105 protein-coding genes, 3 tRNA genes, 1 pseudogene and 1 riboswitch (1 of these 110 cut by a window edge) are annotated in these 112,423 nt (G+C 64.6%); of the genes and pseudogenes, 41 read left to right on the forward strand and 68 right to left on the reverse strand.

Annotated elements, in window-relative coordinates; translation table 11 throughout:
- Positions 1-657 precede the first annotated feature (657 nt).
- The 4 genes from ACZLZQ_RS14245 to ACZLZQ_RS14260 all read left to right on the forward strand — a co-directional run bounded on the left by ACZLZQ_RS14245 (position 658) and on the right by ACZLZQ_RS14260 (position 7,985).
- Entirely contained in the window at positions 658-1,056 is a 399-nt protein-coding gene (locus tag ACZLZQ_RS14245) for a DUF983 domain-containing protein (protein ID WP_472949934.1), read from the forward strand.
- A 533-nt stretch (positions 1,057-1,589) separates the two neighbouring features.
- Entirely contained in the window at positions 1,590-4,505 is a 2,916-nt protein-coding gene (locus ACZLZQ_RS14250) for a response regulator (protein WP_472949935.1), read from the forward strand.
- Positions 4,506-4,819: 314 nt separating this feature from the next.
- Positions 4,820-6,316, forward strand: a complete 1,497-nt coding sequence (locus tag ACZLZQ_RS14255; protein ID WP_472949936.1) for an ATPase domain-containing protein — start codon at positions 4,820-4,822, stop codon at positions 6,314-6,316.
- Between the two features lies 1 nt (position 6,317).
- On the forward strand, positions 6,318-7,985 hold the full coding sequence (locus ACZLZQ_RS14260) for an ATP-binding protein (protein ID WP_472949937.1): 1,668 nt from the start codon (positions 6,318-6,320) through the stop codon (positions 7,983-7,985).
- 322 nt (positions 7,986-8,307) lie between these two features.
- Here the strand turns inward: ACZLZQ_RS14260 and ACZLZQ_RS14265 are convergent, their stop codons facing one another.
- Positions 8,308-8,619 (reverse strand): hypothetical protein, encoded by a 312-nt coding sequence (locus ACZLZQ_RS14265; RefSeq protein WP_472949938.1) that lies wholly within the window; start codon positions 8,617-8,619, stop codon positions 8,308-8,310.
- A gap of 57 nt (positions 8,620-8,676) precedes the next feature.
- Here ACZLZQ_RS14265 and ACZLZQ_RS14270 point away from each other — a divergent pair, with 57 nt between their 5' ends.
- Complete coding sequence (locus ACZLZQ_RS14270) at positions 8,677-8,949, forward strand: hypothetical protein (RefSeq protein ID WP_472949939.1); 273 nt, start codon at positions 8,677-8,679, stop codon at positions 8,947-8,949.
- Positions 8,950-8,991: 42 nt separating this feature from the next.
- On the opposite strand, the gene ACZLZQ_RS14275 is transcribed toward ACZLZQ_RS14270, so the two are convergent.
- Positions 8,992-9,240, reverse strand: coding sequence for a hypothetical protein (locus tag ACZLZQ_RS14275; RefSeq protein ID WP_472949940.1), 249 nt, complete (start codon positions 9,238-9,240; stop codon positions 8,992-8,994).
- 168 nt (positions 9,241-9,408) lie between these two features.
- On the opposite strand from ACZLZQ_RS14275, the gene ACZLZQ_RS14280 reads away from it, so the two are divergent.
- The gene (locus ACZLZQ_RS14280) at positions 9,409-9,720 is read left to right on the forward strand and encodes a hypothetical protein (protein WP_472949941.1); all 312 of its coding nucleotides are present in this window, start codon (positions 9,409-9,411) and stop codon (positions 9,718-9,720) included.
- Positions 9,721-10,218: 498 nt separating this feature from the next.
- Here the strand turns inward: ACZLZQ_RS14280 and ACZLZQ_RS14285 are convergent, their stop codons facing one another.
- From ACZLZQ_RS14285 to ACZLZQ_RS14295, 3 genes and pseudogenes are all read right to left on the reverse strand, one after another.
- Positions 10,219-10,527 carry a putative quinol monooxygenase gene (locus tag ACZLZQ_RS14285; RefSeq protein ID WP_472949942.1) on the reverse strand — a complete coding sequence of 103 codons (309 nt, stop codon included), beginning with the start codon at positions 10,525-10,527 and terminating at the stop codon, positions 10,219-10,221.
- A gap of 135 nt (positions 10,528-10,662) precedes the next feature.
- A pseudogene (locus ACZLZQ_RS14290) lies at positions 10,663-11,132 on the reverse strand (DUF2243 domain-containing protein).
- A 40-nt stretch (positions 11,133-11,172) separates the two neighbouring features.
- Positions 11,173-12,294, reverse strand: coding sequence for a DNA topoisomerase IB (locus tag ACZLZQ_RS14295; protein WP_472949943.1), 1,122 nt, complete (start codon positions 12,292-12,294; stop codon positions 11,173-11,175).
- A gap of 261 nt (positions 12,295-12,555) precedes the next feature.
- On the opposite strand from ACZLZQ_RS14295, the gene ACZLZQ_RS14300 reads away from it, so the two are divergent.
- Positions 12,556-13,815 (forward strand): DUF5996 family protein, encoded by a 1,260-nt coding sequence (locus tag ACZLZQ_RS14300; RefSeq protein WP_472949944.1) that lies wholly within the window; start codon positions 12,556-12,558, stop codon positions 13,813-13,815.
- Between the two features lie 209 nt (positions 13,816-14,024).
- Here the strand turns inward: ACZLZQ_RS14300 and ACZLZQ_RS14305 are convergent, their stop codons facing one another.
- Positions 14,025-15,809, reverse strand: a complete 1,785-nt coding sequence (locus ACZLZQ_RS14305) for a putative bifunctional diguanylate cyclase/phosphodiesterase (protein WP_472949945.1) — start codon at positions 15,807-15,809, stop codon at positions 14,025-14,027.
- Positions 15,810-16,517: 708 nt separating this feature from the next.
- Between ACZLZQ_RS14305 and ACZLZQ_RS14310 the strand changes: the two genes are divergently transcribed.
- Positions 16,518-17,609, forward strand: coding sequence for a DUF3616 domain-containing protein (locus ACZLZQ_RS14310; RefSeq protein WP_472949946.1), 1,092 nt, complete (start codon positions 16,518-16,520; stop codon positions 17,607-17,609).
- Between the two features lie 918 nt (positions 17,610-18,527).
- Here ACZLZQ_RS14310 and ACZLZQ_RS14315 read toward each other — a convergent pair.
- From ACZLZQ_RS14315 to ACZLZQ_RS14360, 10 genes are read right to left on the reverse strand one after another with little or no spacing between them, the layout of a single operon-like run.
- Positions 18,528-19,190, reverse strand: a complete 663-nt coding sequence (locus ACZLZQ_RS14315) for a DUF1989 domain-containing protein (protein ID WP_472949947.1) — start codon at positions 19,188-19,190, stop codon at positions 18,528-18,530.
- Positions 19,191-19,201: 11 nt separating this feature from the next.
- Complete coding sequence (locus ACZLZQ_RS14320; protein WP_472949948.1) at positions 19,202-19,828, reverse strand: urea carboxylase-associated family protein; 627 nt, start codon at positions 19,826-19,828, stop codon at positions 19,202-19,204.
- Positions 19,816-20,487: a DUF1989 domain-containing protein gene (locus ACZLZQ_RS14325; protein WP_472949950.1), complete on the reverse strand. Its 672-nt coding sequence runs from the start codon at positions 20,485-20,487 to the stop codon at positions 19,816-19,818. Before ACZLZQ_RS14325 ends, ACZLZQ_RS14320 begins: the two co-directional genes overlap by 13 nt.
- Entirely contained in the window at positions 20,484-21,089 is a 606-nt protein-coding gene (locus tag ACZLZQ_RS14330) for a DUF1989 domain-containing protein (RefSeq protein WP_472949951.1), read from the reverse strand. The genes ACZLZQ_RS14325 and ACZLZQ_RS14330 overlap by 4 nt, the downstream gene beginning before the upstream one ends.
- A gap of 19 nt (positions 21,090-21,108) precedes the next feature.
- Positions 21,109-22,059, reverse strand: a complete 951-nt coding sequence (locus ACZLZQ_RS14335; RefSeq protein WP_472949952.1) for an arginase family protein — start codon at positions 22,057-22,059, stop codon at positions 21,109-21,111.
- A gap of 40 nt (positions 22,060-22,099) precedes the next feature.
- Positions 22,100-22,885, reverse strand: a complete 786-nt coding sequence (locus tag ACZLZQ_RS14340) for an amino acid ABC transporter ATP-binding protein (protein WP_472949953.1) — start codon at positions 22,883-22,885, stop codon at positions 22,100-22,102.
- On the reverse strand, positions 22,882-23,601 hold the full coding sequence (locus tag ACZLZQ_RS14345; RefSeq protein WP_472949954.1) for an amino acid ABC transporter permease: 720 nt from the start codon (positions 23,599-23,601) through the stop codon (positions 22,882-22,884). The genes ACZLZQ_RS14340 and ACZLZQ_RS14345 overlap by 4 nt, the downstream gene beginning before the upstream one ends.
- A 5-nt stretch (positions 23,602-23,606) precedes the next feature.
- Complete coding sequence (locus tag ACZLZQ_RS14350; protein ID WP_472949955.1) at positions 23,607-24,266, reverse strand: amino acid ABC transporter permease; 660 nt, start codon at positions 24,264-24,266, stop codon at positions 23,607-23,609.
- A 19-nt stretch (positions 24,267-24,285) separates the two neighbouring features.
- The gene (locus ACZLZQ_RS14355; protein ID WP_472949956.1) at positions 24,286-25,143 is read right to left on the reverse strand and encodes a transporter substrate-binding domain-containing protein; all 858 of its coding nucleotides are present in this window, start codon (positions 25,141-25,143) and stop codon (positions 24,286-24,288) included.
- A 53-nt stretch (positions 25,144-25,196) separates the two neighbouring features.
- Positions 25,197-26,177 (reverse strand): agmatinase, encoded by a 981-nt coding sequence (locus tag ACZLZQ_RS14360; protein ID WP_472949957.1) that lies wholly within the window; start codon positions 26,175-26,177, stop codon positions 25,197-25,199.
- A gap of 60 nt (positions 26,178-26,237) precedes the next feature.
- On the opposite strand from ACZLZQ_RS14360, the gene ACZLZQ_RS14365 reads away from it, so the two are divergent.
- The 8 genes from ACZLZQ_RS14365 (at position 26,238) to ACZLZQ_RS14400 (ending at position 35,912) form a co-directional block, all read left to right on the forward strand.
- Complete coding sequence (locus ACZLZQ_RS14365; RefSeq protein ID WP_472949958.1) at positions 26,238-27,242, forward strand: LysR family transcriptional regulator; 1,005 nt, start codon at positions 26,238-26,240, stop codon at positions 27,240-27,242.
- Positions 27,243-27,480: 238 nt separating this feature from the next.
- A complete protein-coding gene (locus tag ACZLZQ_RS14370) occupies positions 27,481-28,221 on the forward strand; it encodes a FadR/GntR family transcriptional regulator (protein ID WP_472949959.1) in 741 nt (246 codons plus the stop codon).
- 56 nt (positions 28,222-28,277) lie between these two features.
- Positions 28,278-29,180, forward strand: a complete 903-nt coding sequence (gene kdgD, locus ACZLZQ_RS14375; protein WP_472949960.1) for a 5-dehydro-4-deoxyglucarate dehydratase — start codon at positions 28,278-28,280, stop codon at positions 29,178-29,180.
- A 146-nt stretch (positions 29,181-29,326) separates the two neighbouring features.
- Entirely contained in the window at positions 29,327-30,841 is a 1,515-nt protein-coding gene (locus ACZLZQ_RS14380; protein WP_472949961.1) for an ABC transporter substrate-binding protein, read from the forward strand.
- A gap of 63 nt (positions 30,842-30,904) precedes the next feature.
- Positions 30,905-31,819, forward strand: a complete 915-nt coding sequence (locus ACZLZQ_RS14385; protein WP_472949963.1) for an ABC transporter permease — start codon at positions 30,905-30,907, stop codon at positions 31,817-31,819.
- A 4-nt stretch (positions 31,820-31,823) separates the two neighbouring features.
- Positions 31,824-32,750: an ABC transporter permease gene (locus tag ACZLZQ_RS14390; protein ID WP_472949964.1), complete on the forward strand. Its 927-nt coding sequence runs from the start codon at positions 31,824-31,826 to the stop codon at positions 32,748-32,750.
- Positions 32,747-34,405: an ABC transporter ATP-binding protein gene (locus ACZLZQ_RS14395; RefSeq protein ID WP_472949965.1), complete on the forward strand. Its 1,659-nt coding sequence runs from the start codon at positions 32,747-32,749 to the stop codon at positions 34,403-34,405. Before ACZLZQ_RS14390 ends, ACZLZQ_RS14395 begins: the two co-directional genes overlap by 4 nt.
- Before the next feature lie 874 nt (positions 34,406-35,279).
- A complete protein-coding gene (locus tag ACZLZQ_RS14400; protein WP_472949966.1) occupies positions 35,280-35,912 on the forward strand; it encodes a tyrosine-type recombinase/integrase in 633 nt (210 codons plus the stop codon).
- Positions 35,913-36,119: 207 nt separating this feature from the next.
- Here ACZLZQ_RS14400 and ACZLZQ_RS14405 read toward each other — a convergent pair whose 3' ends face one another.
- The 7 genes from ACZLZQ_RS14405 to ACZLZQ_RS14435 all read right to left on the reverse strand — a co-directional run bounded on the left by ACZLZQ_RS14405 (position 36,120) and on the right by ACZLZQ_RS14435 (position 42,875).
- Positions 36,120-37,922 (reverse strand): TRAP transporter large permease, encoded by a 1,803-nt coding sequence (locus tag ACZLZQ_RS14405; RefSeq protein WP_472949967.1) that lies wholly within the window; start codon positions 37,920-37,922, stop codon positions 36,120-36,122.
- Positions 37,923-37,956: 34 nt separating this feature from the next.
- Positions 37,957-38,937 (reverse strand): TRAP transporter substrate-binding protein, encoded by a 981-nt coding sequence (locus ACZLZQ_RS14410; protein ID WP_472949969.1) that lies wholly within the window; start codon positions 38,935-38,937, stop codon positions 37,957-37,959.
- 61 nt (positions 38,938-38,998) lie between these two features.
- Entirely contained in the window at positions 38,999-39,802 is an 804-nt protein-coding gene (gene thiD, locus ACZLZQ_RS14415) for a bifunctional hydroxymethylpyrimidine kinase/phosphomethylpyrimidine kinase (RefSeq protein WP_472949970.1), read from the reverse strand.
- A complete protein-coding gene (thiE, locus tag ACZLZQ_RS14420; RefSeq protein WP_472949971.1) occupies positions 39,799-40,449 on the reverse strand; it encodes a thiamine phosphate synthase in 651 nt (216 codons plus the stop codon). Before thiE ends, thiD begins: the two co-directional genes overlap by 4 nt.
- A complete protein-coding gene (locus ACZLZQ_RS14425; RefSeq protein ID WP_472949972.1) occupies positions 40,446-41,156 on the reverse strand; it encodes a hydroxyethylthiazole kinase in 711 nt (236 codons plus the stop codon). The genes thiE and ACZLZQ_RS14425 overlap by 4 nt, the downstream gene beginning before the upstream one ends.
- The gene (locus ACZLZQ_RS14430) at positions 41,153-42,100 is read right to left on the reverse strand and encodes an ABC transporter substrate-binding protein (RefSeq protein ID WP_472950394.1); all 948 of its coding nucleotides are present in this window, start codon (positions 42,098-42,100) and stop codon (positions 41,153-41,155) included. Before ACZLZQ_RS14430 ends, ACZLZQ_RS14425 begins: the two co-directional genes overlap by 4 nt.
- A gap of 34 nt (positions 42,101-42,134) precedes the next feature.
- Complete coding sequence (locus tag ACZLZQ_RS14435; protein ID WP_472950395.1) at positions 42,135-42,875, reverse strand: ABC transporter permease; 741 nt, start codon at positions 42,873-42,875, stop codon at positions 42,135-42,137.
- Positions 42,876-43,005: 130 nt separating this feature from the next.
- Positions 43,006-43,107, reverse strand: a riboswitch (TPP riboswitch).
- A gap of 450 nt (positions 43,108-43,557) precedes the next feature.
- Here ACZLZQ_RS14435 and ACZLZQ_RS14440 point away from each other — a divergent pair.
- The 5 genes from ACZLZQ_RS14440 (at position 43,558) to ACZLZQ_RS14460 (ending at position 48,092) form a co-directional block, all read left to right on the forward strand.
- Positions 43,558-44,325 carry a carboxymuconolactone decarboxylase family protein gene (locus ACZLZQ_RS14440; RefSeq protein ID WP_472950396.1) on the forward strand — a complete coding sequence of 256 codons (768 nt, stop codon included), beginning with the start codon at positions 43,558-43,560 and terminating at the stop codon, positions 44,323-44,325.
- A gap of 61 nt (positions 44,326-44,386) precedes the next feature.
- Complete coding sequence (locus tag ACZLZQ_RS14445; RefSeq protein ID WP_472949973.1) at positions 44,387-44,851, forward strand: (R)-mandelonitrile lyase; 465 nt, start codon at positions 44,387-44,389, stop codon at positions 44,849-44,851.
- A gap of 228 nt (positions 44,852-45,079) precedes the next feature.
- Positions 45,080-45,826 (forward strand): SDR family oxidoreductase, encoded by a 747-nt coding sequence (locus ACZLZQ_RS14450; protein WP_472949974.1) that lies wholly within the window; start codon positions 45,080-45,082, stop codon positions 45,824-45,826.
- Positions 45,827-45,920: 94 nt separating this feature from the next.
- Positions 45,921-47,006 carry an alpha/beta hydrolase family protein gene (locus tag ACZLZQ_RS14455; RefSeq protein ID WP_472949975.1) on the forward strand — a complete coding sequence of 362 codons (1,086 nt, stop codon included), beginning with the start codon at positions 45,921-45,923 and terminating at the stop codon, positions 47,004-47,006.
- A gap of 102 nt (positions 47,007-47,108) precedes the next feature.
- Positions 47,109-48,092: an aldo/keto reductase gene (locus ACZLZQ_RS14460; RefSeq protein ID WP_472949976.1), complete on the forward strand. Its 984-nt coding sequence runs from the start codon at positions 47,109-47,111 to the stop codon at positions 48,090-48,092.
- Between the two features lie 87 nt (positions 48,093-48,179).
- On the opposite strand, the gene ACZLZQ_RS14465 is transcribed toward ACZLZQ_RS14460, so the two are convergent.
- Positions 48,180-49,070 carry a LysR family transcriptional regulator gene (locus tag ACZLZQ_RS14465; protein ID WP_472949977.1) on the reverse strand — a complete coding sequence of 297 codons (891 nt, stop codon included), beginning with the start codon at positions 49,068-49,070 and terminating at the stop codon, positions 48,180-48,182.
- 132 nt (positions 49,071-49,202) lie between these two features.
- Here ACZLZQ_RS14465 and ACZLZQ_RS14470 point away from each other — a divergent pair, with 132 nt between their 5' ends.
- From ACZLZQ_RS14470 to ACZLZQ_RS14485, 4 genes are all read left to right on the forward strand, one after another.
- Positions 49,203-50,255: an alpha/beta hydrolase gene (locus tag ACZLZQ_RS14470; RefSeq protein WP_472949978.1), complete on the forward strand. Its 1,053-nt coding sequence runs from the start codon at positions 49,203-49,205 to the stop codon at positions 50,253-50,255.
- Between the two features lie 94 nt (positions 50,256-50,349).
- Positions 50,350-51,105, forward strand: coding sequence for a glucose 1-dehydrogenase (locus ACZLZQ_RS14475; RefSeq protein WP_472949979.1), 756 nt, complete (start codon positions 50,350-50,352; stop codon positions 51,103-51,105).
- Between the two features lie 49 nt (positions 51,106-51,154).
- Positions 51,155-51,556, forward strand: a complete 402-nt coding sequence (locus ACZLZQ_RS14480; RefSeq protein WP_472949980.1) for a cyclophilin-like fold protein — start codon at positions 51,155-51,157, stop codon at positions 51,554-51,556.
- Between the two features lie 182 nt (positions 51,557-51,738).
- Positions 51,739-53,052 (forward strand): adenylate/guanylate cyclase domain-containing protein, encoded by a 1,314-nt coding sequence (locus ACZLZQ_RS14485; RefSeq protein WP_472949981.1) that lies wholly within the window; start codon positions 51,739-51,741, stop codon positions 53,050-53,052.
- 57 nt (positions 53,053-53,109) lie between these two features.
- Here ACZLZQ_RS14485 and paoC read toward each other — a convergent pair whose 3' ends face one another.
- The 9 genes from paoC to ACZLZQ_RS14530 form a co-directional block, all read right to left on the reverse strand.
- The gene (gene paoC, locus ACZLZQ_RS14490; RefSeq protein WP_472949982.1) at positions 53,110-55,335 is read right to left on the reverse strand and encodes an aldehyde oxidoreductase molybdenum-binding subunit PaoC; all 2,226 of its coding nucleotides are present in this window, start codon (positions 55,333-55,335) and stop codon (positions 53,110-53,112) included.
- 4 nt (positions 55,336-55,339) lie between these two features.
- Positions 55,340-56,290: an FAD binding domain-containing protein gene (locus ACZLZQ_RS14495; RefSeq protein WP_472949983.1), complete on the reverse strand. Its 951-nt coding sequence runs from the start codon at positions 56,288-56,290 to the stop codon at positions 55,340-55,342.
- Complete coding sequence (gene paoA, locus ACZLZQ_RS14500) at positions 56,287-56,922, reverse strand: aldehyde dehydrogenase iron-sulfur subunit PaoA (RefSeq protein ID WP_472949984.1); 636 nt, start codon at positions 56,920-56,922, stop codon at positions 56,287-56,289. Before paoA ends, ACZLZQ_RS14495 begins: the two co-directional genes overlap by 4 nt.
- Before the next feature lie 281 nt (positions 56,923-57,203).
- Positions 57,204-57,959: a dihydrofolate reductase family protein gene (locus ACZLZQ_RS14505; protein WP_472949985.1), complete on the reverse strand. Its 756-nt coding sequence runs from the start codon at positions 57,957-57,959 to the stop codon at positions 57,204-57,206.
- Positions 57,960-57,978: 19 nt separating this feature from the next.
- Positions 57,979-59,181: an MFS transporter gene (locus tag ACZLZQ_RS14510; RefSeq protein WP_472949986.1), complete on the reverse strand. Its 1,203-nt coding sequence runs from the start codon at positions 59,179-59,181 to the stop codon at positions 57,979-57,981.
- A 237-nt stretch (positions 59,182-59,418) separates the two neighbouring features.
- Positions 59,419-60,078 (reverse strand): DUF4405 domain-containing protein, encoded by a 660-nt coding sequence (locus ACZLZQ_RS14515; protein WP_472949987.1) that lies wholly within the window; start codon positions 60,076-60,078, stop codon positions 59,419-59,421.
- 74 nt (positions 60,079-60,152) lie between these two features.
- Positions 60,153-60,626, reverse strand: a complete 474-nt coding sequence (locus ACZLZQ_RS14520) for a hypothetical protein (protein WP_472949988.1) — start codon at positions 60,624-60,626, stop codon at positions 60,153-60,155.
- Between the two features lie 236 nt (positions 60,627-60,862).
- Positions 60,863-61,192 carry a hypothetical protein gene (locus ACZLZQ_RS14525; protein WP_472949989.1) on the reverse strand — a complete coding sequence of 110 codons (330 nt, stop codon included), beginning with the start codon at positions 61,190-61,192 and terminating at the stop codon, positions 60,863-60,865.
- 218 nt (positions 61,193-61,410) lie between these two features.
- Positions 61,411-62,457 (reverse strand): alkene reductase, encoded by a 1,047-nt coding sequence (locus ACZLZQ_RS14530; protein WP_472949990.1) that lies wholly within the window; start codon positions 62,455-62,457, stop codon positions 61,411-61,413.
- A 105-nt stretch (positions 62,458-62,562) separates the two neighbouring features.
- Here ACZLZQ_RS14530 and ACZLZQ_RS14535 point away from each other — a divergent pair, with 105 nt between their 5' ends.
- From ACZLZQ_RS14535 to ACZLZQ_RS14550, 4 genes are all read left to right on the forward strand, one after another.
- Positions 62,563-63,471 carry a LysR family transcriptional regulator gene (locus ACZLZQ_RS14535; protein WP_472949991.1) on the forward strand — a complete coding sequence of 303 codons (909 nt, stop codon included), beginning with the start codon at positions 62,563-62,565 and terminating at the stop codon, positions 63,469-63,471.
- Between the two features lie 167 nt (positions 63,472-63,638).
- Positions 63,639-64,514 carry an SDR family oxidoreductase gene (locus ACZLZQ_RS14540; protein ID WP_472949992.1) on the forward strand — a complete coding sequence of 292 codons (876 nt, stop codon included), beginning with the start codon at positions 63,639-63,641 and terminating at the stop codon, positions 64,512-64,514.
- A 93-nt stretch (positions 64,515-64,607) separates the two neighbouring features.
- Positions 64,608-64,790, forward strand: coding sequence for a DUF3606 domain-containing protein (locus tag ACZLZQ_RS14545; protein WP_472949993.1), 183 nt, complete (start codon positions 64,608-64,610; stop codon positions 64,788-64,790).
- 5 nt (positions 64,791-64,795) lie between these two features.
- A complete protein-coding gene (locus ACZLZQ_RS14550; protein ID WP_472949994.1) occupies positions 64,796-65,194 on the forward strand; it encodes a GFA family protein in 399 nt (132 codons plus the stop codon).
- On the opposite strand, the gene ACZLZQ_RS14555 is transcribed toward ACZLZQ_RS14550, so the two are convergent.
- The 4 genes from ACZLZQ_RS14555 to ACZLZQ_RS14570 all read right to left on the reverse strand — a co-directional run bounded on the left by ACZLZQ_RS14555 (position 65,191) and on the right by ACZLZQ_RS14570 (position 72,477).
- Entirely contained in the window at positions 65,191-65,832 is a 642-nt protein-coding gene (locus ACZLZQ_RS14555) for a type II CBASS E2 protein (RefSeq protein ID WP_472949995.1), read from the reverse strand. The genes ACZLZQ_RS14550 and ACZLZQ_RS14555 overlap by 4 nt on opposite strands.
- Entirely contained in the window at positions 65,832-67,082 is a 1,251-nt protein-coding gene (locus ACZLZQ_RS14560; protein ID WP_472949996.1) for a nucleotidyltransferase domain-containing protein, read from the reverse strand. The genes ACZLZQ_RS14555 and ACZLZQ_RS14560 overlap by 1 nt, the downstream gene beginning before the upstream one ends.
- The gene (locus tag ACZLZQ_RS14565; protein WP_472949998.1) at positions 67,079-68,290 is read right to left on the reverse strand and encodes an SAVED domain-containing protein; all 1,212 of its coding nucleotides are present in this window, start codon (positions 68,288-68,290) and stop codon (positions 67,079-67,081) included. The genes ACZLZQ_RS14560 and ACZLZQ_RS14565 overlap by 4 nt, the downstream gene beginning before the upstream one ends.
- Positions 68,291-68,622: 332 nt before the next feature.
- The gene (locus ACZLZQ_RS14570; RefSeq protein ID WP_472950397.1) at positions 68,623-72,477 is read right to left on the reverse strand and encodes a vitamin B12-dependent ribonucleotide reductase; all 3,855 of its coding nucleotides are present in this window, start codon (positions 72,475-72,477) and stop codon (positions 68,623-68,625) included.
- Positions 72,478-73,075: 598 nt separating this feature from the next.
- On the opposite strand from ACZLZQ_RS14570, the gene ACZLZQ_RS14575 reads away from it, so the two are divergent.
- Positions 73,076-74,176 (forward strand): sensor histidine kinase, encoded by a 1,101-nt coding sequence (locus tag ACZLZQ_RS14575; protein WP_472949999.1) that lies wholly within the window; start codon positions 73,076-73,078, stop codon positions 74,174-74,176.
- A 33-nt stretch (positions 74,177-74,209) separates the two neighbouring features.
- On the opposite strand, the gene gpt is transcribed toward ACZLZQ_RS14575, so the two are convergent.
- Positions 74,210-74,707 carry a xanthine phosphoribosyltransferase gene (gene gpt, locus ACZLZQ_RS14580; protein WP_472931784.1) on the reverse strand — a complete coding sequence of 166 codons (498 nt, stop codon included), beginning with the start codon at positions 74,705-74,707 and terminating at the stop codon, positions 74,210-74,212.
- A gap of 83 nt (positions 74,708-74,790) precedes the next feature.
- The gene (locus ACZLZQ_RS14585; RefSeq protein ID WP_472950000.1) at positions 74,791-75,537 is read right to left on the reverse strand and encodes a competence/damage-inducible protein A; all 747 of its coding nucleotides are present in this window, start codon (positions 75,535-75,537) and stop codon (positions 74,791-74,793) included.
- Positions 75,538-75,864: 327 nt separating this feature from the next.
- Between ACZLZQ_RS14585 and wrbA the strand changes: the two genes are divergently transcribed.
- Positions 75,865-76,464: an NAD(P)H:quinone oxidoreductase gene (wrbA, locus tag ACZLZQ_RS14590; protein ID WP_472950001.1), complete on the forward strand. Its 600-nt coding sequence runs from the start codon at positions 75,865-75,867 to the stop codon at positions 76,462-76,464.
- Positions 76,465-77,015: 551 nt separating this feature from the next.
- Here wrbA and ACZLZQ_RS14595 read toward each other — a convergent pair.
- From ACZLZQ_RS14595 to ACZLZQ_RS14605, 3 genes are read right to left on the reverse strand one after another with little or no spacing between them, the layout of a single operon-like run.
- A complete protein-coding gene (locus ACZLZQ_RS14595) occupies positions 77,016-78,839 on the reverse strand; it encodes a TadE/TadG family type IV pilus assembly protein (protein ID WP_472950002.1) in 1,824 nt (607 codons plus the stop codon).
- A gap of 50 nt (positions 78,840-78,889) precedes the next feature.
- A complete protein-coding gene (locus tag ACZLZQ_RS14600; RefSeq protein WP_472950003.1) occupies positions 78,890-79,444 on the reverse strand; it encodes a TadE/TadG family type IV pilus assembly protein in 555 nt (184 codons plus the stop codon).
- A complete protein-coding gene (locus ACZLZQ_RS14605) occupies positions 79,445-80,035 on the reverse strand; it encodes a TadE/TadG family type IV pilus assembly protein (RefSeq protein ID WP_472931790.1) in 591 nt (196 codons plus the stop codon).
- A 308-nt stretch (positions 80,036-80,343) separates the two neighbouring features.
- Here ACZLZQ_RS14605 and ACZLZQ_RS14610 point away from each other — a divergent pair, with 308 nt between their 5' ends.
- A complete protein-coding gene (locus tag ACZLZQ_RS14610) occupies positions 80,344-81,204 on the forward strand; it encodes an outer membrane protein (RefSeq protein WP_472931791.1) in 861 nt (286 codons plus the stop codon).
- 120 nt (positions 81,205-81,324) lie between these two features.
- Here the strand turns inward: ACZLZQ_RS14610 and ACZLZQ_RS14615 are convergent, their stop codons facing one another.
- The 9 genes from ACZLZQ_RS14615 to ACZLZQ_RS14655 all read right to left on the reverse strand — a co-directional run bounded on the left by ACZLZQ_RS14615 (position 81,325) and on the right by ACZLZQ_RS14655 (position 88,885).
- Positions 81,325-82,353, reverse strand: coding sequence for an endonuclease/exonuclease/phosphatase family protein (locus tag ACZLZQ_RS14615; RefSeq protein ID WP_472950004.1), 1,029 nt, complete (start codon positions 82,351-82,353; stop codon positions 81,325-81,327).
- Positions 82,354-82,364: 11 nt separating this feature from the next.
- Positions 82,365-83,291, reverse strand: coding sequence for a sugar phosphate isomerase/epimerase family protein (locus ACZLZQ_RS14620; protein WP_472950005.1), 927 nt, complete (start codon positions 83,289-83,291; stop codon positions 82,365-82,367).
- 1 nt (position 83,292) lies between these two features.
- Positions 83,293-84,408 (reverse strand): sn-glycerol-3-phosphate ABC transporter ATP-binding protein UgpC, encoded by a 1,116-nt coding sequence (gene ugpC / locus ACZLZQ_RS14625; RefSeq protein WP_472950006.1) that lies wholly within the window; start codon positions 84,406-84,408, stop codon positions 83,293-83,295.
- 40 nt (positions 84,409-84,448) lie between these two features.
- Complete coding sequence (locus ACZLZQ_RS14630) at positions 84,449-85,363, reverse strand: ABC transporter permease subunit (RefSeq protein ID WP_472950007.1); 915 nt, start codon at positions 85,361-85,363, stop codon at positions 84,449-84,451.
- 7 nt (positions 85,364-85,370) lie between these two features.
- Positions 85,371-86,255, reverse strand: coding sequence for an ABC transporter permease subunit (locus ACZLZQ_RS14635; RefSeq protein WP_472950008.1), 885 nt, complete (start codon positions 86,253-86,255; stop codon positions 85,371-85,373).
- Positions 86,256-86,325: 70 nt separating this feature from the next.
- The gene (locus ACZLZQ_RS14640; protein WP_472950009.1) at positions 86,326-87,663 is read right to left on the reverse strand and encodes an extracellular solute-binding protein; all 1,338 of its coding nucleotides are present in this window, start codon (positions 87,661-87,663) and stop codon (positions 86,326-86,328) included.
- 280 nt (positions 87,664-87,943) lie between these two features.
- Positions 87,944-88,162, reverse strand: a complete 219-nt coding sequence (locus ACZLZQ_RS14645; protein ID WP_472950010.1) for a hypothetical protein — start codon at positions 88,160-88,162, stop codon at positions 87,944-87,946.
- A 186-nt stretch (positions 88,163-88,348) separates the two neighbouring features.
- A tRNA-Leu gene (locus tag ACZLZQ_RS14650) sits at positions 88,349-88,433 on the reverse strand.
- Between the two features lie 77 nt (positions 88,434-88,510).
- The gene (locus ACZLZQ_RS14655) at positions 88,511-88,885 is read right to left on the reverse strand and encodes a winged helix-turn-helix transcriptional regulator (RefSeq protein WP_472950011.1); all 375 of its coding nucleotides are present in this window, start codon (positions 88,883-88,885) and stop codon (positions 88,511-88,513) included.
- Between the two features lie 217 nt (positions 88,886-89,102).
- On the opposite strand from ACZLZQ_RS14655, the gene ACZLZQ_RS14660 reads away from it, so the two are divergent.
- Complete coding sequence (locus ACZLZQ_RS14660; protein ID WP_472950012.1) at positions 89,103-89,711, forward strand: NAD(P)-dependent oxidoreductase; 609 nt, start codon at positions 89,103-89,105, stop codon at positions 89,709-89,711.
- A 166-nt stretch (positions 89,712-89,877) separates the two neighbouring features.
- Here ACZLZQ_RS14660 and ACZLZQ_RS14665 read toward each other — a convergent pair whose 3' ends face one another.
- Entirely contained in the window at positions 89,878-90,189 is a 312-nt protein-coding gene (locus ACZLZQ_RS14665; RefSeq protein ID WP_472931803.1) for a hypothetical protein, read from the reverse strand.
- Between the two features lie 246 nt (positions 90,190-90,435).
- Between ACZLZQ_RS14665 and ade the strand changes: the two genes are divergently transcribed.
- Complete coding sequence (gene ade / locus ACZLZQ_RS14670; protein WP_472950013.1) at positions 90,436-92,232, forward strand: adenine deaminase; 1,797 nt, start codon at positions 90,436-90,438, stop codon at positions 92,230-92,232.
- 3 nt (positions 92,233-92,235) lie between these two features.
- Here the strand turns inward: ade and ACZLZQ_RS14675 are convergent, their stop codons facing one another.
- A complete protein-coding gene (locus tag ACZLZQ_RS14675) occupies positions 92,236-92,724 on the reverse strand; it encodes a cupin domain-containing protein (RefSeq protein WP_472950014.1) in 489 nt (162 codons plus the stop codon).
- Between the two features lie 362 nt (positions 92,725-93,086).
- Here ACZLZQ_RS14675 and ilvA point away from each other — a divergent pair, with 362 nt between their 5' ends.
- Positions 93,087-94,346 (forward strand): threonine ammonia-lyase IlvA, encoded by a 1,260-nt coding sequence (gene ilvA, locus ACZLZQ_RS14680; protein WP_472950015.1) that lies wholly within the window; start codon positions 93,087-93,089, stop codon positions 94,344-94,346.
- A gap of 53 nt (positions 94,347-94,399) precedes the next feature.
- On the opposite strand, the gene ACZLZQ_RS14685 is transcribed toward ilvA, so the two are convergent.
- The 7 genes from ACZLZQ_RS14685 to ACZLZQ_RS14715 form a co-directional block, all read right to left on the reverse strand.
- Positions 94,400-95,377 carry an alpha/beta hydrolase gene (locus ACZLZQ_RS14685; RefSeq protein ID WP_472950016.1) on the reverse strand — a complete coding sequence of 326 codons (978 nt, stop codon included), beginning with the start codon at positions 95,375-95,377 and terminating at the stop codon, positions 94,400-94,402.
- Between the two features lie 97 nt (positions 95,378-95,474).
- Positions 95,475-96,005: a GNAT family N-acetyltransferase gene (locus tag ACZLZQ_RS14690; RefSeq protein ID WP_472950017.1), complete on the reverse strand. Its 531-nt coding sequence runs from the start codon at positions 96,003-96,005 to the stop codon at positions 95,475-95,477.
- Positions 96,002-96,853, reverse strand: coding sequence for a 3-mercaptopyruvate sulfurtransferase (sseA, locus tag ACZLZQ_RS14695; protein ID WP_472950018.1), 852 nt, complete (start codon positions 96,851-96,853; stop codon positions 96,002-96,004). The genes ACZLZQ_RS14690 and sseA overlap by 4 nt, the downstream gene beginning before the upstream one ends.
- Before the next feature lie 203 nt (positions 96,854-97,056).
- Positions 97,057-97,824, reverse strand: a complete 768-nt coding sequence (locus ACZLZQ_RS14700) for an alanyl-tRNA editing protein (protein ID WP_472950019.1) — start codon at positions 97,822-97,824, stop codon at positions 97,057-97,059.
- A complete protein-coding gene (locus ACZLZQ_RS14705; RefSeq protein ID WP_472950020.1) occupies positions 97,790-98,827 on the reverse strand; it encodes a cysteine synthase A in 1,038 nt (345 codons plus the stop codon). Before ACZLZQ_RS14705 ends, ACZLZQ_RS14700 begins: the two co-directional genes overlap by 35 nt.
- Before the next feature lie 137 nt (positions 98,828-98,964).
- Positions 98,965-100,413, reverse strand: a complete 1,449-nt coding sequence (locus ACZLZQ_RS14710) for a cryptochrome/photolyase family protein (protein WP_472950021.1) — start codon at positions 100,411-100,413, stop codon at positions 98,965-98,967.
- A gap of 207 nt (positions 100,414-100,620) precedes the next feature.
- Positions 100,621-100,696, reverse strand: a tRNA-Asn gene (locus tag ACZLZQ_RS14715).
- Between the two features lie 281 nt (positions 100,697-100,977).
- Between ACZLZQ_RS14715 and ACZLZQ_RS14720 the strand changes: the two genes are divergently transcribed.
- On the forward strand, positions 100,978-101,232 hold the full coding sequence (locus tag ACZLZQ_RS14720) for a hypothetical protein (RefSeq protein WP_472950022.1): 255 nt from the start codon (positions 100,978-100,980) through the stop codon (positions 101,230-101,232).
- 138 nt (positions 101,233-101,370) lie between these two features.
- A tRNA-Cys gene (locus ACZLZQ_RS14725) sits at positions 101,371-101,444 on the forward strand.
- 238 nt (positions 101,445-101,682) lie between these two features.
- Here ACZLZQ_RS14725 and ACZLZQ_RS14730 read toward each other — a convergent pair.
- From ACZLZQ_RS14730 to ACZLZQ_RS14760, 7 genes are all read right to left on the reverse strand, one after another.
- On the reverse strand, positions 101,683-101,832 hold the full coding sequence (locus ACZLZQ_RS14730) for a hypothetical protein (RefSeq protein ID WP_472950023.1): 150 nt from the start codon (positions 101,830-101,832) through the stop codon (positions 101,683-101,685).
- Positions 101,833-102,122: 290 nt separating this feature from the next.
- On the reverse strand, positions 102,123-102,479 hold the full coding sequence (locus ACZLZQ_RS14735) for a hypothetical protein (protein WP_472950024.1): 357 nt from the start codon (positions 102,477-102,479) through the stop codon (positions 102,123-102,125).
- Positions 102,480-102,823: 344 nt separating this feature from the next.
- Positions 102,824-103,408: a flavin reductase gene (locus ACZLZQ_RS14740; protein WP_472950025.1), complete on the reverse strand. Its 585-nt coding sequence runs from the start codon at positions 103,406-103,408 to the stop codon at positions 102,824-102,826.
- 30 nt (positions 103,409-103,438) lie between these two features.
- Complete coding sequence (locus ACZLZQ_RS14745) at positions 103,439-104,752, reverse strand: NtaA/DmoA family FMN-dependent monooxygenase (protein WP_472950026.1); 1,314 nt, start codon at positions 104,750-104,752, stop codon at positions 103,439-103,441.
- Position 104,753: 1 nt separating this feature from the next.
- Positions 104,754-105,554 carry an ABC transporter ATP-binding protein gene (locus tag ACZLZQ_RS14750; protein ID WP_472950027.1) on the reverse strand — a complete coding sequence of 267 codons (801 nt, stop codon included), beginning with the start codon at positions 105,552-105,554 and terminating at the stop codon, positions 104,754-104,756.
- Positions 105,554-106,372 (reverse strand): ABC transporter permease, encoded by an 819-nt coding sequence (locus ACZLZQ_RS14755; RefSeq protein ID WP_472950028.1) that lies wholly within the window; start codon positions 106,370-106,372, stop codon positions 105,554-105,556. Before ACZLZQ_RS14755 ends, ACZLZQ_RS14750 begins: the two co-directional genes overlap by 1 nt.
- 25 nt (positions 106,373-106,397) lie before the next feature.
- Complete coding sequence (locus ACZLZQ_RS14760; protein WP_472950029.1) at positions 106,398-107,459, reverse strand: putative urea ABC transporter substrate-binding protein; 1,062 nt, start codon at positions 107,457-107,459, stop codon at positions 106,398-106,400.
- 244 nt (positions 107,460-107,703) lie between these two features.
- On the opposite strand from ACZLZQ_RS14760, the gene ACZLZQ_RS14765 reads away from it, so the two are divergent.
- Entirely contained in the window at positions 107,704-108,357 is a 654-nt protein-coding gene (locus ACZLZQ_RS14765; protein WP_472950030.1) for a TetR/AcrR family transcriptional regulator, read from the forward strand.
- A gap of 195 nt (positions 108,358-108,552) precedes the next feature.
- Here the strand turns inward: ACZLZQ_RS14765 and ACZLZQ_RS14770 are convergent, their stop codons facing one another.
- Positions 108,553-108,708, reverse strand: a complete 156-nt coding sequence (locus tag ACZLZQ_RS14770) for a DUF1127 domain-containing protein (RefSeq protein WP_472950031.1) — start codon at positions 108,706-108,708, stop codon at positions 108,553-108,555.
- Between the two features lie 311 nt (positions 108,709-109,019).
- On the opposite strand from ACZLZQ_RS14770, the gene ACZLZQ_RS14775 reads away from it, so the two are divergent.
- From ACZLZQ_RS14775 to ACZLZQ_RS14785, 3 genes are all read left to right on the forward strand, one after another.
- Positions 109,020-109,670, forward strand: a complete 651-nt coding sequence (locus tag ACZLZQ_RS14775; RefSeq protein ID WP_472950032.1) for a protein-L-isoaspartate O-methyltransferase family protein — start codon at positions 109,020-109,022, stop codon at positions 109,668-109,670.
- Positions 109,671-109,856: 186 nt separating this feature from the next.
- Positions 109,857-111,275 (forward strand): TolC family outer membrane protein, encoded by a 1,419-nt coding sequence (locus ACZLZQ_RS14780; protein WP_472931852.1) that lies wholly within the window; start codon positions 109,857-109,859, stop codon positions 111,273-111,275.
- Positions 111,276-111,451: 176 nt separating this feature from the next.
- Positions 111,452-112,423, forward strand: partial view of a PopZ family protein gene (locus ACZLZQ_RS14785; RefSeq protein ID WP_472950033.1) — the 5' portion only. It continues 156 nt past the right edge of the window; the window shows 972 of its 1,128 coding nt (coding positions 1-972); the start codon lies at positions 111,452-111,454; the stop codon falls past the right edge of the window.

Genomic DNA, 112,423 nt, shown 5'->3' on the forward strand with positions numbered 1-112,423 from the left:
TGCCGGGCACCTGGACTGGGGGCTCAACCAGGTCTCCCACCTATTCCGGCCATACGTGAGCACGTCGACGCGGGATGGCCTGTTTCGCTCTCAAGAGACCGACAAACAATGTTAAGCACCTTTTTCGGTCGATTGCGGATGGAACACTTCGGGCATCCGCCCCCCTGTCGCCGAGACCGGACGGTAGAAGCACGACGGTCCGCTTCCTGACGCGCTTGTCAAAGCGAACTTTGTCGTGGCTCGAGCCACGGGCGTTCTGGTAACCCCATGTCTCTTCTACGCTGAACGTCACGATAAAGGCCTCGTCCCGCTACCGGCAAGCTAAGCTGGAAGCGCAAGATAAGATCGGAGCTGATCTTGCCGCCGCACATTTTCTTCGAATGAAGGCATGTGGGGTCGGAGACGAAACGACCGGTGGTCCCCTGACTGTAGAGACCGGGTTTATCCAAGGGTTGACTCGGGATGAAGCCGTCGATGCGATGTCCTTGCCGAACATTCTGCGGCACAGAGAGGCTGATGAAGTCTGCAGCACTGGGAATGGTAGGCCGGATGGCGAAGACCGAATTACGACGGCTTGAAGCGATCCGAGCGATACGTCTGTTCTATCAGTTATGGCCGTTATGGTCGTAGGCTTTCCGCGACAAGTCGGAGGAACCCATGCCCGTTTCGCAGTCGATATCTCACGAATGGCCGCCGCTTGATCCGATGCGTGTCGGCCTACGTTGCCGCTGCCCGCGATGCGGCCAAGGCAAGCTGTTCGACGGCTTTCTCACCATCGCACCTGGTTGCTCGGTTTGTGGTCTGGACTACAGCTTCGCCGATCCGGCGGACGGTCCGGCCTTCTTCGTCATCTGCTTCGCCTGCATTCCCTCGGTTCTGTTTGCCGTCTGGCTGGAGGTCGCCTTCAACGTACCGATATGGGTACATCTCTTCGTCAGCGTGCCGGTGATTGTTCTCAGCTGCTTGCTGCCACTGCGCCCCCGTAAGGGCTGGCTCGTGGCGAGCCAGTATTTTCACAAGGCCGAGCAGGGGAGATTGGTTGACCCCGAAGAGTAGATCGCATCGGCCACCTTGGCCGATCGTCGTTCGCAAGGGAGAAAATGTTTCTTAGAGTAAAACTGCCCGGTATGCAGTCGGGCCGAAGCGAAGAAGCATCGGGCTGGCCGCATGCCTACGCCTTGAGGCGCCAGGCAGTCGCCGCCGGATAGGACGATCTGCGAGCCTCCGTCCGATGGCAGCCAGACCCGTCTGTTGCCGACGAAATTCGGAGAGCGGTAATTCAAACGTCATGGAATCGACTCGGAGATGGAAAGGTCACCCAAGTTTCGGTTCGCGCATGGCGGCTTCCGGTCGTCTCAAATGTTGTCGGACCAGGACCCGCTAGACCGACCGACCGGAAGAGACTGCGGGCTCAGGGCATCAATCCACTGATCGACGACCAAGGACTCGAAAAAACGCTGCTGCGCTCCGCCCGTACGACAGATCAGTGTCGACCGTATTATCCTCGCAATCAGGCAACTCACGGCCACGGCCGCCGTTGAAACACGCGTTCCAGCGACGCCTCCATCGCTGGCCAGGATATCCGCGACATGCCGATCAATCTGATAGGACCTTCGACCTCGAAAGGGGTCGCGGGTCGCACCGATCGCCATCTCTGGTTCAAGGCCAGCACTTTGATCCTTGCCTTGGCGATCCCGGCATTCGCATGGACGTTGTGGGCAAGCCATTCGAGATCTGCTTCCACCACGGCGCAGGGGGCATTGAACGTCTCGCTCTCCGAACTCCTTTCGACCGTGACAACGGCGCAGAGCAGCATGCGAGGTTACGTGTTGTCTGGAACGGACGCATTCCTCGGTCCCTACCGGCAGTCCGCGGAGGCCTTCCCGGCAGCACTCGATGCGCTCGCGCAGACGCTCGGCACGGCTCGAGCCGACGGCGAAGAGCTTGAAGTCGTCGGGGATATTGCACAAAAGCAGATGGACTTCATCCAGTCGGTTGTGGCCACCCGCTCGGAAAACGGTTTCGAAGCCGCATCCGCGTTGGTAACCAGCGGCGTCGGTCGGGAGACGATGGCCGACGTGCGCGTGGCCATCAGAGAGCTGAAGACCGCGTCCGACGAAGTCATAGCCGACAACCGCCAATTCGAGCGGATCCTGACATTGCTTCAGCTCGCCATCTTCCTGCCTGCCATCGGGGCCGCGATCTATCTGGCGATACTGGCTAGGCGCCGCCAACGGCAACTCCGTGCGGGAGCCGATCTCCTGACCGACCTTATGGATGCCGCTCCGGTAGGAACGGCCTTCTTCGACGGGAACAGACGGCTGGTACGGGCGAACAAGGAGTTTGCCGCGATCGTAACCACGACCGGGACTGACCAGGCCAAAAACTGGCTTCTGCCGATTATCGAACGGGTGCTGGCGTCGAAGACGACAGTCACCGATCGCGAGTTTGTTTTCGGCGAAGACAATGGGCGCAGGGCCGTCATCTCGGCGTTCGCGACGAAGGGCGCTTCAGCGGACGCGGGTGGTGTCGGCGTATTCGTGCTGGAGACGACCGAACAGCTACGCACCGCATCCGCTCTCGACGAGACCAGCCATCGGCTTACGGCTGTGGCCGACAACATACCCCAGCTTGCCTGGATGGCGCGCCCGTCCGGCGAGATCTTCTGGCACAATCGCCGCTGGTTCGACTACACGGGCACGAACGCCGAGCGGATGGCCGAAGAGGGTTGGTCGTCGTTGATTCCGGACGAGCACGCCGAGCGTGTCGATGCCAGCTACCGCTCGTCGATCGCATCCGGCACGCCGTGGGAGGATACTTTCCCGCTGAAGGCTGCCGACGGCGCGATCCGATGGTTCCTGGGACAGGCGGTGCCGATCCGAGGCGAGGACGAGAGGATCCTGCGGTGGTTCGGAACGAACACGGACGTCACCAGGCAGCGAGCCTTGGAGGAGGAGTTCCTTGCGGCCAAGGAACTCGCCGAGAACGCGAACCGGGCAAAGAGCCAGTTCATAGCCAACATGAGCCATGAACTACGAACGCCTCTGTCTGCCGTCATCGGGTATGCGGAAATGCTGGAGGAGGAGGTCGAGGACCTCGGACAGACGCATCTCTTGCCAGACCTAAAGAAGATCGAGACCAACGCCCGGCATCTCCTCAGCCTCATCAACGACGTGCTCGACCTGTCGAAGATCGAGGCAGAACGGATGGACCTCTATGCCGAGACGTTCGACGTCGTGTCGATGCTCGAGGACGTTTCATCGACCGTGGGGTCCCTGATCACGAAGAAGGATAATCGCCTCGTCGTCGATCATGACGGTTCGCTCGGCGAGATGCACACCGATCAGGTCAAGGTCAGGCAGTGCCTGCTCAACCTACTGTCGAACGCGTCCAAATTCACCGAGAACGGTACGATCACGCTGTCCGCCAAGCGGAGTTCCGACGGCTCCCGTGACTGGATGACGCTGGCCGTGAGCGACAGTGGAATGGGTATGTCGCAGGAACACGTCGAGCGATTGTTTGAACGGTTCTCGCAGGCTGACGAGACCACGACGCGCAAGTACGGCGGAACGGGTCTCGGGCTCGCCATCACCCGCGCCTTCTGCCGCCTGCTCGGCGGCGACATCGGCGTCACCAGCGAGGAGGGGAAGGGCACGACCTTCACGATCCGTATTCCGACTGTGGCCATCGAGGAGGCGATGGACGAGCCGATCGCACCCACCGGCGGCGACGCGACCGCTCCCGGTCCCGCCGGAACGGTCCTGGCGATCGACGACGATCCACATGCCCGCGACCTTGTAAGCCGTTTCCTCACGAAGGAAGGTTTCACGGTCCGAACGGCATCCGATGGCGTGGCCGGACTGGAGATGGCCCGTGCCATCATCCCGGATGTGATACTTCTGGACGTCACGATGCCGAAGAAGGACGGCTGGTCGGTGCTGGCGGAGTTGAAGGAAGACCCGCTACTCTCGAACGTCCCCGTCGTCATGATCTCCAGTCTCGACGAGAAGAGACTGGGTTACGCGTTGGGCGCGACCGACTATCTCGTGAAGCCCGTCGAGTGGGACAAGCTCAAAGACGTCGTGGATCGCTTTCGCGAGCCGCCCGGCGGATTGGTTCTCGCAGTGGATGACGACGTGGACACGCTCGCACGCTACGGAACGATGCTTCGCAAGCTCGGGTTCGAGTTTGCCTCTGCCGCGAATGGCCGACTCGGCCTCCAGACCGTCGAGGAAAGGCGGCCTGACCTCATCCTCCTCGACCTGAACATGCCGGTGATGGACGGTTTCGACTTCTTGGGAGAACTCCGTAGGAAGTCCGAATGGGCCGACATTCCGGTGGTCGTGTTGTCGTCGATGGACCTGACGAACGAGGAGCGAGCCACGTTGAACGCTTCCGCCGATGCAGTTCTCTCGAAGGGCGAAGTGTCGATGCGGCAGCTTGCGGCACGCATCAGGGATGTGTTGCCGACACCCTTAATCCAGGCCCAGGCAAATGACGGATAGTTTAACCTGATGAGTCGGAGGATTTGCGGATCTCCGTAGCGATCTGTTTTAGGCTGTGTCCATGGCGCCTTACGGACGACCGAAAGTACCGGTAACGAGCAAGGCAGTGCCTATGTCTCGAAACAATCATTCAGCGGAACTGCGAGCGGAAGCGAGTTATGATTGATCGCTTCACACCCGGCTCGTAGTGCCGGGAAGTCACTGGATTCCTTCACCGCCCACCATCCCATCATTGCCACCACCTCTTGCTGGCGCTACCCATTCAGTATGTATCGGACCGCGCATTCTGAGCGGTAACGGCCGAGGGGCTTTCGATGAACACTGCGGCGAAGGCGAAGACTGGCGTAGCCGGCTTGGACGACGTTCTCGTCGGAGGATTGGCTCCCGGCCACGTCTTTCTTCTCGAAGGTAGCCCCGGCACGGGCAAGACCACGATTGCTCTCAGCTTCCTTATGTCCGGCACGGAACTCGGGGAGAGGGGCCTTTACATAACGCTTTCCGAGACGGAGAGGGAGCTTCGTGCCGGCGCTCGATCGCATGGATGGGAGTTGGGCGATGCGATCGAGGTTTCCGAGCTCGTCCCGCCGGAAAGCTTGCTCGATCCGGATTCCCAGCAAAGCCTCCTGTACTCCTCCGACCTGGAACTCGGTGAGACGACCAAGGCAATTTTCGAGGCCTTCGAACGCATCCAGCCATCCCGGGTCGTTCTGGACAGTCTTTCCGAGATTCGCCTGCTTGCACAGAGCTCGCTACGATACCGCCGGCAGATCCTGGCGCTTAAGCATTTCTTCGCCACCAAGAATGTCACCGTCCTCCTGCTCGATGACCTGACGACGGACACGATGGACAAAACAGTCCACAGCATCGCCCATGGCGTAATCAAGTTGGAGGAGCTGGCACCCGAGTATGGTTCGGAGCGTCGTCGCCTTCGCATCATGAAATACCGCGGTCAGGCATTCCGGGGCGGATATCATGACATGATCATCAAGAACGGCGGCGTCGCCGTCTTTCCGCGTCTGGTCGCGTTGGAACACCGCGTCCCGTTCGCACGGACGCAGATGACTAGCGGTATCACGGAACTGGACGCCTTGGTTGGTGGCGGGCTGGAGCAGGGGTCCAGCACTCTGGTGCTTGGGCCGGCGGGTACGGGAAAGTCGACATTCTGCTTCCAGTTCGCGATGGCAGCGATGGCTCGAGGCGAGAAAGCCGCGATGTTCATCTTTGATGAGGAGCTCGGTCTTCTCTTCGACCGCACCAGATCGCTGGGCATGGACCTCGAAGCAATGAGAGACTCCGGCCGGCTGCACATCGAGCAGGTGGATGCAGCCGAGCTGTCACCGGGAGAGTTCGCCCATCGTGTCCGCGACCGCGTGGACAGTTCGGGGGCGAGGACGGTCGTCATCGACAGCCTGAACGGCTATCAGGCTTCCATGCCGCAGGAGTCCGCGCTGACGTTGCACATCCACGAGCTGATCCAGTTCCTGAATCGGCGAGGCGCCACCACATTCCTGACGATCGCGCAGCATGGTCTCGTCGGCGACATGAAGAGCCCCGTCGATCTCACGTACATAGCCGACAGCGTCATCCTCCTCAGATATTTCGAGGCGCTAGGGAAGGTCAGGCGGGCGGTGTCGGTAATAAAGAAGCGTACCGGCCAGCATGAGGATACGATCCGCGAGTACAAGATCGGCTCGTCGGGTCTGATCCTGGGACCACCCCTCAAGGAATTCCAGGGTGTTTTGCGAGGGGTTCCACAGTTCATCGGCAGCAGCGAGGGCGGCTCGAGATCGGTTCCCGAAGGCATGCTCTGAAATGCCTGCACTGACTGCGCTTATCCTGTCGCCTGGGGGTAGGGACGCTACCATCGCCGCCCGGCTCATCGAGGATGCTGCCTTACGGCCGGCGATCTGCGAAACCTGCCAGGATCTGATGGATCGGATCGGCGAGGGCAGCGGCTTCGCCGTCGTGACCGAGGAGGCCTTCAAGGGCGTCGATCTTACTCCACTTCGAAATCTGCTGGCAGGTCAGGAGCCGTGGTCGGACTACCCGTTAATCGTGCTGACCAGGCGGTCGGACGACGCTCAGCGGAGCCCGGTGACGATGCAGCTTGCGGACATCCTGCAAAACGTCACTTTCCTGGAAAGGCCATTTCATCCTTCAACGTTCATCAGTCTCGTGAAGACGGCGTTTCGGAGTCGAGAACGTCAATTCGAAGCCCGAGCTCGGATCGTGGCCCTTCGAGAGGGAGATGAGCGTCTTCGGCAGGCTAACGAGACATTGGAAGCCCGTGTCGCCGAACGGACAGCGGAACTGCAGGCGGCGCACGAAAAAATGGTCGCGGAGGTAGAGCAGCGCGAACGGACCGAGCTCCTTCTCCGTCAGAGCCAGAAGATGGAGATGATCGGACAACTGACCGGGGGCATCGCACATGACTTCAACAATCTGCTTGCAGCCGTCCTCGGAAATCTCGAGCTGCTGCAGCGGATGATCCCCAACGACCCGAAGGCAAGACGGCTGATGGACGGAGCGGTGAAGGGAGCACAGCGTGGTGCAGCTCTTACGCAGCGGTTGTTGGCTTTCGCTCGTCGACAGGAGCTGACTCTTGCTCCGACGAACCTCGCCGACCTCGTACGAGGAATGGCCGATCTCCTGGACCGGTCGCTCGGATCGACGATCGAGCAGCATGTCGTTCTGCCTGAAGGCATGCCGTTGGCACTCGTAGACGGCAACCAACTGGAGCTGGCGCTGCTAAATCTTGCAGTGAATGCCCGTGACGCGATGCCCGACGGAGGCAGCCTGACGATCGAAGTCGACATGCCGGAAACATTCGAGGGAATGTCGCTGCCTTCGGGAAACTACGTGCGACTTTCGGTGATGGACACTGGCGTCGGCATGAACGAGGAGACGCTGAAGCGTGCAGCGGAGCCGTTCTACTCGACCAAGGGCGTAGGGAAGGGGACTCGTCTCGGGCTGTCGATGATCCAGGGGTTGGCGGAACAGCTGGGTGGATCGCTGCGGTTGACAAGCTCGGTCGGCAAAGGGACGAGAGCGGAACTCTGGCTGCCGGTGGCCGCCGGCGTAAGCGAAGCGTCGGTTGTGCATCAGGAGCCCGAATTCTTCGTACCGGTCGGCAAAGCCCGTATCCTCATGGTCGACGACGACCCCCTCATCTCGATGAGTACCGTCGACATGCTCGAAGATCTCGGACACGAGGTAGTGGAGGCGAGCTCCGGAGCGAAAGCACTCGCGATACTGGAAGGCGGCGGTCGATTCGACTTGATGATCACGGATTTCGCGATGCCTCGGATGAACGGCGGTCAGCTCGCCATTGCCGTAAGGGAGCTCCGTCCGAGCATGCCGATCCTCCTGGCGACGGGATATGCAGAGATGCCTCGGGGACAGGAGATCGAGCTACCAAGGCTCGGGAAGCCATACACGCAAGCTCAGCTTGCAGTGGAAATCGGCAAATTGTTGCGTTAAGCGAAGTGGAAGATCCGGTAAGCCACCATCCATGCTGGTTACAGCCTACCTAAGCTGGAGCGGACGGATCGGGTCTTTCCAAGCCCCTGATCAAATCTCAAGCTCTTGGATCCTTCCAGCAGACTGCGGTATCGGCTGGCCGTAAGAAGGCGACGAAGGTATGGCCGCTATCCAGAAGGTCGTTGCACCTCGGTGTGTCGATCGAGTCGTCGTGCGACTGCATCCGGAAACCCGAATGACCGCTTCCAACAAACGACCAACCCTACTGTGTCATGACGTCCTCGCCCTCATCGACTCCAGGTCGCCGATTTCGATGAGGGATTTAGTCGAAGGAATCTACGGTTATTCGTCCGAAGCCGTTGTGAACAGGATGCGGATGCAGCTTTCGACGCTCCGCCGTGGCGGCCATGACGTCGTCTACGACCGGCCGACGAAAACGTACTCGATACGGCGGCCGGCGGTGTGAGCCTGAGTACAGCGTCCGGGCATCGAGCGTCGCGCCTATCTCAAAGTCGTGGAATTGGCACGTGCGACGAACGTTGCTGCAGGCGAGATCGAGATCTTCGAGGACGGCGCAATCATTGGCATTGCTGGCAAGGTCAATGATCGCGATGCCTGTCGAAGTGGTAGGCATTCCGTTAACCAGACCCGCGCACGATCTCGGCGATCAACAGGATCGCGGAGGCTCCGCATGGCGAGCAGTTTTCATCTCCCGAGTGCCGTCGATCACTTATTGGTCGAGCTGACCCAAACCGACACGCATCGGCTCAATGCGATGCAGGCGGAGTGCGTCGCGTGGCGAGAGGATATGGAAGACTTCAGAGCAGCGCTGATGTCACCGTCCGCCAGGATCCTGTGGGGAGCACTCTGCGCGGGTGAAGTTCCGCTCGTGCTCGAAGCCGAGCATCGGGTCGCCGACGAACTCCGCGATCGTATGACAGGCGCACGGACCGTGGCTGCGTAGAGATCGCCGATACGCAACGTCGACCGCTATCGGACGAGCCGATCACATGATGCCAGCGAGCATCCGAGCCGGGACGGCTTCGCCAGACGGCTGATAGCCCAAGCGCTTTTCAAGCGCACGGAGCAGCAGGATCAGCTTACGCTCGCGGTCGGTTTCGCCGGGATCGAGCCAGCGCAAGTCACGGCGGACTTGGACCATCGCCGCAGGTCCGCCATGCGACAGGATCATCTGTTCGGCCGCATGGTCAGCGGCACTCAAGGCAGTCTTGCGGGAAGCGAGGAATCGAAGCACGGCGACAGTATCACTCGCAAAGTCCGCTTGAGTCTACCATGAAACACGACCCCGATGAGTCATTGCGTGACGGCATGCGATCACCAGCCAACGACCGGCCATCGCACAATCCGGAACAGAAGGCCGCTGGAAGGGTTGCCGTGCATCGATTGGGAGAAAAGTATGCACATGACCATGAAGTCCATTGCCGTCGCAGTTGCACTAATGACATCCGGCCTGGTTGGCACAACTGCACCTGCAGCGGCCCGCGATGGCGTATCGTCCGCAGGCATCGTCCTGGTCCATGACAACGGTCGTCGACACGATCATGACAGGTACGAGCGCCGTCATTACCGCAGTGATCGGTATGACCGCCGAGATCGCCGCGACCGACGTGATCGATACGAACGCCGTCAGTCCCGCTACGACCGCGAATTCCGCGCAAACCGCCGTGATCGGCGCGATCGTGGTGAAAACGACATCGTCATCCGCCTCCGGTAAGTCCCGAGAAAATCATCGGAGCCCGCCAATTGCGGACTTCTTTGGTTTCCAAGGAGGTAATCGTCAAGACGAGCCTCCAGACGCCATACACATCGATGATCCAGTCCTAGATTGTTCCCGACAGGCGAGGCTAGCGAACACGAAGTACGCCAATATTAGGCGTACTTCGTGTTCCTGCATCAGGTAGCACCACGAACGGGCATGCGATTTCAGGGCACGAAGCCGGTGAAGCCTCTTGCAGGACAGCGAATGAAGCTGAATTCTAGTTGGCAGCCAAGGTGTCTTTTTGGTCGTACGCTCTAACTGCCATGGCCCCCGCCTCGCGAAGTTTATCCGTCGAGGGCGAGGCGATCGTTACCGGCTCGTACCTCCCGGCCTGCCGGCCGACCGAAGAGCATATGCCCAAACTACCGCCAACCACGAGTATCTGTGTTCCCCGAACAGCAGACATAACCTGTTCCTAGGAACGACCGAGTGCCGAGGCGCGATGGTTCAGGTTCAGCCGACGCGCTTGAGGCGGACCACCGCCAGAGGTTCGGCGAGAAGTTCGTCGAACCGGGCGGCGAGGGCGGTGAAGGCCGGTGCTTCGCCGTGACGGGCAAGTGAGGCCTCATCTTCCCAGGCTTCCACCATGACGATGCGGGCGGAATTGTCCCGGTCCTCGTGCATGTCGTAGCGCAGGCAGCCTGGCTCCTGTCGGACCTCGGTAAGGATTGCGAGCAGCGCTTGTCGTAGCGCGGCTTCTTGACCGTTCTTCGCCGTCAAGGTCGCCACAAGCTGGATCTCGCCTGGATTGGAGTTTGGCATGGCCATATCACCTGACTGCGTTGGAGGGGTCGACAAGTGTTATTCTGAATGCTGTCTGGTTTGCTGGCCGCAAGCGATGAGGCCACAATGCTTCCCCAGGCATGACCGGCCAGATGTCGGCACTCAACGATCAATTCATTTGCGGCGCATCAGTTGCCACCCGATTAGCAGCATGGCGGCGCCCCAGACGAGAAAACCAATGTCCCAGTAGATCCACGTCCCGGAGGAAACGGTTTCGTTCACATGGTGCAGCTCAAGGAGCTGGTGGTTGATCAGACCCTCCATCAAGTTGAAGGAGCCAAACCCGATCAGGATGGACCCGATCAAACGCGTGCTCGACCAGATGATGTGCTTTCGATGCGCAGCCCTCAGAGAATGAGGAGACCGATCACTACGAAGACGTAGGTGCAGGCATGGAAGAGACCGTCGAGCAGCGTGTTGAACTTCAGGTTGTCCAGATTGTCGGCCGGATAGCCTGCGCTGGTGACCATGTGGTGCCACTGCAAGATCTGGTGCAAGACGATCCCGTCGAAAAAGCCCTTGAGCCCAAGCCCCAGAAAGATGCCGCTGGATACGGGAAAGGTTCGACTTTCGCTCGCGGTCAACGGCGCATGCCCATTATAAGGATCTGACCAAATCTCTTCCTCAAGCGGCGATGGGTTTGGCCGCGTGCTCGTTCGCGGCAACATCCCGGGCCAACCGGTTGCGAAGCAGCCCCATTACCGCTGCCTCTTCAGGCTTCAGGCCGGCCATGTCATCTCGCAGCTCTGCCTCGACCTCTTCCTTGATCTCCAGGAGGAGAGAGCCGCCGAGGTAGGTGTTGAGGATTTCGGGGTGCACGTAGCACTTTCGGCAGACGGTAGGCGTATTGCCGAGTTTAGCCGCGACCCGTTCTATGGCCGAGCGTATGTTCTTCTTCGCCTTCGCATCGCTGTCGAAGGCTTCGAACTCGTGGAGCGCCATGGCGGCAAGGACTGTCCCGGCCCACGTGCGGAAGTCCTTTGCGGTGACCTCAATGCCTGTGATTTCCTTCAGGTAGGCGTTCACGTCGGCGGAAGTCACGTCGCGGCCGACGCCGTTATCGTCGATGTACTGAAGCAGTTCTTGCCCAGGGAGCTCCTGGCAGGCCTTCACGATCTTTGCCACGCGCCGATCCCTGATGCCCAGCTTCCAGATCTTCCCGCTTTTTCCCTTGAACTGGAAGCGGAGCTCGGCACCGTCGACCATCACGTGTCGGTTTTGCAGGGTCGTGAGACCGTAGCTGTTGTTCTGCTTGGCGTAGTCGTCGTTACCGACGCGTATGAGCGTCGACTCCAGCAGGTAAACCGTGGTGGCGAGGACCTTCTCACGCGGAAGGCCTCCCAGCGACATGTGCTCGGAAACCTTCTTCCGGATCATGGGTAGGACGCGGGCGAACTCCATCACGTGCTCGAACTTAACGCTCTCCCGCACCTCCCGGAACAGGGGATGATAACGGTACTGCTTGCGGCCTTTTGCGTCGCGGCCGGTTGCCTGGATGTGGCCCTTCGGGTCGATGCAGATCCAGACGCCCGTATATGCGGGCGGGATGGCTAGGGAGCGTATGCGCTTCAAGATGTCCGCGTCCGAGATTTTCATGCCGTCCGCACCGACGTAGCTGAAACCTTTGCCCGCCTTGCGTCTCCTGATCCCGGGGCCCTCGTCGGTGGTGTAAACCAGCCCTGCCGACTCCGCCGCATCCCGCGGATCGACGATGGTCTGAATGTCTTCCTCGCTTTTGGTTGCCATCGACGCCTCCATTTCCCAAGCAAGGCGAAGCTGCGGTCTTCAGTTCCAAGCTGATAGTTCGGCATCAGGTCGTAACCGCCACCACATGGAATTGACCCTTGTCCGATGGAAATAGATGTGTCGGGTGGAGTGCAGACTGGGCTCGCGCTGACATTCCCTTGCCGGACTGACCGATGGCGACGAGCAAACGGTCCGAGCAATAGGGGCCCTTGAAAATTTTAAGACGGATTGCGACTGATCTGATGCTGAACGGAGGAAGACATGACGAACAGATGGCCTGAACTCGACTACCTCGGCTGGCGCGAGACGTGTTCCGCGCTCCATCTCTATCTCCAGGTCGCTGGCAAGTATCGCTTGGCGAAGGCCCCATGGCTCAATCACTCCTGGAACGCGACGTTCTACGTCACGCCCCGGGGGCTGACCTCTTCGCCGATCCCCGACGGCTCCGGCATCGAGATCCTATTCGACCTCCATGACCACAGGGTCGTCGGCACCAACGGCGACGGCCGAACGGAGTCCTTCGCGCTCGGTCCCTCCACGGTCGCGGCGTTTCATGCCGAGTTCAAGCGACTGGTGTCGGAACTCGGCGGCACGCCGGTCTTCAGCGGCGCACCTAACGAGGTGCCCCATCCCATGCCGTTCGCGGAGGATCATCGCGAACGCCCCTACGACCGCGACGCAGTGGAGCGCTATCATCGAGCACTGCTGGCCGTCGACAAAGTGTTCAAGGCGTTCCGAACCTCTTTCCTCGGCAAGGCTAGCCCGGTTCACCTGTTCTGGGGTGCGCTCGATCTGGCCGTCACCCGCTTTTCCGGTCGGCGTGCGCCGCTCCACGCGGGCGGCATTCCGGCCCTGCCGGACGACGTGGCACGGGAAGCTTACGATCGCGAGGTCTCGTCGGTGGGGTTTTGGCCAGGCGGTGGGGGTATCGACTACCCGGCGTTCTACGCCTACGCCTATCCGGCGCCCAACGGGTTCAGGGGTGCGCCTGCTCAGCCCGACGCCGCCTTCTGGCATGACGGCCTGTCGGAGTTCGTCCTTCCCTATGACGCCGTTCGGTCGTCGGCCGATCCCGATGTAGACCTCATGGCGTTTCTCGTTTCGACGTATGAGGCGGCTGCCGAGCTGGGGTCGTGGGACCGCGACCTCCTCGAATGCGTCCCGGGACGGGCTCGCAGCGTCCGGCCAGCCGATGCAGAGGCCGCAGCGAAGGCGGATGTGGCAATGTCTGCGTATGAAGGGGTCGAGCGGGAAGATGGCACATCGCAAGGGCGCTACCGGTTGGTCGTCGAGGGCGTCGAAGCCGAGATGACCTACAGCCGGGCCGGCAAGAGCCTGATCATCATCGACCATACGGAGGTTCCGGACGCCTTGCGGGGGCGCAAGATTGGGGAGCAGCTAGTGCGCCAGGCGGTCGAGGACGCACGGCGCGACGAGGTTTTCCTCATCGCGCTCTGCCCGTTCGCGAAGGCGCAGTTCGACCGTCATCCGGAATGGCAGGACGTGCTCAGCCGACCGTAGAAGGTGATGGAACGGTGCGACCACCGCATCGGTCTGGTCTGCGCAGTCGGATCCATCAACCATGGGACTTATGGAAAAACGTCATGGCATAATCTGGAAGACTCCATGCACCCGACCGAGATGCGTGATCTCGTCTTCATCCTGATGGTCGCTATCGTGGTCCTGAATTGGCTAGCCGGGAGGCAGATCGATTTCGGATGCGATCGGGATCAGGCATGCTGCCGTGCCGCCAGAAAATCGGCGTCCTCGGCCGACCAGCCGACCAGCAGTGAAGGCACGAGCGCCGCCTCTATCGGCTTGCCGAAAAGGTAGCCCTGGGCAACGTCGCAGTTCCAGTTCTTCAGCATCTCGGCCTGGGCGTCCGTCTCGACCCCCTCGGCGACGACACCGATGCCGAAGCTCTGGGCCAGCTCGATGCAGGTGTAGACGATCGCCGCCGACTCCCTGTTGTGCTTCATGTCCGAGACGAAGGACTTGTCGATCTTAAGCCACTGGACCGGGAACTGCCGCAGGTGCGAGAGCGATGCGTACCCGGTACCGAAGTCGTCCAACGCGACCGCGATGCCGTCGTCGCTGAGGGCCTTTAGAGTATCCGCGATCTCCCCCGCGCCGTCACCGAGGAAGACGGTCTCGGTGACCTCGACCTCGAGCGTGTCTGCCGGGAGACGGAAGGCCGCCATGCTCTCGAGAATGGTCGTGGCGAGCGCCCCGCCGGAGAACTCCCCGGCAGAGACATTGATTGCCACTGCCCCGAACGGGACGCCATCGTTCCTCCATGTGGACATGTCGGTCATGACGAGCTCGCGCATGCGGCTGCCGATCTGGACGGACAGGATGGGATCGTTGAAGGCTTCCGCGATCGTCTGCGGTGATTGGATGCCGAGGATCGGGTCGCGCCAGCGCAGGAGCGCCTCGAACCCGACCACTTTCCCGGTGCCGAGCGATACCTTCGGCTGGTAGTACGGAACGATCGCGTTCGTCTTGAGGGCATGACGGGCGCGGTCGAGGACAGTGATCCGGGCCTGCAACCGATCCCGCAGTTCGTCCCGGAAGAGAACGGCACGGTTTCGGCCCTCTTCCTTGGCCGCGAACAAGGCAAGGTCGGCGCATCGGAAGATTTCAGTGGCCGTTTTCGCATGCTCCGGAAAGAGCGCCTCTCCGATGCTGCCCGAGCAGTAGAACGAATGACGGTCGTGATCCACGGGCCGCCTGAGCGAGACGGATACCTCGTCGGAGAAAGCCCTCACCGCCGTCTCGTCCTCGACCTCGTGAAGGAGAATGCCGAACTCGTCGCTGTCGAGGCGGGCAACCATGCCGCGGTCCCCGACGAGTTCAACTAGACGATTGCCGACCGCGACGAGGAGCGCGTCGCCAGCTTCCCGGCCCATCAGGTCGTTGGTGCGCTTGAACTCGTCGAGGTCCATGATGAGCACCGCGCCACCGCGTCCCGGCGTCGCTCTGTCGATTGCCTTATCGACGGCCTCATGAAACGGACGTCGGTTCGGAAGGCCCGTCAGCGCGTCATGCGTTGCCGACCACTCCAGTGCGGCCTGACGGATCCCGAGCTGCTCGGCGTTTCGCGCCATGGCAAGGTTGGCCGCATGCAGCCGGATCTGACCGACGACAAGCGAGGCGAGCTGGGCGAGCCTTCGGCTTTCCTCCGGCGAGAACGTCCGGGGCTGGAAGTCCACGATGCAAAGGGCACCGAGACGGATCCCAGCCTCCGTGACCAGCGGTGCTCCGGCATAAAACCGGATGTGAGGCTCCCCGGTGACGAGGGGGTTGGAAGCAAAGCGCTCATCGGTCAACGCATCGGGTACGACGAGGACGTCGTCGCTCCTGATCGTGTGGTTGCAGAACGCCGTTTCGCGGGGAAGGCAGGCGACCGTGAGACCGCACCGCGCCTTCAGCCATTGGTGATCCTCGTCCAAGAGGGTCACCGCAGATACGGGAGCCCCGAAGAGTTCGCTCGCCAGCGCGCAGATTTGGTCCATGCCTGGGTCAGTGCCGGAGATGATCTCTAGCGCATGCAACGCGTCGAGGCGTTGCCGCTCAGCAAGAATGTCATCCACAGGCTGCGCCAGTTCAGTGTTCGAGATTTCGTGAGCCAGCTCTACATAACACGAAACGGCTGAACGTTGCGGTAAATACTTGCGTCGCCGCTGCGGCTGACCGAGCCAAGTCGGTGCGTAACAGGAACGAACTTAGGCTGGTGGCGCTGTATCCTTAAAGACCGTAATCGTGCGTTTCCTGCCAAGTGGGAATGCCCATGATCCTATGGTCTCCAACCCCACTCGCCGCGCCCCGGGGAAGCACCGCCAGCAACCACCGCATGGTTGTCAGAGCCAGCCTCCTGCGGGTTTTAGTATGAGGGACGATGCCTGCCAGGCAGGGGTGTTCCTGATCTACCGTAGCCCCAACGGCGACGAGTGGCATTTTGTACGGGACGACCAATCAGGCCGTGAGTATGTCCTGCACAGCGCCAACCTCGCTTAAGGGGGAGCGGTCACGCAGATCGAGGCTGAACCATTCCTTGCGCTGGGCGACGGGCCGGAGCAACAGGAGCTAAGACGCTTCCTCGAGGCTCGGAACGGAGATCGTTCCCTCCCTGTTTCCGCATCCCGTCGCGACGCATCGACGCTAGAGGCACCGAATGTCGCCACCTCGTGTGCCTGAACCCGATCATTGAAAGAGCTATCCGAATGAATGTTTCCGGACATGACCACCCCTCCGCAGCAGTGCCTGTCGGCCAGGTACTGCTCAGCCTCGGCGACGGTGACGGTGACGGGGAGGATCCAAAGCACAACCTGTCGGCCGGGACCCGCGTCGGCGACACCCTCTTCGTCGCGGGCGACGAAATGGCGGTCCTCGAGGCCCTTACGCTCGATGCAACAGGCAGCTCTTCCGGGCATCAACGGTACGAACTGGCGGAACTGCTCGACCTTCGGAAGCCAGGGGAGGAAGTCGACATCGAGGGGCTGTCCGCCGAAGCCGGATGGCTATGGATCGTTGGCAGCCACGCTCGTGCCCGTAACAAGCCGGACAAGACCCCAGGTGTGCCGATCGAGCTTGCCAAGCTGGCGGACCTGAAGGACACGAGGCCACGCTGCGTCCTGGCCCGGATACCGCTGGTCGAGCGATCCGAAGCACCGGGAACGTTCTATCCGGCGCGCTCGGACGGGGATCGCCATGCAGGAATGCTCCGGCAGACGAAGCGCGGCAACAAGCTGGCCGAGATGCTGCGCCTTGATCCCCTTCTCGAACCGTTCACGCGCATCGCGGCGAAGGAGGGCGGTGTCGACATCGAGGGTATCGCGGTGTCGGGAAGCCGTCTCGCCCTCGGGATGCGCGGACCCGTCGTCCGCGACTACGCGGTATTGTTGGAGGTGGCTATCGATACGGCATCGGACGGTACGTTGAAGCTGCCGTATCCCCCGATGAAGCGACTTCTCGACCTGGAGGGGCTCGGCATCCGGGACCTCAAGCGGCGCGGCGACGACCTGCTGATCCTCGCCGGGCCGACGTCCAGCCTTTCGGGTCCGTGCGCGTTGTATGTCTGGCGGAATTGGGTGAACGAGCCGGCGTCCGGATCGGACACGGTCTCCGTCCATCGACCCGAACGGCTGATTGAGCTGCCGCACGGAAGGGGTGTCGACCATCCGGAAGGCTTGGCTCTGTGGGGCAGGGCCAGCGGGAAAGAACGGATCCTCGTCTTGTGTGACAGTCCTGCGCCCGAACGCTTCGCCGGTGGTCCGGCAACGTTCCTTGCCGACTTGTTCGATTTGCCGGACTGATCGTCGCTTTGGAGACGCCGACGAGCGTTGAACTGGCCACCCAGGCGACGGTGGACCGTTGCCCTTAGTCTTCGGCAAAATTTGGTCCGCTTGCGTAACCTCCGCCTACCATCGCGACGGAGCGCACAAAACGCAGACCAATTTAACCTCCGTGCCCGTAGCTTGTCCCTAAAGCCCAAGGGATATGCGATGACCGCCTACGTAATCGACGCCGTCAGAAACGAAGATGCGCGCCTCAATGCGCTACACGCCTCAATCTCCTCGACACCTATCCGAACGACAGTTTCGACCGACTAACGCGCCTTGCCAGCAAGCTGCTGGACGCCCCGGTTTCGACGATCTCGCTCACCGATCTGCGACCGTCAGTGGTTCAAGTCAAGGTAGGCGGCGACTTCACAAAGATCCCCCATGACGTCCGCTTCCGGGAACGGGCTAGAAGCTGATGGATGGCCTAGATGGGTCGTTTGCGGAAGGGCAGCTTATCCGCCCGACTTCGCTGGAAGCGGCCAGTCAGCTTCCGGCCCTTCGCGACATCGGAAATGATTTCCGCTCTGCACCCATGTCAGACTCTCTCGCACGCTCCTAGTGAGCTCAAAAGCAGTCGTTTGTTGAGGTAGAAATCATGATTGATTGGGTACGGACGTCCAGGCTTTATGGAGTAAAGACGCGACCGACAAAAATTGCTTGCACTTAACCAGGTGTCTTATTGCGGTAGATGACCGCTAGCAGGAAGCGTGGAGCGCCAACCGAGCAGTGACTTGAACTTTCGTGCGCACCATTACCTGCTTAATGATGATCGGCTTGGTAACGTAGTCGCCGCATCCGGCAGCCGTCGAGAAGCCGCGTTTCATATAATCGGCTCCGCGTCGGAAGGTCCAACGGCAGCTGCGGGCTGACGGCCTTTCGTAAGCCACACGCCTACGGCGATGGTCGCCAGCTGGTGGACGGCGGAATCGATGCGAAGGCATCGTTGAGGACCTCGAAATGCGCGTCCCGTGGCGTGTTAGTCGCGCCGCCCTGGATCGGGACGATGTCCTGCGGGCAGGCGCTGAAGGCGACAAGACAGTCCATCTCGGCGCGCAGGCAGACATGGTCACCGGGACGCCCCGGTGTAGGGCCGGTCAGCAGGCTGCGCTCGTCGGCGGCGACGGCGATGTTCATGAAGATGTTGAACGAGGCGAGGATCGGCACCGGCGCGACCTTGCCGGCCTCGGTGACGGCTTCGAACATGTTGTCGAGGCAGTTGCGATGATAGGTCTCGACGCCGAGCAGCCGGTAGCGGTGACAGTCGCAGGCCGCCATGAAGCTGTCGTGCACGCCCGGGGAAGTATCCTCGACGAGCGTCAGTATCGGCCGCCGGAGCGTCGTGACGAAGCTGTCGCCGACGACGGGGTTCAGCCGTTGATTCCAGACGCGGCTCGCCTCCATCGACATGTGCTCTCCGAGATCCTCGGCATTCCAGGCCCAGCAGTCGACGACCTGAGTGCCGTAGGTGTTGACCAGGCGCACGGTCTGTCCCGCCGTTAGGAATAGCGCTTTGCCGTGTCCGGCGGGGATTGTGGTCATTGGTCTGTCGAACATCGGGTCGACCCTCAGAGCTCGTTGTGGACGCGGACAAGCAGGGCGCCCTGTCCGTCAGAGATGCCAAGATCGTTCGGCGCGGCGACGACGACGACGCGGCAGTCGATCAGGACGCGGAAAGTGACGAGTCGCCCCGGGGCGGGCGCCGAAGGCGTCGGCCTGAGACGCCCGGTTTGCTCGACGGCGACATTCATGAAAAGGTTCACCGGATCGGGATGCTTGCGTGCGGCAACGCCGCTGGCCGCGATGGCACCGGCGAGGAGTTCGACGCAACCCGGTCCCAAGAGTCCGACAGCTTCGAGCGAGGCGCCCGTCGAGGCCGGCATCAGGAGGTCGTTCGTCCCCGCACTGTCGCGTCCGAGCACCATAAGCGGCCGCCGCCGGTTCGTCACGAGGCGCATGCCTAGGGTCAGCCGGTAGGAATTGCTGAACACCCGCGTGTGGTGAGGCGACAGGAACTCGTCGCTTTCGGCGTCGGTGAAGGCGAAGAGCTGCGCCGTGCGGTTGCCCGCGACATCCTCGATGGTCAGGAGCTGCCCGCGGCCGACGGCAAGGTCGGCCGCGGTGCCATGGACGATTTCGCGGCGGCTTTCCGGCGGCAGCGGTGCCGGGTCGGGATGCTTCATCAGGAGCGGCATGGCTCGTCCTTTCCAGGCGTCGGCAACGTGTCGGAAATGACGATGCGGATGTCCGTGACCACCAAACCGTTGCCGGGGATAATGTCCTGCGGGCAGGGTGAAACGGCGCAGACGACGTCCATCAGCGCCTTGAGGACGAGATGGTCGCCCGGCCGACTGACCGGATCGGTCACCATCATCCGGCCATCGGGGGTCACCGGCCCGTTCTGAAAGAAGTTGAACGGCTCGGGAACGTGTAGAACGTCGATGCCGTAGCGCGCCAGCGGCTCGGCCATGTTTTCCAGACAGTTGCGGTGGCCCGGCACGCCAAAGTCGACGGCATAGCGGGTCGGGTCGCAAGCCGGCACGTTGGAATCATGGTGCCCCACCGTGTCGGCCACCAGCTCGAACATCGGCCGACCGCGCGAGGAGGCGAAGAACTCGCCGACCTCGACGAACAGGGACAGGTTGCGCCTGCGGGTGTGGACTGGTGAGAGCACCTCGGAAAGATCGTCGAGGCGGAGCGCGACGAAGTCGGCGGCCTGCCGGCCCTCGACGTCGATGAGGGTGATGTATTGCCCGGCTCTGGCCTCAAAGCTCCAGCCGAATCCGCCGGGTACAGTCTTGTCGCAGGCAGTGGCGGCGAAGGCGAGCGGCGGGCACGCGCATCCGGCGATCATTCGCTGACCGTGAAATGCGCTTCCGTCGGTGGGTGGCCGACGCCGTTGATCGGCAGAATGTCCTGTGGGCAGGCGCTGAAGGCGATGACGAGATCCATCTCCGCCCGCAGGGCGACGAAGCTGCCGGGCGTCGACACTGGCGCTTCGAACGAGATCGTGCGGTCCGGCTTCACCGGGATGTTCATGAAGAGGTTCAGCGGGCTCGGCGTTTCCGGTGCGTCGAGAGCGATCGCCTGCATGGCGGCGTGCAGGTTGTCCTCGCAGTTGTCATGATAGCCCTCGACGCCAAGGAAGGCGTAGCGATGCTTGTCGCAGGCCGCCACGAGGGTGTCGTGGATGCCGCCCGAGGTATCCTCGACGAGGGTAAGGATGGGACGGCGACGATTGGTAAGCATGGTGTCGCCAACGATCGGAATGATTTTCAGGATGTGGGCACGGCTGTGCTCCATCGACATGAACTCGCTGCGGTCCTCGGCATTGAAGGCCCATGTGTCGACGACCTGATCGCCATGGGTATTGATGACCCTGACGATCTGGCCCTTCCTGACGAGCGCTGCCTTGCCGCTGCGAGCGGGAATGGTAACGGGATGGTCGGTGTGCATGATGTCCTCCTCGTGGGTTTCAGGCAGTATGCCGCTTGTGCTGCCAGCGCGGCTGGGCGCAAATCTCGCCCATAAAACCGATGATGACCGTCGCGGCGAGATAGGCGGTGGCCCCCGTGCCGACGTCGAGTGGCGGGTTGACCTCGACGAGGTCGAAGCCGACGACCTCGTTGCGTTCAGCAACGAGTTTCAGCGAGTCGCGCAGCTCCGCATAGGTGAGGCCGTCCGGCTCGGCGGAGACGCAGCCCGGCACCAGCGACAGGTCGAGCGCGTCGATGTCGATGCTGACATAGACGGGCGCACCTTCCGGCAGGAGCGCGGCGATGCCGGCGGGGCCGAGGCGGTGGAATTCGGGCATGGTGACGACACGGTTGCCGCCGGCCTCGATGTCGTCGTGCTGCTGACGCGAGCTGCGCAGGCTCCGGATGCCGATCTGCGTAAGGCCCAGCGCCGTCTCCAGCCCGGCCATGTGGCGGAAGGCGTGGCCGTTGGTGAACCGCAGTCCATCGGCTTCTTCGGCATAGTCCATGTGGGCGTCGAAATGCAGGATGTGCACGGGGCGATCGAAGGCGCGGAAAATTGGATAGGCGATCGAATGGTCGCCCCCGAGGCCAACCGGCAGCGCGCCGCGGTCGAGGATGCCGCGCACGGTCGCGGTAATGTTCTCGAAGCTCCTGTCGACATTGGTCGGCGCGATGTCGACGTCGCCGACGTCAGCGATGAGGCTCTGCTCCATCTCCTCGAGGAGCAGGGTGCGACGTGTCGCCGGATCGTAGATGCCGCCGGTGTAGCGCAGCGAATGTTCGCGGATGGCCCGCGGCCCCATGCGCGATCCCGGCAGGAACGGGGAGCCCTCGTCGAAGGGCACGCCATAGACGGCGATGGCAGCGTCGAGGGTCGCGAGGTCCTGGCAGATCGGCGCCCGCAGGAACGAAGGGATGCCCACAAAGGGTCGGTCGATACGGGGCATCGTCACTCCTTGTCTCGCGGAAACTTCCTGCAAAACGCCGTCAGAAGGCGTCGCGGCCGGCATGGATGATGGCTAGAAAGGCGGCAACACGAGGATCTTTTGGGGCGGTCATCACCTGGCTCGCCTTGCCGTCCTCGATGATCCGGCCGGCTTCCATGAAGGCGATGCGGTCGGCGACATGCGCGGCGAAGCCGATTTCGTGGGTGACGACCACCATGGTCATGCCCGTGGCGGCGAGTTCGCGCAGCAGCGTCAGTACCTCGCCGACGAGTTCGGGATCGAGCGCCGAGGTCGGCTCGTCGAACAGCATCAGCGCCGGGTCCATGGCCAGCGCCCGGGCGATCGCTACCCGCTGCTTCTGGCCGCCCGACAGCGCGTAGGGGAAGCGCTCGGCCTTGTCGCCGAGTCCGAGGCTGTCTAGGAGGGCGTCGGCGCGGGCCGTCGCTTCGGCGCGCGAGCGGCGCAGTACCACCATCTGCGGCAGGACGATGTTCTCGCGGGCCGAGACATGCGGCCAGAGGTTCAGCTGCTGGAACACCATGCCGATGCGCGGCCGCATGGCGTCAATCTCCTGCCGGGTCTGGCGGCGGATCGTGTCGCCGACCCGCTCGCGGCCGAGCGGCTTGCCGTCGACAAGAATGAAGCCGTCGCTCGGCTGCTCGAGCCAAGTCAGGCAGCGCAGCAGCGTGCTCTTGCCGCAACCGCTGGGGCCGATCAGGGCGACGACCTCGCCCTTGGCGACATCGAGATACACCTCGTCGAGGGCCCGGACACCGCGGAAATTCTTGCTGAGCGCGCTGACGCTGAGGGCGAGGTCGGGCTTCATGCATCCCTCCGGTCGAACGACAGGAAGCTTGCCGCCAGCCTGCTGCGGGAAACGTTCTCGCGCTCCGCTTGGCCGAACCGGCGCTCCAGCCAAGCGGCGGCCTGCGCGACCACCAGGCTAATCAGCCAGTAGAGCAGCGTCACCGCCGCGAAGGCCTCGAACGGCGCGAAGGTGTTGCCTTGGACGATCAGGCTCTGGAAGGTCAGCTCGCTGACGGTGATCGAGCTCAGCACGGCCGACTCCTTGATCATCGTCAGCGTCATGTTGGTCGAGGGCGGGATCAGGCCCCGCACGATCTGCGGGAAGACGACATGGCGCATCGCCTGCAGCGGCGACATTCCGATGACCCTCGCCGACTCGAACTGGCCCTTCGGCAGCGCGAGGATCGCTGCGCGCACGATCTCGGCGTAGTAAGCGCTGGCGAACAGCGACAGAGCGATCGTGCCGGTGATGACCGCAGGAAGACGGATGCCGGAGAAGGGCAGGCCGTAATAGACGAGGAAGACGATGATGATGAAGGGGATCGCCCGCAGCACAACCACATAGGTCTTGACGAACCCGCGTATCACAGTGCTCGGCACCAGCGACAGGAGGGCGAGGGCGATGCCGATGGCGTAGCCGATGACGAAGGCGGCAGCGGTGATGCGGATGGTCAGCCAAGCGCCCTCTAGAAACAGCGGCCAGTACTGAAGAAGAATGCCGGTATCGAATGTCATGCTCGCTATGCCCTCGCATCGGCGGTGCGGCGTTCGAGGACGGTGCCGACCGCCATGACCGCGAGATTGAGCACGAGGAAGCAAAGGGCCGCACCGACCAGCGTCTCGAACGGTCGGTAACTGGCGCTGGAAATCTGCTGGGCGGTGCGCAGCACGTCGACGACGGTGATGACGGAAAGAAGTGCCGTACCCTTGACGACGATGGTGATCTCGTTGACCAGCACCGGCAGGATCTTCCGGAACAGCTGCGGCAGGATGACCTTCTGCCAGATCGCCCGGCGCGACAGGGCCAGTGCGCTCGCCGCTTCGATCTGTCCGGGGTCGATGGTCTGCAGGCCCCCGCGCATCATCTCGGTAATGAAGATGGCGCTGTTCAGCGCGATGGCCGCAACGCCTGCCACCTCCGGCCTCAGGTCGATGCCGAACACGGGAATGACGTAGTAGAACAAAAAAATCTGGATCAGTAGCGGGGTGCCGCGGATGAACGAGATGAGGCCGGCAAGCGCCGCGTTGACCGCGGTAATCTTCAGCGAGCGCAGGATGGTGAGCCCCGTCCCGCCGATCACCGCGATCACGATGATGATCGCGGCAAGCCGCGCATTGATCAGCGCCGCCGTCGCCAGCGCCGGCATGACGGAAAGCAGGTAGTCGAACTGGAAGGACAAGCCCGATCTCCGCTTGAGGTCAGAGGGCGTTCGGCGGAAGGTAGCCCGTGTCGGGGATTTCCATCTTGAAGCCGAACCATTTCTCCTGCAGCTCGCCGAGGCGGCCGTCGTCGCGCATCGTCTTGATGACGCCGCTGATGAAGTCGCGAAGGTCAGTGTCCTCCGGACGGGTCACCCAGGCGAGATAGGTGTAGCCTCCTTCAACATCGACCGGCCCGAGAAGCTCGAAGGTCTCCGGGCGTTCCTTGACCAGGACGGCAAGTGTCGGCAGCGACTGAATCACCGAGTCCACCTCGCCGTTGGCGAGCGCCAGGTAGGCTTCGGGGAAGGCGGTGAAGAGCTTCAGATCGGCATAGCCGCTGCCGCCGGCGGCTTTCAGCTTTGCGTCGAAGTCGCGCGTTGTTGGCTCAGTCGAGGAGGCGAGTTGGGTGGCGACGACCTTGCCGTTCAGGTCCTCGGCTTTGGTCATCGGATCACCCTTGCGCTTGGCTGCATAGGGCTGACCGTCGGCGATCGGGAGCGTGTAGGCGTAGCGCTTCGCACGCTCCTCGTTGATGCCGACGGTGGTCGCGACGAAGTCGAACTTGCCGGCGAGGACGCCCGGCAGGATGCCTTGCCAGGGCAGGTCCAGCTGCTCGACTTTGACACCGAGGGCTTTGACCACCTCCACAAGTATGTCGCTGCCGTAGCCGACGATCTTACCGTCCTTGACGAATTCGAACGGCGGATAAGCCGCTTCCGTGCCGACGGTGACCGTGCCGGTACGTTTGATCTTCTCGATCGTCGTTTCGGCGAAGGCGAACCGCGTCGACAGCGTGGTGGTCAGTGCAGCGCCCCCGGCGATGAGTCCGAAGTGCCTGCGGGTGATAGGCGGCATGGGAAGGCTCCAGGTTAAGGAAAGGTCGCGGGTTCGGCTCGGGTGGAGGCGGGTTACTTTGCGGTGGCGGCGGGCTCGAAGTAGTCGGCGCGCACGGCCGCGCCGATCAGGTTGACGATCAGCCTGCCGGCCACGACGCTGGTGATGTTGTTAAGGTCGATCGAGGGCGTGATTTCGACGATGTCCATGCCCAGTACCCGGCCCTTACGGACCAGCGCGTGGATCAGCTTGCGCACCTGGTGGAATGTGAGTCCGCCCGGCGCAGGGCCTTCGACCGCCGGCATCACCGAGGGGTCGAGGCCGTCGGCGTCGATGGTAATGTAGTAGCGCCCGCCATCGGGGATGCGGTCGATGATCGCATCGATGCCGAGGTCGTGCACCTCGAAGGCCGGGATGATGTTGGAGCCATAGGCTTTGGCCGCTGCCACTTCCTCGGGCCGTGCGCTGCCGGCCGAGCGGATACCGATCTGGTAGATGTCGCCGATGTGGTCCATCTCGGAAGCGCGGCGGATCGGGCTGGAGAGGCCGTCGGAGACGCCGTTGACGTGGTCGCGCCAGTCAATGTGGGCGTCGACCTGGATTAGCGTGATCGGCCCTTTGCCGTCGGCATCCTCGAGCGCCCGAAAAATTGGAATCGGGATGCCGTGGTCGCCGCCTACTGTGATCGGCATGGCGCCGGCCTTCAGGATCTTGCGCATCGCCGCCTCGGCGCGGGCGAAGTGGCCGCGGTGATCGGCGATGTCAAAGGGGACGTTGCCGACGTCCACGGTTTTCACCGCCCGGTCGTCGTAGATCGTCCCGCCGACGTCGAAGTCGTAGCGCTCGAGACCGCGGGAGATCCGATCGGTCACGGCACGCACGGCGTCGGGCGCCCGGGTCTGGTCGTTTGATACGGCGTGCGGCTCGTAGGCGTTGCCGTAGGGCATTCCGATGAAGACGATATCGGCGTCGAGGCTGTCGAGGTCGCTGACGTAGGGCGCGTAGAGAAATGTTTTGTGGTGCTCGGCAGGAGCGACAGTCAGCGGCTGGGACATGGCTTCCTCAATGGTCATTTCTGCTGCAGTCTGAACGATTATTGAACATGCATTCGCACAATGTTTAATCTCTTCATTACGATGCCTGTATTGGAGCAGTATCGCAATTGCCAATGCGGAAACCATGCTTGTATGATCTGCAACATGAACTACGCTTCACCCACGCCCATCGCGAGTTTGACGGAAAGTGACCTTCGACTGATGCGGATCTTCAGGGTCGTCGCGTCCAGCGGGGGGCTTTCGGCAGCGGAATTCAGCCTGCACATGGATCGATCGACGATTAGTCGTCACATCAAGGCGCTGGAGCTTCGGCTCGGCGGCTGCCTGTGCCTTAGGGGGCCCGCCGGCTTCGAATTGACCGAGCTCGGAGAGACGGTCCTGGCGGCGGCCATCGCCGCCTGCGACACGCTCGACGCGGTGCGCGACGACCTGAACCAAGCGCGCAACATTCTCACCGGGGAGTTGATCGTCGGCATTGCCGACAACTGTCTTAGCAATCCCGCATGCCGCGTCGACGAAGCGCTGGCGATGCTGGGGGCAGAGGCCCCAGCGGTCCGCCTTCAGGTCGTGGTGCGTCCGCCGGCCGATCTGGTGCGCGAGTTGCACGCCCGGCATTTGCATCTCAGCATCAACGGTGCCGCGCCGCAGGACCAAGACTCCGTCCGGCACGAACTCTTCGACGAGGAGTTCCGGCTGTATGTCCGTGGCGGCGGGAAGGTGCCGAGAATCGACGACCTTGCACCGCTCGGCTACTCCGTGGTCACGCGCTTTGCCGATCCGCACAGCGCCGGCCTGCTAGCCGCGCTGCGGCTGGAGCACGCCGCGGTGGCCTCCGGCCTCGAGGCAGCGGCCATTCTCGTCGCCGGCGGTCGTCACGTCGGCTATCTGCCTGACCATTATGCGGCGACGCTGCATTCCCGGATCGATCTCGTCGAGGTCGAGGGAGCGGTGCCTCTGCGCTACGGCATAAAGTTCCACCTCCGCTACGAGCGAAGCCGCCCGCTCACCGCCGCTGGCCGGCGCTTTCGCGACATCGTCCGCCAGCGCCACGCTGTCGCGGCGTAGGGCGGCGCGAGAGTATGCCCGAGATGTCGCACGCCCTGGCGCAAACGCGTGCCAGCAGGGGCGCATCTCTGCTACCGGACTCCGCTGAAAGGTGTCCACCGGGTACAAGCGTCGAATGGTAACGGAGATCTGCAGACACTGGAGTATCGCAACATGCGGTCAAGGGTAGTCATATGATGACAGGATGGCCGGCGGGGTTTATGAAGCATGGACCGATCGTCCATGCCAGGAGGCCCTGTTGCCCCGAACACGAAACGCCCAACCTCAGCCGCTGCGGGAAGTCGTCATAGAGACGCTCCGCAAGCAGATCATTGATGGCGATTACGCACCCGGCGACCAGTTGCCGACCGAACCCGTTCTTGTCGCCCGGTTCGGCTACAGCCGTACCGTGATCCGGGAAGCGCTGGCAGCTCTGCGCGCCGATCGGCTGATCGATTCCCGACATGGCGTCGGCGTCTTCGTGCTGGGACCGAGCCGCCCGCCGGCGGAGCTCGAACTGTTCAGCCAGGCGACCGACAAGATCTCCGATATCATCGAGGAACTGGAGTTGCGGATCGGCATCGAGGTCGAGGCCGCAGGGCTTGCAGCCCTCAGAAGCTCGCCCGCGCAGGAGGCGGAGATCCAGTCGCTGGTGGATGACTTCCAGGCGCTCGTCGACCGTGGGGAATCGACGGACGAGGCGGATTTTCGGTTCCACATGGCGATCGCTCGCGCCACCAATAACGGACGCTTCCAGGCCTTCCTCGAGCATGTCGGCAAGCGGATCATCCCGCGTGTGAAATTCCGCTCGGTGATGGGCGGCGTCGATCCCCTGCCGAACCGCGACCACATCCTTCTCAAGGAACACGAGGAAGTGGCCGAGGCGATCTCGGCCCGGGACGCCGAACAGGCGCGCGATGCCATGCGGCGGCACCTGCAGGGCGGGATCAAACGCTACCGGGCCCTGATGCGGTCGCGATCGTCCGACCCCTCGGCTTGACCGCACGACATAGTCATCATATGACTACGCATCGAAGTCATATGATGTGAGGCAGAATGTCCCCCCAAGAAGTCAAGCGCGCGCTCTCTGCCGGTCTCCTGTCCTTCCCCGTCACACATTTCGACGCGGCGGGGGCGCTGAACCTCGAAAGCTACGGCCGCCACGTCAACTGGCTGTCCGGCTTTGACGCGACAGTGCTGTTCGCAGCCGGCGGCACGGGCGAGTTCTTTTCGCTCACCCCCGCGGAGGTTGGCGACGTCACGCGGGCGGCCAAGGAGGCCGCAGGGTCGGTTCCCATCGTCACCGGCTGCGGCTATGGCACGGAAATGGCCAAGGACGTCGCGCGGCGGGCAGAGGAGGCCGGAGCCGACGGCCTGCTGCTGCTGCCGCACTACCTGATCGGCGCCTCCCAGGAAGGCCTCTTCCGCCACATCAAGGCAGTGTGCGGCGCGACCGGGCTCGGCGTCGTTGTCTACAACCGTGCGAACTCGGTGGTGAACGCCGATACGCTCGCCCGGCTTGCCGAGGCCTGCCCGAACCTCATCGGCTTCAAGGACGGCACCGGCCAGATCGCGCTGGTGCGCGAGGTTTCCGTGAAGCTCGGTGACCGTCTCTGCTACATCGGTGGCATGCCGACGCATGAAATGTATGCCGAGGCCTTCAACGCGGCGGGTGTCACCACCTATTCCTCGGCCGTCTTCAACTTCGTGCCCGAACTGGCGCTTCGCTTCTACACGGCCCTGCGCGCCGACGACCGGGCGACGATGGAGACGATCCTGAGGGACTTCTTCTACCCGTTCGCCACGATCCGCGACCGGCAGACCGGCTATGCCGTCTCGATCATCAAGGCGGGCGCGGCCGCGGTCGGGCAGACGCCGGGTCCGGTCCGCCCGCCGCTGACCGACCTGACCGGCGAAGAGCGCGAAATGCTGGCGGACCTTATCCGCCGCAATTCCTGACAACGTTCCGCGCGTCTTACGGGCGGGCGATGAGACGGCGGGCGCGGTGTGGAGGCGCCCCGTCCGAGCATGCGGACCGGGCCATGCGCGGTCTTCCGGACGTCCAGGGGCGATTGACGCGCCGGGCGACACGATCATTTGGGAGGATGACCATGAAGACTTCGCGCATTCTAACGGCGACGCTCGCGCTGCTCGCCGGGTCCATCGCTTTGCCGGCGCTCGCGCAGCCCGCCAATGGCGACATCACCATCGTCTTGCCGGAGCAGCCGAGCAATCTCGAGCCCTGCGGCTCGATCCTGACCGATGTCGGCCAGGTCGTCAGCCAGAACATCACCGAGGCGCTGACCACCGTCGATCCCAGCAATGGCTCCGTCCAGCCGAAGCTCGCGACGTCCTGGGAGCAGACGGCACCGTTGACCTGGCGGTTCAAGCTGCGCGAGGGCGTCACCTTCCAGGACGGCGAGAAGTTCAATGCCGAGGCGGTGCGCTTTGCCGTCAACCGCATGACCAGCAAGGTCTTCACCTGCAACAACCTCGCCAAGTTCGGCAGTGACACCCTGGCGATCACGCCGGTCGATGATCTGACCGTCGACATTACCTCGACCCAGCCGCAGCCGATCCTGCCGACGCTCATCAGCGTCGCGATGATCGTCTCGCCAAAGACGGCCGTCGACGCGGCGACCAACGCGCCCGTCGGCACCGGGCCATTCGCGCTCAGTGAGGCGACGCCGGAGCGCATCGTCCTGACCCGGCGCGATGGCTACTGGGGCGAGGCCCCGGCGGTGACCAAGGCGACCTATGTCTGGCGCGAGGAATCCTCGCTGCGCGTGGCGATGATCCAGACCGGCGAGGCGGACCTGACCCCGACCATCGCGCTGCAGGACGCGACCGATCCGGCGCGCGACTTCTCCTATTTGAACTCCGAGACCACGGCCATTCGCATCGACATGGACTATGCGCCGCTCGACGACGTCCGGGTGCGCAAGGCGCTCAACATGGCGATCGACTGGGAGGGGCTCGCCACCCTCTTCGGCGACGACGCGCTGCGCGCTTCGCAGATGGTCGTGCCGGGCATCAACGGCCACGACAAGGCGCTGGCGCCCTGGGCTTTCAATGCCGAGGCCGCGCGTGCCCTGATCGAGGAGGCCAAGGCCGCCGGCGTGCCGGTCGATACCGAGATCAACCTCGTCGGCCGCAACGGCATCTATCCCAACGGCACTGAGGCGCTGGAAGCGATGATGGCAATGTGGACCGATGTCGGCCTCAACATTAAGCTCACCATGCTCGATGTCGCGGACTGGACGCGCTACCTGCAGAAACCGTTCCCGGCCGATCGTGGCCCGACCCTGCTGCAGATCCAGCACGACAACAACAAGGGCGACGCCGCCTTCACCGTGCCGCTGCTCTACCGCTCGTCCGGCAGCTATTCGACGCTCTCCGACACGGCGCTCGACGGCGAGATCGACGCGGCGCTCGCAGCCACGGGCGCGGAGCGGACGAAAGCCTTCGAGACCACTTTCAAGAAGGTGCACGATGAGCTGGCGGCGGACGTGCCGATGTTCCACATGGTCGGCTACACCGCCGTCGGGCCGCGGCTCGACTGGCGCCCGAGCCTGGCGACGAACAGCGAGATTCCGCTCGGCCAGATCCGCTTCAAATAGGCCAGCCCGGCGGGGAGCAGCACGCTGCGCCCCGCCACCGCATCTCCAATGGATTGGTCGCCCATGTTCGGCTTCATCGGCAAGCGCGCCTTCAACAGCGCGGTCTCCATCTTCGGCCTGCTCATCCTCGTTTTCGCGCTGACCCGGCTGACGGGCGATCCGGCGGCACTGTTCCTGCCGCTGGATTCGAGCTTTGAGGCGCGGCAGGAATTCAACCGGCTGAACGGTTTCGACCAACCCATCATCAGCCAGTTCTTCACCTATCTCAGCAATCTCGCGCATCTCGACTTCGGCATGTCGCTGCGCCAGAATCGGCCGGCAATGGAGGTTGCGCTGGAGGCCTTCCCGCGCACGCTGCAGCTCGCCGCCATCGCCATCGGGCTGGCGATCTCGCTGTCGCTGCTGGTCGGCGCGCTCGCCGCCGCCCGTCCCGGTAGCTGGTTCGACCGGGTGTCGGGCTTCATCTCGCTGGCCGGCGCCAGTGCTCCGGATTTCTGGGTGGCGATCGTCGGCGTGCTGGTCTTCTCGGTCGGCCTCGGCTGGCTGCCCACCTCCGGCGCCGGCGGCATCCTGTTCTGGATCATGCCGATCTGTGTTCTGACGCTGCGTCCCTTCGGCCTGCTGGTCCAGGTGGTGCGCGGCACCATGATCGGCGTCCTCGCCATGCCGCATGTGAAGACGGCGCGGGCCAAGGGCGTGTCGCCGAAGTCGATCCTGCTGCGCCACGGTTTGCGCAATTCGATGCTGCCCGTCGTCACCGTCGCCGGCGACCTTGCGGCGAGCCTAGTCAACGGCGCTGTCGTGGTCGAGACAATCTTTGGCTGGCCTGGCATCGGCAAGCTGATGATCGACTCGATCATCCAGCGGGACTTTGCCGTGGTGCAGAGCACGATCCTCGTCACCGCCTGCGCGATCTTCATTCTCAACATCCTGATCGACCTTCTCTACGCCGCGCTCGATCCGCGCATCAGGTACTGAGCCCATGAGCGAGACTTCCCTTCTGATAGACACCCAGCCCGCTGGCCTTGGCCGCCTGCGTAGCTGGGGCGGCTGGCTCTGGCGCGACAAGCTCGCCCTCGTCTCGATGATCTTCCTGGTAATGATCGCGCTGACGGCGCTTCTGGCACCGCTGCTCATCGGCGATGCGGCGACGAAGCTCGGCCTGCGACAGCGCAACCTCGCGCCCTTCACCTTCAGTGGCGGCTGGCTCTACGTGCTCGGCGCCGACACGCTCGGCCGCTCCATGTTGGCGCGTCTGCTGGTCGGGGCCCGCAACACGCTCGGCATCGCCGCCGCGGCGGTCTTCGTCTCCATGCTGGTCGGCGGCGCCCTCGGCCTCATCGCCGGCTATTCCCGGCGCTGGTTCGCGCAGGTCATCCTGCGGGTCGCCGACGTAATCATGAGCTTTCCGTCGCTGCTGCTTGCCCTCATCGTGCTCTACCTCCTCGGCCCGAGCATCACCAACCTCATCATCGTCCTCGCCGTCACCCGCATCCCGATCTACCTGCGCACGACGCGCGCCGAAGTGCTGGAACTGCGCGAGCGGATGTTCGTGGAGGCGGCGCGCTCGATGGGCGCCGGTCACCTGCGCATCGTGCTCCGCCACATCGCGCCCCTTACCATCCCGACCTTGGTGACGATCGCAGCGATCGACTTCGCCTCGGTGATCCTGGCAGAGTCCGCGCTGAGCTTTCTCGGACTTGGCATCCAGCCGCCGGCCTTCACCTGGGGCGCCATGGTCGCCACCGGCCGCGGCTATCTGCAGACCGCCTGGTGGGTGGCATTCTGGCCGGGCCTCCTGATCATGATGACGACGCTGGCTCTGAACATCGTCGCGAGCTGGGCCCGTGTCGCCTCCGACCCGCAGCAACGCTGGCGCCTGCAATCCTTGAGGAGGGCGCCGCGATGAGCGCTTTAGAGCTGCCCGTCCTCGAGATCCGCAACCTCACAGTTGACTTCCTGTCGGACGCCGAGCCGGTGCGCGCCGTCGACGGCATCAACCTCTCCGTCCGCCGCGGCGAGACGTTGTGCATTCTCGGCGAAAGCGGCTCAGGCAAGAGCGTCAGCGCCAGCACCGTGCTCGACATCCTCGATACTCCGCCGGCCGACATCGTCTCCGGCAGCATTCTCTTCGAGGGGCAGGACCTCGCGACGCTCGACCCGAAGGCGCGACGCGCCCTTAACGGCCGCCGCGTGGCGATGATCTTCCAAGACCCGCTCGCTCATCTCAACCCGGTCTACAGCGTCGGCTGGCAGATATCCGAAGTGTTCCGGGCGCACGACGTCTGCGACGGCGCCGAGGCCCGCAAAAGGGGCGTCGAGCTGCTGCGCCGCGTCGGTATTCCCGAGCCGGAGGAGCGCTTCGACCGCTATCCGCACGAGTTCTCCGGCGGTCAGCGCCAGCGCGTGATGATCGCCATGGCGATCGCCCTGCAGCCCTCGTTGCTGATCGCCGACGAGCCGACGACGGCGCTCGACGTCAGCGTCCAGGCGCAGGTCCTCGACCTCCTGAAGGACCTACAGCGCGAGTTCGGCATGGCGCTGGTGCTGATCACCCATGATCTGGAGGTCGCCGCCAGCATGGCCGACCGGGTCATCGTCATGCGGCGCGGCAAGGTGGTCGAGGAGGGCATGGCTGAGACCGTTTTCACCCAGCCGGCCGATGCCTACACCCGCCAGCTGATGAACGCGCTGCCCGCGCATGGCGATCCGGGCGAGGGGAGGCGGGCGGGCGCCTCGACCGGCGAAGTGCTGCTCGACGTGCAGGGCCTGACCAAGGTCTACCATCTCTCGCGCGGCCTCTTCTCGTCGCCGCGTTCGACCGCCGCCGTCAACGATGTCTCCTTCCAGGTGCGCCGCGGCGAAACGCTCGGCATCGTCGGTGAATCCGGCTCCGGCAAGTCCAGCGTCGCCAAGATGCTGCTGCGGCTGAGCGAGCCGACGGCGGGCCGGGCGCTCTACCGCGGCGACGACATATTCGCCATGCTGCCGAAGGAACTGCTGGCCCTGCGCCGCAAGGTTCAGATGGTGTTCCAGGATCCCTATGGCTCGATGAACCCGCGCATGGACGTCCACGCCATCATTTCCGAGCCCTGGCGGATCCACGACGACATCCTGCCGAAGACGCGCTGGAACGGGCGCGTCGCGGAGTTGCTCGAGCTGGTCGGCCTGAAGCCGGAATGGTCGAAACGCTATCCGCACCAGTTTTCCGGCGGCCAGCGGCAACGCATCGCGATAGCGCGGGCCCTCGCCAGCGATCCCGAGCTGATTGTCTGCGACGAGGCCGTTTCCGCGCTCGACGTCTCGGTACAGGCGCAGGTCATCAACCTCCTTGCCAATCTTCGCGACCGGCTGGGGCTCTCCTACATCTTCATCACCCACGACCTGCCGGTGGTCCGGAACTTCGCCGACCGAATCCTCGTCATGCATAGGGGCAGGTTGGTGGAGGAGAACGATACGATCGCGCTTTTCGACAATCCTGTCGATCCCTATACCCGGGCACTTCTGTCCTCGAACCCGCGACCGAAATGGGAGACGAAAGTGCCTTCCTCGCCGGCGCTCTGACCTTGCCACGCCCGCTGGATCGAGCGATTGACAATGGGCTGCGACAACTCGCGGGTTACCCCCTTTCGGCAGGTTGCTTCTGTGTCTACGCCGCAAAGGTTCTGCCCTCTGCGCGGACGACGTGAGTCGGCCACGAAGATGACAAGCATCTCCCCGATGGATCGGTTACTCCAAGTGACATTGCGATGGTCGAGGCAGTTATGCAGGCGTTTCTCAACGCTTCAAAGCGGTTGATAGACGACGTCAGATTTTGAGCCAATCCCTCAGCGGCGTCGGCGACTTAAGTGGGTCGTGGGCAGAGTGGCAGCTAAGTGCGAGTTCGCGCCGCACGTGGATAGGTAGCTTTCGGCCCAAGGCCGCATCGGAAATCATTTCCGGCTTGGGTGGCCAGTAGACAGGCGGCACCGTTGCGTTCAAGCGGCGCAAGCCGCACCGGGATAGGCGAAGGCGTCCCGGTTCTTGTGTTGACGATGACACCGCTGTTCAAGGGCATTGGTAGATGTCGACGAACGATCAAAGCCATTGCTCTGCCCGATGCCCGAGTCCCCCGTGCGGACCCTGCTGAACAATGGCCAACTCGTCACCGTCCTAGTTCATCGCGCCAAGGTTCGATAGCTTATCCGCGAAGTGTGGCCGCTCAATCGTTTAGTGGCGTCGCGAGTTCGTCACTTTATCGACGAGCCATCGACGAACTCTGAGGCAGGCTCGGCAAAGCCTTACAATTTGGTGGAGCGAGCGGATGGAGAGTAACGTCCGCTTCTGAGTGCTAGCGCCTCAAGCGGCATGTTTGGGTCGCTGCCTGTCGGCGCGGAGAAGCCAATCCAAAACTGAGATCAGTTCTCCCTTTGGCCATTTCGGCCGTGGGAGAACGACGATGGGACATTCACAGTTTGATCCGGTCTTTGGCGACCGGAAAGCTTGGAACGCCGGAAGGATAGTCGGGGCCAAACGTGCGCTGAAGGCACCACAGGTTTGGGCGATCCGCTTCTGGCTTGATCACGAAGGCCGGTTGCGCGACCGGGCGCTGTTCGATCTTGCCATCGACAGCAAACTGCGCGGCTGTGACGTCGTCAAGGTCAAGATCGGCGAGCTCGTGTCGGGCGGGCGCATCCGGGCCCGGGCCATTGTCGTGCAACGGAAAACGAAGCGACCTGTGCAGTTCGAGCTCTTGGAGGCGGCGCGAGGAAGCCTTCTTTCATGGTTGGAGCGTCGCGGCGGCACTATCGACGACTACGCCTTCCCGAGCCGCATTGATCATTCAACTCATTTGAGCACGCGCCAGTACGCCCGCCTCGTTGATGAATGGGTAACGGGAATCGGCCTTCGAAAAGAAAACTATGGTACGCATTCGCTTCGAAGGACGAAGGCATCGATCATCTACAAGGCAACCGGCAACCTTCGGGCCGTGCAGATCCTTCTCGGGCATACCAAGATCGAGAGCACGGTTCGCTACCTCGGTGTTGATGTAGAGGATGCCCTGGCACTCGCAGAGAGCACTGAAATCTAGCAATCCGTCGCCGCCTTCGTCAAAGGAACGGCTGCTTCGGAGCATTCCCGCGGCCGTTCCGACTGCAAGGCAGGGTGGATTCCTGCCAGTCAGCTTCTGATCGTTTCGCGCGTAAAACTGCCCCTGGCTAGAGTGTATTCTTCATTTTCAGAGCAGTTGAAATAGAGGGAGCCACGACATCCCATTCACCGGAATTGGAGCAAAGGTTCACCCGGTATGAATGACTGCGCCGAGGCAAAGCATCGCTAGAACGGCTAGCAACGCCAGGACATATGGAACGACCTTGGCGAACACGGTCGTCGGCGACACCTCAGCGATCCCGGCAACGACGTGGACTAGGATGCCAATGGGAGGCATCAGCCCGTGGATCATCAGGTTGACGACCAGAATGACGCCGAAGTGCACGGGGTCGATGCCCGCGGCGACGACGGGTGGCAGCAGGATCGGCGCGAGCAGGAGAATGGCGGCGCCGATGTCGAGGAAGAGGCCGGCCCCCAGCAGGACGAGATTGGCCAGCACCAGGACGGCGAGCGGCGAGGTTCCCAGCACCGCCGTGAGATCGGCCAGCCATGATCCGACCCCGTCCACCGCCAAGAGGTAGGAGAACGGCGCCGCGCTGGCGATCAGGAGGCCGATCGCCGCGCTTTCCTGCCCAGCCGTTCGCAGCGTTTCGGCAAGGCCCCGCCACCCCAATCTTGCGTGCAGGCCAAGCAGGCCGCAGTAGGCGGCGGCCAAGGCCGCAGCCTCCGTCGTCGTCACCAGTCCGAAGCGGATGAAGGTGACGACCACCACGCCGAGGCCGAGAGCGGGAAGCGCCGACCGAAGAGCAGCCAGCCGCTCCGATCCGGACGCCTTTTTCCCGCCCGGCTCGATCGCCGCGCCCTTGGCGTGGATGACGACGGCCAGCGCCAGCGCCATCAGCGGGCCGGCAATGAGGCCCCCGACGAGCAGGCTGCCGACCGAAAGGTTGGTTACGGCGGCGAGCAACAGGAAGGCGATGGAGGGCGGCACCACATTGTCGAGGACCGAGGTCGCCGCCACGAGGGCGGCCGCCTCGGCGGGCGGATGGCCACGCCGGATCAGGGCGCGGCCGAAGGTCTTGGCGCCGAAGGCTGCATTGGCGATCGACGAGCCGGAGGCCCCCGAGAAAAGGAAGCTGGTCAGGAGAGTTGTCTGCGCCAGGCCGGCGCGGCAATGGCCGACGAGGCTGGCCGACAGCCGCACGAGGCGGTCGGCGGCCCCCGACGCCGATAGAAGGGCGCCCGTCAGCAGAAAGAAGGGCACGGCGAGCAGCAGGAATTTCGACAGGCCAGACACGGCGGTCGCGACGAGCGCGGCTTCTGGCAGCAGGCCGCCGAAAGGCGCCGATAGGGCTGCGCCGAACAGGAAGGCGTGCGCCAGGGGGGCTCCGAGCGCGATGGCAAGCATCACGGCGGCAAGCGCGACGACACTGGACGGCAGGCCGGCAGAGGAAAAGTCCGCCAGGGTCGCCAGGTACAAGCAGGTGCCGAGTGCGAGCGCCGCGACGCCCGGTCCGGTCCTTCCCTCCCTCCAGCGTGTCAGCAACAGGCAGGCGAGCGTCAGTCCGCCGGAAACGGCGAAGAGAAGGAAGCGCCATCCTTCCGGGAGCCCGAGGCTGGGGGAGACGCCGCCGACGGCCATCCCCGCCGACGCGCCGCCTGACAGGAAGACTAGGGCGACAGCCACCACCACGGCATCCGCGGCGATGACGGCAGCGCCCCGCAGGGGAGCGGACAGCCGATCGCGCAGACCCTGGATACGCATCGACAGCGGCCCGGACAGCGCAAGCGGCGCCGCGAAGGCGACAAGCCCCAAATGCAGCCAGATCGTCACCTCCTCGAGGCCGGCAATGCCATAGCCGCCCGCGCGCGCCGCCACATTAGCCAGCACGATGCCGAGCAGCAGCAGGAGGAGAAAGGCGGCCAGCGTGCCGAGTACGCCCTGTAGCGCATCGAGTGCCCTTGTCGGCAAAGGCGTCGACGCTTTCATGCTCGCCTTTCCGTCGGTGATGCCGATCGGGCGCTCATCGTAGGAGCGCCTCCAGCCGGGCCATTCCGCCCCATGCGCCGGCCGTCGCCGGCCAGATCGTGCGGGCAATCCCTTCCCAGCGTTCAGGCGCCTCGGCGGGTACGAAACGGCCACCGCCCGAGACGGCCTCCGCGCGCCCTGCCGCCTCCTGCTCGGCAAGGAGCGTGGCGAAGCGCACCGCGCCGTCGCGGGCCGCTCGGGTCAGCAGCGTCTTTTCCGGCCCGTCCAACCGGGCCCAGAAAGCGGCCGAGAAGAGGACCGCTCCGGCTGCGCGGATGTGCCGGGTCTCTGTCGTTACCGGAACGACCTCGTAGAGCTTGAAGCCGACGCTGGCGGGAAGCGTCAGGTCCATCGTGTCGACCACGCCGTTGCCGAGCGCATTGTAGGTCTCGGGGATGGGAATGGCCGCCGGCACGGCTCCGAAGGCCTGCCAGAGGCGCCGATGAAGCGCGTTGTCGATGACGCGTATCCGGCGTCCCCTCATTGCCTCGGGAAGAGGCAGGGCGCTTCGGGCGAGGAGGTTGCGCGGCCCGTAGTCGATGAAGGCCGGCGCTTCGAAGCCGCTGTCGCTCAACCCAGCCGCAATGCTTTGGCCCATCTCGCCGGCCAGTACGCGGTGAAGATGGGCGCCGTCGCGGAAGGCAAAGGGAAGATCCAGCGCCTCGCAGGACGGGACCCAAGTCGCCAGCGAGGCGGCGGTGGCCAGCCCCGCTTGGATCGAGCCGAGCCGCATGCCCTCCAGCACCTGACGCTCGCCGCCGAGCGCGGCATTCGGCACGATGTTGAAGCGGAACGCGCCGGGCCGTTCCCGCTCCACGAGGTCGCGGATGTGCAGCCAGATCCGGGTCTCCGGCTTATCCGGACCGAGGAGCGAGGCGACGGTCAGCCGATGTGGCGCGGCCCAGGCGCTTCGCATCAGCCCCGGTGCCGCCAGAAGGCCAAGTCCGCCCAGAACGGTTCTGCGGGTGGTCGGCATCACGCTTCCTTCTCCTGGGCGAGCTGGTCCGCAAGGCCATGCAGTGGCCGATCCATTGGGCTCACTTCTCCCACCAGTGATGAAAATGATGCACTGGCCCGCGGCCACCGCCGACCTCCAGGCCGTCCGCCGCCGCCAGGGCGCGAGTCAGATAGTCCTTTGCAGTCTCCACGGTGTCGGCGAGCATGGCGCCCTTCGCGAGCCCCGCCGCGATCGCCGCCGAGAGGGTGCAGCCGGTGCCATGGTCGTGACGGGTGGGTAGGCGGGCCGAAACGAAGCGCTGCGAGGGACCGTGCGCGGTGACCAGGATGTCGACGCTCTTCGGGCCGCCAAGATGCCCGCCCTTCACCAGCACGGCCGCAACACCATGGTTTAGGATCGCTCGGCCCTGGCGGATCATGTCGGCCTCGTTTCTGGCGATCGGCATGCCGGAAAGGAGTGCCGCCTCGGGGAGATTGGGGGTAGCGATGATCGCAAGTGGCAGAAGGTGCCGGACAAGGACATCCACGGCCTCCGCCGCCAACAGCCTGTCACCGGACGTCGCCACCATGACCGGATCGACAACGGCGCGCCGCCCGTGCTGACGAAGTGCCTCGGCGATGGCGATGATGGTTTCCCTGTTTCCGGCCATACCGATCTTGATCGCGCCGACAGCCATGTCCTCCAGTACGGCATCGATCTGGGCTGTCACCATGTCGGCTGACAGATAAGCGACGGCACGAACGCCCGTCGTGTTCTGCGCGGTCACGGCCGTGATCGCGCTGGCGCCATAGACGCCGAGCGCCGAGAAGGTCTTGAGGTCGGCCTGGATCCCGGCACCGCCGCCGCTGTCGGAACCTGCAATCGTCAGCGCTATCGCGGTCATCGGCGCGCCCTTTCGGCATCGACCGCCATCCGTAGGGCACGCGTTGCCCCGGCGGGGTCTCGCTGCCCGAAGATGGCCGAGATCACCGCGATCCCGTCGGCGCCGGCCCCCATAATCGACGAAACGTGGGCAAGATCGATGCCGGCGATCGCGCCGACGGGTAGATGGGGATTTCCCGCAGCCAGCCGTTCCCGGAGCGTCCTGAAGCCCTCAAGACCCACTGGTGCATCCGGGTTCTGCTTCGAGAGCGTCTCGAAGACGCCGCCAATGCAGGCATAGTCGATCGGGGCACCAAGCGCCGTATCGGCGTCCGCCAGATCCTTCACTGTCGCACCGATGAACGCGTCTGGGCCGAGCAGGCGACGAGCCGTCGCCCCCGTCATGTCGTCGCGACCGAGATGCACGCCGTCGGCGCCGGCCGCGAGGGCGACATCGACACGGTCGTTGATGAGAAGGGGTATTCCCGTTCCGGCGAGCGCCCCCCGGATCGCCGAAGCGCGCTCGATCATGTCCCGGGTCGCGGACGTCTTGTCGCGATACTGGACCAGCGTCGCACCGTGTTCCGCCGAAAGGCGCGCCAGAGCGGGAAGACGATCCAGACCGCAAGACCCAGCATCTACAATGGCGTGAAGAGAAATGTCGATCATCCGGTGATCCTTGCAAGGGTGAGGATATCCTCGCTCGATAGGTCTGAGAGAACATCCAGGAGGGTCGCGGCGAAGGTGCCGGGTCCGGCCGCCCGGGCCGCTCCCTTTTCCGCCGCGATGCCAAGAACGACAGCGGTCGCGACGGCGGCCTGCAATGGGTCGTCCTCGACCGTCAGAAAGGCTGCAGCGATGGCGCCCGACAGGCAGCCGGTGCCGGTGACAAGCGCCAACCAGGGGTGCCCGTTTGCAACGAATATCGTCCTTGAGCCGACGGTGATCTGGTCCGTAGCGCTTGTTTCCAACCGTGCGCCGGTTGGTGAGAGGACCCGCATCTCCTCGGCATTGGCCCGAACCAGCGTCGGGCTGCGGCGGATGAGTTCTGCCGCCAGCACCCTGCGTCGTTCCGCGATGTCACATTTTACCGGGTCGAGGACCCACGGGCGGCCGCTTCCGGCAAAAAGGGTCACGGCGATCTCGATCGCATCCCGGCGCGATCGGTCGAGGGTGCCTAGATTGACGAGCAGCGCATCTGCCGCCCCGGCTACTTCAGCTATCTCGTCGGGGTCCACCGTCATCGAAGGCACGGCACCGAGGGCGGACAAGCCGTCGGCGGTGCGCATCTGAACGACGGTGTTGGTCAAGGCATGCACCCGGGGACGACGCTTCCGAAGTCGCGCCAGAAGCTCGGCAACCGAAGCGGGCGTCATCGAGCGAGCTCCACTGCGATCTCAGCCACGGTCGGAACGCTTTCGATCGCCTTCATCTCCTTCATGAAGACACCGAAGCGGGCCGTGCGTTCGCTATCCAGCCTTGCGGGGTGGCGGGCGAAGCGGGGCAGAGTGTCGAGGAAAGCCTGCCGGTTCAATCGGTCGTCCAGGTCCGGATGGGCTTCGAGGAACAGCCGCCATCCCTCATCCGGCTTGTCTACCAGCCGGCGGGTCGCTTCCTCGACCGCGGAGAGGAAGAGCGGCAGGCGCGGGTCGGCCGCCAAGTCGCGGCGGGTCACGTAGATCAGTTCGTCGTAGGCCGGCACGCCGTGCTCTTCCGGCAGAAAAGCGCGGCCTTCATGCCCTTCGATCTGCATCTGTGTAAGCTCGAAGTTCCTGAAGCCACCGACGGTGGCATCGACGCGCCCGGAGATCAGAGACGGCGTCAGCGCAAAATTGACGTTGACGAGTTCGACGTCTGCCAACGTCAGCCCGGCGGAAGCTAGCATCGCGCCGAGCATGGCATCCTCGAAGCCGGAGACCGAGAAGCCGATACGCTTGCCCTTGAGGTCCGCCAGCGTCTTCACGGGTCCGTTGGCAAGGACGATCAGCGTGTTGAGCGGCGTCGCCACGAGCGTTCCGAACCGCACCAGGGGAAGGCCCGCGGCGACGTCGAGAATGAGGTTCGGCTGGTAGTGTACCGCGATGTCAGCCTGGCTTGCGGCGACAAGCCGCGGCGGGGCTGATGGATCGGCGGGCGGGACGAGATCCACCGTTAGTCCTCTGTCCGTAAACAGTCCGAGCTTCTGCGCGAGCACCAGCGGCGCGTGGTCCGGATTGACGAACCACTCCAGCAAGACCGTGAGACGGGCGGCGGCGGCGGCGGGCTGGACACGCAACAAGGTCGGCAGGAGCAGCGGCACTCCCAGCAGGGTTCTTCTCAGCATGGGCAAGGGCCTTTCGACAGGGAGTTTATATTCATCGTTCGACCGCCCAGGGCGTTAGCCGAGCCGCAATGGCGTCGACCAGAAGACGCAGGACGAGCGTCATCGCGGCAAGCAGCGCCAGGGCGGCGAACATGATCTCGGTCTGCATCCGTGCATTGGCCTGGATCATCACGAAGCCGAGCCCGCCTGAGGCACCAACCCATTCGCCAATGACGGCACCCAGCGGCGCCAGCGGCGCGGCGACCCGCAGACCTGTCACTAAGGCGGGAACGGCAAGCGGGATCCGCACCCACCTGAAGGTCTGGAAACGGCTGGCGCCGGCGAGTTCTGCCACTTCGACCAGCGCGGCGTCGGTCCGCCGCAGCCCGTCGGCAAATGCGGACGCAATCGGGAAGAACAGGATCAGCGCCGCCATCACGATCTTCGAGGTCATCCCGAAGCCGAACCAGATCACCAACAACGGCGCGAGAGCGAAGACCGGGATGGCCTGGAGGACGAGAAGCACGGGCCAAGCGGGAGCGCCGAACCGCGGGAAACCTACTACAGCGGCTCCGGAGAGAATGCCCGCCATCGTGCCTAAGGCGAGACCCAGGATCGCCTCAACTACCGTCGTCGCGGCGTTCTCGACCAAGAACGAAAAGCGCCAGACCAGCGCCTGCGCGACCGCCAGGGGTGTTGGCAATATGTATCGGGGCAGGTCGAACGAGACGGTGGCAAGTTGCCAGACCGCGAGGACGGCAAGGCAGCCGCGGAGGCTTGTCCAGCCCAGCATGATCAACCGGGAGGCTTTTCCGGGGTTGAAGGAAAGAAGCTGGTCGGATGCCACCGTCATGCGCGATCTCAAGGGGTCGGAGCCCGGGCGATCGGATACAATGATGCGCAATGAGACGGATCGGGGGACCCACGGTCCCGTTTCTCGTTCCTACGCCGGCATGACCCGGATCAGGTTCAAGGGTTCGGTTTGCACCATCTCAGTGCCTGGCGGCACACCCCTCGAGATACCGGGAGAGAATGACTGGGCGAGCACGCTGCGTCAACAGATAGCTTCAGCCAGATTGCCTCAGGAGCTCTGATTGTCTTAGCCGGGTGGAAAGCCGAAAGGCAGGTTCCGAGCTTATCAGTTCAGAAGCGGACCAACACGGTTGGCTACGAGGATGCCAAGATTCACCTCAAGGTAGGTGAAGATGCGTTCTCCAGCACGGGTCAGGCTCAAAGCCACTTAGATCACCCGGCCAATTCATAAACCAGGCTTATAGCCGTATGACGAATGTCTGGCCTAATCCTCGGTCGGTGCACCTCCCACTTTTCCATTAGCCCTCACGGTCACCGTGACGGCATGGCCAATAGCCGCTCCTTGAGAGTTCGGTTGGCCGGACAACGTCGCACCCGGCAAAGTCGGAGAACCGATCGCTCTGAAAAGGAACGAGCCTGTGAAACTGCTTTCCGCCACCCTCATGTGCATTGCGCTCAGCGCCCCCGCCATCGCGCAAGGAGCAGCCGACATGCCCGTTCCCCTGCAAGGGGCCTCGGCTCTGTCTCCAGCCGACATCCAGTCCGTCTCGCCCGCGCTTGCCAGATTTGGTCAGGAAGACATCGTCGAAGCCCTTTGGCAGCGCCCGCAGCTTTCGCGCCGCGACCGAGCCCTCGTCACCGTGGCGATCCTCGTAGCCCGCAACCAGACAATGGACCTCGACCACTACCTGAACGTCGCCCTCGACGGTGGCGTTACACCACGCGAACTGTCCGAGACTGTCACGCATCTGGCCTTCTACGCCGGCTGGTCGAACGCCACGGCTGCCGTCGCCGTCGCCAAGGACGTCTTCGCCTCGCGCGGGATCGGTGCCGACCAGTTGCCGGCGGCGTCCCCCGAACTCCTCCCGGTGAACGAGCAGGCGGAGGCAAGCCGACAGGCGAGTGTTGAGAGCCTGCTCGGCGCCGCAACGCCTGGCCTTGACCAGTTCACCACCGATCCGCTCTTCCGGGACGTCTGGCTGCGACCGGACCTGTCTCCGCGTGACCGGAGCCTCGTCACCATCACCGCGCTGATGGCGAACGGACAGATCGCCCAGCTTTCAGGCCATCTGAACCGGGCCTTGGACAACGGCTTGAAGAAGGAAGAGGCAGGCGAGGTTGTCTCGCAGATTGCTTTCTACGCGGGCTGGCCGAACGCCTTCTCCGCGGGGCCGGTCGTCGTGGAGGTCTTCAAGAGCCGACCCGACTGACGGGCCTTACGCCTGCCCGAACCTCGAAGACTGTTTTTGATACCAACACGAAGGACCCACCATGAAGAAGACCCTGATGGCCGCCACGTTCGCTCTCGCGGGCGCCGCCTCTGCCGACGCACAGGAAATCCAAGTGTTCCCGAGCGGCTCGTCGCCCTCGGTGACCGCCGATCCCAAGAACTTCTCCGGCCAGGTGGTCATCGACCTCCCCGTGCCGTCCTCGGTCAAGGCGCCCGCTTCGTTCGGGCTGGTGAACTTCGCCCCCGGTGCGCGCACCGCGTGGCACACCCATCCGGTCGGGCAGACGTTGATCGTCACTGCGGGCAAGGGATGGGTGCAACGGGAGGGTCAGCCTCGCCAGGATCTTAAGCCAGGCGACGTCGTGTGGATCCCGGCCGGGATCAAGCACTGGCATGGCGGAACGGACACGAACGCCTTGAGCCACATCGCGGTTACCTATGTCCAAGACGGCAAGGCAGTCGACTGGATGGAGCTCGTGACCGACGAAGAGTACGCGAACCGGTGAGGCAAGGTGACGGGCGCGTCGGTTCGTTCCGGACACGCCCGTGTCCCAAGGCCCAGAGTGACCGCCTCATAATCACGGACGGTGCCCAGCACAGTTTCAGAAGGCCCGGCCGTTGCCCTGGCGCGGAGGCACTGGATCGCGATGTCATCGCCCAAGCCGTAGCGGGTTGGCAAGCACCTGTCTCTGATGGGTTGCCGCCGGTCCACGCCGACCAAAAAGGAGAACAACATGACTGACAACATCGCGGGGAAGGTGATCGTCATCACCGGGGCTTCGAGCGGAATGGGGGAGGCAGCCGCCCGCCATCTGGCCGCCAAGGGGGCAGTCGTCGTCGCGGCGGCGCGGCGTGCCGATCACATCGAGCGCATCGTCGCCGAGATCGTCGCGAAGGGTGGCAACGCCATCGCGGTCCCCGCCGACGTGACCAGGATGGACGACATGGGCAAGTTAGCTGAAGCCACCATCGCGGCGTATGGCCGGATCGACGTCCTCGTCAACAATGCCGGCGTGATGCCCCTCTCGCCCCTTGAGCGATTGAAGGTCGATGAGTGGAACCAGATGATCGACGTCAACCTAAAGGGCGTACTCCACGGGATCGCCGCTGTCCTCCCTCACATGAAGGAACGCAGGTCCGGCCACATCGTCACCACAGCCTCGGTGGCAGCGCATAAGGTTTTTCCGGCGTCCGCGGTCTACTCCGCGACAAAGTACGCCGTGCGCGCGCTCTCGGAAGGGCTTCGGCAAGAGGTCAAACCGTACAACATACGCACCACGCTCCTCTCGCCGGGCGCGGTCGCGACCGAACTCCTGGACCACATCAGCGAAGGGGACATTCAGTCAGCCAACCGCGACTACGTGAACCGCGTCGCCATCCCCGCCGAGAGCTACGCCCGGATGCTCGCCTTCGTCGTAAGCCAGCCGGAGGACGTCGATGTGAACGAGATCGTCTTCCGGCCCACCGCCCAAGACCTCTGACCGCAAGGCGGCCGCAAACCTCCCCGGGAAGCACGTCGAGGGCGTGCCTTTGAAAGGTGATACGATGTCGACAACAACAAGAACTCTCGGCGCCTTGAGCAGGGCAACCGCGTTCGGCGTCATCCTGCTGGTCGGAGCGGCAGCACCGGAAGTGGCGCAGGCGCAGGCGCTATCCGACATCAAGCCAGCCGCGGCGCCCCTCACACTAGCCAACCGAGGCAGCTTCATGGTCGGTGGCGACACCATGGCCCAGACCGCCCAGCAGCTCTCCAGCATCGTCAATGCGCCGCCTCCGAGCGGCGGCGACATCACGATCAACCAGATGTACGTCGAGTACATGGTTCCGCAGGAGAGGAGCGGCGTGTCGGTGGTGCTGCTTCATGGGGCGACCTTGAGCGGCAAGACCTTCGATACGACACCGGACGGGCGCATGGGCTGGTACGAGTACTTCGTGCGGCAGGGACATCCGGCCTATGTCGCCGACCAAGTGTCACGCGGCCGCTCCGGCGTGGATCTCTCGGTCTACAATGACGTTCGCGCCGGGACGAAGCCCCCGGCGGATCTCGTCAATGTGTTCCGCATTTCCGACCAGCTCGGCTGGACCATGTTCCGGTTCGGTCCGAACTACGGCACGCCGTTCAAGGACGAGCAGTTCCCCACGGATTCCGCCGGTGCCCTCTCGCGGCAAGCCATCCCCGATCTCAACGCCGTTCTGCCGACGCCCAATCCCAACGCCGCCGCGATGGCCGACATTGCGGCCGCGATCGAAGGGGGCGCGGTGCTTGTCGGGCATTCCGAATCGGGTTCCGTGCCGCTCGACGCCGCACTGGTCGATGCATCGGGCATCCGCGGCCTGATCCTTCTCGAGCCAGGTTCCTGCGGTGCGACGACCTGGTCGGACGAGCAAGTCGCGATTTTCGCCAAACTACCGATCCTGGCAGTGTTCGGCGATCACCTCGACGTCACGACCGGAATGCCGGGCTTCTCGTGGCAGGATGTCTTGGCGGACTGCCAGACCTTCGTCGAACGGGTTCAGGCCGCCGGCGGTAACGCCCGGGTACTTCACCTTCCGGAGCAGGGTGTGCGCGGCAACAGCCACATGATGATGATGGACCGAAACAGCAACCAGGTCGCCGACATGCTCCTGGCGTGGATCGACGAGAACACCGGGCGCCGCTAGGCGCTTGGACATCTCCCCAACGGGTTCGGAATCTCGACTGACGCGCACCTGGCGCCGCAATGCGCTCCGATTGAGGGGGCCGCTTCAAAGAAAGGAATCCTCATGAAAACTCGCATTCTCGGCAGGCAAGGCCTCACCGTGTCGGAACTCGGCTTCGGCTGCATGGGGCTGTCGTTCGGCTATGGCCCTGCGGCAGATCGTGGAGATGCGGTGCGGCTAGTGCGTGACGCCCATAACATGGGCGTCACTTTCTTCGACACTGCCGAAGCGTACGGTGCCGCCAACGAGGAGCTGGTGGGCGAGGCGCTCGGGTCCGTCCGCGACAAGGTCGTCCTTGCCACCAAGTTCGGCTGGAAGGACGGCAGCGCACGCACAGGAGAGCTCGACAGCCGTCCGGAACGAATCCGGTTGGTCGCCGAACAATCGCTGAAGCGCCTCGGCACCGACCGCATCGACCTGTTCTACCAGCACCGCGTTGATCCCGCCGTCCCGATCGAGGACGTCGCGGGGACGGTCAAAAACCTGATCGCCGAGGGGAAGGTGAAGCATTTCGGTCTGTCGGAGGCTGGAGCCACCACGATCCGCCGGGCCCATGCCGTCCAGCCGGTCGCCGCGCTCCAGAGCGAGTACTCGCTCTTCACCCGCGATCCCGAGGCCGAGATCCTGCCGACGCTCGAGGAGCTCGGCATCGGCTTCATCCCCTTCAGCCCGCTTGGTAAGGGGTTCCTGACGGGCCGCATCGAGACGGGCACGACCTTCGGTGAGGGCGACATCCGCAACACGCTTCCGCGCTTCCAGGGCGAGGCGCGCCAGGCCAACCAGCGACTTGCCTCGGCCATCGGTGCGCTTGCTGAACGCAAAGGCGTCACACCTGCGCAAGTGGCCCTCGCTTGGCTCTTGGAGCAGAAGCCTTGGATCGTGCCGATTCCGGGAACAACTAAGCTCCACCGCCTTCAGGAGAACGTTGACGCCTCAACGGTGACGCTGACGTCGGAGGACCTTGCGGCGATCGCCGGGGTGTTGGCCGAAATGCCCGTGCAAGGCGAGCGTTACACCGAACAGAACATGAGGCTGATTGACCGCTAGCAGCGCTAACAACGCAACCTGCGCGACCGCCTGCGGTGTGCGTCCCAGATACTAGTCGGGAAGACGTAGTCCGATCGGCATGGCGCTTTAATTTCCACGCCGAAGCGCCTCGAGAACTATCGAGAACGCCGCCGACGGTTGGCGGCGGCTAGGATAGTAAAGGAAGTACCCGGGAAACGGATCGCACCAATCCTGGAGGACGCTGACCAACGCTCCACAGCTTACGAAAGGCTCGACGTACTCAGCGGGGAGATAGGCGAGGCCAACCCCGTCCAATGCTCCCAAGCGAGCAAGGGTGTTGGAGTTGACCAGAAGCTGGCCGTTCACACGTACGTTCACGGCACGGCCCGCCTTTTCGAACTCCCAGACCGCCCAGCCGCTGTCTGCCGTGTAGCGAAGGTTGATGCAGTTGTGCTCCGCCAGATCGTGCGGGGTGTCCGGCGCTTTGCGGGACCGGAAGTAGCCAGGCGATCCGACGATCGCCATCCGCGTATCTGGGCCTATCCGCGCAGCAACCATGTCCTGCGCAACTGTTTCGCCAAGACGCACTCCGGCGTCGAAGCGCTCTGCCACGATGTCGACGAACCCTGCGTTGACGCTGATCTCCACGCGAAGATCGGGATAGTCAGGCAGGAGCTTGGCGACGACCGGCAGGATGATTCCTTCGGCGGGCGTATCACCGACGGAGATACGCACCGTGCCGGCTGGCTTGTCTCGGACATCCGTTAGAGCGGCGAGACCTGCCTCGATTCCGTCGAAGTGGGGCGAGATGGTCCTTAGAAGGCGTTCTCCCGCCTCGGTCGTCGAAACGCTGCGCGTGGTCCGGTTCAGCAGACGCACACCAAGCCTCGACTCGAGCTCACGCAGCGTGTGGCTCAGTGCTGGCTGGGAGACGCCCAGTTCCTTGGCGGCCCGGGTAAAACTGCCAGCCCTGGCGACAGCCAGGAATGCGACGAGATCGCCGACGTTCTCCCGCACGACTGATAACCCCTGTTTATAGCTCTATGCGAGATCTAGCGTCTAATGGGGAGGGCGTACAGGCACTAGTTTTTGATCGAAGGCCAGCCCGCAGGTTGGCCAACATCATCGCCACCCTCGTCAGGAAGACCCATGCACGCCACGATCCTCTCGCTCTCCATGCTTCTCGCCTCGGCATCCGTCGTGATGCTGCCCGATCGCCACGCCTTCGCCCAGGACATGTCCAACGGCGCGGATAACTTCTACAAGAGCGACACCGTCGACATGCAGAAGGTCTCCTTCCGCAACAAGCTCGGCATGAACGTCGTCGGCAACCTCTTCGTGCCGAAGACCCTCGACCGCAGCACCCAGGCATCGGCGATCATCGTCGGCCATCCGATGGGCGCGGTGAAGGAGCAGAGCTCCAACCTCTATGCCCAGAAGCTGGCCGAGCAGGGCTTCGTCACCCTGTCCTTCGACCTGCCGTTCTGGGGCGAGAGCGAAGGCCAGCCTCGCAATACCGTGGCTCCCGAGCTCTACGCCGACTGCTTCAGCGCGGCATTGGACTTCCTGTCGACGCAGGCCTTCGTGAACGCCGGGAACATCGGCGTCCTCGGCATCTGCGGCAGTGGCAGCTTTGCCCTCAGCGCAGCCGAGATCGATCCGCGCATGAAGGCGATCGCGACGGTCAGCATGTACGACATGGGCGCGGCGAACCGCGACGGTCTGCGCAAAGGGGTGACGATGGAGCAGCGCAAGGCGATGCTTGCTGTGGCGGCGGAACAGCGTCTGGCCGAATTCAAGGGCGCCCCCATCGCCTACACGGGCGGCACGGTCACGGAACTCACAGCGGACGCCAACCCGATCCAGCGTGAGTTCTACGACTTCTATCGCACGCCGCGTGGTGAGTTCACGCCGCCCGGACAGCCGGATGTGCCGACAACGCAGCCCACCCTTTCGAGCAACGCGGCCTTTATGAACTTCCACCCCTTCGCCGAGATCCAGGCGATCTCGCCGCGCCCGGTGCTCTTCATCGCCGGAAGCGAGGCCCATTCGATCGAGTTCAGCGAAGAGGCCTACAAGCTCGCGGCGGAACCGAAGGAACTCGTGATCATCCCGGGGGCCGGCCATGTCGACCTCTACGACCGCACGGGGCTCATCCCCTTCGACAAGCTGACCGAGTTCTTCCGCGGCAACCTTAGCTGACCTTCAACCAGAAACGGGACTCGGATCCGTCTGCAAGTGACGCACCGACACCCAATGGCGCGTCACGCCAACCCACGATCCCAAAGGAAACACCATGTCCAATCCCAACCGTTTCGTCGGCAAGGTCGCCTTGGTCACGGGGGCAGCCAACGGCATCGGTCGCGCCACGGCCCTAGCCTTCGCCGTAGAGGGCGCAAAGGTTGCCATCCTCGATCTAAGCGAGGACTCCCTTCGCGACACCGCCGACGCCATCTTGAACGCGGGCGGCGAGGTACTCGTCCTCGCCTGCGACGTCTCCCGGCCGCAGGAGGTCGAGGCCGCGGTCGCACGCGTCGTCGAACGGTTCGGTCAGCTCGACTGCGCCTTCAACAATGCGGGCGTCGAGAACGAGGCTGCTCCGCTCCACGAGATCGAACTCGAGGAATGGGACCGCATTCTCGGCATCAACCTGCGCGGTACCTTCGTGTGCATGAAGCACGAGATCGCTCAGATGCTGCGCCAGGGCAGCGGGGTGGTGGTGAACACCTCGTCGGGTGCGGGCGTGCGCGGCGTTGCCGGCGGTGCCTCTTACTCAGCGTCCAAGCACGCGATGATCGGAATGACGAAGTCTGCCGCCCTCGACTACGCCAAGCTGAACATCCGGGTAAACTGCGTCCTACCCGGCAACATCGCCACGCCGATGATGGAGCGCTTCACCGACGGCGACATCCAGAAGGCCATCGACCTCGAACCCGTCGGCCGACTGGGAAAGCCTGAAGAGATCGCAGAGGCCGTCCTCTGGATGTCCTCGGACCTCGGCGCATTCGTGACTGGCGCTTCGATCGCCGTCGACGGCGGATGGTCGCTCTGACCGTTCGCAGCCCGAACGCAACGAGCGGATATCGGAAAGGAGCCCCATAATGCGCAGACGTTACGCCGCCGCCCTCCTCGCCCTGTTCATCACGGAACCCGCCATGGCTCAGCAACCCATCCAGATCACCTCGCAATGGGGGAATGTAACGGCCGAGCTGGCCGACAACGACGCCGCTCGCTCGCTGGCGGGAATGCTGCCGCTCACGATCCAGATGAGCGATCACCTTCGCCAGGAGAAGACGGGCGACCTGCCGTCACCGCTTCCGGAGGGCTCGCGCCAGCGCGACTTCTCTGCGGGAACTCTTGGGCTCTGGGGATCGGGCGACTTCGTGATCTACTACCGGGACGGCCGCGTTCCCCTGCCGGGCATCGTGATCCTCGGCAAGGTCACCGGGGACGTCTCGATCTTCGATCGCCCAGGCGAGATCACTGTGAAACTAACGCGCTAACCCCGTGAATGGCGTCTCTCACTGGAGGCGGTCGTCGACGTAAAATGGCGTCTGGCCGCCGAGGAGTGGCCGTTGGCGGATACCAGCTTCGCCACATCGATGCTGTTCAACTGATCGCGCATAGCGGCGAGGATCAAGTCTCGGCTACGAACAGACCAAAGCGAAACGACGAGGATGCCGCATTGGCCGATGTCTCCAGGCACGATCGTCAGAACAATACGGTTGCGGTCGCTCTGATTAACGCTGAGCGCAACGGCTTCAGGATTGCCGTCATCGGTCGGACGATCGCCATCGTGGCGATCGCTCTGGCCTCCCTGTTCGCGTTCTACTTTCCAATCAACGTTGCTGTGGCAATGTCGACGACGATGATCGCGGTCGGCGGGCTCGCCTCGCTCCTGGCAGTAGGCACACGCTTTGAAATGGCGACGAGGTTTGCGCTTTTCGCGTTCGATGCAAGCGCGGTGACTTGTCTCCTGGCATTCGTCCCGCTGAGCAGCGGCGACGACATCCCTCAGAACCTCGTGTTCCTGACCAGTTCCACCCAGCACTACTATCTGGTCGTCGCCGCATCCGCCCTGACGCTGTCACCGACCCTTGTCCTGTGGACGGGAGCCTGGGCCGTCTGCGGTCTCCTGTTTGCGACCGGATGGATCGTCAACGGGATGGAGCAGGTTCTGACCTACAGCGACTTGCCGATCGCGCCGACGCGCGATGTCTACTTCCAGACCGTTCTCAGCCCAAACTTCATCGGCATCGCATCGAGGTTGCAGGAAGCCTTGATCATCGCTTTGATGACGGCGACTGCCGCCCTTGCCGTCTACCGCGCCAGGCAGGTCGTAAAGGATCATGCGAACGCCGATGCCAGCCATCGCCATGTCCGCAATCTCTTCCAACGCTACGTTCCGGCGCCCGTACTGCGGGAATTACTCGACGAAGGCCATCTTGTTCCGCAGACGAGGGAAACGACCCTGCTGTTCGCTGACATAGAGGGCTTCACCCGACTGTCGGAGACGATGCCTCCCGTCCAGATTGTCTCTCTCCTGAACGAGTTGTTCACCGCAATCACGGGCATCGTCGACCAACACGACGGAGTCGTCATCAACTATGTGGGCGACGCCGTCATCGCGTCCTTCAACGCCCCGCTTCCCACCGAGAACCACGCCGACAAGGCGATCGAGGCGTCGAGGCAGATCCTGGCGATGGTGGAGGCGCGTCGGTTCGACGGAGTGGCGATCCGCCTCCGGATCGGCATTGCCACAGGCAGCGTGGCGGCCGGGACGGTCGGCGCAGACGAACGTCAGGTCTACACACTCTACGGCGATGCGGTGAACCTTTCACAGAGGCTGCAAGAGCTGAACAAGCTGAAGGGTACCAGATGCCTCATCGCGGGGACTACCGTCGGCATGACCCTCAAAGACCACCGCTTGCAAAGTCTGGGGATGGTCCGCCCTCGCAACCTCTCCGCACCGATGGAGATATTCGGATACGCTGATTGAGAGGCATGGAGTGATGGCGGGCGCTGGGACCGCTGGTCCAGCACGCCCGCCACCCGATCAGGCGACGTCTGGCAGAGCTCCGATCAGCTTGTCCAACGTGACCGGGTAGGACCGTACGCGGATGCCAGTAGCGTTGTGGACGGCGTTGGCCACCGCCGCACCCACTCCGCAGAGACCCAGTTCGCCGATGCCCTTGGCCTTCATCGGCGAGGAGCGCGGGTCGGTCTCGTCGAGGAAGATCACCTCCTGGTGTGGGATGTCCGCATGGACCGGAACCTCGTACCCCGCGAGGTCGTGGTTGACGAAGAAGCCGTACCGCTTGTCTACGGCGAGCTCCTCCATGAGCGCGCCGCCGACGCCCATGGTCATGGCACCGATCACCTGGCTGCGGGCCGTCATCGGGTTGAGGATCCGGCCCGCCGCGCAGACCGACAGCATGCGGCGAACGCGGACCTCCGCCGTTGCGACGTCCACCCCGACCTCGACGAAATGGGCGCCGAAGGTCGACTGCTGCTCGGCGTCGGTAAAAGCAGCATCCCATTCCATCGTGTCCTCCGCGACAAGCTCGCCGTCGGCCGCCGCATCCGTCAGCGCGACCGAACGGTTGCCGGACCGCACTTCGCCGTCAGCGAAGACCAGATCGTCCGCCGAGTTGAAGCCGAGCTTCGCGGCGATGGCTTCCCGAAGCTTCACACAGGCGGCGTAGACGCCCGCCGTGGACGAGTTGGCGCCGAACTGGCCGCCAGACCCCGCCGAGATCGGGAAGCTGGAATCGCCCAGGTTCACCGCGACGCGGGACAAAGGCAGCCCCATCATCTCGGCCGCGGTCTGCGCGATGATCGTGTAGGAGCCCGTACCGATGTCGGTCATGTCCGTCTCGACAGTGACGATGCCGTCCTGTCCGAGCCGCACCCGCGCGCCGGAAGGAAGGGTCATGTTGTTGCGGAAGGCCGCAGCGACGCCGACGCCGACCAGCCACTGCCCGTCGCGGACCTGCCCGGGCCGCGAACTACGGGCGCTCCAGCCGAAACGCTCCGCTCCCTGTCGTAGGCACTCGACCAGTTGGCGCTGCGAGAAGGGCCGCTCTGGCTTCATCGGGTCGACCTGGGTGTCGTTGATGCTTCGGAACTCGATCGGATCTAGGTCGAGCTTCTCGGCCATCTCGTCCATCGCGATTTCGAGCGCCATCAGGCCGGGCGCCTCGCCCGGCGCCCGCATGGCGTTGCCTTCCGGTAGATCCATCTCGGCCATCCGCAGGGATGCCAGACGATGCTCGCCTGCGTAGAGCAGCTTGGTTTGTGCCACAGCCGTTTCCGGATCGCCGCCTTTGAGGTTGCCGGAGGTGCTTTCATGCGCGATGGCGGTAATGCGCCCGTCGCGCCCGGCACCGATGCGGATACGCTGGATGGTTGCGGGGCGGTGCGTCGTGTTGTTGGCAATCAATGGGCGCGTCAGCGTCACCTTGACCGGGCGACCGGCAGCTTTCGCGCCAAGCGCGGCCAAGACCGCGTCCGTGCGCAGGAACAGCTTGCCGCCGAAGCCGCCGCCGACGAAGGGCGAGATCAGGCGCACCTTCTCCTTCGGCAGGTTCAGCGTCGCCGCGAGATCGGTCAAACCCCAGTCGATCATCTGGTTCGACGTCCAGACGGTCAGCTCGTCGCCGTCCCAGCGTGCCGTCGAGGCATGGGGCTCCATCGCCGAATGGCTCTGGTCCGGCGTCGTGTACTGCTCGTCGAGCTTGACCTCCGCTTCGGTGAAGGCCTGCTCGAAGTCGCCAATTCGTTCCTCGCCGGGGGTGGCGCTTCCCTCGTCGCTATTGCCCGGGACAAGCGGCGCATCCTTGGCGAGCGCCTCCAGATCGAAGCGCCCGTCATCGCTGATGTAGTCGATGCGCATAAGGCTGGCCGCATCCCGCGCTTCCTCGAAGCTCCGCGCAACGACCAGCGCGATGGCCTGGTGGTAGTGATCGACGGCCGGGCCGCCGAGGAGCTTGGCGACGTTGAACTTGCCCTTGCCGAGTTCACCGGCGCTCTCAGCCGTGACAATCGCGATGACGCCTGGCGCACGCTTCGCCTCGTCGAGATGCAGGGCGGAAATGCGGCCTTTGGCGATGGCGCTCCCCACGACGTAGCCATAGGCAGCGTCGGGGACGACATCGTGGCGCTCGTAGGCGTAGGGCGCGGTGCCCGTCACCTTGTGGCGCCCGTCGATGCGCTCGTGCGGCTTGCCGACGACCTTCATCTGGTCGATCGGATTGGTCGTGGCGGCTGTATCGAACTTCATGAGATCAAATCCTCGCCTGCGCCATCACCGCGCCGAGCGTGCGCTCGACCAGCGGTATCTTGAACGCGTTGTGCTCGGTGGGCTTGGCGCCGGCGAGAAGCCGCCCGGCGGCGGCCTTCGCGCCGTTGGAGAACGCGGCATCGGCTTCCTCCAAACGCCACGGCTTGTGCGCGACGCCGCCGACGGCGAAACGGCCCGAGCCGTCCGGCTGCACGACGGCCGCGACGGAGACGACCGCAAATGCGTAGGACGCGCGGTCGCGGACCTTTCGGTAGATCTGCGTGCCGCCGAGGGGCTTGGGTAGCGTCACCGCCGTGATCAGTTCCCCGGGCTCCAGTGCCGTCTCGATGTGCGGGGTGTCGCCGGGCAGGCGGTGGAAGTCGGCCATCGGGATGGCACGGGTCTCGCCATCAGGCTTCACGGTCTCGACGGTTGCGTCGAGCACCCGGAGCGCGACGTTCATGTCCGAAGGATTCGTCGCGATGCAGGCATCGCTGACGCCGACGACGCCGAGCTGGCGAGAGTAGCCCTCGAGCGCCGAGCAGCCAGAGCCGGGCTGGCGTTTGTTGCAGGGCATGTTGGTGTCGTAGAAGTAAGGGCAGCGCGTGCGCTGGAGAAGGTTGCCCGCCGTCGTCGCGCGGTTGCGGAGCTGGCCCGACGCGCCGGCCACGATCGCCCGCGTCAACACGCCGTACTCGCGCTTCACGCGCTCGTCGCTGGCAAGACCTGTGTTGCGCACGAGGGCACCGATGCGAAGGCCTCCGTCTCCGGTGGCCTCGATCGTGTCGAGCTTCAGGCCGTTGACGTCGATGAGGTGCTGCGGGGTCTCGATCTGGAGCTTCATGAGGTCGAGGAGGTTCGTGCCGCCCGCGATGAACTTCGCGCCGGGCCTGGCGCTTGCGGCCTGCGCGGCTTCGGCTGGAGAGGATGGGCGTTCGTAGGTGAAGGACTTCATGCGGGCCTCCCGGCGACTTCGGTCATCGCTTCGGCAATGTTGGAGTAGGCACCGCAGCGGCAGATGTTGCCGCTCATGCGCTCGCGGAGCTCGGCGTTCGACGCTTCAGGCGCGGCCGACAGATCGGACGTGACGTGGCTCGGAATGCCCGCCTTCACTTCTGCGAGGACGGCCACCGCCGAGACGATCTGGCCGGGTGTGCAGTAGCCGCACTGGTAGCCATCGTGCTTCACGAAGGCATCCTGCATTGGGTGGAGCTTGTCGGGCGTGCCAAGGCCCTCGATCGTCGTCACCTCGTCGCCCTCGTGCATCACAGCGAGCGACAGGCATGAAACCATGCGGCGACCGTTCACCATCACCGTGCAGGCGCCGCACTGCCCGTGGTCGCACCCCTTCTTCGAGCCTGTAAGGTGCAGGTGCTCGCGCAGGGCGTCGAGGAGCGTCGTACGCAGGTCAAGGTCAAGCTCGCGCCGCTCGCCGTTCACCGTGAAGGACACCTTCGAGAGGACCGCGGTCCCAGTGTCCGAGGCTTCCTGTGCCATGGCGGTTCCCGTCAGCGCCGTGGAGGCCACGCAAGCGGACGCGCTTACCATCAGCTCCCGGCGATTGAGTTCAAGGTCTGTGGACTTCATCGCTGTCTCCGTCGTTGAGCGCTCTCGGCGCCGTTCAGTTCCGACAGGCCACTCGCCGGATGCGGGGCGGGCGCGGGGACCATCGGGGTCAGAGCGTCCCAAGATCAGTCTGTAACTGGTCTAAACTGGGCGCTCGATTACCCCTCAAACGCCGATTGCTGTCATAGACGTGGGTTATGAATGGGGTTTGGAGCGAGCGACGCCTTGGCGTGCCCAAGCGGGTCATGAGCCATCCTTCATGCGACCGCCCGCTCTCGGATACGAGAAATATCGCGCTGCCCTCAGGACGCCGTCACGGCATATCGTAGGTGCAGAAGCTCGTGGTCGAGCTGTTCGAAGCCAATGAGCGAAAGCTGGACTCTACCCTTCAAGCCCTCATCCCCGTAGGCGACGAACCCCTGCTCGTTGACGCGGCCGACTAGCGCGGGAGCGACGATCAAGCTCAGTTCGTCCACGAGGCCAGCCGCGAAGAACGAGCCGTTGATCCCGCCGCCGCCCTCGAGCAGCAGGCGCTCGATCCCGAATTTCGCGCGAAGCGTTTTCAAGGACTCGAACAGATCGATCTGCGGATCGTCTGCGACGACGTATGAGATCCCGTCCGAGACCAGTTCCGCCAGATGTGCATCGGTGACCTCGCTGCCCAGGAGCACGATCACCGCGTCGCCGTTGATGTTGGGTTTCCTGAAATGGAGCTTGGCGGACGGGTCGACGGCGACCGCGTAGCGTTCGGTGTCGCGACGAGCGATGTGGATCGGCCGATCGACGCTGGCGCGGACCGACGGCGGGTGCGGCTCGCCCTTGGCCATCTCCGCCATGGTCACGCGACCGACGAGCCAGGCATCGCCACCCAGCGTTTCGTGAACAGCCTTGTAGGCGGCGTCCCACTCCTTCTTCGATCCGACGGGACTCTCCGTGTAGCGGCTCGGATGCAGGCCGCCGTCTAGGGACGACATCATGTGGCAGATCACTCGGGGACGTTCGCTCATGGCATGCTCCTTCTCGCGTCGATGGCGAGACAGCAGCGGCAGCTCGCCCATTCATCTGTCTCGCTAACTGTCAGGCAGCCTTCGCGGCTCCAGCCTTCCTGGCCATGATTGCCATTCCCGCGGAACCGCAGAGGAGAACGGCGGCAAGGAGGAAGGTGCTCCTGTAGCCGCTGTAATCGAAGAGCATGCCGCCTGCCGTGGCACCAAGGGTGATGGCGAGCTGTATGACAGCGACCATGAGGCCGCCGCCTGCATCCGCGTCCTCCGGTACCGTCCGGGAGAGCCATGTGCCCCAACCGACAGGGGCCGGCACGCTGATGAGCCCCCACAGGCCGAAAAGGACTGCCGTTGCAATGGTTGAGGCGCCGAGCAGGACCAGCGCGACGGCGATCGCCGCCATTCCCAACGGGATGAGGATCAGGACGGTGAACAGGCGCGAGTTCAGGATTCCGCCGATCACCGAGGTGCCCGCGAGACCTGCGACGCCGATCACGAGGAGCAGGAGCGACAGGACCGAGATGTCGACCCGGGTGACGGTCTCGAGGAAGGGGCGCAGGTAGGTGAAGAGGGCGAACTGACCCATGAAGAGCAGGAAGATGGCAGCCATGCCGTAGGCAACCGCGGCATGCCGGAGCAGGCGGAAGACATTGCCCGCTGGCTTCGCCTCCGGCTCCGGTGGCATGGCGGGCATCGACACGAGTTGCCAGACCATCGCGAAAACGGCGAGCGGCACCACCGCGAAGAAGGCGCCCCGCCACCCGATGATGCTGCCGAGGAAGCTTCCCAGCGGTGCGGCGACAGTGGCCGCAAGGGCATTTCCCCCATTGAGCATAGCCAGCGCCTTCGGCACCGCGTCGCTCGGCACGAGGCGCATGACGGTCGCGGTGCTCATGGACCAGAAGCCGCCGATCGCGATGCCGAGCAGAGCGCGCCCCGCCATCATGACCACATAGGTCGGTGCGAGCGCCACGATCGCTCCGGAGACGATCAGGAGCGACGTGAAGAAGAGGGTCACGACCCGTCGGTCGAAGCGCGTGACGAAGGACGAGCTGAAGAGGCTGGTCAGGACGGCGAAGACGCCGGAGATCGAGATCGCCTGCCCAGCTTGTCCCTCAGTGATCTGCAAGGTATCCGCGATCGGGGTAAGCAGGCTGACGGGCAGGAATTCGGATGCGATGAGAACGACGACGCCCAGTGACATCGACAGGACAGCGCCCCACGCGGCGGGCCCGACAGCAGATGCCGGCGCCTTGGTTTGGATGGCTATGGACATGATGGTCTTTCAATTTGATGGCGGTCGCATGCGCTGGAGGCACGCAGCCGCCTCTCGTTCGTCACGCGCTTCTCCGGCTTTACCGCCGAAGTGTCTGTGTTGGAGATAAGCCCCGGGGAGGAGCGGCACTATCCTGGAAGATCGACATGCTGTCATAAATACAGGTTATCAATCGTCGCGTATGCTTGGCCGCAGTCGCGTCATAGTTGGGCGACCGTCCCCAGGTCGGAGAAGACGTTACGTCCCTGTTGCGGATCCGCCTGAGCCAGTCCGCTTCTGACGCCCCGTGAGGGAGGTCACGTAGAACGCAGCGATCGCCGGCAAGGCGAGGACGCCGACCCAATGCCCGAAGAAGGGAACAACCGCGGCCGTGAAGTCCCAGAAGTCGAGGCTGTAGGTGAACGTGAGCTTGCTCCACACGCCCAGGACGAACCAACTCCAAAGGCCGAAGGCGCCCAGCATCGCAGCGAGAAGCCGAAGCGTCCAGGTGCGTGTGGCGTTCCCAGGAGCCAGTCCAAGCGTCTTGCGGACCAGCGCCATCACGCGCGTCCAGTGCAGGCCGACATGGATCCCGACGACGATCATTACCCAGTAAGCCGAGAACCAGTGGACGTCTCGCAGGTAGATGCTGTCCGGTATCGGCAGAGGGGCGAACACCGACTTCGAGATCACCACGCTCGTCACGAGGAGCACCGCCATGTTGATCACCAACAGCAGGTGCAGCACCAGCTTCACGACACGTCGACCGTCGTAGCGTCCGTGCGCCAGGTTCGCGAACCAACGGCGGTTCATCACCAGATGCCCGGCAAGCAGGGCGAAGAGGGCTGTGCCAAACAGTTCGTGGGCGATGTTCCCGAGCCACCAGTAAGCCAGCGAAAGTAAGAGCACGGCCGTCATGGCTACCGGGATCCCCAGGCGCTGGGCAAGTACGGCCGAGACCTGCTCCCGTCCTAGGTGGCCGCCGAAGGCTCTCACTCGAACTCCACGGCGTCGGAATAGGTGAACATGAACTGGCGGTCCTGCCGGCTGCGCTGGTGGCAGGAGTAGCACCGCTCCACGTTCTCGTCGGCCTTGATCGACCCGTCGGGGCGGAACCATTGGTACTGCCAGTCGTCGATGCCGTCGCCCGTCTTCTGGGCAACGAGGTATCGCTCGAGGACATCGCTCTGATAGTCGACGAGGACAACGTGCGTCCCAGTCGGCACCGACTGCCCGGCCTTGATTGAGTCGAGTGCCGTACGGTTGGTGAGCATGTGCTCACGAGTCAGGCCCCGACGAACCGTTGTGTAATGCTCAAGCTGCTCCAGCGGCGGAAACGTCACGGCGTTTTCTTCCGCATGTGCCGGGGGCGCGCTTGCTCCACCCGGCAGCATGAACGATGCCACGGCGATCGTGGCGAGAGCGATGCCCGCCGTCCATACCGCTCGCGGGCTCTTGTTTCTCATGTGCTCGTCCGTCCGTTGGTTGATCGAGACCATCTCGGTGCCAACGTACGCGGGCGCGTCAGTTCGGATTAGAGGGCCAAAGCGGCATAGACCGATAACCAGAGCTTATTAGTGAGAGGCCTGTCGAACCCCTCGTTTTTGGAAGGTGCCGAAAGCTGAGAACGGCTCGCGCTCATGTCTGCTTCCGGCGTGACAAAAGAGATTCCAAACGACTGAGAAGGGTCGTCTTCCGCCGTTCAGCGGGACTTGCGGGTCGGGGCGTGAAAGTCTGGCGCCTTGTTGGCGATCCAGCGCAGGAAGCGGGCAACCTCAAGGTTTGTATCCAGAGGGATCGCCGCTTCCGCATGCCGCTCGAGATCGAGGTTGGTGAAGCAGGCATGGATCGTCCGGTGACAAATCGGATGGACCGGAACCGTGTCACGGCCGCCACGGCTCTTCGGAAGAGTGTGATGCCACTCGACCCGTTGTCCGAGAGGCCGGACGCACAGCCAGCATGGTTCGGGCTCGGTGGCGGACTCCGGCGGCGGCTCCACCCAATGTCCCGGTTTTCGATGTTTGCGTGCCAACGCTGGGTCTCGTCACGTAGATGATGACGAAATGAGAGGACGTATTGGTCCGTTCAAGTAGGCATGCGGGCCCAAGGTCCTTTTCTCGACGCGGACGGGAGTAACCTAGGACGGCCACCCCGAAGCATCGATGCTAGGCAAGTCCCTCCGCTTCGGCCTGCCGCGACGGGTAAGTTGCTCGGCCGCCGTGAAGAGATCGGTCCATCCCTAGGACGGGATCATCCGCGGATAATCCGTATAGCCCACCGGGCCATCCCCGTAGAACGTGTCCTTGTCAGCGTGTTGAACGGCAGGCCCTGTTGCAGGCGCTCCGCCAGGTCCGGGGTGGCGATGTAGTCGCGCCCGAACGCCAAAGCGTCAGCCGATCCCGCCCCGATCAGGCGCTCTCCGTCCTCCCGCGACATCAGCTCGTTTGCGATGACCGGCCCGCCGAACCGTCGCTTGATTTCGCCGAGCAAGCTGTCCTCCGCCTCGATCTCGCGGACAAAGATGAAGGCGACGGAGCGTTTTTGGAGCTCATCGGCGACGTATCCAAAGATCGCCTTCGGATCGCTGTCGCCCATGTCGTGTTCCTCGCCGCGAGGGCGCAGGTGGATGCCGACCTTGTCCGCGCCCCAGACGGAGATGACGGCGTCGGTGATCTCGAGAAGGAAGCGGGCGCGGTTCTCGACCGACCCGCCGTAGCGGTCGGTGCGCTTGTTGGTGCTGTCCTGGAGAAACTGGTCGATGAGGTAGCCGTTCGCGGCGTGGATCTCGACGCCGTCGAAGCCCGCCTTCTTGGCCCGTGCCGCACCGAGACGGAAGTCCTCGACGATACCGGGCATCTCGTCAGTCTCGAGTGCGCGCGGAACGGGATGGGGGCGCATAGGCCGGAGGCCAGAGACGTGCCCCGCAGCCGCAATGGCGCTCGGCGCCACTGGCAGCTCCCCGTCAAGCCACTCGGGATCCGAGATGCGGCCGACGTGCCAGAGCTGGCTGAACATGCGTCCGCCTGCCTCGTGAACCGCTTCGGTCACCAGCCGCCAGCCAACGACCTGCGCATCGTTCCAGATGCCCGGGGTGTTGCGGTAGCCGACACCTTGCGGCGACACCGAGGTTGCCTCGCTGAGGATGAGGCCCGCGCCTGCACGCTGGCGGTAGTACTCGGCCATCAAGGGGTTCGGGATGCGCTCTGACCCGGATCGCTGGCGTGTCAGCGGCGCCATGACGATCCGGTTGGGCAATTCGAGCGAGCCGAGCCTCAAGGGGGTGAACAGAACAGACATGATCGACTCCTGATTTTCCCGGAAGATGGACCCTGCGTCTCCGTGCTACAATCACTCTTGCGGTTGTCAGATCGTGTAGCTCAACGCTTCAATCTCTGAGGTCTTATGGCCCTTCCCAACCCGCTTGCGGGTATCGACGTGTTCGTCCGAGTCGCAAAGGCGGGTTCCTTCACGGCTGCCGCCGGCGAGCTCAACATCACGAAGTCGGCGGTTGGCAAGACGGTCGCGCAACTCGAGGCGCGGCTTGGCGTGCGGCTGCTTCATCGAACGACCCGCCGCCTGTCGCTGACGCCGGAGGGCGAGGCGTTCTTCGTCGAGTGCGAGGCGGCGTTGGAGCAGATCCGGGCAGCGGAGGATCTCGCCCGCAGCCGTGCCACGACCCTGCGGGGCGTCCTGCGCGTCGACATGCCCGCGGTGTATGGACGGCGCGTCGTCCTGCCGATCCTGATCGACATCCTTCGGGCCCACCCCGAGCTACGGCTGGCCGCAAGTCTCTCTGACCGGGTCATCGACCCCGTCGAGGAGGGCGTCGACCTTTGCCTGCGCTTCGGTGAGTTGCCCGACCGCACCGATCTGGCCGCCCGCAAGCTCAGCGACCAGCGTCTCGTGATCTGTGGATCGCCGCTCTACCTAGAGGCAACGGGCAACCCTCAGGGGCTGGACGACCTCAAGCGACATGCCTGCATCGTCGGGCTTACACCGGGTCGGTCGGAGACGTGGCGACTGGCGGGCGAGGACGGGAAGGCAGTGTCCTTCGAGCCGCCGGCGACCCATCGGTGCGGGGATGGTGAGGCCATCGTCGACATGGCACTTGCGGGACTCGGCCTCTGCCAGATGCCGGAGACCCTCGTGCGGACGCCCATCGAGGACGGTTGCCTCGTCTCCGTCCTCGACGACCGCACCCGGGCTCGCTCGCCGTTCCATGCCGTGTGGCCCCTCCATCGTCAGATGGCACCACGGGTCCGGGTCGTCGTCGACGAACTCGTGAAGCGAGCAGCCGCCGGCCAACTCTGAAGCAGGCCAGGCGAAGCTGCGCGCGCTTCGGCATCCGGCCTCGCGCGCTAGTACGGCATAGGACGGATCCGACGCATAACTTTTCGGATCGGCATGTGAAGAACTGATGGGAGCGATCGCCGCCGTCGTAAGTTTCTCGAACTCTCCTTCAACGAACAGGAAGCTTGATGACCGCAGATCCACGCAACAGCCAGCCTACTTCCTTCCCCGGCGAGTTCGAGCAGGCCAGCCCCGGCTTCGAGACGAAGATGCGCACCAAGCCCGACCACGGCGAGGAGACGTATGTCGGCAAGGGCCTGCTCGACGGCCGAGTGGCACTGATCACGGGCGGCGACTCCGGCATCGGCAAGGCGGTCGCCATCGCCTACGCCCGCGAGGGAGCTGACGTCGCGATCTCCTATCTGCCGGAGGAGCAGGCCGACGCCGACGAGACGAAGGCTTGGGTTGAGAAGGCCGGCCGGCGGTGCCTCCAGTTGCCGGGCGACATTCGCGATCGCGACCACTGCGTCTCGCTGGCCGAGCGGACCGTCGCCGAGCTTGGCGGGATCGACGTGCTCGTCAACAACGCCGCCGCGCAGACGACCAACGAGGACCTCGGCGACATCGACGACGACGAGATGCAGGGCGCCTTCGAGGCGAACGTCTACGCCATGATCCGCCTGGCGAAGGCTGCGGCGCCGCACATGAAGCCCGGCTCCTCCATCGTGAACACGACGAGCATCCAGGCGAAGGTCGCGACCGAGAACATGATCGTCTATGCGACAACCAAGGGCGCGATCTCCAGCCTGACGATCGGGTTGTCGAACCTCCTCGCTCCGAAGGGCATCCGCGTGAACGCCGTTGCCCCGGGTCCGGTCTGGACGCCGATCCAGCCGATCGCCAAGGAGCCGGAAGAGCTGGAGAAGCTCGGGCAGAACACGCCGCTCGGCCGGGCAGGGCAGCCAGCGGAACTCGCGCCCGCCTACGTGCTGCTGGCGTCCCGCGAGGGCAGCTACATGTCGGGCGCTGTCATCCCGGTGACGGGCGGGATGCCGATGTACTGAGGTAACGCCATGCCGAAAGCACCGTCGCATCGACTCGATCGAGCGACGGTGCTTCAGTGCCGGATAGCGGAAGGTCGATTAGGAGAGAGAGCGATGGCTGACAACAGGAAGAAGACCGACGGGCGCGACAGGGCAAAGGTATCCGCCAGCGAGCCTTACGAGGTGAGCTACTTCGCCAAGAAGCACGGCCTGGCGGCTGAGCAGGCCCGCGAGATCATCGAGAAGCACGGGCCGAGCCGCGAAGCATGCGATGCGGCCGCCGAGCGCAAGCGGTAGCGTCGATGACGACAAGGTATGGCGGATGCAACTGCGGCGCTGTCCGCGTCGAGATCCGCGGCGACCCGATCCGCGTCGGCCTTTGCCACTGCACCGTCTGCCGGAAGGAGACGGGCGGGCCCTACCTAGCCTTCGCCGTCTTTCCTGAGGCAGCCGTCACGGTCACGGGCGAGACCCGAAGCTGGGCGGGCGACTTCGTCCATCGACACTTCTGCCCGACCTGCGGTTCGAGGCTCTTCAGCGTCGAGTGCAACGGTGAGGTCGAGGTCCGCCTCGGGTGCTTCGACGCCGCGCCGACGGATCTGGCGCCGACCTACGAGAACTGGGTCGTCCATCGGGAGAGGTGGCTGCCGCAGGTGCCAGGAGCCGGGCAGAACGAGCGGGATCGAAACGCGGAAAGCTAAACCGTAGGGATCGCACGCGGCCACGAGTCGAACGTCTCCTCCCAGCCGGCCCGAAGTGCCAGCGCAAGGCCGGAAGAAAGCAGTCCGACCCTCCTTCCGAAGCGGTCAAAAAGGCGAGACAGCCGCACGTCATCTTGCAAGGTGGGCGCGGTCTTCTGCAACTTGCCTCGACGCGCTGCCGGGGCAATCTCCGGGTGCCGTCCTCGGCCCTGCCATTCGCCTGTGTCCAGCCAGTCCTCGTAGAAGAGGAGCCATTTCACGGTCCAAGGAATGATCTTGTCGACAATGTATTCCTCTGGCCCCCACTCCCTTTGGGCCGGGTCGAAGATGCAAAGTGCAGGCGTCGCTGGAGGATGCCCCCAGCTATAGACGTGAGGCGTCGCCTCGCCTGTCCCCCTCGGGTCAGGTGCAATCACCGGGTCGACGACGCGGATGGTGATATGGGGGTGCGCTAGTTCCACGTTGCCGAGGTAGATGAAAGGGAAGTACCGGATGTGGATCCGATACGTCTGACAGATCGGTGTAACCTCCCCCTCCCAAATGCCTAGCCACCAGCACTCCACGAGAGGGCGGAAGCTAGGGCATTCGGCGAGGAGCCGACGGCTCTGTTCTCTGACTGACAGCAATGCCATCGCCATTAGTCCCCGTAAGGGGTGCTCTTTGGCGTCGGCCGGGCCGCCGCGGGAACTGCCGTTGACCCGAGAGCCGGCACCGATCCCGAGCGCAGGATATGGAAAGCTCCTACCCGGTCGTTGTCCTGCACGTGGCGGTCGATGTAGCCGCGTACCGCGCCGCGAGCCGGAGCTTCGCCGAAGAGGCGTTCGAGGATATTCCTCATCTCGGCGATGTTCGTTCCGTGGTTCAGGATACGCAGGTCGGCCGCGAAGACCTTCAGCTCGTCGATGAAGGTCTTCTGGTTCGACAGGTCGCCCGGCCACCTGTCGGTCAGCTCGTCGTAGCCGTCACATGCAGGGTTGAACGCTTGATACGTTCGGCCTCTTCGATGCGCGAGTTCCAACCCGACGATCAGTTGCTCGACTTGGTACTGAAGCTCACCGGACAGGGACGTATTCCGGTTGGCGTTCAGCGCGACCGAGTGAGCGATGACCACAGAGGGCGGGAGGCGGAGCTTCGGGTGCCGGGCATCATAGGCCAAGTTCCTCCAGCGCTTGATGAGCTGGAGGGCGATCACGGCCCGGGGCTTTCGATACGCTGGCGCGTGATCAGGCACCGGAGCGGTGTCGGCGCGGGCTCCGCTGTCACGGAGGGCGCGGTCGAAATCGAGAGACCGCCGCTCGAAGAACTGTCCGAAAGCGGCGTCCGGTGGCGTCATCAGATTGAACCACTCGGCGAACCCATACGGGTTGGCCACGAGACGGCGACTCTCGTTGGTCGTGCGGTCACGCTTGGAGTGGAAAATATAGGACGTCCTGTCCCTGGTCCCAGACCACCTGACGGCAGGCGTAACGTCGAGGTGCATGCCGTCATAGAGGACCGTCACGCAGCGCGTCTTGCGATCCGTTTTGTTGTAGTAGCGTGACCCTGGCTCCCCACGGATGGACCGATGAAGCGTCGACAGAGCTGTCTCCGGATCGATGTCCGGCCTCCAGTTGACCTGAACCATCGCATCGATGTCGAAATCGGCGTCGTCGGCATGGCGCGCGGTCGTGGCACCGATTGCGAACCCGCCCTGCGGGTAGAAGATCTCGACAAGGCCCTGTAGTTCGCTCCCATCGCGCTCCAGCCACTCGCTGATGGCATGGTAGTGACCCTCGGCCTTCTTGTGGTCGGTCGGCGTAAGCTGGATTCGAACGGCAACATCTGCAAGCAGAATGTCGAGAGGGCTGAATTCGGCTATCTGACGCAGGATCGGGTCGGCGTAGTTCATGCGGATACCTCCAACTGCTCGTGTGCGATGTCGAGGGTCGGCACGAACCCTTTGAGCGCTCGGTTCTGGTCGTACAGACGCATCGGCAGATGGGCTTTGGGCATCCAGACGCGGCCAAGCTCGACTGCGGCGGATACGGCGATCGCCGGGAATACGTGGACCGGACCACCCGCCAAGCCGTGGCGATCTTTGATCGCCTCGAGCACGGATCTGACCTCGCGACGCCAAACCTGAAGGTCCGTCGCTGTGCGGATGATGTCGTTGCCTGTAGTCGCCGCCTTCACCGACCAGATAGAGACGTCGTCACCGAGCACGCTGGTGATCCGGCCGTCCTCGATCTCGCCGCTCAGTTCGAGCTTCAGCACCACCTTCGAACCTGTACCGACCGGACCGGTGACGACCAGCCTGAGGGCGGGATCCTCGTTAGCCCAGGCCCACCCCTTTGGTTCCCTCAGCAACTGACGGACTTCGGCATCGGTGATGTCAGAGATCAAGCGACCGAGTTCAACGAGCAGCGGGATTGGTGCGAGGCCGCACACTTGCAGGCGTTTGATCTCCCCCCGCTCGCGTCGTCCAACAACCTTCTCCGTGAACTTTTGCCGAAGGAGCGATTGGTGCATCACCCAGTAGGACGGCTGACTGTCGGGGATGCCGAGATCGGGCACGTCGAGGTCAATCCAACCGCCCTCGGCGGGATAACGCTCCGGTACCAAGGCGACGGTGATGTGCTCTTTGGCTACTGGGGACTCGTTCTGGCCGATCTGAGCGGCGAAGCGGATGACGTGGGAAGCACGATCGATGTCGACCGCAGTCAGCGTAGCGATGCGGGATTCATGGATCTGCTTCATCGCCCGTAGGCGTTCGACCGGGTAAGCCGACCAAGTCTCCACCCCGTCGATGACGCGGTGATGAGTGTCGCAGAGGAGCATGAGGTTCGTCGGGTCCTTGCTGAGTGCTGGCGATAGGACAGTGTCGCCACGACGACCCAAGGGCTTATCGGCGACGATGTGGGCGATGTAGGCCCGGTTGATGTCCGGCTTGCCTGACACGAGGTCGCCGATCAGCGTGTCGTTACAGCCCTCAAACTGGCAGCGGCCAGCGGCTCGAGCCCAAACGATCGCTCTGACGTTTCCCGGGAGTGCGGGGCGCTTGCCATTCGCCGCGCCGGCAGCAGCGCCTGAAGCATTCGCAACGGTCTTCCTCGGCATGCTCCACCTTCACGGTCTCGTTTTGTTCCCGTTTGCATTCCTGCGCGCCGGGCGGCGCGCAGGGACTGGTTCGGCAGGAAGGGCATTCTGCCCCGTGGAAACTGCGGCACACCTAGCGTGCCACGATGGGGTCATTTCGGTGCCCTGAGGCAAACCAGCGTGCCGCTGAGAGCAAACTTCGTGACATTCCACCCATCTCGGTGAAGCGCCCGAGTGGTCGGGTGCTCACCCGGCTTCAAACCGGGTGAGCGAACTTCAGGCGAGATCGAGCGAACTTTCGTGACGTTGAGCGAGATTCGTTGACGCGTCAGGTCCATCACCGGCTTTTTGCTTCAGCTGCAGCCGCTCGTTGCGCCGCAGGTGTCGCACTTCAAGCAGGTGCCGTTGCGGACCATGGTGAAGTTGGCGCATTCCGAGCAGCTTTCGCCGGTGTAGCCCTTCATCAGGGCTTGGGCGCGGCGTTCGTTGGCGCTGGGGCCGGGTGCTTGCTCGACCTTGGCGGTCTCGCGCTCGGAGGCCTTGAAGGCCAGCGGGCTGTCGAAGATGCCTTGCGCCGGCGAGACGTCGGCGATCGGCGCGGGGTCGGAGACTGGGGCCGTCTCGTAGTCGCGCTTCAGCGCCGTCGCCTGGTTGCCGCCGCCGAAGCTGGTCGGGCCGCGGCCTGCCAGCTGCGTCACCGCCGCGCCGGTCGTGGCGACCGCAGGGCTGCGAGGGGCGACGGCGGGCGTTGTGCCCTTCAGCGTCGTCGCCGGCGTGCGGCCGTCGGTGCCGGTGCTGAGCGTGCCCGCCGGATCGGACGAAACGAGCCGGAACTTCGCCGTCTGGCCGCGCACCATGCCGTGGCTGACCGGGGAGGGCTTGTCGGCCTCGACGCCGCGACCGATCGTCGAGGTGCCGAAATCCTCCGGCTGGACATGGGCGAGATCGTGCCGTCCGAGATAGGAGACGGCAAGCTCGCGGAAGACGTAGTCGAGGATCGACGTGGCGTTCTTGATCGCCTCATTGCCCTGGACGATGCCGGCCGGCTCGAAGCGGGTGAAGGTGAAGGCCTCCACATATTCCTCCAGCGGCACGCCGAACTGCAGGCCGAGCGAGATGGCGATGGCGAAGTTGTTCATCATCGCGCGGAAGGCGGCGCCTTCCTTGTGCATGTCGATGAAGATCTCGCCGATGCGGCCGTCGTCGTACTCGCCGGTGCGCAGGTACACCTTGTGGCCGCCGACGATCGCCTTCTGGGTATAGCCCTTGCGGCGGTTCGGCAGCTTCTCGCGGTCGCGGATCACCTTCTCGACGATCCGCTCGACGATGCGCTCGGCGACTTCCGCCGCGCGCGCCGTCGCCGGCTGGGCGATCAGCATCTCGGTCGCCTCGGCGACCAGATCGTCCTCGTCATCGCCCTCGTCGGCGATCAGCGAGGCGTTGAGCGGCTGCGAGAGCTTCGAGCCGTCGCGGTAGAGCGCATTGGCCTTCAGCGCGAGCTTCCACGACAGCATGTAGGCCGCGTTGCAGTCCTCGACCGTCGCGTCGTTCGGCATGTTGATGGTCTTGGAGATCGCGCCGGAGATGAAGGGCTGCGAGGCCGCCATCATCCGGATGTGGCTCTCGACCGAGAGGTAGCGCTTGCCGATCCGGCCGCACGGGGTGGCGCAGTCGAACACCGGCAGGTGCTGGTCCTTGAGGAACGGTGCGCCCTCGAGCGTCATCGCGCCGCAGATGTGGACGTTGGCGGCATCGATGTCGGCGCGGGAGAAGCCGAGGAAGGGCAGGATCTCGAAGGAGAAGTCGGCGAGCTGCGCGTCGGTCAGCCCCAGCGTCTTGCGGCAGAACTCTTCGCCGAGCGTCCACTTGTTGAAGGCGAACTTGATGTCGAAGGCCGCCTTCAGCGCCGTGTTCAGCGCCTCGATCTGCTCTTCGCCAAAACCCTTGGCGCGGAGCGAGCCGGGGTTGATCGCCGGGGCTTGGTTCAGATTGCCGTGGCCGACCGCATAGGCCTCCATCTCGCCGATCTGCGCCTCGGTGTAGCCGAGCGAACGCAGCGCGGCGGGCACCGCGTTGTTGATGATCTTGAAGTAGCCGCCGCCGGCGAGCTTCTTGAACTTCACCAGCGCGAAGTCAGGCTCGATGCCGGTAGTGTCGCAGTCCATCACGAGGCCAATCGTGCCGGTTGGGGCGACGACGGAGACCTGGGCGTTGCGGTAGCCGTGCGCGATGCCAAGCGAGACGGCCTTGGTCCAGCAGGCCTTGGCGCGGGCCGACAGGCGCTTGTCCTTCAGCGCGGCATGGTCGAGCGGAACCGGGTCGACCGAGAGGTTCTCATAGCCGTTGGCGATGCCTTGAGCGGCGCGGGCATGGTTGCGCATGACGCGCTGCATGTGGTCGGCGTTCGCCGCGTAGTCCGGGAACGGCCCGAGCTTCTCGGCCATCTCGGCCGAGGTCGCATAGGCGACGCCCGTCATCAGCGCCGAGACGGCACCGCAGATCGCGCGGCCTTCGGCGGAGTCGTAGGGGATGCCCGAGGTCATCAGGAAGCCGCCGATATTGGCGAAGCCGAGGCCGAGCGTGCGGTAGTCGTAGGAGCGCTGGGCGATCTCCTTCGACGGGAACTGCGCCATCAGGACGGACACCTCGAGCACCACGGTCCAGAGGCGCGTGGCGTGTTCGAACGCGTCGGTGTCGAGCGTGCCGGAGGGCTCGCGGAACTGGATGAGGTTCAGCGAGGCAAGGTTGCACGCCGTGTCGTCGAGGAACATGTATTCCGAGCAAGGGTTCGAGGCGATGATCTCGCCGGCGGCCGGGCATGTGTGCCAGTCATTGATCGTGGTGTGGAACTGGATGCCGGGATCGGCCGAGGCCCACGCGGCATAGCCGACCCGCTCCCAGAGGTCGCGGGCCTGCAGGGTCTTGACGACGCGGCCGTCCTTGCGGGCGGTGAGGTTCCAGGTGCCGTCATCTTCCACGGCGCGCAGGAAGTCGTCGGTGACGCGGACGGAGTTGTTGGAGTTCTGACCGGCGACGGTGAGGTAGGCCTCGCTATCCCAGTCGGTGTCGTAGACCGGGAAGTCGATGTCGGTGTAGCCCTGCCGCGCGAACTGGATGACGCGCTTGATGTAGTTCTCGGGAACCTGGGACTTCTTGGCGTCCTTGACGGCGCGTTTCAGCGCCGGGTTCTTCATCGGCTCGAAGCAGTCGCCCTCCGGACCCTCGCAGTTGACGCAGGCGGCCAGGATCACCTTGAGGTGCTTGGAAATGGTGCGCGAGCCGGTGACGAGGGCGGCGACCTTCTCCTCCTCCTTCACCTTCCACGAGATGTAGGCCTCGATGTCGGGGTGGTCGATGTCGACGACGACCATCTTGGCGGCCCGGCGCGTGGTGCCACCGGACTTGATGGCGCCCGCCGCGCGGTCGCCGATCTTCAGGAAGCTCATGAGGCCGGACGACTTGCCGCCGCCCGAAAGCTTCTCACCCTCACCGCGCAGGCGCGAAAAATTGGAGCCGGTGCCCGAGCCATACTTGAAGAGGCGGGCTTCGCGGACCCAGAGGTCCATGATGCCACCGTCGTTGACGAGGTCGTCGGCGACCGACTGGATGAAGCAGGCGTGCGGCTGCGGGTGCTCATAGGCCGAGGCCGAGCGGGTCAGCTGTCCGGTGATGTAGTCGACGTAGAAATGGCCCTGGCCGGGGCCATCGATGCCATAGGCCCAGTGCAGGCCGGTGTTGAACCATTGCGGCGAGTTCGGTGCGACCTTCTGGGTCGCCAGCATGAAGGCGAGCTCGTCGTTGAAGGCGCGCGCGTCCTCCTCGGTGGCGAAGTAGCCGCCCTTCCAGCCCCAATAGGTCCAGGTACCGGCAAGGCGATCGAAGACCTGCCGCGCGTCCATTTCAGAGCCGTAGCGCTCGCCCTCGGGCATTGCGTCGAGCGCGGCGTGGTCGGGGACCGAGCGCCACAGCCAGGACGGGACGCTATTCTCTTCGACGCGCTTCAGCTTCGCCGGGATGCCGGCCTTGCGGAAATACTTCTGCGCCAGGATGTCGCTCGCGACCTGGCTGAACTGGGCGGGGACGTCGATGCCCTCCAGCCGGAAGACGACGGAGCCATCGGGATTGCGGATCTCGCTGGTCGCTTTGCGGAAGGCAACGCCGGCATAGGCGCCTTCGCCAGCCTTGGTGTAGCGACGCTCGATCTTCATGCCCATGGGACTGTCCTTGACTGGATGCAGGACGCCAAACGACGGACGCGAAAGCGCGCCGCCGGTGTGACGGTGGTAGAATGGCGAGCCGGCTGAGCCGGCGGCTATGTGGTGTATGCCGGGGTAGGCGACACTAGATATAGTAGATCAGCGCCGGTTAATCGAATCCTTTTCCACCGTGCACTCGCAAGTTTTTCCCGTCAGGGCGCATATCTGCAACGGCGGTACGGGCCGCCAAGAAACTGCTGGGATGCCCGGTGGATGGTGTGGAAACCCTTGTCGCGCGGGCCGGCGGCACCGTTAAAAAGACGCTAAGGCGACTCCGCGGGGTGGGTCAAGGAAAGGTCGCGGGCCGCACGGATTGCGCTCATCACGTTCTCGGCGGGATGTGGATAACGGGCAGAACCCGAATCGCGACTCGCCAATGCTTTCTCCGGCTGGGCCGGCCTCGGCCCTTGAAATGGCAAGACCTTCGCCGAGATTGCCGGTTGACCGGCCTCTGGAATTCGCGCCTTTGCCGCGCAGACAGACCGTCTTTCCCCGGGAAGCGATGGCCAAACCTGTTGTTGATGCGGTGCGCCGACCCGAGGAAACGCTCATGACCGATACTGCCGACGCCCCTTACGGTGCCGTCGACCTTCTCGACACACCGCCCGAAGTTGCCTTTGATCGAATCACCCGGCTGATCGGTAAGCTTCTTGGCGTCCCGGTGGCGCTTGTCAGCATCCTCGATGCCGACCGTCAGTTCTTCAAGAGTGCGGTTGGGCTCCCCGATCCTTGGCGGGAAAAGCGGGAGACACCGCTGACGCATTCTTTCTGCCAGCACGTCGTGGCCACCAATGCGCCGCTCGTCGTCGATGCGGCGCGAGATCATCCGCTGGTGCGCAACAACCTGGCGATCCCCGATCTCGGGGTGGAGGCCTATCTCGGCGTGCCGATCCATGCGCCGGACGGCTCGGTGATCGGCTCGCTCTGCGCTATCGATCGCCATCCGCGCGGCTGGACGGCCGAGGAAACGGCGACGATGACCGATCTCGTCGACATCCTGGAGACCGAACTGGCGCTGCGCGCGGAGATCCGACGTCGCCAGGTTGCCGAGGCGGCAAAGCTCCTGCTGATGCGGGAGATGGAGCACCGGGTGAAGAACAGCTTCGCCAAGGTGCAGGCGATCGTCAGCCTGTCCATGCGCCATGGCCGCGACCTGAAGGCGGTGCGCCATGCCGTGACGCAGCGGATCGCGTCGCTGGCGAAGACGCAGTCGCTGTTCGTCGAGGCAACCGGCCGCACCACGTCGCTCGCCGCCGTGCTGCGCAACGAGATGAAGCCCTACGAGGAGGCCGGCAGGCTGAAACTGCTGGGCGAGCCCGTGGAACTGGTGGAGGATCAGGCGATCATCATCGCCATGGTGGTGCACGAGCTCAGCACCAATGCCGCCAAATACGGGGCAATCGCCAAAGGCGGCCGGATCGCCATCCACTGGGCCGAACGGCTGGAGGACGGGGAAAGACGGCTGCGGCTGGAATGGACCGAGACTGGCGCGGGGATCGATGACGAGCCCGCCGCGGACGGTTTCGGCGCGACGCTGCTCGACGCGCTGATCGTGCGACAGCACAAGGGCCGGATCGAGCGGGAGTGGCTCCCGACCGGGCTGCATCTCGTGGCAGATTTTGAGCTGAGCCCGGCTCCCGAAGGCCCCTGAAGCAGAAAGCGGAGAGTGCCGCTCAAGCGCGTTTCAGCCGGCGGTGCCCTTGGCGATCGGTGCCTGGAACGTTAGGCCGAGATCCCAAGGGAAGAAGATCCAGGTGTCTTGCGACACTTCGGTGATGAAGGTGTCGACCAGTGGACGGCCCTTCGGCTTGGCGTAGACGGTGGCGAAGTGCGCCTTGGGCAGCATGGCGCGCACCAGCGCCGCGGTGCGGCCGGTATCGGTGAGGTCGTCGACGATGAGGATGCCTTCGCCCTCGTCCTCGAGCAGCACCGGGCTGATCTCCTTCAGTACCTTCAGTTCACCTTGCTCGGAATACTCGTGATAGGACGCGATGCATACCGTCTCGATCATCCGCGTGCCGAGTTCGCGGGCGATGATCGCTGCCGGCACGAGGCCGCCGCGGGTGATGCAGACGATCGCCTTCCACTCCGGCCGGATCCCGGCGAGGCGCCAGGCGAGTGCCCGCGCATCGCGGTGGAACTGGTCCCAGGAAACCGGGAAGGATTTTTCAGGGTTCGGCATCGGGGTCTCCAGGCGGGGAGGGCATGTCGCGCTCCGATAGACCGCAGAAGGGTTTCGGGCAAGTCACATGGCGGGCGTGGTCGTCAGGCGGCGGCGATCTCAGCCAGCATCGCCTCGACGGCCCGCCGGGCGGCGGCAAGCTTCTCCATGTCGCGCGAGCGCAGCACCAGCTGCGTGGTGAACCGCTCGCCCTCCAGCCGCGGATAGGAGCCGATCGAGACGCCGGGATGCGCTTTCTGCACGGCGGCCAGCGGATCGCCGATGTCGCCCTCGCCATACGGACACTCGATCGCCTCGCTGGCGATCTGCTGGCCCGCTGGCAGTTCCTTCAGCGCATTGGCCAGCATCGCCTGGAACACCGAGGGCACGCCCGCGAAGACGAAGACGTTGTCGATGCGAAAGCCCGGGGCCGTCGAGACCGGGTTGTCGATGAGCGTCGCGCCGTCCGGCGTCCGCGTCACGCGCCGGCGCGCCTCGGTGAACGGCAGTTCGCGCCGCTGGTACATCGCGGCCAACCGCTCGACGGCCTCGGGGTGTTCGATCAGCGGCAGCGAGAAGGCGGCCGCCACCGCTTCGGCGGTCACGTCGTCATGCGTCGGACCGATGCCGCCGGAGGTGAAGACGAAGTCGTACTGCCGGCGCAGCGTGTTCAGCGTGTCGGCGATGAAGGCCGGCTCGTCGCCGACGATCCGCACTTCCTTGAGGTCGATGCCGGCCATGGTCATGACATCGGCGAGATGCGCGATGTTCTTGTCCTTGGTCCGGCCGGAGAGGATCTCATCGCCGATCGCGAGCATGGCGGCCGTCGTAGGGGGCAGGGGCTGCGTCATGGTCTCGTTCCAAACGTCGGGCGATCGGGTCCGGCGGTGGGTCCGCCGATTCGCCCGTGGTCTCTATTTTGTCGGGAGTAGAGCGAGGCGGCAGACGAAAAAGCAAGCGCGGGAATGCGAAGGCGGATGCGGCGATGCACGCGGGTCACGCCGGACTTGGCGCAGGCCTTCCCTCGGTGCTCAGAAGTTTGATGTGGCCGGCTACGCACGGCGGCCCTTGCTTCGAAGTGGACGGTCCGTCGCCGGCCTCCGCCTTTCCATCGCGATGCTCCGCCTATCTAATGCCGCAACGGCTCCACGGGAGCTCAACGAAGGGAAACTGATCCGATGGCAAAAGTTCTGGTGCTCTATTATTCCAGCTACGGTCACATCGAGGCCATGGCGAAGGCCGTCGCCGAGGGCGCGGAAAGCGCCGGCGCCACCGTCCACATCCGGCGGGTGCCGGAGACCGCACCGGCCGAGGTCGTCGTGGCCGCGCACTTCAAGACCGATCACGACTATCCGGAAGTTCAGCCGGAGGAACTCGAGAACTACGACGCCATCATCGTGGGCACGCCGACCCGCTACGGCAACATGGCCTCGCAGATGGCGAGCTTCTGGGATCGCACCGGCGGTCTCTGGTTCGGCGGCAAGCTGATCGGCAAGGTCGGCGGGGCATTTTCGTCGAGCGCCACCCAGCACGGCGGCAACGAGGCGACGCTGTTCTCGGTGCACAAGACGCTGCTGCACCATGGCCTCGTCATCGTTGGCTTGCCCTATTCGTTCCAAGGCCAGATGAGCAATGCCGAGATCACCGGCGGCTCGCCTTACGGCGCGACGACGATCGCCAATGGTGACGGCTCCCGCATGCCAAGCAGCACCGAACTGGACGGCGCCCGCTTCCAGGGCAAGCACACGGCGGAAGTGGCGACCAAGCTCTTCGGCTGAGCACTGCCGGGCGGCCACAGCCCCGCCGGCTCTCCCTTCAACGCAAAAGGCCCGCCTTCTCGGCGGGCCTTTTCGCGTTTAATGGCTATCAGCCGCCGGAGCTTTCGCCGTTAAGCTGAAACGCTGAGCAGCCGTTCCTCATTGCCCACGAGCGCCAGACGAAGGCTCTCAAGAGCTGAGTTTTCAAGGCGAAGGCGAGCCAACAAAAAGGAAGGTAAATCGCCGCTGAGGGCATCGACGGGGGGTGCCTCGAGGCTGAGACAATACTGCACGGCGGTCTGTCGACGACGTTGCATCCACCCATCTCCTTCCGCTCAATGTTCCAAAGCTTACCAAGCTATTAATAGCGGAAACTCTGGCGCAAATCAATCGGCATTGTATTCAGAGCTGCGGCGGACCCGTTGATTCCAAACGGTTTCCGGCGCTGATACGTCAGGTTCGTTGATCTAATACGGTAAGCCTGGGGAAGCAGCCGCGCGACGGTGGCTGCCCGTTTCGAAGCAAGGTTTTCGTTAGATGGCGACCTGCCGGTCTTCGGCCGGAAAACCGCGTCAATGCGAGACGCGCAAGCTCGAGATCTCCTCGGTGATGGAAGAGAAAGCAGCCAGGAGATCCGCCGAGTTCTTCGCATCGTAATAGAGCTTGGCGCTCTTGCCATCGACGCCGTTGGACGAGCAGGCTTTCAGCCGCTGCTTGATCGGGCTGCTGTCGGCCAAGTCGAAGGCGATGGCGAAGATGACGATCCCGTCGCCGCCACCAGCCGTCCTGCCGGCAGCCTTGATGTTCTCGCAGACGCTGGTGGTCATCTCGTTCAGGGCGGCGACGTAGTTGTCGGCGTCCGCTACCTTTGGAGTCGTCTTCGTCGCATCGAAGATGCGGCCCGGGACGACCCTCTTCTTGTCAGTGCTGAGGATCTGTCCGAAACCGTAGGTGCCGTACATCGAGACGTTGGCGTTCTGCACATCCAGCGCCTGACCGGTCGAGTAGGTCGGGTTGTAGGTGTTCTCGCCGTCGGTCATCAGCACGAGGACCTTGAGATTGTCCGGGGTCGTCGACGGCACGCCCTCGGTAAACGGCTCACGCGAGGAAAGGACCCGCCAACCCCAGGCCAGGCCCTCGGGGATATTGGTGGCGCCCACCGGCTGCATGGCGGCGATGGCGGCTTTCGATGTCGCCATGTTGATGTTCAGCGGCGTGATCGCGGTCGTATCACAGACGAAATTGGCTCTTTGCTTCTGCGTATCGGTGGGGTTAGCCGTCAAGGGATCATTGAAGTACTTCGTGACGTTGTTTTGCAGTGTCAAGTTGACCAGTGCGGTGTTGTTGTCATTGTTTTTCTTATCTGACGAGTCATTGAGGTAGTTGTTTCGGACCAAGCTGACGCCGTCGCCTCTCGTCCAATAGTACTCGGACGGAGCGAACATGGGAACAAAGAGCGAGTCCGGGTTTGACAGGGACGGCTCCGTATCCGTAATGGCCAGGCCATTGGGGCGGGAGTCAATGCATCCCTCCCAAGTCAATGACATTTTATTATACAGGAAAAAGCGCGTCAGCGGTGTAAGGGTGACTAGCTCTTTGTACGCAGTCGCGCTGCCCGGCACTTTGAAAGACTGTTGAGTCTTAACGCCTGCAATCGTCTTTGAGTACGTCGACCAGTCAATATTGTCATTGTGCGAGCTGGAGAGGCCCTGGGTGTCCATCCACTTGGCGTTGGCGTAGGTGTTGCCGACATTGACCGCGCCGGAAAACGGCACGATCCCGAGCTTCACCGGGTTCGGCACGTTCGCATTGCTGGTCGGCGTCAGGACCTGCGTAACCAGTTGGGTCGCGGCCTGTTTCAGCGTGGTGATCTTCGCGGTGCCGCCGCTCGCGGGCGAGTTCTTCATCGAGCCTGAATTGTCGAGCACGAGCGCCATTTCGACCGAGCGGTTTTCGATCACGATCTGGCTGGACACGGCGAGCCGCCAGGTTTTTGGCACCTTGCCGCCGGACAGGACATACACTGCATTGCCGAAGAAGGTCGGCTCGTCCCGCGTCGCCGAGACGGTCAGGATGGTATTGCCGTTCGCAGCCTTCACCCCGTCGTAGCTGAACTTGGTGTTCTGGTCGGCCTGGTTGTTCGCATTGGCGAGAAAGAAGCCGTTCGCCCACCGCGTCAGTTCGGCGGTGTCCTGGGTCTTGCCGTACTGCTTGCCGGCGGCAAGCGCTGCGGCATCGAGCGACCGCTGGAGCTGGCGTTGGGAGGAGAAGATCCGTGTCGTGTCGACGGCGACAGCCGCGCTGAAGATGAACACCGGCAGCAGGAACGCCGTGACCATCGCCACCGCGCCCCCACGGTGCTGCCCAAATTTAGCGAGTTGGCTATGTTTCTGCATCGGGCAGTCCATCAGTGTTCAGCCGCCCGGTCGCGAAGGCACGCGACGCGTCAGCTGAAGGGGATTTCGGAACTCTTGCGGGGTCGGAAACTGGTCGTCTCGGCCATCGTCATGCTGGGGATCATGCCGCCGTAGCCGAGCAGCGCCTTGTAGGGATAGGCGGCCGTCGAGAAGACGAAGTAGGTATCGGTGAAACCGCGCAGGTCCGCCGGCAGCGTGTAGGTGGAGCCTGCCGCAAGTCCGTTGCCGGAACTGGCCTTCGACCAGTCGACGGTCGCCTTGCCGTTGACGTCGACCCGTACGGTGGTGACCGTCATCACCAGCCCGCTCGTAGCGAAGGGCGCCAGGATCGCCTTGGAGATCGCCATGATGTTGTTCAGCCGGGTCGTGTCCATGGCGGTCGACCGGGAGACGAGGTTGCCGACGGTATCGGCGACCGCCTCGACCTTGCGGTTGGCCGACAAAGCCTGCGATCCCTCAAAGGCGCCGAGGTAGAAGATCAGGAGCAGCGGCAGGATCATCGCGAACTCGACCGCGACGACGCCTTTCCTCTGGCGGCTGAAGTGCCTCAGGCGGGAGAGGAGGTGGAGGAAATGGCGTCGCATCTAGGTGCAGGTCGAATGCGTGGTGGCGCGAACGCCGAAAGGCTCGTTCATGAACGCGGCCATCGACATCAGGACGGCATTTCCGTTCGTGTCCTTCGTCAGATTGCTCAGCATCCCGGCGACATAGGGCCATTCGTAGAAGGCCCGCAGGACGGTGATGGTATCCTGGGCCCCCGGGTCGTAGCAGAACTGGCTGTCGTCGACCGAGCCGAGCTTCAGAGTCGCCGAGGTAGGGATGCTGTCGGCGGTGGCGAAGGTGCGGAGGTCGATCTTCACCTTGCTGCAATCGAGCAGCATCGACACCTCGGTGCAGATCATCTTGCGAAATGCGGTCTGGTCGAGATCGGCCGCCTGGACCTCGCCGGTCAGGACCTGCCTTGCGACGCTGTTGACTGCATTGTCGAGCACGACACCGGCACCGGTGACCACCGCCGTCTCGATGAACGCGAAGATCACGAAGAGGAAGGGCAGCCCTACCAGGGCCAGCTCGATCGCCGCCACGCCCCTGATATCGGCAAGCAGCCGGCGGCACAGGCCGGCGGTCTTGTGCGAATGTTTTGTCTCTTCGGTCGTCAATGCAGCCTTTGGCAAAAGATCGTCTCCTTGCCCGGTCATGTAGACACCTACACGTAAAAGAAGTCCGAAGGCCGGCCTGCTTGCCGTAACCTGATCAGGCCCAGCGCCTGGACAGCCTTCAACCCTGCATTGCCTTAGTTTGGGCGTAGAAACCCCGCCGCTGCGGCCTTTTGCGGGGACAGACAGGACGGTCGCGAACGCCCGGAGACACGCCGCGGAGCGCGTTCGCGATGGCGCGGCTTAACCGGCCATTAATCATGCCGCGGTAATTCTTCCGGAGGAGCAGGAACAGACCTGGAGCTGCTCAGTCTTGGAGATCTTCTGTGTCAAACCGAGTTTTGCCGGCGCTTGCCGTCATCGCCCTTCTTAATACCGCCGGCTATGCGGCTGCCGCCGATCTGATCGAACCGGCCTATGAAGAAGTTCCGCAAGCAGCGCCGTCGACGGCGGGCTGGTATCTCCGTGGCGATGTCGGCGTCGTCCTGAAGAACAAGACGACCGGCGATTACAGCTTCTACAACCAGTTCGAAGGCGTCGAAGGCGTCGATGACATCTTCGAGTACGATCGTCTGGAGACCAAGACCGCCGCGAGCTTCGGTGCTGGCGTCGGCTATCGCTTCACCGACATGTTCCGTGCCGACGTGACGCTCGACCACTTCAAGGCCGACGTCCGGGGCTCGACCAGCTGCATTTCCTACGTCACCGCCAGCAAGGGCCTTGGCTTCTACAACGATTGTGGCTTCGACGACCGTTCTGAGGTCAGCGTCTGGACGGCGATGGCCAATGCCTATGTCGACATCGGCCATTTCGGCATCGTGACCCCCTATATCGGTGCCGGTCTTGGCGCTGCGCGGGTCAAGTACGACGAGGTGAAGAGCACCGAGGTCTGCGGCTCCGATCCGGCCTGCACCGGTATCGATCCGACCTTCGACCATCCCGGCGAGAGCAGCTGGCGCTTTGCCGCCGCTTTGATGGCCGGCGCGACCATCGACCTGACCTCTCGCTTGAAGCTCGATGCCGGCTATCGCTACACCCGCATCGCCGACGGCGACTATTTTGGCTACGACGCGGCCGATCGTTCCTTTGGTGCCAAGGGCGTCCAGGCCCGCGACGACGGCTTCGACATCCACACCATCCGCGCCGGCCTGCGCTACGAGTTCGGCGGCGGCGTCGGCCTCAACTGATCCACGCTGTCTGGCGACGGATTCTTCGAAATCGGTTCGTGAAAAGGCCGGGAGATCACTCTCCCGGCCTTTGTCGTTTGCCGCCGGAAAGTCCGACAGGTCGATCAGACTGACGCTGGCTCAAGCCTCGCGGAAGAACTCCGCGACGACCAGATCATGGTCGGAGATCGCATTGCCGCGGTCGTCGATCGCCGGATGGGTCACCGGGTGCCGGGCGGACAATCCGCGGGTGAACAGCCAGTCCAGTCGCTTGTGCGGCGGCGTCGGGGCACCGTCCGGACGGGTTCGCGTGGTGTTCTCGCGCGTGTTCGCCCCCGCCCAGCTATAGCCGGCATCGGCGAAGTGGGCGAACAGCGGCTCGCGGCCGGCAGGAGCGGCCCACCAGGCGTCGGCGTCATCGCCGATCATCAGCTTGGTGTTGATGTCGCCGCCGATCACCACGGCACCGCCCGCCGAGAGCGCGTCGACGTGGTCGAGCAGGCGCCGAACCTGCAAGGCCCGGTCGGCCGGGGTCGTCTTGCTCTCGAGATGCACGGAGACCAGCCAGACCGGGCCGCCTTCCATCTCGACCCGGCCGCCGATCGCCATGCGCCAGCCCAGCCGCTGCTGACCCTTTTCCGCCTGCAGCCACCAGACCGCGCCGTCGTCGAGCCGGATCTGGAACGCGTCTTCCAGCGGCATGCGGGTGAGGATGGCATTGCCATGGAAGCCGATGCGGTTCTCGTCGTCGGCATGCGCGGCCCGCTCGCGGTCGTCACCGAGCCCGAGTTCGAGGAACTCGACGCCATAGGCAAACCCCATGCCGAGGGCCTCTGCGAGATCGGCCGCAGTGTGCCGGTTGCCCGAGCGCGCCATGCCAAGATCTGCCTCGGTGAGGAAGAGCACGTCGGCATCCGCCTGCTCGACCAGCCGCACCGAGGGCTCGGCAAACTTCAGCCTTTCGGCATTCCAGGCCGCGATGTGCAGCGTCGGCAAAGGCGGCATGGCGGCCGCCGGTGTCTGCTCGATCGCGGTGAAGGCCGGAACCGCAGCGGCCAGCCGGTGATGCTCCTCGAGCGTCAGTTCGGCGCCGAGCGCTTCCGATGTGTTCTCCTTCGAGGGCGCGGGCAGCTCGGCGAGGATGGTGCGGATCAACTGGTCCTGGCTCATGATCATACCCTCTAGGCGGCCGCCTGCGGGGTGGCCTTCGTGACGCGCGCGTTCACCGCGGCGGCAAGCTGGCGGGCGATCGCCAGGCTCTCGGCGCGCTCGGTGGCAAAGCGCTCGTCAATTTCCATGATCAGCGCCGTCCCCGGCAGCACGGTGATCTCGTCGAAGATCTCGGCGAAGGGCAGGTCGCCCCAGCCGAGCGGCAGATGCAGGTCGCCGATGCCGAGTGCCACCGCCTCGCTGCGGTGGAAGAATTCCGACATGATGTAGGGCGTGCCGAAATTGTCGTGCACGTGGAGGTGTCCGGTGATGCCGGCCATTTCCCGGACTTCGCCGCGCCAGTCGAGGCCGAGCCGGTTGCCCTCGATATAGGCGTGGCCGAAATCGATGAGGCCGACGACGTTCGGGTGCCCGAACGCGCGCACCGTCTGGGCGATCTCGGCGGGCGTCTGGCGGTACTCGCCGGGATCGACGGCGAAGATGTTCTCGAACGCGATGCGCACGCCGCGTCGCTGGGCAACCTCGGCCATCTCCGCCAGCGCCTCGCGCTCCATCCGGTCGAGCGCCTCGCGCTCCGGACGACCGCCGAGCTTGGCCTTGCCGCAATGGTGCACGAGGACGTCGGCGCCGACGCGCTCGCAGAGCTCCAGCATGGCCGAGACCACCTTCTTCTGCCGCGCGAGGATCGCCCCGTCCATGAAGTTGGAGACGATCTGGCCGTGCGCGGTGTAGCGCAGCGGAAACTCGGCGCAGATCTCGGCCAGTGCTTTGGCGCGGCCCTCGATCACCCGCCCGCCGGCGATGAGGTCGTGCCCGAACAGCGAGAGCTCGGCGACATCGGCGCCGAGATCGGCGATTCCCGCCAGCGAGTGTCGAAGACGCGACAGGTCGCCGTCGCCGGCGGTGACGCTGAATCCGACATGGGTGATCGCGGCCATATCAGGCCTCCTGCAGCTGGGGGGTGGAAACGGCGAGCGCGGGGCGGTCGATGCGCCGTCCGGTCTCGGCCGAGAAGAGATGGAGGTGGTCCGCTGGCAGCTCGAGGCCGACGGCATCGCCCGGCTGCAGGACGGTGCCTTCCGAGAAGGAAACGGCAAAGCCGGTGCCGTCCATGTCGGTGTGCACGACGCGCGAGGCGCCGAGCTCCTCGATGAAGTCGACCGTCGCGGGCAGGCTGCCATGCGCCCCGGCGCGGACGAGGCGCGCATGCTCCGGCCGGATGCCGACGGCGAGCTTTTGGCCGACGGGGGGAAGGCCTGGGCCGGCGTCGAGCACCAGCGCCCGCCGGTCGTCGATCACCAGCCGCTGGGCCGGCCCCATTGTCCCGTCGAGGATGTTCATCGGCGGGGCGCCGACGAAGCTCGCCACGAAGCGGCTGGGGGGCGCGTTGTAGATATCCGAGGGCGTGCCGACCTGCTCGATCTTGCCGCCGTTCATCACCACCAGGCGGTCGGCGAGCGTCATCGCCTCTACCTGGTCGTGCGTGACGAAGATTGACGTCGCGCCGAGCCGGCGGTGCAGGCGGCGGATCTCCGCGCGCATCGACACCCGCAGCTTGGCATCTAGGTTCGACAGCGGCTCGTCGAACAGGAACACCTTCGGCTCGCGGATCATCGCCCGGCCCATCGCCACCCGCTGCCGCTGGCCGCCGGAGAGCTGCATCGGCTTGCGGTCGAGATAGGCGTCGAGGCCGACTGTCTTGGCCACCGCCAGGATCCGCGCCTGGCGCTCGGCTTTGGCGACGCCGGATACCTTCAGCGCGTAGCCGATGTTCTCGGCCACCGTCATGTGCGGGTAGAGCGCATAATTCTGGAACACCATCGCGCAGCCGCGCTCGCGCGGCTCGAGGTCGTTGACCACCTTTCCGTCCATGGCGATCTCGCCGGAGGTGATCGCCTCGAGCCCCGCCACCATGCGCAGCAGCGTGGACTTGCCGCAGCCGGACGGGCCAAGGATGACGATAAACTCGCCGCTTCGGATGTCGAGGTCGACGCCGTGGACGACGGCGGTCTTGCCGTAATCCTTTTTGACGTTGCGGATGGCGATGTCGGCCATGGGGCCTCCTGTCTGGGTCGAAGGTCGGTCGGGCCCGCAGCTATTTGTCGGTCGCCACGAGGCCACGGACGAAGAAGCGCTGCATCGCGATCATCACGACGAGCGGCGGCAACATGACCAAGAGCGTGCCGGCCATGGCGATGTGCCATTCCGGCACGCCTTCCTTGGCGGGGATCAGCTCTTTCAGCTGGGTGACAGCGGTGCCGAAGCTCGGATCGGTGGTGACGAGCAGCGGCCAGAGATACTGGTTCCAGGCCCAGACGAACATGATCGTCGCCAGCGCCGCCATGTTGGCCTTCGACAGCGGCAGCAGGATCTGGAAGAAGAAACGGACCGGCCCGGCGCCGTCCATCTTGGCCGCTTCCGCGAGCTCGTCCGGCAGCGTCAGGAAGAACTGGCGGTAGAGGAAGGTGCCGGTCGCGGTGGCGACGAGCGGCAGGGCGAGGCCGGTATAGGAGTTGAGCAGGCCCCATTGCAGCTTGACGGTCACGCCGGTCAGCTGCGCGATCACCCAGGAGAGGCCGGTGACGTCGAGGATCGCCTGGAAGGGCTGCAGGGCGTTGGCGGCCACCGCATAGGTCGGCACGATCCGCACCTCGAGCGGCAGCATAAGCGTGACGAAGATCGCCCAGAAGATCAGCATCCGCCCGGGAAAGCGGAAGTAGACGATGGCGAAGGCCGCCATCGACGCCAGTGCCACCTTGCCGAAAGCGACCGATGAGGCGAACACGAAGCTGTTGAACAGTTTGCGCCCAAGGTCGGCTCGCACCCAGGCGGCGGCGACGTTGTCGAGGAAATGCGTGCCAGGCCACAGCGGCATCGGCACCTGGTTCACCTCGCGAATGTCGTGCGTCGCTGCGATCAGCACGATGACGAAGGGCGTCACCGCGATCACGAGGCCGAGAAACAGCAGCATCTGGCAGACGACGTCGAAGACGGGGGAGCGTTCGATCATGACGGTCTCACTTGTAGTGGATGCGGCGCTCGATGAAGCGGAACTGCACGACCGTCAGGACCATCACGAGGATCATCAGGATGATGCTCTGGGCAGCGGCGCCGGAGTAATCGAGGCCGTTGAAGCCGTCGAAATAGATCTTGTAGACCATCAGTTCGGTAGCGCGGGCAGGACCGCCGCCGGTCATGATGTCGACGATGCCGAAACTGTCCTGGAAGCTCTCGGTGATGTTGATCACCAGCAGGAAGAACAGCGTCGGCGTCAGAAGCGGCAGCTGGATATCGCGCATCCGGCGGAGCGGGCTCGCGCCGTCCATCGCGGCGGCCTCGGTCAGCGTCCGCGGAATGCCCTGCAGCGCGGCCATGAAGAAGATGAAGTTGTAGCCGACATATTTCCAGGCGAAGGCGATGATGATGGCAATCATCGCGTCCTTGCCGTCCAGCGCGGGGTTCCAGAGGCCCGGCCAGATGCTGTTGATCGACGACAGCAGCCCGGCCTGCGGGGCGAGGATGAAGCTGAAGGCGAGGCCGAGGGCGGGCGCTGCGATCGCGTAGGGCCAGATCAGAACCGACTTGTAGAGGCGGTGGCCGGTAAGCTCGCGGTCGGCGACCAGCGCCAGGACGAGGGCGATGCCCATGGCCAGCGAGGTCGTACCGAGGCTGAACACCATGCTGCGGCTGATCGAGCCCCAGTAGACGCTGTCGCCGAGAAGCTGGCGGAAGTTCTGGAAGCCGACGAAGGTATTGCCGCCGCCCCAGGGTTGTTCGAGCGTGAACGCCCAGAACAGCGCCTGTCCCGTCGGCCAGTAGAAGAAGACGAAGATCAGAAGCAGCATCGGCAAGGCGAACATCAGCCCGGTGCCGCCTGCCGAAAAGGTCACGCGTTTTTCCATGTCGGTCCCGCTGCTGCATGCAAGGCGCCCCGAAGCCGTAAGCTCCGGGGCGTGTCGTCAGATGGCCGCGTTACGGCAGGGTCTTGCCGGCATAGGTCTGTTGGAAGCGGCGCAGGATCGCGTCGCTGCGCGTCTTCGCCTCGTCGAGGGCAGTCTGGACGTCGGCGTTCTTGATGAAGATCGCCTGCAGGCCGTTGGAGATTTCCTGGCGGATCTGCAGCAGGCCGCCGAGGCGCTGGCCGCGGGTGACCTCGGTCGGCGGCGTGAAGGTCAGGCTCTTGATCGCCAGCTCGCGGCCCTTGTAGGGCGCCTTGTCGTAGAACTTCTGGCTGACGAGATAGTCGTAGCCGGACTGGCGCACCGGGATGTAGCCGGTGACGGTCGACCAGGTGAGGGCTTCTTCGGGCTTGGCGATGAAGTTGAGGAAGGCCGCGGCCGCCTTGTACTCGGCATCGGACTTGCCGGCGATGACCCAGAGCGAGGCGCCGCCGACCAGCGAGTTCTTGCGCTCGGTGCCCTCGTAGACCGGGAGCATGGCGACGTCCCAGTTCATGCCTTCCTTGGCGCTGCGGCCGATGCCGCCATGGTCGCCGACGGAGGTCAGGATGGTCTGGCAGTCGCCGGCGGCAAACGCGTCGACGAAGGTCTGGCCGGTTTCCTTGGACTTCAGCACGGCCTCGCCGGCGTCGTACCAGCCCTTGAGGTCGCGGACGAACTGAACCCACTTGCCCTTGTTGAACACCATCTCGGCGTCGAGGCCCTCATAGCCGTTGCCCTTGCTGGCGTTCGGCTCGCCATGCACGGCCAGGAACTGCTCCTCCAGCTGCCAGACCTCGTCGCGCGAGATGTTGAAGCCGAGCGGGCAGGCGTAGCCGGCCTCCTTCAGCGCCTTAAAGTCGGCGCCGGCCTCTTCCCAGGTGGCGGGGCCATGGTCCTTGCCGATTTTGGCGTAGGCGTCCTTGTTCCAGTAGAGGAGGGCGGTCGAGGAGTTGAAGGGGAAGGAGTACATCTCGCCCTTCGACGTCGCGAAGTAGCTGGAAATGCCGGAGAAATAGTCCTTCCAGTCGATCTTGTAGCCGTTGTCGGCCATCAGCTTCTCGGCGGGGTAGAAGGCGCCCGACAGCATGATGTCGAGCGTGCCGGCATCCGAGACCTGCGCGATCGTCGGCTGCTGGCCGGCGCGGAAGGCGGCGATGGTGTTCTGCAGCGAGGCGTCGTAGGTGCCCTGGCTGGTGCAGACCACCTCGGCCTCGGCCTGGCTCTTGTTGAACCGGTCGCACTGCTCCATCACGCGCTTGGAGATGTCGCCGCTATTGCCGTACCAGAAATCGATCTTGACCGGCGCCGCCTGGGCGGATGCCGTCATAACCGCCGAAAGCGCCAGCGCGCCGATGATCTTTTTCAGCATGGTAACCCCTGAATGGTTGTGCGTCCGGCACCCCCTCCGGGCTCCGACGCTGTGCCACTAAAGTGGCCGGGGTTCGCTGTACAATGAACATTGGATGACAGCATCGGCCGTATAGGCCTAGCAAATCTGTAACGGCGTAAAGGATTATCGGCTGCGATGCTTTGTCGCTGCTTGCAGTTGCAACTATTGAGGCAGCGCTATTGTGTTGGCCGGTTTATGTCCGCGGCGATGAAACGCGGCGCTCGATCGCTGATCGTGGATCACCTGGCAGCGAGGGCCTTCAGCTGTCCGAACGGCCGCCGGTCTGCGCGAGCAGGGCGCGGTCCACCTCGGCCCGGGTGAAGCCATGCTGACGGATGATCGTCCGGTAGGATTCCCCGGCATCGATCATCGAGATGATTCGCCTCCGCTCGAAGCCGCACAGCCGCCTTTCGGGCGCTCGCCGGACGAGGCGGCGCGGCATGAGCTGGCGCAGGAGATGGAGGAAGCGGCGGCGCATCGAGGTCCCCAGACGGTTGGTCCGGGCTCCATGCGGCACGCCGATGACAGGCGTATGACGGGCGTGTAGGGCGATGGCCGGGTGCACGATGCGCCAAGGGACGTGGTTCGATATGCGGGAAGCGGCAGCGGGGAAGCTCTTGCAGCGTCCAGCGCGCGTTTCCAGAAGGTGCTGAGCGCGGATCTCTGGTGCGGACGACGGGACTTGAACCCGTAATCCCGAGGGCGACAGATTTTAAGTCTGCTGCGTATACCAATTCCGCCACGTCCGCACGGCTCTCCTCGTAAGCGAGGCGCGACGGATTGCAAAGTCGCCCGGGCGCAAAAGCCGCAGCGCCGGCGTGAAAGATCAGCCGGCGGCGCGGTTCGCCTGTACGCTCCGCGCCGAGCGGATGAGGTCGTGATGCTCGTCCGCCCATGCGACGAGGCCACGCAGCGGCACCAGCAGCGACTGGCCGAGGGGCGTCAGGGCGTAGTCGACCCGCGGCGGAATCACCGGAAACATCGTCCGCGTCACCAGGCCGTCCTGCTCGAGCCGCTTCAGCGTGCGGGTCAGCATGTGCTGCGAGACGTCGCCGATCCCGCGCTTCAGCTCGTTGAAGCGCTGCGTTCCATCGGCGAGCGACAGCAGCACCAGGACGCTCCACTGGTCGCCGATCCGGTCGAGCACGCCGCGGATCGGGCAGGGCTCGTCCAGGGCGGGCAGTGCGGGGGCAGGGGTCATGTCGTCTCCTCGGCAGCGTTTCGCATCGCGTCGGTCAGGTCTCATCTTGCCGGCCCGGGGGGCGGACGGTCACACCGCGATGACCGAGCACCATGGCTGTGCCTTCTTGCGCCGGGTCGCAGCGAGCGTCAGATATCACGAACCGAACCGGGTATAAAAATTCATCCTGGATGAAATTTTGAACCGGGTCGACCGGCCAACAACGAAGGAGCCTCCTATGAAGATCGCCCTGATCGGCGCCAGCGGCAATGCCGGCGCGCGCATCCTGCAGGAACTCTCCGACCGCGGCCACGCGGTCACCGCGATCGCCCGCAACCCGGACAGGATCGCCGCTCTGCCGGGCGTGACAGCCGTCGCCGGCGACGCCAATGACGGTCCCGGGCTCGCCCGGCTGATCGCGGGCCACGACGCCGTGGTGAGTTCTGTCCACTTCCTCGTCACCGCTGCCGACATTCTCATCTCGGCGGTGAAGCAGTCGGGCGTGCCGCGCTACCTCGTCGTCGGCGGCGCCGGCAGCCTCGAAGTGGCGCCGGGCCAGCGGCTGATCGACCAGCCGGGCTTTCCGGATGCCTACAAGGCCGAGGCGGCGAAGGGCGCGGCCTTCCTCGACGCGCTGAAGGCTGAGCCAGACCTAAACTGGACCTATCTGTCGCCCGCGGCGGCGTTCGTGCCGGGCGAGCGGACCGGCGCCTTCCGGCTCGGCACGGACACGCTCCTCTCCACCGCGGAGGGCAGCAGCATCTCTTTCGAGGACTATGCGATCGCCTTCGTCGACGAGATCGAGACGCCGCAGCACCGCCGCCGCCGCTTCACCGTCGGCTACTAAAGGCCATCCCGCGGGGGCCGGCTTCAGATTGCCCTCTACGACAGCCAGGCGGCGCATTCCTGCGCCCTCCCGGTGCGCTGCTCTCGCCTGGGCTGTGGCCCTTAGGAAAAAGGGCCCGGTTTCCCGGACCCTTCGCGTTCACATCATCAACTGCCTATCGACCGGCTCAGTAGCGGCGGTAGTTGTTTGCCTTGCGGTAGATGTTGCGGGAGGCCCGGTTCTGCATGCGCTCGACCTGCCGACGCTCGCGCGGGGTGACGTAGCCGTCGCGGGCGGCGCGGGCCTTGGTGCGGTCGATCCGGCGCTGCTGGCGGACGAGCTTGCGGGTCTCGGCAGGCGTCAGATCACCGCGCGCCATCGCCCGGCCGATCCTGTGCTCCTGGCGGTGCTCGCGGTACTCGCTGCGCGCGCTCTGGGCCAGCGTCGGAACGGCGGATGCCAGAACCAGAGCGACGGTGGCGAGAATGATCTTTTTCATAGTCCGTTTCCTTCCGGTGTCATGTTTTTCGACAAGTAAGTAGAGCCGACCAACCGTGAACCGCAGCAGAAGGATCCCTTCATGCTGCGTTCAGAAACGGTCACAAGTGCTTGAGACTGAATGTTGCGGCGACGAGCGCCACGCCTTCTCCCGCAGGCAACGCCCGGCTTCGAGGGGTGCAGGCTTGCCCGCCGCAGTGGGAAAGCCGACATTGGCGCCTCCTTCGAAACTTCCGGAAAGCCTCTGATGCCGATTGCCCTCAGCCCGTTCGAGACCGCCGCACCCGCTCTCGTCGACGTCGCCATGGGCCGCGCCCTCGCCGACCTGGTGGTGCGGAACGGCATCTGGGTGAACGTCCACTCCGGCGAGTGCCTGCCTGGCACCGATATCGCGGTGAAGGACGGCCGCTTCGCCTATTGCGGGCCCGACGCCAGCCACGCCATCGGCCCCGAGACGGTGGTGGTCGATGCGGCCGGCCGCTATCTCGTGCCGGGCCTCTGCGACGCGCACATGCATGTCGAGAGCGGCATGATCACCGTCACCGAGTTCTGCCGGGCCGTCATCCCGCACGGCACGACCTCGATGTTCATCGACCCGCACGAGATCGCCAACGTGCTGGGCCTTCCCGGCGTCCGGCTGATGCACGACGAGGCGCTGGTGCAGCCGGTCAACGTCTGGACTCAGATGCCGTCCTGCGTGCCCTCGGCGCCGGGGCTGGAGGAGGGCGGCGCGGAGCTCGGCGCTGCCGAGATCACCGAGGCCATGGCCTGGCCGGGCATCATCGGCCTCGGCGAGGTCATGAACTTTCCGGGCGTCGCCGCCAATGATCCCGTGATGACCGGCGCCATCGAAGCGACGCGCCGCGCCGGCAAGACCGTCGGCGGCCATTTCGCCTCGCCCGACCTCGGCCGCGCCTTCCATGGCTACGTCGCCGGCGGGGCGGAGGACGACCACGAGGGCACCCGCATGGAGGATGCCGCCGCGCGCGTGCGCCAGGGCATGAAGGCGATGCTGCGGCTCGGCTCGGCCTGGTACGACGTCGCGACGCAGGTCCGCGCCGTCACCGAGATGGGCCTCGACCCTCGCCACTTCATCCTCTGCACCGACGACTGCCATTCCGGCACCCTTGTCCATGACGGCCACATGGACCGCGTCGTCCGCCACGCCATCCAGCAGGGCCTGAAGCCGGTCACCGCGATCCAGATGGCGACTCTGAACACCGCCGAGCATTTTGGCCTCGCCCGCGAGATCGGCTCCATCGCCCCCGGCCGCCGTGCCGACTTCCTCCTCGTCTCCGATCTCGCCGCCCTCGCCATCGACGCCGTCTATGCTCGGGGCCAGCACGTCGCCGAGGCGGGCAAGCTGCTGATCGACCTTCCGGCCTATCCCTATCCCGCCTCGGCTAAATCGACGGTGAAGCTCGGCAAGTGCCTCGAGGCCGCCGACTTCGCCGTGACCGCGCCGGAGGGCGCGAATGCCGCGACCGTCCGCGTCATCGGCGTCGTCGAGAACCAGGCGCCGACGAAGGCGCTCACCGCGACGCTGCCGATCCTGAGCGGCCTCGTCGAAGCCGACGAGCGGCAAGGCGTCGCCCACATCGCGCTGGTCGAGCGGCACCGGGCGAGCGGCGACGTTACCAACGCCTTCGTCTCCGGCTTCGGCTACACCGGTGCCTGCGCGCTCGCCTCGACGGTGGCGCATGACAGCCACCACATGATCGTCGTCGGCACCGACCGGACCCAGATGGCGCTCGCCGCCAACCGCCTCGGCGCCGTCGGCGGCGGCGTGACCTTCTTCGCGGATGGCGAGGAGAAGGCGATGGTCGAGATGCCGATCGCCGGTCTGATGTCGAACGAGCGCGCCGAGATCGTCGCCGAAAAAGCCGACCGCCTCCTCCAGGCCATGCGCGACGCCGGCTGCACCCTCAACAACGCCTACATGCAGCACTCGCTCTTGGCGCTGGTGGTCATCCCGTCCTTGCGCATCTCCGACAAGGGCCTCGTCGACGTCGATACGTTCGAGATCGTCGACCTCTTCGTGTGATCGTCAGGCACCGGGCTCCCCGTCCCAGTAGTCCTCGACCTCTCTCTCCGGGCGCCCGAGATGGCGGAAGCGACTTCCGTCTGAGAGTCGCGCCGTCGATTGGAACTTTCCGGAATCGGGATATTCGCAGACGTCGGCAACGGCTTGATTTGATAGCCCGATATACCGCAGGGGGAGAGTACCGGTATTGATGATCTGATGCGCTGTTTCCTGCCCACCGGCCGGCGCCCCGAGCACATCGCCGGCCCGAACCGGCCGCTCTTCACCACCGAAGCGATACGTGCCTTCACCCTCGAGAATAATGAAAAGCTCTTCCTCGCAGAAGTGGTTGTGGAACGGACAGCCGCTCTTGCCCGGCGGCACGACGTTCATGCGGATGCCGAGCTGGGTCAGGCCGAGCTGGTCGCCAAAGGACAGATTGGACGCTTCGTAGCGTTCGCCGCGCGTCCAGTGTTCCAGCGGCAGGTCGGCAAGGGTGACAGCGGGTATCATGGGCTTCTCCAGACGAATTCGTTGACCGGACTCGTCCGCTACTAGACCGCCAAATGACGCGGACGGCCACCTTTACAATTCCGCCGACTTGGCCGATGGCTAGCCGCAACGGCAACGCGTGCGAGGAAAGGGGCATAGATGGCATTCACGACATCGATTTGCGGAGCCATGCCCCTGATTATCAGCGCCGGCGCACGATAGGCGACCGACCGCCCCGGCACGTGAAACTGCCGCGGCAGTCCTGACCCATCGGTGCGACCGGTGCACGGCGCGTCACGTCCGCTGACCGCCGTTTCCGCGCGACGGGCATTTCGCCCGGCGGCCTTTTCCGGGAGCAAGCCTCCCCAGATCAAGATATCCTTATGTCCGACACTGATTTCCCCTCCCGCGTCGCCGAGGCCGAGCAGGCGATCCGCCAGCTGTTTCCAGCGACCCCGCTGCAGCTGAACGAGCATCTCTCGGCGAAATACGGCGCGCGTATCTTCCTGAAGCGCGAGGACCTGACGCCGGTCCGCTCCTACAAAATCCGCGGCGCCTTCAACTTCATGCGCAAGCACATCGCGTCCGGCTCGACCGCGACCGCCTTCTGCTGCGCCTCCGCCGGCAACCACGCGCAGGGCTTCGCCTTCGCCTGCCGGTTCTTTGGCCTGAAGGGCCGCATCTTCATGCCGGTGACGACGCCGCAGCAGAAGATCCAGAAGACGAAAATCTTCGGCGGCGACGCCATCGAGATTGAGCTGATCGGCGACTATTTCGACGATTGCTATGCCGCGGCCAAGGCCTACTCGGCGTCGTCGGGCGCCGCGCTCGTGCCGCCCTTCGACCATGAGGACATCATCGAGGGGCAGGCGAGCGTCGCGCGCGAGTTCGTCGCCCAGCTCGGCGACGAGGCGGCCGACATGGTGATCCTCCCCGTCGGCGGCGGCGGCCTTGCCTCCGGCGTCACCCGCTATCTCTCGGAGGGCGCCGGCACGCTGCCGGATATCCGCTATGTCGAGCCGCAGGGGGCGCCGAGCCTTCACACCAGCCTCACCCGCGGCGAACTGGTGCGGCTGCCGCAGCTCGACGGCTTCGTCGATGGCGCGGCCGTTGCGGAGATCGGCCGCATCCCCTTCGAGACGCTGCGCCACGCACGTCCGGACCAGGTACTGCTGTCACCCGAGGGCCGGCTCTGCCAGACCATGCTGGAAATGCTGAACATCGAGGGCATCGTCATGGAGCCCGCTGGCGCGCTGGCGATCGACGCGCTGAACGTCCTGCGCGAGGAGGTCCGCGGCAAGACCGTGGTGCTCGTCGTCTCCGGCTCCAACTTCGACTTCGAGCGGCTGCCGGACGTGAAGGAGCGCGCGCTGCGCTTCGAGGGGCTGAAGAAGTACTTCATCCTGCGCCTCGCCCAGCGCCCCGGCGCGCTCCGCGACTTCCTGGCGCTGCTTGGCCCCGAGGACGACATCGCCCGCTTCGAATACCTGAAGAAGTCGGCGCGCGACTTCGGCTCGATCCTGCTGGGCATCGAGACCAAGAACGCCGCCAATTTCGAGCACATCTTTGAGCGCTTCCAGGCGAACGGCATCCGCTACGAGGACATCACCGACAACCAGGTGATCGCCGACCTTCTGATCTGAGGAAGGCTGCCTGAGCGTGTCCGCGGCCGTACGCGGTTGCGGACTGCCCTTCCTTACTTCGGAAGTTTGCCGATCCAGTCGGCAATGCGCGCCGCCAACTCATCGGTCGTGCCGGGAGACATGATGCGCCCCGCCAGCACATGGTTGGCGGGATCGCCGGTCACCGGCACCTGCAGCACCTGGTGCGGCCCGCCCCATTTTGCCGCGACGCTCTCGGTCGCCATGGGATCGACCACCTGATCCGCCGGCGAATAGAGGAAGAACGCCGGTATCGTCAGCTGGCTGACATCGACACTGCGGGTCGCCCGCAGCAGTGCTCCGAGCGGCAGGAGAGCGGTCGATGGGTAGCGGGTCGTCCAGTGCGCGGCCTGCGCCTCGTTCAGCGGCGTGAAGCTGCGCTCCTCGCCGATCAGCCACGGCCCGAAGTCGCGGGCGAAAGGCCAGTCGAGCAGAAACGCGTAGCGATCGAGCAGCGCGTAGTTCGGCGACAGCATGACGAGGCCGGAGACCCCGTCCATCAGCCCCGGCTGGCTCGCACCGAGCGTTGATAGCGTCCCACCTGTCGAACTGGCGACGACGACCACCCGCTCGCCGATGGTTTTGCCGATGGCGACGGCTTCGGAGAGATCGTTCATCCACTCGTTGACGCTGGTGCGGGCCAGCGCGACGCCGTCGCGGCCGTGGCCGGAGAGGCGGGTGTAGAAGAGATTCGCCCCGAGCTTGCCCGCCACCTCGTCCGCCAGTGGCCGCACCTCTTCCTTGGCGGCGGAAAAGCCGTGGATGTAGACGATGGCGAGCGGCGTCTTGGCGCGCGAGGCGGGATAGGCCCAGACGATTTCCTTGGCATCGGCCGGCCGGAGGTTCGGCACATCCGCCTCGGTCCGCGCCAGGTAGGCGTCGGGATCGGTCCCGATGACGGCGGGGTCGAACGTCACCGACAGGTCCGCCGGCTCGCGCGGGCCGAGAAACCAAGCGGCGGCACCGGTGAGGGCGATGAGGAAAATTAGGATAAGGCTGAGGCGAAGGATCACGTTCGGTCCAGATCGGAAAGCAGACGGGCTGTCATAGGCCTTTTCGGCCAGGCTTTGTAGGGTCGGTTTGCGGCCGCGGCGCGGCCGCCGCGACGCCTCAGCCGTCTATGGCGCGCGTCGACACCACGCGCATGCTCACCGCAATGAAGCCGGCCTCTTCGTAGAGCTGCAGCGCCCTTGGATGGTCGAGCGTGTTGGTCTCGAGCGTCATCATCTTGTTGCCGATAGCGAACCCGGCCGCCAGCGCTTCCGACAGAAGATAGCGCGCGAGACCGCGACCTCGGAACTCGGGCAGAATGCCGAAATGCACCAGCCGCGTCTCGCCTTGCTTGCGCGCCCAGTCGAGCTCGAACCAGCCGGCCGGGGCGCCGTCGGCATAGAGCACGTGGACGGCGATGCCGGCCCGGTGGATCTCGGCCGCCAGCCGTTTCTCCGGCAGAAGCCGCGACGTCCAGTGATGGTCGCGGCCGACCCTGTCGTAGAGATAGGCGTAGAACGAGGGTGGGATCTGTTTTGCCTCGGCCAGCACCAGCGAAAAGCCGCTGTCGGGCGCTGCCATTCGGAGCCGAGGCTGCGAGCGCATTTCGAACTGGGTGACCCGGGTCTCCAGCAGGCGGACCAAGTTCATGCAGCTCCACCCGATGTGGCAACCGGCGTGTCGGAAAGGCCGCCCCATTCCGTCCACGACCCGTCGTAGAGCTTGGCGTCGGTCTTGCCGACGGAGGCAAGGGCCAGGCTGATCGCCGCGGCGGTGACACCCGACCCGCAGGAGGTGACGATCGGCCCGTCGAGGTCGATGCCGGCCGTCTCGAAGATCTGCCGCAACTCCTCCGGGGAGCGCAGGCGACCGTTCTCGGCAAGCTGTCCGAAAGGCAAGGAGGTCGCCCCCGGCATGTGACCGGAGCGCACGCCGGCGCGCGGCTCGGGCACCAGTCCGGCGAACCGCTCGGCAGGACGGGCGTCGAGAATGGCAGCGTTGCCCGCCGCCACATGGCCGCGCATGTCGGACAGTGTCGCGACCGCATTGGCATCGAAGGCTGCGTTGAAGGTCTTGGACGCCGGCCGTGCCGGGCCCGCCTCAGTCGGCAGTCCCGCGGTCTTCCAGGCCGGCAGGCCGCCGTCGAGCAAGCGAACGTCTTTGGCGCCGAACGTCCGCAGCATCCACCAGACCCGTGGGGCTGAGAACAGGCCGAGACCGTCGTAGACGACGATAGTGTCCGTCTCGGCGATGCCGAGCGCTCCGGCCGCGCGGGCGAAGATTTCCGCCGAGGGGAGCGTGTGCGGCAGGCTTGAGGCCGGATCGACCACGGCGTCCTGGTCGAAGAAGACCGCGCCGGGAACGTGTTCCGTCTCGAATTCCGCCAGCGCCGCGCGCCCTTGCGCCGGCAGGTACCAGGAAGCATCGACCACCGAGACGCCGGGACGGCCGAGCAGCGCCGAAAGCGCTTCGGGCGAGATGAGAAGCGGATTGGTCATGACATCAACTCCGGCCGTTGCCCGGGCGCTGATTCGCGTCTCGGGAGATCGATCTGACAGCAACTGGTCCGCTTGACCGCCGGGATCAAGCCTTGCGGCGGTCCGACGGGAATTTCTCTTCGTCTGCGTCTCGGCGAGACCTTGCTGACCGGTCGAGAGCAAACGGCACGGCCGATAGCGGCATGTCTAGAGGGCGCCAGCGCTCAGGCGGGCAGGGGCCCGAAGCGCAGCCGGAACCGCCGGTTGGCCTTGCCCTTCTTCTCGATCTTGCCCACATGCACCGCGCCGATTTCGCCGGTTGTCGCCACATGCGTGCCGCCGCAAGGCTGGGTGTCCACGCTGCCGTCCGGGCCGATGCAGACAATGCGGATCCGCCCGCTGCCGCGCGGTGGCTTGACGTTGGCGGACTTGATCAGCCCGGGATCAGCGTCGAGTTCGGCATCGGTGATCCAGCGGGTGAAAACGGGATGGTTCGCGTCGACCAGCGCCATCAGCGCTTCGGTGATGGCCGTCTTGTCGGCCTCGGCATCGGGAATGTCGAAGTCGATGCGGCTTTCCGTCTCGCCGACCGAGGCGCCGGTAACGGGGTAGGGGCACGCGACGGTAAGCAGGTGGCAGGCGGTGTGCATCCGCATCAGCCGGTGACGTCTTTCCCAGTCGAGCTTCAGCGTCACGGTGTCGCCGACGGAAGGGAGCGAGGCACCCTCCGCCGGGATCAGCCGGATTGCCGACCGGTCAGCGGTGTAGGCGGTGTCGACGATGGCGATCTCAAGCCCGTCGGCGGTCACGACGGTTCCGGTATCGCCGGGCTGGCCGCCGCCGCTGGAGAAGAAGTTGACGCGGTCAAAGACCAGACCGTCCTCGATCCGCAGCAGCGTTGCCGTCAATTCGGCGCGGTAAGCATCGTCCTGGTAGACCTGTTCGGTTTCCACCGGCTCAGGCCTCGTACGGCACGTCGAATTCCGGTGCATGCGGCTCCAGCCAGCCGGGCGTCGGCAAGCCCTTGGAGCGCAGGAATTCCGGGTTGAACAGCTTAGATTGGTAGCGGTTGCCGTAGTCGCAGAGGATGGTGACGATGGTGTGCCCCGGTCCCATCTCCTTCGCCATGCGGATGGCGCCGGCGATGTTGATGCCGGACGAGCCGCCGAGGCAGAGGCCTTCCTCGCCGATCAGGTCGAAGACGATCCGCAGCGCTTCATCATCCGGCACCTGATAGGCGAAGTCCGGCGCAAAACCCTCGAGATTGGCGGTGATGCGGCCCTGGCCGATACCCTCGGTGATCGACGATCCCTCGGCCTTCAGCTCACCGGAGGTGTAATAGCTGTAGAGCGAGGCGCCCAACGGGTCGGCGATGCCGATCTTGATGTGGCCGGAATGGCGCTTCAGCCCCATCGCGGTGCCCGCAAGCGTGCCGCCGGTGCCGACGGCGCAGATGAAGCCGTCGATCTCGCCGCCCGTCGCCTGCCAGATTTCCTCCGCCGTGGTCACGACGTGCCCGTCGCGGTTGGCGGTGTTGTCGAACTGGTTCGCCCAGATCGCGCCCGCCGGATGGCTTTTCGCCAGCTGCTCGGCGAGCCGCCCGGAGAGTTTCACGTAGTTGTTGGGGTTGCGGTAGGGCACCGCCGGCACCTCGATCAGCTCGGCACCCATCAGGCGCAGCGCGTCCTTCTTCTCCTGGCTCTGGGTCTCCGGGATAACGATGACGGTGCGATAGCCGAGGGCGTTGGCGACGAGTGCGAGGCCAATGCCGGTATTGCCGGCGGTGCCCTCGACGATCAGGCCGCCGGGGGCGATCAGCCCCTTCTCCTCGGCGTCGCGGATGATGAACAGGCCGGCGCGGTCCTTCACCGACTGGCCGGGATTCATGAACTCCGCTTTGCCGTAAATCTCGCAGCCGGTCTCTTCGGAGGCGCGCTTCAGCCGGATCAGCGGCGTGTTGCCGATGGCGTCGAGGACGTTGAGGTGTCGGGACATGGAGATGCGGCCTGTTGCTGACGGGTCGGCCCGGAACCTATGGCCCGGGCCGGTTCAAGGCAAGGCGGCACGCCGGCAAATGGCTGCCGGCACAGGGTTTTCTGGGCCGCTCGAAGCGTCTGCGGCAGAATGTGGTGCTATGTCCGCGTCGACTGGTAGGCCTCCAGTGCCCGCTGACGCGCGCCGCCGTGGTCGACGATCGGCTCGGGATAGGTCTCGCCGAGCGTCACGCCGGCTTTTTTCAGCACCGAGGCGCTGAGCGTCCAAGGCGCGTGAATGTCCTTGTCAGAGAGTTTCGAAAGCTCCGGTACGTAGCGGCGGATGTAGACGCCGGCGCTGTCGAACTTCTGTCCTTGCGCCACCGGGTTGAAGATCCGGAAGAACGGCTGCGCGTCGGCGCCCGAACCGCCGATCCACTGCCATTGCGAGGTGTTGCTGGCGATGTCGCCGTCGACCAGCGTGTCCCAGAACCAGCGCTCGCCCTCCTGCCAGTCGATCAAAAGGTCCTTGGTGAGAAACGATCCGACGATCATCCGCATCCGGTTGTGCATCCAGCCGGTCTGCCAGAGCTGACGCATCGCGGCGTCGACGATGGGATAGCCGGTGAGGCCCTTCTGCCAGGCCTTCAGGTCGGATGCCGACTTGCGCCAGGGAAATTTGTCGAAGCGCGGGTTGAAGTTCCGGGTCCCCAGCGCGCCGAAATGGTAGAGCAGGTGATAGTTGAACTCGCGCCAGACCAGTTCCTTCTGGAAGGTCTCAATCGCCTTGTCCGGCACGCCCTTGCGGCGCCGTGCCGCTTCTGTCGCGCGGTGCCAAAGGGTGAACGGGGAGATCTCGCCAAAGCGCAGCCGCGGCGACATCCGCGACGTCGCGTCGTCGGCTGGACGCTCGCGGCCATTGTGGTAGTCGTCGAGGAGATCCTCGCAGAACTCGTCGAACCGCTCGAGCGCTGCAGCCTCGCCGGGCACCCAGTCCGCCGCCATGCCGCCCGACCAGTCCGGCTTCACCGGCAGCAGCTTCCAGGCGTCGAGGTCATCCGATTTCGGCTGGTGCTTCGGGGCCAGAAGCTTCGTCGGCGCGTCAATCGGGTCGCGCGGCTCGCCCGATTGCGACAGGTTGCGCCAGAACGGCGTGTAGACGCGGTAGAAGCCCCCCGTCTTGGTCTGCACTGCTTTCGGATCATGCAGCAGGTTGGCGCGGAAGCGCTGCACCTCGACATCCTCCGGCAGCGTTTCGGCGATGCCGTCGTCCAGCGCGTCGCCGCCCTGGTCGTATCGCCGGTTGAACCAGAGCCCGGTCGCCTTGGTCTCGGTGATGACGTCCGGCACGATCTTTCCCGCCGCGCCGCGCCGCAGGATCAGCGTCGCGCCGATGCCGGCAAGGTCCTTGGCGAGCGAGGTCAGCGAATGGTGCAGCCACCAATGATGCGCCGCGCCGAGCGGCCTGACGCCTTCGCTCTCCCCGTCGAGCACATAGAGGACGACCACCGGACGGCCGCTCTCGGCGGCATCGCCAAGCGCCGGGTTGTCGAGGAGGCGAAGGTCGTCGCGCAGCCAGACGACGATCGGGGGAGGGGATGTTGTCATGTCGGCACCGTCCGGGGTCTCGGCCAGGCGCCCGTGGCCGTGACCGGCCCGCCGGGGCCCTGGCGGTTTGCCGATACCCATAGCCAGCATCGTGATGGGCTGTCGACCGTTTCTGCCGAAACCTGACGCCATGCCGCAGGCCGCGAAGACTAAACCGCTCGCGCAAATTCGCACGCCATAAGCGGATCAGTTTGGGTCTGAAAGGAGTGGCTCCCCGAGTAGGACTCGAACCTACGACCTAGCGATTAACAGTCGCGCGCTCTACCAACTGAGCTATCGGGGAACAGTGCGTCGTCGACGCGAGGCAGCCTATAGCAAGACGAATCCGCTCTTGCAAAGCCGTATCGGCAAGAATTTCACATTTATCCCCAAACCCGCCCTCAGCCTGTGGTTTTTCGGGCTTTCTGCGGGGTGCGGAACCGACAGAGTGGTGCGCCTGTTGATCGGCCGGGCCGAGAATCGGCGGCCGGAGGGACGGGAATGGCGAGCGAGAGACGATTCTTCCTGCTCCGGGGACACCGGCTCGAGATCTTTGGCCGCAACTTCGCCCTCCCGGGATCCCGAATGGGGCGGGTGGCCGTCGGCATCCTGTTCTGCCTCGGCGGCTTCCTGTGGTTCCTGCCGGTGCTCGGCCTGTGGATGCTGCCGCTTGGCCTCCTCGTCCTGTCGATCGACATCGCGCTCGTGCGCCGATGGCGCCGCCGCCATGACGTGCGCTGGAACCGCTGGCGCCAGCGCCGTCGCCTCGCCAAGGCCGCCCGCGTTGCTGCCGCCGCCCGCACCCATCAGGCCGTCGGCACGGACAAGAGCAAAGCCTAGCCCGGGAATCGCAGGGCAAGTCGCTTGGTCTATGCGAGCGCGGCGTGCCGGATGCCCGCGTAACGGAGCAATGTTTCCGCTGGCCCCGCAGAACCTCTTGCGCCGGCCGGGATGTCGCAGTAGGTACAGCGCCGGTGAGGCCTCGTGGCGGAGTGGTTACGCAGAGGACTGCAAATCCTTGCATCCCGGTTCGATTCCGGGCGAGGCCTCCAGTTCAATTTTCAGCAGTCGTTGGATATTGCGAGAGTTGGCATTTGAACGGCTTTCGGCAGAACGGCTTTTAGCTCTTCCCCATCACGCGACGCTGGCGCTGGCGGTGGCCTTGTCTGACGCCGGCCCCGCTTCTGTTTCGCGCTGACGCGGACACTCGATCTCTTGGACTAACGGCGTCTCGGATCTGATGATGCCTGCAGGATACGGGGATCTCATGTTCCGAGGGCGACCCATGCCTTAGTAGAGCGCCAAGAACAACACATCCCACAACAACGCAGACAGGCAGAGCCCCAGGAACAGGGCGCGGGCAGCATCAAGGTCATTGCCGGTGCGACCTTCTTCAAGCGCAACAGTCAGTTTGGCGGTCTCCGCGGAGTCTGCTTCCATTCTCGTTTCGCCTTGTCCCGGAGGGATGAAGGGGAGAGCTATGATCGAAACGGAAGCGGAGATGCCGTTGCCTCAATCAGTCCCTGCCTGCTGGCCAGTCTCGGACTTGCCGGTGGGCTGTGGAAGGGCGCTGAAGAGGTAACCCCGATGTGCTCTGTGTCGCTTCAAGAGGTTCAGGGTGTAGGCGACCATTGACGGGCGCTTCAGAAGAATGGGGCTGGCGACTATTGGCACAAACAAAAAACGCCCCGCCGGGAGGCGGAGCGCTTTTGAGTTACTGAGGCTTAAGCTTACTTGGCCATGTCGGCGCCGGCGCCGGTGCCCTGGCCGCCCGAGGTCGAGGACGAGACGCCGTTGACGTCGGTCGACGCGTTGCTGTTGCCGCCGGCGGTGAGGCCTGCGCCCTTCGGCTGTGTGTTGGCGTTGGCGTCCGGGGTCATGCTGCCGGTCGACATCGCGTCGGTGCCCATCATCGGCTTCTTCGCCATATCGGCGCCGGCGCCCGTGCCCTGGCCTGCGGTGGTCGACGAGGTCACGCCGTTCGGCTGGGTGGTGGCGTTGTAGTTGCTGTCGGCCGGGGCCGGGGACTGGGCGAAAGCGGCGGTGGCGATCATCGAGATACCGGCGGCGATCATGAAGTTCTTCATAGGATTATCCTTTGCTGCGCCGACCTCGAGGCCGGCTCACTCCGTCTTGCGGATCGCTTAGGTAAAGCCTGACGCAGACCTGCGTTCCGCCCATGACGGCCCCCACGGGGCTGATGGCCGTGAAACTAATGTGATACTGGATGTGACGGGGCTGCCCCTTGCGGAACCGTACCCACGGCTTAGGGAGCAACGTCCACACTAAGCCTGCCCGCAGTGTCTGTATGGTCGCAAGCGGGGCGTGAACTTCGCAGACGGCCGCTCTCCGCTTCGACCCGTGCCCCTCCGATGACCGCTTACACGCATCGCCTTGGCAATATGCCGCCGCGTTGGCCTGCCTCGCCGGTTCAGCTCTCGGCGCGCGCCGCCACGGCAGCATAGCGGCGGCCGGCATAGACGAGGCCGTCACCGGGCGGGCCCTCGACGATCGCGAGGACCTCGCAGAACAGGACGGCATGGGTGCCGACGTCGACCGCGCTCGCGATCCGGCAGTCGAAGGTGGTCAGCGCGCCCGCCAGCACCGGCGAGCCGGTCACCGCCGTCGACCATTCCGCCTCGGCGAAGCGCTCGGCCATCGGCGTCTTTCCGCCGAAGAGGTTGGACAGCCGTTCCTGTGTGGATGCCAGCGTGTTGACGCAGAGCGCGCCATTGGCCTGAAAGGCGGCGCCGACCGAGCTCTCGCGCTTGACGCAGACGAGCAGCGTCGGCGGCTGGTCGGTGACGCTGCTCACCGCCGTCGCGGTGAAGCCGGCGGGGCCGTTCGGTCCGGCCGTGGTGATGATGTGCACCGCGGCAGCAACGCTCGCCATGGCGTCGCGATAGGCCTTCTGCTCGACAACCGGGCGTTCGAGGAGGCCGAGGGCTTCCGCCGTCGTCGGGGCATCGGCGATTACGGACGTGCCGGGGAGGATGAAGGGCGCAATCAAGGTCATCGTGTCGTCCATAGCCTCTGTCGGCGGCGATTAGAATGCCCGCAGATTGTCGCGCAGCATGTCGTGCGAATAATGCGTGCGAACAAGGCCGCGTTTCTGCAGCGCGGGCACCAGTCCGTCGGCGATCTCCACGAGATAGCGCCGGCTGACGCGCAGCACAGGCGTGGTGATCAGGAAGCCGTCGCCGCCGACTTCCTCCATCACCTCGCCCATCCGCGCCGCCACCTGGTCGGGCGTGCCGATCAGCTCCACCGAGGAGACGACGCCGCCGGCTCCGTCGACCACCAGCTCGCGCAAGGTCTTGCCGCTGCCCCATTGCTGGAACTTGTCGAGCGTCCCCGATTCGCCGTTGGTGACAAGCTTCTCCGGCAGCGGCTTGTCGAGATCGAACTGCGCGAAGTCGATCTCGGTGATCGCCGAGAGCGAGGCGAGGATGTCGATGATGAAGTTCGGCGCATTGATCTGCCGCGCGTGCCGCTCGTGTGCGTCCTTCTCGATCTCGCCGATCGTCGGGGTGACGCAGAACAGCACCTTGATCTCGTCGGGATCCCGGCCCATCGCCGCGGCCCGGGCGCGCAGGTCCGCCCGGAACGCCTTCATGCTCTCGACGCCCGAGGCGACGGAGATGATGGAATCGGCGTGGCGGGCGGCAAAGTCGCGTCCGCGCGGCGAGGCGCCGGCCTGAACGTAAACAGGGCGGCCCTGCGGCGAAGGCACGGTGTTCAGCGGGCCGCGAACCTTGAAGTGCTTGCCGACGTGGTCGATCGTATGGACCTTGGTGTGGTCGGCATAGACGCCGGCCTCGCGGTCGAGCACCACGGCATCCGGTTCCCAGCTGGAGAACAGCTTGCCCATCACCTCCATGTACTCGTCCGCCATCTCGTAGCGGGTCTCGCGCAGCGGCAGCTTGTCGAGGCCGAAATTCTGGGCGGCGAGGTCCTCGGCGGAGGTGACGATGTTCCAGCCGAAGCGGCCCTTGGTCAGGCTGTCGATGGTGGAGGAGAGGCGTGCCATCAGGAAGGGCGGGTAGGCGAGCGTCGACATGGTGGCGACGATGCCGAGCTTCGACGTCGCCATGCCCATGGCCACCGCCAGCGGCACCGGGTCGTGCTTCGGCACCATCATGCCGAGTTTCAGCGCCGCCTCGGTCGAGCCGCCATAGCTCTGCGGCACCATCAGCTTGTCCTCGATCATGATGTAGTCGAAGCAGGCGCGCTCCAGTGTTTGCGCCATCTCGACGTAGAACGCGCCGTCCCAGGGCAGGCCGCCCTGGCCGAAAGGCTCGCGCCACTCGTCCGGCGTGAAGTTCATGAACCAGGCAAGGTGGAAGCGCTTGTCGGTCATGTCAGTCCTTTACGAGGGAGAGATGAGAGGGAGTGGCGGCGGCTAAGCGCCGGGCCTCGAATCGCTGGCTGTCGCGCACGATGCGCAGCTTGGTGGCGAAGTCCGAGCATATGCCGGCGCCGTAGCGCTCCGGCGCGTGCGGATCGTGCCGCGCCTTGTCGACCGCCATCACGCGCGTGCCCAAGAGGAAGGCCTCGTTAAGGTCGTGCGTGACCATGACGATGGTCATCTCATGCTCGGCCCACAGTTCGCCGACCAGCGTGTGCATGGCCTTGCGGGTCCCGGCATCGAGCGCGCCGAAAGGTTCGTCGAGGAGCAGCACTTTCGGCCGGTTAATCAGCGCCTGCGCGATGGCGAGGCGCTGCTGCATGCCGCCGGAGAGCTGCTGCGGATATTTTCCCGCGGACTCGGCGAGGCCGACACGCTGAAGCAGCGTCATAGCCTCGTCCCGCAGCGCCCGCTTAGCCGCACCGAACAGGCGGCCGGTGAAGGGGGAGGCGGCCCATTGCGGGCCGGTCATGACGTTGGCGAGGACCGTCCGGTGCGGGAACACCGAGTAGCGCTGGAATACGACGCCCCGGTCGGCGGTCGGCTCTGCGGCGATCGGCTTGCCGTCGAGCAGGATCTGCCCGCGTGTCGGACGCTCCTGCGCGAGCAGCATGCGCAGCAGCGTCGTCTTGCCGACGCCGCTTGGGCCCACGATCACCAGGAATTCGTGATCGGCCAGCGTGAAGTTGATGTTCTCGAGGATGATCGCCGGCCCGTATTCCTTCCAGACGCCGTCGAAGCGGATTTCCGTCATCAGGCGTCCTTCAGCTCGTTCCAGGGGAAGGCCGCGCGTGAGAGCTGGCGGAGGGCGAGGTCGATCAGGAAGGCGAGGAGGGTAATCCAGAAGACGTAAGGCAGGATCACGTCCATCGCGAGGTAGCGGCGGACGAGGAAGATGCGGTAGCCGAGGCCGCCCTCGGCGGTGATCGCCTCGGCGGCGATGACGTAGAGCCAGGCGGTGCCGAGCGACAGGCGCACCGAATCGATCAGCCGCGGCAGCACCTGCGGCAGGACCACGTCGAGCAGCATTTGCCAGGTCGAGGCGCCGAGCGTCTGCGCCTTGACGATCTGCTCGCGCGGGATCGCCGCCACCCGCAGCACCACGTCGCGAACGAGGAAGGGCGCGACGCCGAAGACGATCAGCACCATCTTCGACAGTTCGCCGAGGCCGAAGGCGATGAAGAGGATCGGCAGCAGAGCGAGCGGCGGCACCAGCGACAGCGCCGCCAGCACCGGATCGAAGGCCGCGCGAAGCTGCGGGATGAAGCCGATGGGGATGCCGAGGATGAGGCCGATCAGCGCCGAGAGCCCGAGACCCGTGCCGAGCCGTCCGAGGCTCAGCCAGGTGTCGAACCAGAACACCGGCTGGCCGATCGCCGGGTCGACCTTCGTCATCAGCCGGACGATGGCCGCATAGAAGCTCTCGAAGCTCGGCATGATCTTGTCGGCCGGCGCCACCGCGAGGCGGGCGTTCGAGGCGAGGACGTAGACGAGAAGGATGAGTAGGAAGGGCAAGGTGCCGAGCACCAGCTTCTGCATGCGGCTCGGCGGATAGTTGATGATGCGGCGCATGCGCGTGTTCCCGGCCTGCTTCTGCCTAGAGCGTGCCGTCGGCCGCCATCTTCGCGAACGTCGGGTCGAAGCGCAGCTTGATGTTTTCCTTGGCGCCAAGCACCGAGCCGTCGGGCATCTCGATGCCGATGGCGTCGACGCTGTCGGCGCCCTGGCCGAACAGGCCCTGGTCGAAGCAGAAGGTGCGCACGCTGTCCCAGATCGCCTTGGTCTTGGCGTCGGTCATGAAGGCGGCGGCCTCGGCCGGGGTCTTGAAGAAGTGCGTCGTCTCGACCTGAGTGGCGAGGCCGGCGACGTCGGTGCCCATGCCGGCGGCCATCGCTTCCTCGATGCCCGCCGAGTCCGGTCCTTCCATCGTGGCGAGAGCCTCGTACCAGGCGCCGGTCACCGCCTTGGCGAAGGCCGGGTTGTCCTTCAGCACGTCGGTCTTGCCGATGAAGACGTCCATGATCTCGCCGGGAATCTTCGAGCTATCGAAGATGATCTCGGAACCTGCCACGCTCTTCACCATGTCCGGCACCATCGGCTTCCACGTCGCCGCCGTCACCATTTCGGGCTGGGTGAGGTAGGCCGCGGCGATCTCCGAGTCGGAGATGTTCACCGTCTTGACGTCGCCGAGGCTCAGGCCGGCCAGCGCCAAAGCGCGGTTGAGCAGGTAGTGCGAGACGCTGAACTGCAGGAGGTGCACCTCCTGTCCCTTCAAGTCGGCGACCGACTTGACCGATTTCGAGACGACCGCGTCATTGCCATTGGAATAGTCGCCGAGGAGGAAGATCGAAGTGTCGACGCCGCCCGCCGCCGGCATCACCAGCGCGTCCATGCTGGCGACGCCATAGGCGTCGAGATCGCCGGCGATGAACTGGTTGACGCCGGAGACGTAGTCGTTGAGCAGCACGATCTCGACGTCGATGCCGTATTTGTCCGCCCATTTCTTCATGACGCCGGAGCTCTTCAGCCAGGCGAAGGGCATGAAGCCGACATAGATGCTGTAGCCGAGTTTGAAGCTCTTGCGCTCCTCCGCATGGCCGGCGGTGGCGGCAAGGCTCATGGCAAGGGTAAGGACGGCGGCGCGGAACAGACGTTTCATCCGGGGCTCCTGATCGACGCGCCGGCGGGTTGGCGCTATTCACCGATGGATTAATATGAGACGGTTCCCGGCGTTTGCACAGCTCAAAGAAATGGCGTCATACCATCCTTCAAGGCATTGATATGGTTGTAATTTACAGGCGGAAGAGCGCGAATTATGCAGCGCATGGTCAGCGTCTGCCCACCCACCAGCCGGCATGGCCAAATGGCGGCGCGGGGGATGGATGCTCGCGGAAGGAGATTGGATGAAGACCGCAATCCGGCAGCGGCTCGACCCTGCGACCCGGTGCGCGCTGATCCTCGACGAGGCCCTGCGCCAGTTCGCCGGGCGCCACTACAGCCTCGTCACCGTCCGCGATGTCGCGGAAGCCTGCGGAATCAACGCAGCGCTCATCCACTACTACTTCGAGAGCAAGGACCAGCTCTTCCGCCGGACGATCGGTCATGTCGTCGAGGGCCTCGTCGCCGGCCACGAAGCGCGGCGCGCCGGTGCCGACGACCCGAAGGGTGGCATCGACGCCTGGTTGGACATGCACGTCGAGTTGGCGCCGACGATCGGTCGGATGTTGAAGATCATGGCCGACTATGCCGCTTCCGGTGCGCGCGACGCGGCGACCGACGCAATGATCGCGGATTTCTACCGCCTGGAACAGGCGCTGCTCGAGGACTGCATCGGCCGCGGCGTGGCGTCTGGTCTCTTCGCCGATGTCGACGTCGCCAAGACGGCGAGGACCATCACGCTCCACCTCGACGGCATTTTCCACGCCTCCGCCAGCCGCGGTGACGACCGCATACCGCAGGACATCGAAGATCTCAGAGATCTCGTCGCGACGCTGCTGTGCGGGAAGGCTTGGAGGACACCGGGGTTCGGGGAGGGCCCGATCGTCGGGGCTGATTGAGAAGAAGCAGCCCTCTGGATAGTCACATGAAAGAAGCCCCGCCGCGGGTGCGACGGGGCTTCAAAACGGGCGGGGTATAGCTCAGTTTCCGCGGCGTTCGTCCCACTTGGAGGCATCACACAAAACGCAGCGTCTTGCCTTCTCTAACATCTCACTTCGACGAGGACGTTCGCCTCATCGCAGGATGCCCAGAGATTAATGCTGGATGCGGCCACGGCGGACAACGGAATCGATGTCACCGCGGATCAGACCGATGTCCCACAGCTGCCGGTCTTCCATCTGCGACAGCAGGCTGACGGTGCGGCGGTGAGCGCGGAAGTCTTTGATGCGGTTGGCGAGCTGGGCGAACATGGTGTTGGTGTGCTTTCGGGTTGGTTTGATGTTGCCTAGATACGCCGCGCGTGTGCGTAAAAGAAGAGCAAAGACTGCACGCGACTTATGCAGAAGTGGCATGGATCGCCTAGTTTATAGGCTGTCTGGCTCAGCATGCTTATTATCGCGCCAAGGCAACACGGACGGCGTTGATGCTGCCATCTGAGCGGTATGCCGGCTGGCGTAAGCTTCGGCGGCAACGCCTTGCCCCGTGCCTTCCGGCGTTCCGTCTTGCACAGCCCGGGACGGGCGACTAAGGGATGGCATCGCTCGCAGACGGGACCGCGGACATGGATTTCGAAGCCGCTCGCATCAAGATGGTCGACAACCAGATCCGCACCACGGATGTGACCGACCTGCGCATTCTTCAGGCTTTCCTCAGTGTGCCGCGTGAGGCTTTCGTCACCGGTCCGCGCCAGAGTCTTGCCTATATCGACGGCGATCTGCCGATCGGTCCGGGCCGCTTCGTCATGGAGGCCTCGCCCTTCGCCAAGCTCCTTCAGCTGGTGCAGATCGACGGCGACGACAGGGTGCTCGATATCGGTTGCGGCACCGGATACTCGGCGGCCATCATCTCGCATCTGGCCGCCAGCGTCGTGGCGGTGGAGTCGGACACGGACCTGGCGTCTGCCGCAACGGTGACGCTCGCCCGTCTCGGACACGATTCGTGCCGCGTGGTCGAGGCGCCGCTCGCCAACGGAGCTGCGGATGGCGCACCCTACGACGTCATCCTTTTTGAGGGGGCTGTCGACGTGATCCCCGACGCGATTTTCGCGCAGCTGGCGGAAGGCGGTCGGCTCGTCGCCGTCGAGGGTCTCGGAAACGCTGCCGCGGCAATGCTTTACCTGAAGGAGGAGGGCGTCGTGTCCGGTCGCTTCGCCTTCAACTGCAGCATCCGGCCGCTGCCGGGCTTTGAGCGCACTGCAAAATTTACATTCTAGAGTGTTTGTTTCCGGCCACACCATACGGCCGATTCAAGTGCTAACGTGATGTGGGGGTCGCAGCAGCGTTCGCATGGGTTGATCCGCAATTTCCGATGGAAACTGCGGGTTGATCTCTTTGCGACGCGGACACCGCAGGCCACAGGGTATATGGCTGCGGTGGTACTTTAGATCTGGAGACGTCGAGTGAAGTTTAATTCCTGGATCAAAGTCGCGCTGGCGGCCGGTACCGTGTTGGCCGGTGTTGGAAGCGTAAGCGCGGAAAGCCTGACCGGCGCGCTGGCGCGTGCCTATCGCAACAATCAGGATCTGAACGTTGCCCGTGCCCAGTTGCGGGCGACCGACGAAAACGTGCCGCAGGCCAAGGGCGGTTTGCGTCCCCGGGTTACCGCCTCTGGCAGCGGACAGCTTTCCCGCTCGCGGACGACCTACGGCGACAACATCACCACGCAGCGCAACCGCGCGGACCAGATCGGCTTTGGCGTCACCGTCAGCCAGACCCTCTTCGACGGCTTCCAGACGCCGAACAACGTGCGCTCGGCCGAAGCGACAGTGAAGGCCTCGCAGCAGAACCTTGCCAACACCGAGCAGAACACGCTCTACGATGCGGCGACGGTTTACATGAACGTCCTGCGCGACCGCCAGATCGCGGCGCTGCGCCGGCAGAACCTCGCCTTCTTGAACGAGCAGGTGCGCGCCGCCAGCGCCCGCTTCGACGTCGGCGAGGGCACCCGGACCGACGTCGCGCAGGCCGAGGCCGAGCAGGCGTTGGCGACCGCGCTGCTGAACTCGGCGCTGGCGCAGGTCGCGACCAGCGAGGCCAGCTACCTCCAAATTATTGGCGATGCGCCGAACCAGCTCGATCCCGGCAAAGCGCCGAACAGCATGATGCCGAACTCGATTACCCAGGCGCTGGCGATCTCTCAGAAGGAGCATCCGGCGATCCTGGCGACGCTCTACTCGGTTGACGCCGCGGCGTTCCAGGTGAAGTCCGCCGAAGGTCAGGCACTGCCGACCCTCAGCCTGTCCGGTTCGGTCGACAACGACTACGCGCTGTCGGACACGACGCCCAATTCCAACAGCCTGCCGGGCGTCGACGTGACGACCAGCAACGACATGTCGGCAACGGTCGGCGCGACGCTGAGCATTCCGATCTACCAGGGCGGCATCGTCGCCTCCCAGGTCCGTCAGTTCAAGGAAGTGCTGGGCCAGCGGCAGATCGAGGTCGACAGCCAGCGCGATGCCGTGCGCGCCGCCGTCGCCACCGCCTGGGCGGAACTGCAGGCCGCGCGTGCCAACGTGACAGGCTACAACGCTCAGACCCGCGCCGCCCGGCTGGCGCTGAATGGCGTCATCGAAGAGCGCAATGTCGGCCAGCGCACCACGCTCGACGTCCTCAACGCACAGGGCGACCTTATCTCGGCGCAAATCCTTCTCGTCGGCGCGCAGCGCGACGAGGTGGTGGCGAGCTACGCCTTGGCCTCGGCGATCGGTCGCCTCTCGGTCACCCGCCTAAAGCTCGCGGTCGCCGTCTACGAGCCGAAGCAGCACTACGAAGCCGTCAAGGACAAGTGGTCGGGCATGCGCACACCCGACGGCCGCTAGGCCGCCCGCGTCCGACGAGCGTATTCATCTGGTGATATCGACTGCGAAAGCCGGCCGGGGATTCTTTCCCGCCGGCTTTCGCGTTAGGCTGATCTTCATGATTCGACCGCGTGCGGCCGTTCTCGAAGATGCAGGCAGCCCCCATGAGCAATGCGCCTTCCCTTAAAGAGCCTTCGATGGAAGAAATCCTGGCGTCGATACGCCGGATTATCGAGAGCGGCGACGAACGGCCGAAGCCTGCGGGCGACGCTCTGCACGGGCATCCCGCGCCGAGCGGCGGCGATGCCGATATGTCCGCCGACGGCCCTGACTGGGATTTCGGCACGCTCGCCCGCGACTTCGCGCCGGCCAATGGCGATGCGCCCCGGAAGGGCGTTGAGACCGCGCCTGCGGTCGACGTCGACGTGACCGCCACGGACGAAGAGGCGTCGGTCCACGATGACGCGCCAGTCGCTGCCGCGGAACAGGCTGCCCAAACCGCAGACGTCTTCGTTGCCACGCCGCCGTCCGAGCCAGAGTCGCGGGTGCCGGCCTCGCCCGAGCCAACCTCACTGGAATCGTCGACCCTTCTGCGCTCGCGGTCGCGTGTGCCGCGGCGCGAGCCCATGCCGCGCCGCCCCGAGCTTCCGCCGCGGGCTCTCCTGCGGGAGGGCGTGACCCGTGACGGGCTGTCGCTCGCCGGGGCCTTTGGGCGCGAGGCGTCGCCATCGCCATTGCCGGCGGAAGGCACCGCCAGACCCGCGATGGGCGAGGGGGAGGCCGCGAAAGCATCGCAGGCGACGGCTGTGCCGGCTCCAACAGCTGCGCTGCCGGACGTCGCGATCGTCGCCGCCGACCGAGACGTTTCCATCCCGGTGGTCGAGGTGAGCCGCCCGGCACCTGTCGCCGCCTCTGCAGGAGCGCCCGCCGCAGCAACTGCGTCCGCTGCAGCGGATGCGGCCGAGACCGTCGACCTAGTCGCTGGCTTCGACGAAGAGGAATTCAGCTCCGAACTGCACCGCGCGGTCGGCCTCGGGCGGGACTCGGCAGAGGCCGCGCCGGTGCCGCCCGCACCGGTCCCGGAGCCCTCGGTGATCACGGCTGCGTCCTCGCTGATGTCGGAAGCCGCCGGCGCGCAGGTCGCGGCCGCCTTCGACGATCTCGCCCGG

Source organism: Mesocryomonas lacus (genome assembly GCF_055730105.2).

Coding starts and splice junctions, on each gene's coding strand:
- ACZLZQ_RS14360 (WP_472949957.1), bottom strand. CDS start 26,177: ATGTCCCAGCCGCTGACTGTCGCTCCTGCCGAGCACCACAAAACATTT.
- ACZLZQ_RS14620 (WP_472950005.1), bottom strand. CDS start 83,291: ATGGCCGCGATCACCCATGTCGGATTCAGCGTCACCGCCGGCGACGGC.
- ACZLZQ_RS14635 (WP_472950008.1), bottom strand. CDS start 86,255: ATGGAAAAACGCGTGACCTTTTCGGCAGGCGGCACCGGGCTGATGTTC.
- ACZLZQ_RS14555 (WP_472949995.1), bottom strand. CDS start 65,832: ATGGCGATGGCATTGCTGTCAGTCAGAGAACAGAGCCGTCGGCTCCTC.
- ACZLZQ_RS14365 (WP_472949958.1), top strand. CDS start 26,238: ATGTTTAATCTCTTCATTACGATGCCTGTATTGGAGCAGTATCGCAAT.
- ACZLZQ_RS14505 (WP_472949985.1), bottom strand. CDS start 57,959: ATGGGCGAGCTGCCGCTGCTGTCTCGCCATCGACGCGAGAAGGAGCAT.
- ACZLZQ_RS14265 (WP_472949938.1), bottom strand. CDS start 8,619: ATGCCTACCACTTCGACAGGCATCGCGATCATTGACCTTGCCAGCAAT.
- ACZLZQ_RS14755 (WP_472950028.1), bottom strand. CDS start 106,372: ATGCGCCGCATCATCAACTATCCGCCGAGCCGCATGCAGAAGCTGGTG.
- ACZLZQ_RS14450 (WP_472949974.1), top strand. CDS start 45,080: ATGACTGACAACATCGCGGGGAAGGTGATCGTCATCACCGGGGCTTCG.
- ACZLZQ_RS14775 (WP_472950032.1), top strand. CDS start 109,020: ATGGATTTCGAAGCCGCTCGCATCAAGATGGTCGACAACCAGATCCGC.
- ACZLZQ_RS14520 (WP_472949988.1), bottom strand. CDS start 60,626: ATGAGAAACAAGAGCCCGCGAGCGGTATGGACGGCGGGCATCGCTCTC.
- ACZLZQ_RS14745 (WP_472950026.1), bottom strand. CDS start 104,752: ATGACCGACAAGCGCTTCCACCTTGCCTGGTTCATGAACTTCACGCCG.
- ACZLZQ_RS14460 (WP_472949976.1), top strand. CDS start 47,109: ATGAAAACTCGCATTCTCGGCAGGCAAGGCCTCACCGTGTCGGAACTC.
- ACZLZQ_RS14560 (WP_472949996.1), bottom strand. CDS start 67,082: ATGAACTACGCCGACCCGATCCTGCGTCAGATAGCCGAATTCAGCCCT.
- gpt (WP_472931784.1), bottom strand. CDS start 74,707: ATGCCGAACCCTGAAAAATCCTTCCCGGTTTCCTGGGACCAGTTCCAC.
- ACZLZQ_RS14770 (WP_472950031.1), bottom strand. CDS start 108,708: ATGTTCGCCCAGCTCGCCAACCGCATCAAAGACTTCCGCGCTCACCGC.
- ACZLZQ_RS14245 (WP_472949934.1), top strand. CDS start 658: ATGCCCGTTTCGCAGTCGATATCTCACGAATGGCCGCCGCTTGATCCG.
- ACZLZQ_RS14690 (WP_472950017.1), bottom strand. CDS start 96,005: ATGAACTTGGTCCGCCTGCTGGAGACCCGGGTCACCCAGTTCGAAATG.
- ACZLZQ_RS14535 (WP_472949991.1), top strand. CDS start 62,563: ATGGCCCTTCCCAACCCGCTTGCGGGTATCGACGTGTTCGTCCGAGTC.
- ACZLZQ_RS14660 (WP_472950012.1), top strand. CDS start 89,103: ATGAAGATCGCCCTGATCGGCGCCAGCGGCAATGCCGGCGCGCGCATC.
- ACZLZQ_RS14565 (WP_472949998.1), bottom strand. CDS start 68,290: ATGCCGAGGAAGACCGTTGCGAATGCTTCAGGCGCTGCTGCCGGCGCG.
- ACZLZQ_RS14250 (WP_472949935.1), top strand. CDS start 1,590: ATGCCGATCAATCTGATAGGACCTTCGACCTCGAAAGGGGTCGCGGGT.
- ACZLZQ_RS14750 (WP_472950027.1), bottom strand. CDS start 105,554: ATGACGGAAATCCGCTTCGACGGCGTCTGGAAGGAATACGGGCCGGCG.
- ACZLZQ_RS14345 (WP_472949954.1), bottom strand. CDS start 23,601: ATGACATTCGATACCGGCATTCTTCTTCAGTACTGGCCGCTGTTTCTA.
- ACZLZQ_RS14355 (WP_472949956.1), bottom strand. CDS start 25,143: ATGCCGCCTATCACCCGCAGGCACTTCGGACTCATCGCCGGGGGCGCT.
- ACZLZQ_RS14735 (WP_472950024.1), bottom strand. CDS start 102,479: ATGAAGAACTTCATGATCGCCGCCGGTATCTCGATGATCGCCACCGCC.
- ACZLZQ_RS14300 (WP_472949944.1), top strand. CDS start 12,556: ATGACGAACAGATGGCCTGAACTCGACTACCTCGGCTGGCGCGAGACG.
- ACZLZQ_RS14705 (WP_472950020.1), bottom strand. CDS start 98,827: ATGTCCCGACACCTCAACGTCCTCGACGCCATCGGCAACACGCCGCTG.
- ACZLZQ_RS14530 (WP_472949990.1), bottom strand. CDS start 62,457: ATGTCTGTTCTGTTCACCCCCTTGAGGCTCGGCTCGCTCGAATTGCCC.
- ACZLZQ_RS14655 (WP_472950011.1), bottom strand. CDS start 88,885: ATGACCCCTGCCCCCGCACTGCCCGCCCTGGACGAGCCCTGCCCGATC.
- ACZLZQ_RS14640 (WP_472950009.1), bottom strand. CDS start 87,663: ATGCTGAAAAAGATCATCGGCGCGCTGGCGCTTTCGGCGGTTATGACG.
- ACZLZQ_RS14495 (WP_472949983.1), bottom strand. CDS start 56,290: ATGAAGTCCTTCACCTACGAACGCCCATCCTCTCCAGCCGAAGCCGCG.
- ACZLZQ_RS14260 (WP_472949937.1), top strand. CDS start 6,318: ATGCCTGCACTGACTGCGCTTATCCTGTCGCCTGGGGGTAGGGACGCT.
- ACZLZQ_RS14270 (WP_472949939.1), top strand. CDS start 8,677: ATGGCGAGCAGTTTTCATCTCCCGAGTGCCGTCGATCACTTATTGGTC.
- ACZLZQ_RS14285 (WP_472949942.1), bottom strand. CDS start 10,527: ATGCCAAACTCCAATCCAGGCGAGATCCAGCTTGTGGCGACCTTGACG.
- ACZLZQ_RS14295 (WP_472949943.1), bottom strand. CDS start 12,294: ATGGCAACCAAAAGCGAGGAAGACATTCAGACCATCGTCGATCCGCGG.
- ACZLZQ_RS14380 (WP_472949961.1), top strand. CDS start 29,327: ATGACCATGAAGACTTCGCGCATTCTAACGGCGACGCTCGCGCTGCTC.
- ACZLZQ_RS14440 (WP_472950396.1), top strand. CDS start 43,558: ATGTGCATTGCGCTCAGCGCCCCCGCCATCGCGCAAGGAGCAGCCGAC.
- ACZLZQ_RS14445 (WP_472949973.1), top strand. CDS start 44,387: ATGAAGAAGACCCTGATGGCCGCCACGTTCGCTCTCGCGGGCGCCGCC.
- ACZLZQ_RS14585 (WP_472950000.1), bottom strand. CDS start 75,537: ATGACGCAGCCCCTGCCCCCTACGACGGCCGCCATGCTCGCGATCGGC.
- ACZLZQ_RS14385 (WP_472949963.1), top strand. CDS start 30,905: ATGTTCGGCTTCATCGGCAAGCGCGCCTTCAACAGCGCGGTCTCCATC.
- ACZLZQ_RS14435 (WP_472950395.1), bottom strand. CDS start 42,875: ATGCTGGGCTGGACAAGCCTCCGCGGCTGCCTTGCCGTCCTCGCGGTC.
- ACZLZQ_RS14330 (WP_472949951.1), bottom strand. CDS start 21,089: ATGCACACCGACCATCCCGTTACCATTCCCGCTCGCAGCGGCAAGGCA.
- kdgD (WP_472949960.1), top strand. CDS start 28,278: ATGTCCCCCCAAGAAGTCAAGCGCGCGCTCTCTGCCGGTCTCCTGTCC.
- ACZLZQ_RS14645 (WP_472950010.1), bottom strand. CDS start 88,162: ATGCGCCGCCGCTTCCTCCATCTCCTGCGCCAGCTCATGCCGCGCCGC.
- ACZLZQ_RS14325 (WP_472949950.1), bottom strand. CDS start 20,487: ATGATCGCCGGATGCGCGTGCCCGCCGCTCGCCTTCGCCGCCACTGCC.
- ACZLZQ_RS14720 (WP_472950022.1), top strand. CDS start 100,978: ATGGGGCGGGTGGCCGTCGGCATCCTGTTCTGCCTCGGCGGCTTCCTG.
- ACZLZQ_RS14545 (WP_472949993.1), top strand. CDS start 64,608: ATGGCTGACAACAGGAAGAAGACCGACGGGCGCGACAGGGCAAAGGTA.
- ACZLZQ_RS14320 (WP_472949948.1), bottom strand. CDS start 19,828: ATGCCGCTCCTGATGAAGCATCCCGACCCGGCACCGCTGCCGCCGGAA.
- ACZLZQ_RS14400 (WP_472949966.1), top strand. CDS start 35,280: ATGGGACATTCACAGTTTGATCCGGTCTTTGGCGACCGGAAAGCTTGG.
- ACZLZQ_RS14475 (WP_472949979.1), top strand. CDS start 50,350: ATGTCCAATCCCAACCGTTTCGTCGGCAAGGTCGCCTTGGTCACGGGG.
- ACZLZQ_RS14340 (WP_472949953.1), bottom strand. CDS start 22,885: ATGAAGCCCGACCTCGCCCTCAGCGTCAGCGCGCTCAGCAAGAATTTC.
- paoA (WP_472949984.1), bottom strand. CDS start 56,922: ATGAAGTCCACAGACCTTGAACTCAATCGCCGGGAGCTGATGGTAAGC.
- ACZLZQ_RS14515 (WP_472949987.1), bottom strand. CDS start 60,078: ATGACGGCCGTGCTCTTACTTTCGCTGGCTTACTGGTGGCTCGGGAAC.
- ACZLZQ_RS14760 (WP_472950029.1), bottom strand. CDS start 107,459: ATGAAACGTCTGTTCCGCGCCGCCGTCCTTACCCTTGCCATGAGCCTT.
- ACZLZQ_RS14410 (WP_472949969.1), bottom strand. CDS start 38,937: ATGCCGACCACCCGCAGAACCGTTCTGGGCGGACTTGGCCTTCTGGCG.
- ACZLZQ_RS14510 (WP_472949986.1), bottom strand. CDS start 59,181: ATGTCCATAGCCATCCAAACCAAGGCGCCGGCATCTGCTGTCGGGCCC.
- thiD (WP_472949970.1), bottom strand. CDS start 39,802: ATGACCGCGATAGCGCTGACGATTGCAGGTTCCGACAGCGGCGGCGGT.
- ACZLZQ_RS14740 (WP_472950025.1), bottom strand. CDS start 103,408: ATGACCTTGATTGCGCCCTTCATCCTCCCCGGCACGTCCGTAATCGCC.
- ACZLZQ_RS14550 (WP_472949994.1), top strand. CDS start 64,796: ATGACGACAAGGTATGGCGGATGCAACTGCGGCGCTGTCCGCGTCGAG.
- ugpC (WP_472950006.1), bottom strand. CDS start 84,408: ATGGCCGACATCGCCATCCGCAACGTCAAAAAGGATTACGGCAAGACC.
- ACZLZQ_RS14390 (WP_472949964.1), top strand. CDS start 31,824: ATGAGCGAGACTTCCCTTCTGATAGACACCCAGCCCGCTGGCCTTGGC.
- paoC (WP_472949982.1), bottom strand. CDS start 55,335: ATGAAGTTCGATACAGCCGCCACGACCAATCCGATCGACCAGATGAAG.
- ACZLZQ_RS14395 (WP_472949965.1), top strand. CDS start 32,747: ATGAGCGCTTTAGAGCTGCCCGTCCTCGAGATCCGCAACCTCACAGTT.
- ACZLZQ_RS14335 (WP_472949952.1), bottom strand. CDS start 22,059: ATGCCCCGTATCGACCGACCCTTTGTGGGCATCCCTTCGTTCCTGCGG.
- ade (WP_472950013.1), top strand. CDS start 90,436: ATGCCGATTGCCCTCAGCCCGTTCGAGACCGCCGCACCCGCTCTCGTC.
- ACZLZQ_RS14255 (WP_472949936.1), top strand. CDS start 4,820: ATGAACACTGCGGCGAAGGCGAAGACTGGCGTAGCCGGCTTGGACGAC.
- ACZLZQ_RS14595 (WP_472950002.1), bottom strand. CDS start 78,839: ATGCAGAAACATAGCCAACTCGCTAAATTTGGGCAGCACCGTGGGGGC.
- ACZLZQ_RS14675 (WP_472950014.1), bottom strand. CDS start 92,724: ATGATACCCGCTGTCACCCTTGCCGACCTGCCGCTGGAACACTGGACG.
- ACZLZQ_RS14600 (WP_472950003.1), bottom strand. CDS start 79,444: ATGCGACGCCATTTCCTCCACCTCCTCTCCCGCCTGAGGCACTTCAGC.
- ACZLZQ_RS14480 (WP_472949980.1), top strand. CDS start 51,155: ATGCGCAGACGTTACGCCGCCGCCCTCCTCGCCCTGTTCATCACGGAA.
- ACZLZQ_RS14425 (WP_472949972.1), bottom strand. CDS start 41,156: ATGACGCCCGCTTCGGTTGCCGAGCTTCTGGCGCGACTTCGGAAGCGT.
- ACZLZQ_RS14765 (WP_472950030.1), top strand. CDS start 107,704: ATGAAGACCGCAATCCGGCAGCGGCTCGACCCTGCGACCCGGTGCGCG.
- ACZLZQ_RS14630 (WP_472950007.1), bottom strand. CDS start 85,363: ATGATCGAACGCTCCCCCGTCTTCGACGTCGTCTGCCAGATGCTGCTG.
- ACZLZQ_RS14615 (WP_472950004.1), bottom strand. CDS start 82,353: ATGAGCCAGGACCAGTTGATCCGCACCATCCTCGCCGAGCTGCCCGCG.
- ACZLZQ_RS14315 (WP_472949947.1), bottom strand. CDS start 19,190: ATGTTCGACAGACCAATGACCACAATCCCCGCCGGACACGGCAAAGCG.
- ACZLZQ_RS14540 (WP_472949992.1), top strand. CDS start 63,639: ATGACCGCAGATCCACGCAACAGCCAGCCTACTTCCTTCCCCGGCGAG.
- ACZLZQ_RS14280 (WP_472949941.1), top strand. CDS start 9,409: ATGACCATGAAGTCCATTGCCGTCGCAGTTGCACTAATGACATCCGGC.
- ACZLZQ_RS14665 (WP_472931803.1), bottom strand. CDS start 90,189: ATGAAAAAGATCATTCTCGCCACCGTCGCTCTGGTTCTGGCATCCGCC.
- sseA (WP_472950018.1), bottom strand. CDS start 96,853: ATGACCAATCCGCTTCTCATCTCGCCCGAAGCGCTTTCGGCGCTGCTC.
- ACZLZQ_RS14700 (WP_472950019.1), bottom strand. CDS start 97,824: ATGCACCGGAATTCGACGTGCCGTACGAGGCCTGAGCCGGTGGAAACC.
- ACZLZQ_RS14310 (WP_472949946.1), top strand. CDS start 16,518: ATGAATGTTTCCGGACATGACCACCCCTCCGCAGCAGTGCCTGTCGGC.
- ACZLZQ_RS14405 (WP_472949967.1), bottom strand. CDS start 37,922: ATGAAAGCGTCGACGCCTTTGCCGACAAGGGCACTCGATGCGCTACAG.
- ACZLZQ_RS14710 (WP_472950021.1), bottom strand. CDS start 100,413: ATGACAACATCCCCTCCCCCGATCGTCGTCTGGCTGCGCGACGACCTT.
- thiE (WP_472949971.1), bottom strand. CDS start 40,449: ATGATCGACATTTCTCTTCACGCCATTGTAGATGCTGGGTCTTGCGGT.
- ACZLZQ_RS14470 (WP_472949978.1), top strand. CDS start 49,203: ATGCACGCCACGATCCTCTCGCTCTCCATGCTTCTCGCCTCGGCATCC.
- ACZLZQ_RS14730 (WP_472950023.1), bottom strand. CDS start 101,832: ATGGAAGCAGACTCCGCGGAGACCGCCAAACTGACTGTTGCGCTTGAA.
- ACZLZQ_RS14570 (WP_472950397.1), bottom strand. CDS start 72,477: ATGAAGATCGAGCGTCGCTACACCAAGGCTGGCGAAGGCGCCTATGCC.
- ACZLZQ_RS14305 (WP_472949945.1), bottom strand. CDS start 15,809: ATGGACCAAATCTGCGCGCTGGCGAGCGAACTCTTCGGGGCTCCCGTA.
- wrbA (WP_472950001.1), top strand. CDS start 75,865: ATGGCAAAAGTTCTGGTGCTCTATTATTCCAGCTACGGTCACATCGAG.
- ilvA (WP_472950015.1), top strand. CDS start 93,087: ATGTCCGACACTGATTTCCCCTCCCGCGTCGCCGAGGCCGAGCAGGCG.
- ACZLZQ_RS14575 (WP_472949999.1), top strand. CDS start 73,076: ATGACCGATACTGCCGACGCCCCTTACGGTGCCGTCGACCTTCTCGAC.